The sequence below is a fragment of the Bythopirellula goksoeyrii genome (assembly GCF_008065115.1).
Lineage (GTDB): Bacteria > Planctomycetota > Planctomycetia > Pirellulales > Lacipirellulaceae > Bythopirellula > Bythopirellula goksoeyrii.
The window spans coordinates 1,400,635-1,515,977 of sequence record NZ_CP042913.1 but is presented as its reverse complement, the minus strand read 5'-3'; the positions used below and the strand labels follow the sequence as shown (position 1 = coordinate 1,515,977).

The window sequence follows — 115,343 nt, the reverse complement described above, 5'->3', positions numbered from 1 at the left end:
ATTGTTAGGAACTCGACGGCATTCCATAGAGGTCTTCTCTGGAGCTCTCGTACGAGAGGTCGGCAGGGTAATCCTCTAGCTTGTCGTACCAATTAAACTTTAAAATGAGTGTAGTTACGAGAATCACGATGACCGAGATGACTAATGAACGATAATCCTGAATCACTATGTAAACCCCAGCTACGGCCAATGCAGTTTGCCATATCATGCCGACTGCAGTATTCAACCAATCTCGAGTCATAGATTGGTTCGCCACCGTTTCAGGGTGCTCTTGCGCCACCAGATCATGAATGGGCTTCCAGAAGCCCCACGGGCGAACCTTTCGGTAAAAGTTCTTTAAGACTTCAAGATCATCGATTGGTGTCAGCAGGCTGCCTGCGATACACCCAATGATTGATACGAGCAATATCACAGGAAAACCGTAGAGGGGCGTCACATCGGGCATCAACTGAGGTACGATCGCCGCGGAAGCGATTCCCGCTGCCATGCCCCAAAAGTAACCATAGCTATTAAAGCGCCACCAAAACCATTTGAGCACATTCGCAGCCGTGTATCCTCCATACAATGCAGCAACAATCCACTGCACGATGTCGTTGAGCGACTTGGTGAAGAAGCCGAAGGCCGTGCCGATGATCACGACCGCGATTGAAATTGCGTAGCTCATCCAGACATACGTTTTGCTACTGGCATCGGGGTTGATGTAGCGTTTATAGATGTCATTGACGACGTATGCCGGGGCGGCATTTACGGTTGCCGCATAAGTAGACATGAAGGCCGCCAGCAGGGCAGAAATCAGCAACCCGAGCAAGCCGACGGGGATGAATTCGCGCATTGCCAAAGGCAAAATGAGTTCGAAATCAATGTTGCTCCCCATCGCAGTTAATTCATCTGAAAAGTGGCACAATGCGAGCACCGTAAGTCCTGTGATCAACATGTATCGGGGCACCAAAAGCACAAGGCTCACGAAACCGCTCATCATAGCAGCTTCTCGTGGTGTACGTGCCGACAGAACCCTCTGCATGTCATAGTTCGGCGCCGGCCCTGCGAGGCTCTGCAAAACCCCCTTGAAGAGCATCAACATGAAGAAGATGGAGAACCATTCCCACCCGTCTGAGGCGATCTTGTCATTTGCTGCATCAAGAATACCGGTCCAATCGAGATCGAGTTTCCAGCCAAAGGAGAGATTTCGCCATCCCTCCGGTATCATTTGATCGAGTAGTTCGGGAGAGGTTTCCTGCATCGCGATGGCGCCAACCCAAACGCAGGCGACCGTCATGATGAAGAACTGCAGCACTTCGGTAAATACAACGCTAAACATGCCACCTTTTACGACATAAACCGTGGTCAGTGTGGTGATTATCAACCCATAAAGATTGACGTTGGTATCGGGATCCGTCGAAAGTTGCCAAGGGAGAAAAGACGCAGCGAATTTACCTATGCCGATGAATCCATACGCCAAGAATCCAATGACATTGATCAATGCAAAAAGCACCACGATCAAATGAGCAAGTTGAGCGCCACGGCCTTCCCCAAACCGAAAGCGAATCCACTCCGCACCGGTCATTACTCTCGAACGGCGCAGCCAGATCGAGAGAAACACCATCATGAAAATCTGATTAAAAGAGGGCCACAGCCAGGGAATCCAGATGCTCTTGAGCCCGTAGACGAAGAGCAGATAAACCATCCACATCGTACCACTGATGTCGAACATGCCCGAGGCATTCGAGAGCCCAAGTGCATACCAGGGGATCGTGTTCCCGCCCAGGAAATAGCTGTCGATGTTCTTCGAAGCACGTTTGGATATCCAGAACCCGATGAATACCGTGATTACGAGATAGCCAATAATTATTGCGGTGTCGATTGGGTGAAGCTTAAACATCGATCACCAGAAAAGAACGGATTATAAGCCAGCCAGACAAAGAGGAAGAGGACTGAGTTTTTGTGTGAGTGGATCAGCTACCACTCACTATCTAGAATACCGCTGAATTCGCTTTCGTAAATTCGACTAGTTCACTCAAATGGGCATACGCTAAACAGGAAGACGTATCTGCTGCCCCGTAATAAATCGCCACGCGATCCTGCTCGGAATCATGGAGAGCGGCGCAAGGAAATACCACGTTGGGCACATGGCCGGTAACTTCGTAATCGGCTTCGGGTGTGAGTACATGTTGGTTCGTGCGGTAAAGCACCTTCCACGGTTGGTCGAGATCCAACAGCGCGGCCCCCATGCTGTAGACAAAGCCGTTGCAAGTGTCCATCACGGCGTGATAGATCATCAACCAGCCGTCTTCGGTCTCGATAGGAATCGGTCCAGCGCCCACTTTGGTTCGCTGCCACCACTGGCCAACCTCTCCTCCACCACGACGCATCACCAAGCGATGCTTGCCCCAATGAATCATGTCGGGACTTTGGCTGACGTAAATGTCGCCAAACGGCGTGTGACCATCATCACTGGGCCGGCTCAACATGAAGAACTTGCCGTTAATCTTGCGAGGGAAGAGCACGCCATTGCGGTTGAAGGGCAAGAACGCATTGTCTATTTGTGTGAATTGCTGGAAGTCCTTCGTGGTGGCCACACTGATTGTGGGCCCGTTTTTGCCTCCACACCAAGTGACATAATAGGTATCATCGATCTTGCAGACACGCGGGTCGTAGGCGTAGTCGTCGGTAGAGACCACCTCAGGGTCGCCAGCATATTGAATCGGATTTGGCTCGATGTGCCAAACCAACCCATCTTCGCTCCAGCCGGCGTGAAGGTGGGGATAGCGTGATCGGAGCTCGACACGAAATACTCCTGCAAAGCCGTCTCCGTAGGGAACGACGGCACTGTTGTAGATTCCTTGCGCACCTGGGATATAGTGCCGACCAATCACAGGGTTATCTGAATGGCGCCATACGACGTCCTTGCAACCAGCAGGTCGCTGCTGCCAAGGAATCGAGACTGCAGAGCTTGACTGCCCTAATGAAACCATGAATGGCTTTTTCTCCAGGGTACCCAAGGCATTCCCGTTGTCGGTTTCAAGATGGCCGGCCTGGTTTGTCATAAAGAATACCTATCTATCGATTGGATCAACAAACGTTTGAAATGGGTGACAAGAAAAGGGAACGTGTCGGTCTGTTTCCAGCTTACACAGCAATTCCCGTTTCTTCAAGTAGTTGAGCATGCCCTGGAGAGAAGTTTTCCTTGACCCAAGGTGGGCCTGAGTAGGCTGGCGAAAAATCATGGACTCCACCACTCACCCCGGTCGAAGTTTTCGGCGGAGTTGCTAAGTCGGCTCTTTCAGAGGATCATGGCGATTGAGTGTCTCCCTTGTTGGAAGAAGAAACGGTGATTTGAATAATATGGCTGGTTCTACTGCCCCACGACTAAAAGACGTCGCCCAAGCGGCCAATGTTTCCATGAGTGCTGCCTCGCGAATCCTGCGGGGAGAAAGCGACCGTTTTGGCGAGGAAACTTGCCAGCGCGTCTTGGAAGCGGCCCGCCAGCTCGGTTGGCGGCGAAATCTGTTGGTCAATGGAATGCAAACCGGCCGTACCAAGATGATCGGCGTCATGATTCCTCCTTTTGACTCGTTCTGGGTGGATGTCTTAGCGGGGATTCACTTAGTGCTGGCAGCAGCCGATTATCTCCCCATCACGGTTTGGGTGGGCGATTGCCAAGAGATCCCTCACTTCGAAAAAGGGGATGAACAGGGACTGGAGCAAATCAGCCGCTTGCTTGATCGCCGTGTGGATGGCCTCATCCTCTGGCCCTCCTTCGCTGTGGCCTACTATGGCCATTTCCGCGAACTTATCGAACGTCGAGTACCCGTCGTGGTCATCGATCATGAGTACTCTGAAGATCAAATCGCCGACTCAATTGAAACTGACGAGCAGCGATCTGCCAAAGCAGTAGCAGAGCACCTAATCTCACTTGGCCATGAGAACATCGCCTGTTTTTCTTCTCGTGAAACGGCTTGGCAGGCATGGGCCGTACGCCGTCGAGAGTTCTTTGAGAAGGCCGTTGCCGACCTCAAAGGGGTCAAAGTCAAGAGCTGGCGACTCAATCAATGGGGCTCCAATGGCGTAGAAGTCGCCGAAGAAATCCTCACCCAGGATCCCCGACCGACAGCGGTTTTCACGGTGACGGATCATGAAGCCCTCTATATTTACGAGGCTGCTGCCAGTCTCGGCATCCGTATTCCTGAAGATCTTTCGGTCGTAGGGTTTGCAGACCTCGATTTTGCGGCAGCCCTGCAACCACCACTGACTACCATGCGTCAGCGTCCCAAAGAGATCGGCCGCCGGGCTGCCCAGCTTGTGCTGGATCGACTAGACGGAGATTTCGCTGATAATCCACCTACCACCGTTCGGGTAGGTGCGGAGTTGATAGTGCGCGGTTCGACTCAGCATTCCTGACACAACGGGATGCTCCCTGAACCGAACTTCTTGGCCGCTCCATCCTGGAGACATTCGGCTTACCCTGCAAAGACTTGATCGGGGACGCATGCATCCGGAAGAGGTGAATCGATTATCTCAAATCACCTAGCGTCTGATTGTGAAATGTTACAGCTTTGCGGAAAAAAATATCTGATTCGAAAGTTCAATTAGTTGACATGGCCGTTGCACGGTGAGTAGAATAGAGACAGTTCAAGTAGTTGAATCACTGTTTTGGCGGCAATTCTATTGAAATGAAGCTTTTCCTGACGTGCAGGTCAACCTGCGTGTCGTTTCTGGTTTTTTCCTTATTGGAGGGTGTCTAATGAGTCGCATCAGGTTATCAGCAGTATTTCTCGTCGCTGCATTGGCAGCTTGTTCCAGTTCCTGGGCTCAGTCGCCTAGCGTTCTCTATACTTGGGATGGGGCAGCGAATATTGAAGATTGGAAGAAAAACTTTGGCACTAACGACGTCCTTCTAGACAACAACATTGCTGGCCAATTAAGAATCATCGAAATAGGTGCGCCAGGTGAAGATGTAGCCATAAGCGATGGGTCCAACAGGCGATTTGAGTCTTCAACAGCTGGCGGCGGTTTGGATTTAACTGGTTTGGATTTTCTTGAATTTGATCTGGGGCACAATGGCCTGGGAAATGTCGACGTGCAGTTCTATATCCAGGGATCACTAGGTTTCACTTATGTTTCACTCGGTCCCGATGTAGCTGTCACGCCCGGGGTTAGTACTTATCAGCTACCCTTAGCCGGCTTGACGTTCGAACAGCAAGTCTACATCCGGACTGTCGGATTCAACATCCGCGATCATGCGGGTGAAGGCAATCTAGTTTGGACCGTTGAAGAGGTTCGAAGCGCTGGAACACCTCTGACAGTTCGTGATTTAGCAACTCATGACCTTGGTTCATCCGACAACGGTTTGCAAGGCGTGTTCGCTAACTTTGATCAAGGTGCAATCATTGGAAATGATGGAGCCCAAAACCAAACTGGTTTTTCGCACAATGCCAGCCTTGGTTCTTTACAGTGGACGGACCAAGGTGATCACGGTGTAGGTGACACTAGCGGAGCAGCAATTGCCTATGGAAACGGCACTGTTTTCAATGGCAGTTCCTTTAATGAACGACTCACGGATCTCTCAAATTATGACTTTGTGACATATAGAGTTTCTGCTACGGACCCCACAGGTGGTGGTGGCTCCGTTGACGTGCAAGCCTATTATCAAACGGGGTCGGGTTTCTCCTACCAGGCAGCGGGGGATTTGACACTGCCAATCGATGGCACCTTTTACGATTTGAAGTATCCGTTGGCTGGCGTAACCGATCGTAGCAATGTGCAGTTTAGTGGTCTTAACCTAGCGTCCCACATGAACGACATTCAGATAAACATTGATTTGGTTCGTTATTCCACGATACCTGAACCGAGTTCGCTGGCGATCGTAGGAATTGCCGCAGTGTTGGCAGCATCAGACAGACGCAGGCGAACTATTTAGGGCTTTTGATTGATTACCATCAACCGGCAGGGAAATGCCTTTGCGAGCACTAAATCCGGTCCAAACAGATGGATTAGTTTCGGACCGGATGATGTATTGAGTTCGACTAGATTCCTTGAGCGATTCGTTTGACAAGTAGACTATTGTATCTGTTCCGAAGCCGATCCAGGCAAAAAACATTGAGGAGTGCATTGCCATGCAGGCATATTCAAAGAATTGGTTGTTTAGCAAATTAGTAGCGGTGATTGCTGTCGGGCTGTTATTTGCCTCGATTTCATCAACAACTCACGCTCAACTACTTTACTCTTTTGAGACTGGCTTGGACGATTGGGCGGCCACCGGATTTAGTAACTCTGATTTCATTAGCGTCGCCACTTCCACCATGGGAGCGACGGAAGGCTTACAGAGCCTGGCCGTCGAGACAGGACCTACATTTGGGTGGGATGTCAACGTAAGCGTTGGGCCTGGTGATACGAACGTGTACGGCGCCTTCAATGCTGTTGCGGCCGATCTCCAGCAGTACACACTCGATTTCGATGTCTCGATAACACCGGACAGTTTTGCCAACGTAACGAGCGCTGGCAATTTTTTCACGATTAATGTAGCGGCAAATAGCGATTCTCCCAATTTCCCCCAAGCTTTCAATGTATCTCCAAACTTGAACGGGCTCACCGGTACTTTTCCAATCAGTATTCCTATGAGCTCGCTACCCGTTGCCCAAAACTCTTCATTTTATCAATTGAACATTGGATCGAACAGCGATCACGTCAATGGTGGGGGAGGGGAAGGCGTGAAGTATTTTGTTGACAATATTCGGTTTACAGCGTTGCCTCAGTTAGAAGAAATAACTCTGTTTTCTTGGGAAACTCCAGACGATCCTGGAACCCCTGGAGTGAACGAGCAATTGGAAAATTGGACCAATGGATTCGGGCAACCTGGTCACATTCATTCAATTTCAACACTAGGTGCTACAGACGGAAGTTCATCTCTGCAAATTGATAGGCAATCTCATACAACGCCAAATTTTACTTGGGGAAGTCAGTTTGTACTTTCTTCTGATACTAATCCAGATCCAGAAATTGAGGACATCGATCCAACAATTCAAGGCCTAATCGACGAGATTGTCGGAAAAGTGAACGGAGGGCTTTCGGTCGCTTTCGACGTAAGGTTTGATGATCCTTTTCCCAATTCTCCAACCTTTACAAAATTTGGTGTCCATTTCTCCGATGACCAGGGCACTTTTTATGATGCTGAGGGATCAAGTTTCAATGGGAGTCCACCAATTGGAACGACGGGTACGGTGACAATCCCTCTTAGTTCAATGATCGACAACACCTCAGGATTAAGCCTGGAGGAGGCCGGCCTGAGCGTGGGCACGAACTTCCTTCGAATTGGTATTGCTTCCAATACTGATGGTGCCGGCATTTACCAGATTGACAACTTCCGGATTATTCGTGAGATCTCGAGTGAATCTGGTGATTTTGATAACGATGGAGACGTGGACGGAAATGATTTCCTCGTTTGGCAACGCGGCGGATCCCCTAATGGAATCAACTCGGGTGATTTGGCGATCTGGCAGGCTCAATATGGCGGGGCGCCACCAGTGGTAGCTAGTTCTCCCGTTCCCGAGCCAACATCATTCCTTCTGACGTTTGGTGCGTTTGCAGTGTTTATGTCCTGCAGGCGCAGAAAATGATCGTCACGGAGTTCGCGGAACGCATCGACACTGATTCATGCTTTGTCTAAGCCATGGAGCTGGAGAACGGATAGGATGATTTTTTCAAGACTGATAACTAGCGATCCTTGCAAGAGTCGCAATCGCCTTTTCTCCTACCGACCTGGATTTACCTTGGTCGAACTATTGGTAGTAATCGCTATCATCGGCGTCCTGGTAGCACTCTTGTTGCCCGCGGTTCAAGCCGCTCGCGAAGCGGCTCGTCGAACTCAGTGCCAAAACAATCTTAAGAATATCGCTTTGGCGATGATGACTTATGAATCGGCGAGAAAAACTTTCCCTTCTCCCGCCTACATGGTTCCCAATGCTTCCGCGCAGAACACCCTAACAGACAATATCCTCTACACAAATTGGTTGATCGAATTATTGCCACAGGTTGAAATGGCGAACTTGTATGATCGCATCGATGCGGAGTGGAACGTCGCATCGGCCGCAGATTCAAGACGTATCACGGATCCCGCCTCGAAGACGCCCAATGACGTGGAAGAAATAGCAACAGAGATCCCACTATTCTTGTGTCCAAGTGACAATGGCAGTGGGAATCCGTTTGTAGGCGGAATCAACAACCTAGAGTGGGCCCGCGGAAACTATGGCCTCAATGCTTATCAATACTGGGGAAATAACGAAAATAACAAGATTGCTTCCGGAGATCTTGGAGTAAGTGGAAGTAAACTTGCCGAGTTCCTCGACTATAATGTCGGCATGGGGCCAGTAGGTCCCGAAGGATATGCACTGAAACGGATTTCTGATGGGCTGAGCAATACAATCATGATTGGTGAGATGCGAGTTGGCCTCAGCCCCCGGGACCGTCGCGGAGTGTGGGCAATGGGAATGTGTGGCTCTAGTTTCCATTGCCGTCATGCGTCTGATGTGCTGGGAGCTGTGAACTCTTGCGGAGGTCATGATGACGACGTGCAGGGGGCAGCCGACATTATTGCCGACGTAGGCGAGTCAACATTGCGATCGCAATGCATGATGCCGGACAGTGGAGTCAATTCAAGTGGTGAATCGGTAGTCCGTAGCGTTCATGTCGGCGGTGCCTTTGTCGCCATGGCTGATGCCAGTGTCCGGTTCATCAGTGATTTTATTGACTCTGGAAATATCGTTGGCGGAGCTTGCATTGGCTGCAGCAGTCCCAATGACATACTCCAACAGAACTTCGGAATTTGGCAGAGATTGAATGTCTCGACGGATGGCCTGTCAACCGGCGTCATCGAATGATTACGTGAGACGACTAGTCGATCTTTCTGAATCTCTATCGAAGATGCCTGATCCTAGAAAGAAGATCATGGGTATGCCCTCTACAAGTAAGTTGCTCGTCGCTTCTTTTTTGTTACTCTTGCTCGGAGGTTGCGGGGATTCGGTTTCTCCCTATGACTATATACCTGTTACTGGGTCAGTCACCTATGAAGACGGAACGCCGATTCCTTCTGGTGGATTCGTGTTGAAGTTTTACGCACTGGATGCGCCCGAAGTGAAGAACATGTGGCCGCGACCTGCTCAGGCAGATATTGATAGCAATGGTAAATTTGATTGTGTCACAAGCTATAAATATGGAGACGGCCTGATTCCCGGCAAACATCGTGTTGCTTTTTTCTATGCTACAGACAAGGACGGCAAACTCTTGGTTCCTAAAGAATATACGCTAGCCGGCAATTCTCCTCTGACTGTCAGCACTTCCGATCTTCCGCTAGCCATTAAAGTCCCCAAACCATGATGCACAGGGATTAACCACACCACTTCAAGAGTTGCGCAATTTACCCAGAAATGTTTTTTTCACCTCAAACAGCCTACTCTTGCAAGCTTCGTGATTCGAATCAGTAAGCCAGAAACGTGTTAGCTATCTCGCTAAGTCAGGCTTGGAACACTACTTGAGCACGGCAATGAATCCTCTTCAATGCACGTGGGATGCCGCCCCAACTACTTGACTAACGATATGCTTGCGTCGATACTGCGGCGCGAAGACCCTCGCCAAGCGATTGGTTGGCGATGAATTCTCGTGGCCTCATTCTTCTATTTGCTGGCAAGGGAGTAACAGTTATGGCGAAATCCTTGAGTATTCAATGGGTTGTCCTGTTCATAGTCTCTCTATCAACAGGTCTAGAATCTAACGCGGCAGATTGGTTGCGGTTTCGGGGTCCGAATGGAGATGGCTTTGTTAGCGAGAGTCAGCCCGGTCCGATTTCATGGGACGAAGATTCTGTCAAATGGAAAGCAGAATTACCCGGTCCTGGCTCGTCGTCTCCAATCGTTGTAGGTCAGCGCGTCTTTGTCACCTGTTGGTCGGGCTATGGACTCGACAAATCAGAACCAGGCGATCAATCAAAGCTCAAACGGCATCTCGTTTGTTACGATCGCCAAACTGGCAATTTGCTGTGGGACAAGACTGTCGATCCCTATCTCCCAGAAGATGAATACGGAGGTATGTTTGCCGAACATGGATATGCATCACACACTCCCACATCTGACGGGAACTATGTGTATGCCTTCTTGGGCAAGACGGGAGTCGTCAAATTCGACATGGACGGCAATCAGTTGTGGCAACAGAGCGTTGGCACAGAATCTGGAGCAAGCAATTGGGGTTCGTCCTCCAGCCCGATTCTCTTCAATAATCTGTTGATTGTCCCGGCGACCGCTGAGAGCGAAGCGATGGTCGCTCTGGACACGGAAACCGGCGAGGAAGTCTGGCGACAGGAAGCGGCCGGTTTCGGCAGCGTGTGGGGGACGCCAATTTTGGTTCCTGCGAATAGCGATCGCACAGACCTGGTGATGGCAGTACCAAACGAAATATGGGGATTCAATCCTGCCACGGGACAACTGCTTTGGTATTGCAAGGCGCTTTCTACAAACTCCTTTTGCTCCAGCCCGATCGTGCACGATGACGTTGTCTACGCGATCGAATCGGGCCCCGGTGGTGGTGGAGGAATTGCAGTGCGCGCCGGTGGCAACGGCGATGTGACCGACACGCATGTGATCTGGTCAGGACGCCAAAGCAGTCGCATAGGTACTCCCGTCTATCGCGACGGACGGCTTTACACATTTAACGGTGGCGTGGCAACGTGCATCGATGCCGCAAGTGGCGAGCAAATCTATCGCGCCAGACTCCAAGGTGGTCGTGACGGTGGAGGGCGCGCGCAGGATTATGCGTCGCCGGTGATCGCTGGTGATTTGATCTACTTTACCTCGCGTTCTGGAGCAATTTATGTACTTCAGGCCGACGACGAATTTCTTCAGCTTGCTGTAAACCGCGTAACTGCTGATACAGAAGATTTCAGTGCCACGCCTGCCGTTTGCGATGGAGAGCTCTTTATCCGCTCAAGCAAATCACTCTATTGCGTTTCGGGCGAAGGGAATACGACTGGTGCTTTGCAAACTGCGATCGCACAAGCCAAGGAAGCAGCGAAGAATGCCCCAGCAGAGGAGCCCGCTGAAGAGAACGAGCGAGGGGGCCGCAGACGTTTTGATCCGGAAGAATTCTTCCGGCAACAGGACAAAGACGGCGACGGACAAATAGCAGGTGAGGAAATTGGTGATCGCCTTCGCGACGCGCTCGATCAAATCGACACCGATGGTGATGGGGCAGTAACTAAGGAAGAATACTTGGCAGGCATGAGGCAGCTTTTCCAGCGGCGCGGTGGCCGCGGGAACCGTGAAAGCGAACAGCCCAAAAAAACCAGACCACGACGCCCTCCGCTCGCTTCAACAGCTGGGTAGCGTCCTGATTCTTCATTGCTTTAGAGGCACTGCAGGGTGGCTTTGACGTTCAGTGGCGATCGCGCTAGTGACAAAGATAACGAACCGACTCCATAACACCTGAGCCAAGCCTGTTTTCTTGGGCACCGCACGCTGGCGAGGCAAAAGTATGAAAGCAATTCGAATCGTGGCGGCATTGGCCTTGTCGTCAGTTCTTGCGGTAACAAGCTACTCCGAGTGCGCTTATTCTGCTTCTTATCGTTTTCTTTGCGAAATAGGTGAGCAGTTAAAGAGTCTCGATGAGCTTGCAACTCAAAGGTTCTATCCCATGCTCCAAGTAGAAGAGAATGCCTACCGAAGGAGGGCGCCGATCATGTCGACAAAGGGCAATGCCTTGGGAGTCTTTGAGTCGCATGGTGACATAGGCTCGGTAAAGCACAATGGGGATGTCTCGTACGATGGTCAAACGCAATGTTTTCATCTATCCGGTTCCGGCACGAACATGTGGTCTGATCAGGACGAATTCCATTTCCTGTGGAAGAAACTGACCGGAGACTTCATCCTTACAACGAACGTAACTTTTCTGGGGGAAGGAGTAGATCCCCACCGTAAGCTGGGCTGGATGATCCGCTCCGATTTAGACAGCGATTCAGCCTATGTGGACGTGGCACTGCACGGCGATGGACTAACATCCATGCAATATCGACGCAGCCAAGGTGCTGAGACCGAACAGATCGAATCCGCCGTGAAGAATCCCGCTGTGCTGCAGTTGGAACGTCGCGATGGCAAGTATGTGATGTCGGTGGCGAGGCGAGGTGAGGCGTTTGTTTCTGAGGAACTTACCGATCTGAATTTGCCGGAAGAAGTGTACGTTGGCCTGTTCGTCTGTGCCCACAATCCCGAAGTCGTGGAGAGCGCGGACTTCCACAATGTCCGAATTACATTACCGGCACAGAAAGATTTTCGCCCCTATCAAGATTACATTGGAAGCCGTTTGGAAACGATGAATGTCGACACAGGCGAAAGGCATGTGCAGCATGTTGACTCGGGAGCGATTCAAGCTCCCAACTGGACGAAAACCGGGAACGCACTGATCTGCAACCGTGACGGGAGGCTGTTCCGATTCGATCTGGGATCAAAGAAGTTGACAGAAATCGACACCGCATTTGCCAATCGCAACAACAACGATCACGCCCTTTCCTTCGACGGAGCGACGCTCGGGATTAGCCATCATTCAGCAGACCACAACGGAGATTCGATGGTCTATACCGTACCGATTATGGGCGGCAGACCCCAACTTATCACAACACAAGGACCTTCTTATTTCCACGGTTGGTCGCCCGATGGCCAGTGGCTTACGTACACAGGCGGACGCAACGGCAATTTCGACATCTACAAAATCCGCTCTGATGGAAGCGGCGCAGAAATCAGGCTAACTACAAATGATTCGCTAGATGATGGCTCAGAATTTGCTCCCGATGGCCAATTCATCTACTTCAATTCATCTCGGTCAGGCCGAATGCAGATTTGGAGGATGAAACCCGATGGCACGGCACAAGAACAAGTTACCGATGATGAGTACAATAACTGGTTCCCGCATCTAGCACCAGACGGCAAACGTTTGGTGATGTTGTCGTACTCGTCGGATATCGCAGCCGACGATCACCCCTGGTATAAGCCGGTTACGCTTCGCATGATGCCCACCGCAGGAGGGAAACCGATCGTGATTGCCTATTTGTACGGAGGGCAGGGGACGATCAACGTCCCTTCGTGGTCCCCCGACAGCCGGAGCATCGCGTTTGTCTCCAATTCAAGATTGCCCGGCGAGGTACCCTGAGCAGTTTGCTACCGATCCGCATCCTTCGCGTAGCTCAAACCATAGCCGAAAGGAAAAAGGGGATCGTACTCTTGGTCACCTTGATTGATTGGATGCTGATCGACCTCGCGTGGCCAAGTAAAAGATAGCTTACCTGTTGGCTCAAAGTCTCCAAAGAGAACGTCCGCAATGCCGGCGCCTTCGGTTCCAGGGAGCCAAGCAGCCACAAAAGCATCGGCCAATTCGAGGGTGGTATCTAGAATCATGGGACGGCCAGAAAGCAGAACCACCACGATCGGCACTCCTGACTTTTTTGCTGAGAGTACCGCTTGACGGTCGGATTCGCTCAATTCTAGATCATGATCATCGCCGAGTCCTTCGGCATAGGGCATCTCGCCGACCATAACGACAACGGCATCTGCTCCAGCCGAGCCTGCGCCATCAAGATCATGAGTGATCTCTACTGAGTCGCCAAGTGCCTGTCGAATCCCTTCCAGAATCGTGGTTCCACCCGTGGTTACCTCGCCCGCTTGTCCCTGCCATTCAATGGTCCAACCTCCACATTGAATGCCAATGTCATCGGCACCACGGCCCACGAGATGCAGACGCTTCAACTTCTTGGAAAGTGGCAAGGTTTGATTATTGTTTTTAAGCAATACCAGCGATTCTCTGACGGCCTGCCGAGCCACCTCTCGGTGTCCCGCGGATCCATAGGATTCTTGCAACGACTTGTCGACTTCAATTTCAGGTTCGGCGTCGAGTAATCCCATTGCCGCTTTTACTTGCAAGATCCTGCGGACGGAGTCGTCGATGCGGCTCATTGGAACGCTGCCTTCTTCGACCAACTCCGTTAACAACTCGATAAACTGGCGATAATTGTTAGGGACCATCACCATGTCCATGCCAGCATTGATGCACTTCTTGATGGCGGTTTTGTAGTCGGGGTCTACCTGATCGATTGCGTCGTAATCTGAGATCAGAAATCCCTGAAAACCAAGTTCTTCTTTCAGCATCGTCGTCAGCAAGTATTTGCTGGCCGAACATTTGACTCCATTCCAGCTGCTGTAAGAGGGCATGATTGAACCGACTCCCGCTTGGATCGCTAGCAGATAAGGCGAGACGTGCACGGCACGCAACACTTCTTCGTCGACCACAGTATCGCCTTGGTCATACATCGGTTTTGCTTCGGATCCAAATCCCGGCCAGTCTTCATGCTTGGCCATTGTCAGACTGGTTCCCCCGTCACCAACGAAATGCTTGGCACATGCCAGCACGTGATCTGGATTTCGCAGGTCGGGCCCTTGAAGTCCCTCGATCGACGCCTTTCCCAACTTCGCGACGAGCGGCGAGGATTCACTATATCCCTCGTAGGTTCGTCCCCAACGATCGTCACGCGGAACCGTGATACACGGACTAAAGCTCCAATTAATTCCTGTAGCCCGAACTTCCAAAGCCGTGATTTGGCCTATCTGCTCTACCAGCTCGGCGTTGCGAGCACAACCCAAGCCAATGTTGTGAGGAAAAATCACGGCTCCAAGTACGTTGCCGTGACCATGTACCGAATCGATCCCGTAGAGAATGGGGATGCGCAATCGCGTATCCAAAGCTTTCTGCTTACATGCTTCCACAGCGTTTGTCCACGATTCAAGGCTATTGCCATCCTGAGGGTCTGATCCACCTCCCGAGAGTACAGATCCAAGATAGAGGTCTGCAACATCTGACAGATCACCCAACGCGCTTAACTCAGCCTGCGTCATCTGGCCAATCTTCTCAGCCAGGGTCATCTGGCTGATCAACTTATCGGCTTGGTCACGATACTTTGTAAATTCAGCAGCCTTCACTGAAAGACAAGTGAATAAACAATTAGCAAGCAACAGAGTTAAGTTTACTAGTGTTCTCATCCAACCTGCCTTTAGCTGCAGAGTTATCTATTGAGGAGTAAGCCAACGATTGGCAATTCCCCCACAGGGAATAATTTCTAGAAGTATCGAGCGATAGGGTAGGCACCGAGCGAACACAGTCGAACTTTTCCTTCCGGTGGCATCGACAGATCACAACTATTTCGATGCGGATTTGACGCTGAGGAGAATCCCTGTTAGATTAGTTCAAGTACTTGAAATAGTCAACTTTCATACGATGCACTTTTTCTCGTGCTGCGATCTAATCTCGCCTTCTCATCTATTTCGGAAAGGCACCTACGATGCGTATGAAACACATTTACATATCCTGCTGGATGCCGATTGTTGGATTCTGCCTATCCAGTTTAGGTATCGCTGGTGTTACGCTTGCTTTCGCGACTTTTCTGAATCCGGCGAACTGTTCGGGGCAGATTCGGTTCACAGGCGTCAATCTCTTCGGAGCGGAATTTGGTGAGTCGTCGCTACCAGGAAATTACGGCCAACACTACACGTATCCTATTGCAGCTGAAGTCGATTACTTCCTAGGCGAGGGCATGAACACATTTCGCTTGCCGTTTCGCTGGGAGCGACTGCAGCGATCAGCATTGGCCCCCCTGGATGCTACGGAGTTGAGTCGCATGGACACGTTCGTCAATTACGCCACCTCTCAGGGAGCAAACGTCATTCTCGATCCCCACAATTTCATGCGATACTTTCCCGACCCGAATAACTTCCAAACCTCAAGCCAAGGTCTCGTTGGCGTAGATCCAAATGTCCCCATTTCTGTGTTTTCCGACTTCTGGTCTCAGATTGCGGATCACTACAAGGACAACGATAGGGTCATTTTCAATTTAATGAATGAACCCAATTCGATGCAGACCTCTGAACTGGTAGTAGCAGAAAACGCCGCAATTGCCGCCATTCGTGAGACAGGCGCAGAGAATCTCATCCTCGTCCCTGGCAACCAATGGTCGGGAGCCTGGGCTTGGAACGAAACCTGGTACAACGGACCCAACGCCGTTCACATGCTTAATATTACTGATCCCCTGAACAACTACGCTTTTGATGTCCATCAGTACCTCGACAACAATTCTTCTGGTGGCTCCCAAGGCATCGTCAGCGCCACGATTGGACAAGAGCGGCTCGTGAACTTCACGAACTGGTTGCAAGCAAACAACTTACGAGGCTTTCTAGGCGAGTTCGCAGTTGGCGATTCCACGATTGGCAACGGTCCTAGTCAAATTGGCGACGAAGCAATCGACAACATGCTTAGCTACATGGAAGCGAATGATGATGTCTGGCTCGGTTGGGCGTGGTGGGCCGCTGGTCCTTGGTATACCAATTACTTTTTCTCTTTGGAGCCCAATAATCTTGGTCAGCCCAATCAATCGGATCGTATCCAAATGGATGTGTTGCGACCCCATTTTGCCGACGTCCTAGGAGATTTGGATGGCGACGGAGACGTTGACGAAGATGACCATGGCATATGGGCCAACGCCTATGCCCTAGATGACCAAGGTGACATCGACGGAGACGGCGACACAGATGGCTCCGACTTCCTCGTCTGGCAGCGCGAGCTATGGAAGACCACAACAGACCGGTCGCAAGCATTTGGTGCGACCACTGCTGTCCCCGAGCCGACTTCGATCAGCCTGCTACTTTTTTTAGCTTCGGCCTCAATTGCCCACCGTAAGGCTAAATTGACTTGACGATACCTGCGAAGAATCTTGTCTGAATTTCAAGGGCCCTTCGGGGCAAAGTCATCGCCGTCAACACGGTCAAAATCACTATCGAGCAGTGAGGCTCGGGAACCGTGTTCGCGGCTCCGCTGACAAGGGTGCTGTTCAGTCCAGCCACTCCAGAAAGGATGCCGCTGGCTAGGGTCCGTCCATACTGACGCTGCCATTTTAGCAGGTCAGCCCCGTCGATATCTCCGTCCCAGTCGGCATCGCCTGGACTGCCCTCATCGGTTGCCTCGCCTCCAAAATGGGTTGTCCAAAGTTGTAGATCAACGTCGTTAACAGAATCGTCACGATTAAAATCTGCCAGCAGTCCTTCACCAATCACCAGAACTTGATTGGGAGCAACATCCTCAAAATGTTGTACATAGCCGCTGGGCCACTGGACAGTCACTTGGTCGATGGTCTCCACGTCACCAAGTCCAAAATGGGCCATCATTTCGCTCTGCGCCAAGTAATTGCTATTGGCATTCATCTCGCGGACATAGAAAACATCCGGCTCCGAAAGATCGGGAGTCACCGTGAGATAAGCACCGACTCCGCCTCGATTTGATGTATCACCGACCGTACGTACATCAAGCCAATCCTGGACATTCCCCCCATCGTTGCGATAGAGCATGGGTGGGCCACTGTAGTTGACAACAAACATATCGAGATCGCCGTCACGATCGTAGTCGAAAGTAAGCAATCCGCGCCCCTGCTCCTGATCGGTGATTCCTACCTGAGTCGCGACATCAACTAGCTGCGGCTGCTCACGATCTCCGTCGTTGCGAAAGAAGACCGACTGGTTCTGAAATGGAAATGCAATCGTCATACCGTTGCTGTGAGCGATGTCCAGGTCGCCATCGTTGTCAAAATCAAAGGCGTCAGCGGCCCATCCCCAGCCCCCTTCGCGCACTCCGGCTGCATCCGTTGCATCGCTAAATGTGCGGTTGCCATTATTTAAAAACAGCCGATTCCCTGAGGGATGTGTCCCCGTATCGAAGCCAATCGAAGTGGCAAACCAGTCGAGCAGGCCATCGCCGTTGAAGTCACCAAGCGTGAAGCCCATATCGTTGGTACCCGTATTGATACCTGCGACGGCAGTTCCGTCTGCGAAGGTACCATCGCCCTGATTCCAAAAAACACGTGAAGCTTTGCCATCGGCAATGACCGCTATGTCGAGATGGCCATCTCGATCCAGATCTGAAAATCGCGGTGTGAAGGAGAGTTCCTTGCCGGCGTGAACACCTGACGTGATATCGACTGCGACCCCCGCAGAACTGGTTACATCGACAAAATGCCCTGGATTCGCGGCACCTTCGTTGCGGAACAGTCTGGCTTGAAGTGGAGTTGCGCTCGGTACAAAATCTTTCCACGCGGTGACGTACATGTCCAGATAGCCGTCGTTGTCGTAATCCCCCATAGAAAAACTCGTGCCTCGAGTATTGACCGCTCCCCCATCGATCAAAAGTCCTCGAGATGAACCCTGCTCGGCAAGATGCCCTAGGCCATCGTTGATGTACAGCCGGTGACGGCCTTCATTCATTGTTGCTACAGCCAAATCGAGATCGCCATCATTGTCGATATCACCCCACGTTGCACCATTTGTCTCTACGTCTTCGATTCCGCCGAGAAACACGGTGGAGGAGACGTCAACAAAGGTCCCATCTCTGTTATTGCGATACAGGACGTCCTTGTCGAAGTAGCGGGTCACATAGAGATCGACCCAACCGTCACCGTCGAAATCACCCGCGGCGGCCCCACCCGCCTGGACCTGAGCAAATGTAGGAGCCTGCGGTGAACCTGGAGCGGTCGCATCATGGTTGATTCCGGCAGCTTCCGTAACCAAAGTAAAAGTTTGGGCAGAACAGGGGTTCGAGGCCGGGAATGAAACGGCGCAGATCAGCCAGATCGCGTTAGAGGAGAACAAACAGATACTTGGTTTACGCAAGTGTGACATAGCCGGTGAGAAAAGAAGCAAAATCGTCGAGAAAACACTTGCGTAAAGGTACGCTAGACCCCCTGTCATTATAGTCGAACTACGACATTGTGTACCAATAATGCCAGTTGCTGAGCCCACTAGGAACCACCCAGCGAATCCATACAGGAGAACTGCAAAGTAAGTCGGCATTGGAAGGAAAATGACCAATGTACAATTTCCAAGGACCAATTTCGGCAGGAATCTTGACTGTTTTGGTCATTGGTCCTTGGAAATTGGGCATTTGCAATTCCTTGTATTTTGACTTTGCAGTTTTCGTGGCGAACCCATAATCGGCCTCTTTACATTTTGAGACTAACCTGCTAAAGTACTTTAATCAAGCGGCGACAGCTCCCGATTTTCGCCTGCGGTCGTTGGCTTGTCGACGTCGTTGAAACCTTTTTTTCACAGCGATGTTACTTTTTCGTCTTTCTTCTCCCTCGCTTAGATGCGGTAAGTCGTGATGTCCAATCGAAATGTCTCACGTTTCGTTTTCGCAATAGCTGGACTATGTCTGTTGGGGCATATTCTAGGCTGTAGCCATTCGACGAGCCCCTCAGACAATACGAGTGCTGCACGAGGCGTTTTGAAGGTGATGGGAGTCGAGTATGGCAACTTTGCTGCTGAACATGGAGAAAAACCTCCCTCTAACAAAGAGGAACTGGTCGATTTCTTGGAAACACGTAAGGACCGAATCCGAGGCTTAAATAGTGTCGATCAATTATTTACTTCACCTAGAGACAACCAACCGCTGGTCATTTTCTACGGATCCGAGATGCCACCTGCTGATGAAAGTGGGTATCCTGTAGTTGCCCATGAGGCCGTTGGTGAATCGGGAAGATTACTTGCCACCAATACTCGCGGAGGTGTGACAGAAATCTCACAGGGAGAAATTCCGTCTTATTTCGGCTCAACGCAGTAAAATTCAACTTATCAATTAGGCGAACTTGACCTCAAATCTTATTTTCAAAGGGTCTTCTTATGGCTAAATACAAGCGTTCGAAGTTTGGCTTTACCTTAGTAGAATTGCTCGTCGTGATTGCCATTATCGGCGTGCTGGTCGCATTGCTGTTGCCCGCGATTCAGGCGGCAAGGGAATCGGCGCGGCGCATGGATTGCATCAATAAGCTCAAGCAAATGGGAATCGCTGTCCACAATCTCGTCGATGCGCAAGGCGTGCTCCCTACGGGAGGAGACGGCATTTTCCCCGAGATAGAAGACTATGTAACACCTTATCGAAGTCCTGACGGCAAACCAAATGGACCCGAAAGACAGGGGCTCTCAGCCTTCTATCAGATCCTGCCCTACTTGGAACAGAATGCATTGCATGGTCTGAATAATACTTCGGCACTACAGGCAACCACCGTCACTCTCTACTACTGCCCCTCTCGCCGTGGCGCCACAATCACTGAGGCCCAGGAGGCAAGCATTCTAGGACAGCCCGTTGCACTGATTGACTATGCAACGGCAACCCCTTGCACGTGCAAAACGCCAACATGCGAACAGAGATTCAACCCGCGCGACTCGGTCCCGCTGACCCCGCAGATTCAAGCCGCGCATCACGGCAGCGCCACTCCTCCCGCAAATAACAACGGTTGGTCGTTTTTTCGAGGACGTGCGGGTGGTGGTAGCGGCGGTCCTGACAACTCGGTTTATGATGGTGCAATCGTGCGGACCCGCTGGAGGCATGATTGGGGAAATCACACAAACGCATTGGCTCGCTCACGCGCCTATGGATTGAACAACCAGGCCGAGATAGGATTTGAGGCCGTCACTGATGGGCTAAGCAACACTTTGGTCATCGGGGAAAAGCTTGTTCCCAGCAATCAATACGATGGGGGTGGGTACTCGGACGACAAAGGCTGGACTGATGGTTGGGACCCCGACACGGTACGCTCGACATGCTTTGCACCGTACGGAGACTCCGATGCTTTCGTATTGAGCCCTACCAATAGCAATATGTTTGGTCGAGCAGTAGATCTCTGGTATTTCGGTTCCGCGCATCCGGGGACTTTCAATGCAGTTTTTGCAGATGGGTCCTGCCACTCCTTGTCCTTCGATGTCGATGTCGAGTTGCTAAATCGGTTGGGTGCGCGAAACGACGGCCAAATCGTCGATCTAGAATTCTAGCAATGGACTGCTTGGGATTGCTGGAAACTTAGCTCAAACACTGGCAATTGTAAAAAAACTCAGATTTGAGTTCGCAAAACAGTAGACAACCATTCCGCTAGGAGATTAAACTGAAACAGGTAAAGTAGTTGACCAACTGGATTGACTACTGTTTTCCTCAATTGGTTCTTTTTGCTTATCGTCGGTATGTCGCTTTCAATAAGTCTTATTTTTCTTTGCTCTTGATTCAGCAGCGGTTACTTTTCACATACACAATTCCAAGACTAATTTACTTCTCTAGAGGATCGACGGTCCTTGAAAACCTGTACTATTCCCATGTCTGATGCACTTCGTTAAAGCCTCAAGTAATCGTCATCAAGGGACCATTGAGAACTGGAGCTACTTCAAATGAAATGGAGAAACCTATCTATGAAAACTTTTCTGATGACTTCAAGATTCATTCTTGCAGTCGCCGTAGCGTGCACATCCTACCTAAGCACAGAGAATACTTTTGGCCAGTTCTTGCCTGATCCTATCCTGCTCGACTCGTTCGAGGGAGTCGGGGGGATTAGTGATTGGTCAACGCAAAACGACTACGTGGCTGAAACTGAAAACTCCATCTACATCAGCCACAGTCAATCGACCACTGGTGTTACAAATGGGGCTAATAGTTTGGCGTTGGAAATGAACTCGGGATCGGGATGGGGGGTCTCGCTCAGCGCATCTTTCACCGATATCGATACCGGCCTGTATGATGCCTTCAACACAGTCGCAGCAAATCCTGCTGGTTGGTATTTAGAAGGCGATTTGACACTCGACGCAAGTTCTTGGGCCAACGTCTCCAACCCTATAGGACCCCCATTTGTTGGTTTATTCCAGATGAATGTCGCCCTCAACAGCGATGCGTCATTTACGCAAGCCTTTGCGACGGCAGATGTCTGGGAGCAGGAAACACAGATTCCGTTGCGCATTAACATGAATGACTTGAATCCCGTGCAAGACTCTGATGTATTCCAGTTCTTCTTGGGTGGCTCACACGTTTTCGCAGCAGGTGGAACCCCTGAAGCCCCCTTGGGGGCGATTGCCTATCTCGACAACTTGAGATTTGTACCTGCTCCACCCAGTGTGCCAGTCACCATAAGCTCCTGGGAAGTAGGGGCCACTGACTATTCCAACGATTGGTCCGACTGCGGTCTCGGCTGCATGGACGACCCACCGTCTGGCCATACTGGTTCGCATGTGCATACCATTGTCGCCAATTCTCCTGCAGCCACTGACGGAACCCGTGTCTTGCAAATCGATAACACCCGTCAGAACGACCCTGGATTGTTCCCAAACGGTTTTGCCTTCCACTGGGGAAGCACGATCGAGCTTAATTCCAACATCGGGACACCTGAAGCCCCGGTGATCGATTCCGGTATTCAAGGCAGAATTGATGAACTGCGTGAGTTGATTAATAGTGCTTCGGCCTTTGCTTTTGATATACACTTCGAAGATTTGTTTAATGGTAATGCCGTTGACCCATTCTCGCCTGCGCCTGCCTTCATGCGGGTTGCTCTAGCGGTGAATGATGGCACGGGGAGCTTTTTTCAGGCGGAAGGTACTGCACTAGCTGGTACTCCTGACGCGAATGCGACGGACACGTTCCAATACATCATCGGCACGAACATCATGACCGATGTTTCAACCGATTTGGGGATTCTAAGCGAAGTTGGATTGACTGATACCAATCAGTTGAATGTCTTCTTGGCCCTTAATTCGGATGGAGGTTTGTTGGCCCAAATCGACAACTTCCGTGTAATTATCGAAGTCGACTTGAGTGCTGACTTCAACAATGATGGAAAAGTTGATGAGAACGACTTGGTCGTATGGCAGAACGCCTATGGAGCTAATGCCAATGGCGATGCCGATGGAGATGGAGACAGCGACGGGAAAGATTTCCTGGCCTGGCAACGCACCTACGGAGTTGACGCCACGCAGAGCAGCGTTGCTCTCAGCAAGGCCGATATGGCATTGTTGGGCATTGGCGTAGGTGTTCCTGAGCCAACGACAGGCATTCTCCTCTTGTTCGGTTCCGTGCTTCTGGGGTCAAGTCGCCGTAGATCGGCTTAATATTGATCGAGTTGCAGTGGTTCGCGCGGTGCTATCCGCGCGAACCACCAGCAAACTCACTTTCCAGCGCTTTGCGGGGCAGTGAAGCGAAGGTAGGTAGGGGATGCAAGGGACGCATCTTACGAAAGCGCGGTCGTAGGCGAAGTTAGTTAGGGTAGAGTGCTTTGAAATATCACAAGAAGAGCGAGAACTTCATTGCTGGCTTTACATTGGTAGAGCTATTGGTGGTGATCGCCATTATCGGCGTACTCGTCGCTTTGCTCTTGCCCGCTGTCCAGGCAGCGCGAGAATCAGCCCGACGTGCTTCCTGCCAAAACAACATCCGCAACGTCGCCATCGGCATGCAGAACTATCACGATGTGCATAGCAGTTTTCCCGCACCAGCAGGATCGCCAGGCCCCGACTTTCGAGTCAATCCTGTCGGTACCGACAATGCTTTGCTCGAGACCTGGACGAAGGATATCCTCCCCTTTATCGAACAGCAAGCATTGCATGATCGCTTCGATATCCGCTTTTCTCCCAGCACCGGCGCATCAAGAATGCAAGATATCGTGAACGCCCCCTTGGTGGACCAGGAGATCCCTCTATTTCTCTGCCCGAGCGATGGGGCCCAAGGCTCTCGATTCATAGGAGGTCCTTCCGGTGCGACTGACCGTAGCTGGGCTCGACTAAACTATGGTTACAATGCTTTTCAGTACTTACCTTTAAAAGCTGAGTTTGATGCCGTCTTGGGAACTGCGACCCACGATATCTCTCCATTCATTGAATACAACGTAGGGATCGGTAGCTATAATCTCGGTTACAGCATTTCACGGATCAGTGACGGTACATCCAACACGATCATGCTGGCAGAAATGCGAGCAGGTCTAAGTGAGTCAGATCGTCGTGGTGTGTGGGCGATGAGTATGTGTGGTTCAAACTTCCATTGCCGCCACGCATGGAATGCCCATGAAGGTGTGAATGCCTGCCAACCAGGCTCCGACGACATCTACCGTGGGGACGAGATCATAGCAGAAGTAGGTGAAGGAATTTTGCGTGCTCAATGCATGTATCCGGATGACTGGGGCCAAAGTGCTCAATCCACCGTGCGGAGTTCGCACCCTGGCGGAGCCTTCGTGGCAATGGCTGATACAAGCGTTCGTTTTATCTCCGACTTTATTGACAACAATGCCACTGGCATAGGTTTTATTGGCTTTAGCGGCAACTTGAACCCGCAAGAAGATCTGCGTGCTTGGCAACGACTCAATCTTTCCCAAGACGGGCTAAGCGTTTCCATCGATAACTAATTCACTTTACTGGCGACGTCACTCGTCGCGAAAGAGTTCCTTAACCCTCGCCATGATTAGATCATATGCTGAAGTTCATGGGATAAGAGCTTTTTGTTTTTATGGGTGTTACATGTTGATTTCTTGGAAGAACTGTGGGGCCTTGCTTTCGCTACTCATCGTGCTGCAGGGTTGTGGGGGATCGAATTCACCGTTCGACTATGTTCCAGTTGAAGGCAAGATCACGTATGAAGATGGTACGCCGATTGAGGCCAGTAAGCTGAAATTGGTTTTTGATTCACAAGCTCCCCCCATTGGGGATGCCCACCCCCGCCCTGGGTCCGTTTCTGTTGGTGCAAATGGAGAGTTCAAAGACGTGACGAGTTATAAATACGCCGATGGGCTTGTCCCTGGAAAGCACAAGGTTTCGATTTTGTACGCCACCGATGAGGAGGGGAATTCGTTGATCCCCCTGGAATACACCAAAGGAAGTACGACCCCCTTGGTCGTTGATACCAATGATTCCCCTTTTGAGATCAAAGTGCCCAAATTGTAGCCCATTCACAATATTTTAGTGGGGAGTTTTGAAGAATAACGCCGGGGTGTTGCAGTAGTTGAACAAGAATGGCTCGATTGTAAACTCCAGCCTGTACCTTTTCGCTTGAATATTGAAAATCCGTCTTTTTTTACCCCAAAACTGAGAAAAACGTTTGCACGAAAGGAGGAGGGAATCTAACATGAAGACTATGGGTGGCTTATTTTAGCTGCCGTGCTCGTAAACTTTTTCTTCTTTTCTGTTTGTTGTATTCATGATGTGATGTCTAACATGTGAATGCGCGATTCAAGTACTTTACTTTTTGATGGGAGAGCTCTAATGATGTTGAAAAAAATGTGCTTACTGGTTGTGGCCATAGTGGTGTGTTCGACTACCACTAGCTTTGCTCAAGTAATTGGAGATTTTGAGGGGGCTGCCGGTGACCACGACGGCTGGGTTGTAAACAACGGAACTGGTACTTCAACCAGCTTTGATAGTGCAATTCATGCCACCCTAGGCTCACAGGCGCTAAGTCTTTTCTCTAATTCCGGAGTTTCTGGAGCAGGTAATAATTTCAATTGGGCATTGACATTAACTGACGATGTACTCAAAGCGCTCCCTGAAAAGAAATTGAAGGCCGACGTTTCTTGGACAACTAGTGAATGGAGCCCCAATACCGGTTGGGCGCAGATGAAGGAAATCGCTGTCAATTCTGACTTAGGCTGGGCTCAAACCACGCCAATCGATGACACATCCAATCCCGGCTCTCCCGGTGATTGGGATCCAAATAACTTTGGCGCCTCCGACACACGTACAGTTACTTGGGACTTTAGCGGTATTATTACAGATTCTGCTGGTTGGAAGGCTTCCAGCTATAATCAAATAAACATCGCAGTCAATTGGGACGGAGCTATCACGGCACCTGGTTCATTCTGGGTCGACAACATTCGGCTGGTTCCAGAACCGGCAAGCATTGCCTTGCTCGGAATGTGTGGAATGTTTGCTTTGGTTCGCCGACGTCGCTAGGTTGGTGAATTCCAGTAACTAGCATTAATCGCAAGGGCGGCTATCAAAGGGATAGCCGCCCTTACTTTGTATTGGATTCAGCTTGCCTGTGACAGCAACATAAGATAGCGGAGTGCTCGGCCGTGATTCGGATTAAGTTCAAGCACTCTGTTGTAGGCATCTTGCGCTGCTATTCTTTCACCCAGAAAGCGTCGACACTCTGCCAAATAAAACCAAGAATTCACGAGACTTGGATCTAGATCGGTCGCTTGCTCCAAGTACTTTCTGGCTGACGTCGGATTACCTGTGCGAAGAGTTGCGATGCCTTTTGCCTGAATACTCAGGGCCCTTTGCTTCTCCGCAGCATCGTGATTGCCGAGACGCTCGTACTGTTTGGCCAATCGATCATGCAGCGTAGGCTCCGAACTGATCTTCGCTAACGATTCCCATATGCTTAGAGCCGCTTCATCTTGACCAGCTGACTGGTAAGCTTCTCCTAGCAAGAACGTTGCCTGGGGATCGCTGCCGCTCTGTTTTATGAACTTCTCCAAGAGTTTTATCGAGCGTGGTGAATTACCTCGCTGGATCTCAGTACCTGCCAGCAGAAGGATCGCGCCTTTGCCACTATGGGAGTTAGTGATTCTCTCCAGGAGCGGCGCCGCCTCATCCCAATTCTCCGAATCAACATGCCTTTTTGCTTCCTTCCCTAGCTTGACCTCTCCGAGTTTTTCAGTCGTTTGTTTAACCATAATGGCAATCGGATCTGAGGGCATCTTCTTGGAATTATATTCCGCCCGATCGCGATACTGTTGGGCCTGTTCCTTGAGTCCAAGTGCAAGAGACACTTGATAGCTCAATAGGAGGACTTCAGTGGTCCCGCTATGTTGCTGAGCAAGAGTGTTCAAGGGTCCAACCGCCTCTCTTGCACGACCAGAGCGGAGCCTCAGTTTAGCTAAGTGGGCAAGTGCGGCAGAATTACTGCCCGCCTTGACGAATGCGGACTCGGCTTCCGTGGGCTGTTCAAGGCGAAGATAGCAGCGACCTATCTCGCACCAAAGTCTGCTGTGTTGAGGCTTTTCCGAAATGGAAATCGCTTCATGGAACTGCTCAATAGCGTCCGAAAGTTTCCCCAGCCTGGCAAGGCTGACGCCGTAGAGGTAGTTGGCAAGTATCGACTTCGGGTTTTTTACAACGGCTAGTTCAAAGCAACCATTTGCGGCGGAGAACAAACCAAAAGCATAATAGGCTTGCCCAAGTTTCAACCAATCCGCTTCTGTGTCGTTCTCCTGTTCCACCTTGGCCACTACTCGGTCATGCGCATTCTGAAGGTCTGCCCTCGTTAAATCATCAACAAACGACAGGTCAGGCAATGGAACAATCGAAGGATTGCCTGGTTTCTGCTTATCCTCCGGTGCCTGTTGGGAGCTGGGTGCTGGCGATCTCACGTCATCGTTATTGAGCCAACTACTGACACGGCCGAACCGATCAAAGGGACGAAACAAATGCAATCCGCCGGCAACAATGTCTGGTCGCAGGTCATTGTTCAAGTCGCCACAGGCGATCGTCGTCAACATGATCGGTTCTTTGGCGATCGTGTGTTGCTGAAAGTTCTCCTCACCGTCGTTTTCCATCCAAGTAGCGCTCGCCGAAGCTGGCGAATCCCAATCGTTTACCATGCTGCACAATACGACATCGTTGTCCCCATCGCTATCTAGGTCACTAGCGGCCGCTGCGTAGGTACCCGAAAAGCTGGCCAACCGATGCTCGCTAAACTTCCATCCCCCTTCATTCTCCAACCAGAGACATCCATGATAGGGCTGAGGAATACAGTAGCTGTCTTCTAAGTTGTCCCCGACTGGCAAGAGAAGATCGGAGTCACCATCACCATCCAGATCCGTTTCCACAAGTCCCGCGCTCCCGATATCATAGTTGACGGTCATCCAAACGCGATGAGGAGTGAAATTGCCGTCGCCAAGGTTCTCGAAACCCCATACTTCCTCTTCATCTTGCGATACAATCGCGGCGATATCGAGATCACCGTCGTTGTCGTAGTCGGCAACGGGAACATGAATCGTTCCCGGCGCATACAATAGTTCATGATCCAAAAAGTTTCCGTCGCCTTTATTTTCCAGCCACAGCACTTGCCCACGTTGATAACCGAATACAGCGACCGCCAAATCGATATCGCCATCTTTATCAAAGTCACCTGGCTGAGCATCAACCACTCTTCTGACATCGTCGAGTAAGACCCTCTTTTCGAATACTCCCTCTTTGTTTTCCAAGAGTACCAAGCTGCCGATGACTCCGTCGTCGGGGTAAAGATTGCCCATGACGGAAACAAGGACATCCGAATCTCCATCTTGGTCCAAATCGACAACCGTAGCATGCGCAGGTGCAATGAGGTCATCTCCTAGCAGCTGTTCTTCCCAAAGACCAGCATCTGACTTGCGATAGCAATAGACGGCCTGCGCTTGAGCATCGCATACGACGACATCTTGTGAACCATTTCGATCCAAGTCGACGATCTGAACATTCGTGATCTTCGGTCGGTGAAATGGAGGAGGACCGATCTGCTGCAATTCGAAAGCGAGCTGGGAAGAATCTGAGGTGGGTACCTCTAGAGTCACAGGGTCCGATTCTACTTCTTGAGCGTGGGAGATTCGCCAAGCCGAAGAGATTACCGTCAAACACCCCAGCAGAAATATTAGTGGAGGTACTCGGAATTGCATTTTACTCACGCCGCTGGACTCCGAATTCCTATTTCCCTCGAACACATTGCCTCCCAGCAAGCAGCCAGCAACTGGTAAAAATCAACAAGACTCCGCTTGCTGGTTCGGGCACTATTCCAAAATGCTCCCTCGCAAAGAGATAGGCCTCGATTCCTATTGCAGATCCCATGATACGTCCTCCGAAGTCATCCGGTGGAACATGAATTCCGCCCCACAACCGAGAAATGCCGGCTTCGTCGGCGGCGTCAAAATAGGTCGCCCACTGGAGGCGGATTTCTTCCGACGGACCAGATTCGAAATGAAGAAAGTCGGGAGCAAACACTGCTTCTCCCAAGCCACCCGGAAAGTACTCGCTACCAGTGATTTGTGCTAATACCTCTGCCGCAGCACGGCTGAACGTACTGTGGCCGGATACGTAGGCGGCAAATGCCGGCGTGACAAAGTTATCTCGTTGGTAGGGCACCCAGTTCTCCGCCAGAATCCAATCGGTTCCGCTTACGTCATTGACTGGGTCAGCGGGCTCATGGTTCCAGGCCTGGACAACAATTTTACCAACCATAGCTTGTTCGGACAGGTATTCAAAAAACTCCCCATTATGATCGACGTTGGCGTTCAGGAAGGCATTTCGATGTTTCCCCCCGTCCGCAATCGAGTCTGAAGTAACTATCTCAATTAAACCTGGCTCCAGCGGTAAACCTTCGGGATGGTACGAGGGCAAGTTGGAGTCCGACGACTGTCCAAGTCCTCCCTGATATCGGATCATGGTGATGGGTCTTGTATAGTCGTATTCCCGCTTTACACCCCACGCTGCAACTGCCGCATCATGGACAGCTCCATTCAAAGCAAAGTAGGTTTTTACATCCCATTCCAAATCGTCGACTACTGGACCGACGCCGCCAATTCGTTTTACCAACAAGGGATTATCTGCTACCACATTTGCCAACACATTCCAGTGACCAGGAGGTGTTTCCGACTGGGGACCATCGGCCCAGAATTCCGCTAGGACACGACCGTAGTCAGCAACTTTCACCATGTTGTCTGCATAGGGCTGACCCGTCACAGGGTTGAGGGCATACCCTTGATCAACGTGAGTTCCCAGAGTGCGATTTCCAGAAGTACTAGGCGAGATGTTGATCTGTTCCGCCCCAGGGCCTTTGCTTGGATCAAGGGAATTGCTGTAGCGAATCAGCGCCAACGTGTTGTCGCGGTAATCAGCGTCGCCGACACCTCCCAATTGAGGTGGAGCGCCGGGATCAATTTCCGACCAACTATACGGCCCGCTTCCTCCGCGACCCAGCGCAAACGTATCGACGCTACCCCAATGTGGTCCCACGTAACTTTGCAGGTTGATACCAAGTGGTATGCCATTTTGTAAGGTAAATGCAGTGACATAGAGAGGTTGCCAACGATTTGGATCAACAACTCCATCCGTGGTCACGGCAGGAAAATCGACAATCATCGGTGGATTGGCGGGCATGTATCCCGTATTGTCCTGGTAGCCGTTCGCTTCATTCGAGCCGTCGTTCAGTTGACTGTCGAGAATCTGGCGTGCGATGCGATTACCAATTGCTGCTGGTGAATTTCCCACGGTCGTCGTCACATTCTTATCATAACCGAGCGTATCCATCACGTTGTCAAACAATGCTTGGGAAGCAATCGGATCAATCGCATGCGTGTAACGCTGCGACAGAACTCCGTAGGCAGCATAACTGATCGCTTCGTTGCGGGCCGTCTCAACATCTCCTGCCGCGTGTTTGTCGGTGTAGAAATGGCCCGTCGCTACCTGATCAAAAGCGGCCCAGGCATCGTACATCGCCGCAGAGGAGTGATACAGATTTCTGGCATGTACGGTAGGTGCGGGGAAATCGATACGTATTGCGTCTAGGAGCGATTCATTCCATAGTCTCGCGACCGATGGTTGGGCGTGCGCCGGCTCCAAATTTCCAATCACCCCTACCAACGAGAATATCAAGTAAACCGTTCTTCGCAAAACTAGGGTGTACATCTATGGAAGGGTCCAATATTAAACATTCGCCATTTTTCTGGCGCCTTCCGCTAGGTCTATACCGAGGCACTTGAATTGATTGCCACAAACAGGAATTTGGGGGATTCTTTTCCGTGATCATCACAGATTGATCGCAGAACTAACCCGTAAAAAAGAAATGATGCCACAGGTATTAGAAGACCAAAGCGGTCGGCATCATTAGGCAAAAAAACTCGGTGTCCGCTGGATGAGAAACGTCGCTAGGTTGCGTCGTATGGGTAAGGTAACCTATTAACTATAATACTTGAACACAGGCCGACGGTCAAGCAGTTTTAGCATTTCTATGAGAATCGCCCTCGTTCAATACAAGCCAATTTCTGGGGATATTGCTGGTAATCTCAGCAGACATCTCTCGTTTGTCGAGAGGGCTGCTGGTTCCGGCGCCGAGCTTGTCATGTTCCCCGAGCTTTCGTTAACGGGCTACGAACCCTCCTTGGCAAAGAAATTGGCATTGGATGTAGACGACAGCCGTTTCGACGCCATTCAAACTGTTTGCGAAAACGGCAACCTGGCGATAGGAGTCGGTGTTCCAACAAAGCACGACGACGGTCTGCGTATCAGCGTTTTGCTCTTCCGTCCCGGTAGGTCAAGGCAGGTACATTCCAAGGCATTTCTACATTCAGACGAAGAACCCTATTTCATCAGCGGCCCTCTTCCAACTTGCTTGGCCATTGCAGACCAGGGAATTGCTCTGGCGATCTGCTACGAATTGTCTATAGCAGCGCACGTCAAGCACGCCGCCGAGCAAGGAGCAAAGATATATCTTGCCAGCGTCGCCAAAACCGGCAAGGGCGTTGAACAGGCAAGCAAGAGGCTCAGCGAAATTGCCAGCCGATACTCGATGACAACGCTCATGGTAAATGCAGTGGGGATGGCTGATGGAGTCCTATGCGCTGGGACCTCTTCTGCTTGGAACAATAAAGGAGAGTTGCTGGGCAATCTCGATAGTACGGAAGAAGGAATCATCATCGTCGATACCGATTCAAACGATGTTGCTCTCCTCAGCGGGCTATGACTTCGTTGGGCAGAGTGCTGATGTCTGTATAGCGTCTGATCTTGTTCCAGTAAGTCCACAATGTCGAAGACGCTTCTTCTCGGCACTTGCAGCCAAAAACCCACCTCTCTCCACCACTCGTCCCTTGATCAAATTGCACAATTGACGAAAGAAATGGGGGAAAGCACGACTTGCAAGATGCAGGGAAAGCCCCGGGATGTTAGGATAGGTAAAGGCATGAGCTTGGGCCAGTTCCATAAATCATCACTAGCGTGTAAACTACTTTAATTGGAAAGATTTGGACTACTCTACGAATCGTACGGCTAATTTTCGTGCCCTTTCCATGATTGGGACTTCCACTCATCATCGGCGCGTCGATTTCGTGCTTCCTATCCGATTGCATCAGGTCGCAAGGTAGTCGTGATTGTTATCTAGAATTGAGGAACAGGAAAGTGAAACTCCTGCTATTCACGGCATCAGTTGTAGGCATGATCTCCAGTGCAGTGTTTGCGCAGACCTATCGGTACGAAGCCGAAAACGGCATCCTGGGCGGCGGCGGAACGTCGGTTCAGTCCGATGGCGGCGCTTCTGGTTCACAATATGTCCGCTTCAATAGTGGCGATAGCAACAACAGCGTAGCCATCAATCCTTTCGATCTGCCCGATGGCCTCTACGAGATGTGGGTAGGCTACCGATCTCCTTACGGCGAGAAAGGCTACTATTTTGATGTTGGTGATATTTCAGGCAGTGGCATGTTCGATGAATCTTCCAGCTTTAGCGATGACTTGGCAGGATTGTTCTCAGTCAATGGTGGACTAAGCTCAGCTTCGATCTCACAATACTGGGGCTACCACGACGTTGACTATCTTGAATTTCGCACCTATGAGCCCACCGAAGTGTTGCCTGTCCCCTCGACTCTGGTAAATGCAAATTCTGATTCTCGCACCCGCTTTTTAATGCAGTACCTTACCGGCATCTATGGAGACAAAACCATGAGCGGTCTGCAGCACGACGTGAACTCGGGTACCAACACTTTCCCCCCCACCAGCTACGTGACCAAGTCGGGTGGCCTCCTGCCTGCTGTCCGAGGTTCGGACCTGATCAACTATTCGTCATCTCGAACGATCTATGGCCAGCCCAACCATAACGAAACCGAAGACACGATCGCATGGGCGCAGCAGACCGGCGGCGTAGTAAGCATGATGTGGCATTGGAACGCGCCTGATGACTTGATCGACCAACCAGGCATGGAATGGTGGCGCGGATTCTACACTCATTCGACGACTTTTGATCTCAACGGCGCACTGAACAACCCTGGCAGTGCTGACTACAATAAGATCATCAGCGACATCGACACAATCGCCGTTGAGCTACAGAAGTTTGAGACCGCCGGCGTTCCCGTAATTTGGCGCCCGTTGCACGAAGCGGAGGGGGGCTGGTTCTGGTGGGGAGCCCACGGCTCAGACAATTTCAAAGAGTTGTGGAGCCTCATGTACGACCGCCTCACCGACCATCACGGCCTGGATAACCTGATTTGGGAATTTACCGACCTGGGCAACCCCGACTGGTACCCTGGTGACGACACGGTCGACATGGTCGGCTTGGATATTTACACGGACCCCAGCGACAATATGAGTGGACCTTGGCTAGACGCCTTAGAAAAGTACAACGGCGAGAAGATTATTGCCCTCTCCGAATCGGGCACGCTTCCCGACGCGGATGAAATGGAACAATGGGGCATCGCCTGGAACTACTTCGCGACCTGGAACGGATTCGATGATGACTTCACTGCACAACAACTCCAAAACACACTGGGTGATGAGGATGTGCTGACCGTCGACGAACTGCCTTGGTTTCCTTGGGCCAACGCTGCACCAAGTGATGGCGACTACGACAACGACGGGGACGTTGACGGCAACGACTTCTTGTGGTGGCAAAGGTGGGACGGATCACCCGCAGGGCTCACGAACATCCATGCCAATTACGGCCTCGAAATGAATGGCAATGTAACTACCGTGCCTGAGCCAGCCACATGGATGCTGATACTGAGCGCTGCACTAGGAATTTCTTGCCGAGGGCGTCGTGATTCGTTGAATCTCTAGATTCCGGAGTGCATTAGGTCAATCTACTACAGCATTCCCGGTGTCGGATTGAAAGGGACATCCGCCTCCTGGTCGGCCTCTGATGCTTCGGAAGCATAGGAATACCCAACGCACCCGGTCAGCGGGGTCTTCTGCTCGAACTTGTAGGTACCGTCTTCTTCTACCTTGAGTGTGGCGTATTGAACATACGCTAGGAGTTGCTGTTCAGATCCGAATTTGGCAACGAGCTCGGTGCTACCATTGCGCCGCTTCCCGTACAGAAAGTACATTTTGAGTTCCCCCTAGTCACTGCAACTTGATCGCTCTTGCAACCCGCCCAGCAAATCACAGAGTCAATCCTTACCCAGTAGAATTGTTACCAGCAGCACGGAATTCTCCGCCGCCTCAACCGCATGCGTCGTTCCTCCTTTGAGATAGAGCCATGAGCCTGGGTCCAATTCTCGCGGCTCATCTTCGACATAAAAGGTACAACGGCCACTCAAGCATTGTACCGTGATCGGGCCTTCCACTTTGTGCGGCGGTAGCGATTTACCTTCTTTGACGACTAGGCGAATTGCTTCAAACGCCTCGGTCTTCACCAAAGCGGCTGACTCAGTCGTATGAAATTTGCTGAGAGCGACAACCTCTCCATGTTTGGCATGTTCGATAGCCATTGTGGTTCCTCTTCATTTGCTTAATGCATCGGAATCTTCCCCAAAGGCTCGGCATGAACTGGGCGATTCCGTAGATGCGCTCCCCATGCTAGCACTCTCAGTGCGCCCTGTCCACAAACCAACCTAGTGTCAAATTGTCCAGTGTGTGTATAGTCCCCCCCGCGCTGTATGACCGTTTGGCCACAAGTCCTCTCAACCGAATCAACTGAGTGCTTGGCTTATGAAACAATCACATGCCCCACTGCGCAAGATTGAACGGGTTTCTCTCTTCTTGACAGCTCTGGTTTGTTGGTCACCCGAACTGGCAGTTTGCCAGGAAGAGGATCGCCCGGTTACGTCGCCTGCTCCAGAGCTGCGAGGACAAATGGTATTGAGTGTCTCAGCTGAGTTGATCGATGAACTTTTCGCGCGCGACATCGATAAGCATACGTCGGTGAATCGATGCGTACTTGGTACTCGGGCCTCAGGTTCAGCTCACACTTTAGGGCGTGCCGATGTGGTGCTCGAGCCAGATGACAACGGAGCTGCCTTTCGGGTGGTCCTCAAGGGAAAAAGCGAATCGGATACCGTGGGTCGCAACGGCCCCGCGATCATCCGAAGTCGCTCTGTCACGAACTGGGAAGCGGTGAAACATGTGAAGTTCGATGGAAAACGTTTTGTTTCGCCTCCTTCGACGATCACCGGAAATACCGTTATTACCCCCATGGGATTCGATTCTACACTTCCAGGCATGCGGGGCAGGATCGTCCGTCGTGTTGCCAACCGCAGAGCAGGGGAGATGCGCTCTTCAGCAGAGCGGATCAGCCAGAGACATACGGATCAAGAACTAGCCTCCGAAGTGGATGTAGCCGTCGATGCATGTGTCGAAAAGCTCAATCAGCGACTTCACACACGGCCACTCCTCACGCATCTACTGACACTCCTGGATTCCAAACTAATTGAGATTTCAACTAACGAGAAGTCGATTCATTTCGCCTTCGAGGGAACAGACACCTCTTTGGCTACCGTCTGTCCAATCGATCAGCACTTAATGTCGGAAATCGAACTCTGGGTCCATATGCCCCTGTTAAGGTCGCCAGACACAAATATACCGAAGCTCATGAATAACGCCTTGAGCTGGCTTCAAGACATATTGCCAGCCCATCTAAATCCAGCCGAGAGCACGAATGAGCTAGCCGTCCTTGCTTCACTGAGCGTAGTGGTGGTCGAAGATTGGGTTGTATTGCGATCGACACCAGAACGTGTGGCTAGCAGGTAAAATACATCCGATTCACAATTTGACTTTAGTTTTCCATCTTCTTCTCCTGGTGAGTTTGAATCGAGAGTGTGAATAGCAGCGAAACAATGGCGACGACTGTGAGATACCAAGCCGGTGAAGTCAGGTCACCTGTCTTGGCGATCAGCCACGTTGCGAAAAGTGGCGCTGTGCCGCCGAACAGTGCCAGCGTCAGATTGTAGCCGATGGCTGTGCCACTAAAGCGGAGCCGGGGCGGGAAAAGTTCGGCCATCGCCACCGCAAGTGTCGCCTGGAGTCCTGCCATGAATACTGCAAATACTCCCATCGCGACGGAAACGGCTACGACCGATCCACTGTCCATCCAGCGAAACAGTGGATAAGCCGTCAGTCCGATTCCTAGTGAACTGGCGACCAGCACGGTCTTGTACCCAATCAAGTCCCCCAGTCGACCGGCCAGTGGCATCAGTACGAGCATGAATGCCATGGCAAGCGTATTGATGAGCAAGGCATTGGCAATTGGCGGTTTGACAAAGTTCGTTAAGTATGTCGGCATCCATACGAAAAGTGTGTAGATACCGACGCCAAGTAATAGTGCGATTCCCGCGACTTGAATTACTTGCAGTGGTGCTTCCTTGAGTGCTTTCACTACGGGCTGCTTCTCAATATTCCCGGTACGTTGCATTTCGACGAATTCTGCGGTCTCATGAAGCCCGTGCCGCATCTGCCAGCCGATGATGCCGATCAACAAACCTCCCAAAAAAGGAAGCCGCCAGCCCCAGGTGCTGATTTGTGCAGGTGTTAACAGGTGATGTGCCAGAGTGGCTACGGCCGATCCCAGGAGAAGCCCAAGTACGGCGCCGAACATTGTCCAGCTACCCGATGATGCGCGGCGACCCTCAGGAGCCACTTCTACCAGATAAGTCGAGGAACCAATAAATTCCCCTCCGACTGATAGCCCTTGAGCAAGTCTCAACACGACAAGCAGAATTGGAGCAAGAAGGCCAACTTGTTCGTGGGTTGGCAGTATTGTCATGAGTGAAGTAGGTATCGCCATCATTGCAACCGAAAGTTGCAAGGCCCGCTTGCGACCAAGGCGGTCACCGATCTGGCCGAACAACACACCACCAATTGGCCGTGCCAAATAGCCTGCCGCGAAAACACCGAATGTCTTGATCAGTGCCGAGGTCTTATCAGACGCCGGGAAGAATTGGCTACTCATCAGAGGCGCAACGAAGCCAAAGACGGCAAAGTCGTACCATTCCAGCACGTTGCCGACCGCGCCAGTCAGCTTTGGTCCCCAGCGTGTGCTACTCACGTCTAACTCATTTCTTGGTGTCAGCTACCCGATCGCCCAGTGATACTTGATCGTCTACCGCCCAATTCGCTCTCCAAGGGCCGCCAGGAGTCCTCGCAATTCGGCAATCTGCTCGGCCTGCGAACTGTCGATGGAACCCAAGAAATCGGTATCTAGAGATAGCTCGTAGCGGTCGAGTTGGCGCGACACTTCCTTGAGGGTGGCGCTCAAAGGGCGAGGAGCGAGCAATGTCTGACGCTCATCGTCGCTCAAGGACTCGTAGTAGAGTCGCACGAAATTGTAGTCGCGAGTCATAGTGTCAAGCTTTTGCGCTTGCTCAGCAACCAATTCCAGACTTGCCTCGTCGGTACGCAAAAGGGCTGTCTCCACTTCGTCGAGACTGTCGTGGTAACCAGCAATTCGCGCGGCGAGTTCTGTAAGATTGATGGCAACCTGTACGGGATGTGGTGAGACAACTGTCAAAGGCTGCTTTTCGGACTTATCGACTTGATCCCTAGTTTCAAAGCTTACCATAGAAGAACCAGGCAAAGGGGCCTGTGGCAAAGCAGCCGTCTCGATGCCAGGCTTATTCGCCAAGTGGCGTTTGCTTGGATCCACGGTCGGCGGTTGCTCCGGCACGAATGAATCATCAGGGGTCGGTGCGATCGGCTCTTCGACTTCCATTGCTCCATCGTTGGCAATCTTCACAGAAAATGGATCGTAAGGGGTCGGTGTGATTGGTACGTCAGGAAATCTCGTACCGGCAAGCAAACTCGGGGCCTGGATCGTAGCCGGGGGCCGAGGTAATTCTGCCGGCGGAGAGTAAACGACGGCGGCCGATTCATGCGAGCTAAAAGTCGGTTGTGGCGTCAGGTCATCTATGCTGCCAGGCATGGAACGTACGATGGTGTCCGAGAGCCACTCGATCAGTTTTTCACGATCGGCTTCGCTCTGGTTTGAGGTTCTCCACGCGGCCATGACAGCTTCCACCTGAGAGAGTCGGGCGTCACGTTCGCGCGCACGTTGTCGGAAGGAGGCCTTAATCTGGTAGCGCACATCCGATTCCCATTGCTCAGGTTCATTGCTGGCGGGCGAATCTCCTTGCCTGGCGGTGACGCCTGCTGCAATCATGGCAATGGCGACCAATGCGCAAACAATTGTCGTTAAGCGTTCGTTTTTCTCAGTGGGATTGCCCATTCGTCGATCTATTCCTATTCATCAGCGCTTCCCTGCGGGTTGCGGCTAAACAAAAAAATATCGCGCTCCCCTACGGGCCGCGGTTAAACTATTTTCTAAAAGTATAAAACCCTACAATGGCATCGACGTAAGACAAAATTGGATTCAATGTTGTCACAACACCATGAATAATCCGCTTATTAAGCCCCTGCTCCTAGTTGCGCTTGTACTAGTTTTGCCGTTGATGCTGCTTGCGCTGCGAGGGGAGAGCTTCTCATCGCTCGTAGATCGCTGGCAAGCAAACCCGCCCGAGCACTGGCAAATGTTTGTCGTAGTGTCGGCAGTCCTCGCCAGCGATGTTTTTCTCCCTGTACCTTCAGGTCCGATAAGCACGCTGGCCGGCAACCAACTAGGCTGGCTCACAGGCACTGCCGCTTCCACCCTCGGCATGACAGTGGGAGGAGTTCTTGCGTTTGGCATGGCTCGACGCTGGGGTTGGCCATTGGCCGAACGACTTACGGCCAAAGGTCAATTGGACAATATGACACACGCCACTTCCCAGCAGGGTGGGTGGATGGTGCTCTTGACGAGACCTTTGCCGGTACTTGCTGAGGCCTGCGTCTTGCTGGTAGGTGCACTGCAGATGCGCTGGCGAGTTTTCCTGCCGGCACTCTTTGCAAGTAATCTCGTGGTGGCAGGTATATACTCGGCTTTGGGCCAATCGGCGGGGCAACGCGGTTGGCTTCCGGCGGCCGTCTGTATTTCGATTGCTCTGCCTGGATTGGTGGCGTGGTGGTGGAAAAGGGCTCTGGGGCTGAGAAACGAGAGACTCTGACCGAATGGCTTGTGTATAGAATAATAGCCTAGAAAGCGAATACAGTTGACAGCCGGGAGCACTGTTTCCCACAATTATGGGTAGGAACAGATTTTCTGAGAAACCCGTACTACTCGATGGGGTTGCAAGTGCAGGTGGCTTTGCCGCCGGAAGTTCCCCCGATTTTCTAAAAGGAGACTAGTCATGTTGTGCCGTGTTGTCTTGATGGCAGTTTTGTGTAGTGGATTTTCTACGGTCGGCGTGGCGCAGAATCCTGACGATGATTTTGGCGGATCCTCCGAAGAGGACGGCTCGCCGCGCGAGCGAGGAGACCGCGGAGATCGAGGTCGTGGTGATCGGGGAGAACGAGGGGATCGTGGAGACCGTGGCAGAGGACGGGGTCCCGCCCCAAATCTAATGTTCGAAGCAATTGATATCGACGGCGACGGAACGATTACCGCCCGAGAACTTAAGCGTGCCATTGTTGGACTGAAGAAACTTGATACCGACAACGACGGCAATCTCACACTCGACGAAGTCACTCCTCAACGAGGCCCCGGTGGGGATCCCAATCAGTTTGTCGATCGCATGATGGAAAACGATCTCAACGGCGACGGGCTGCTCACTCCCGATGAGGTCCCCGAGCAGATGGCTCGAATGCTAACTGGCGCGGATTTGAATGCCGACGGTGCGATTGATCGCGAGGAGCTTGGCCAGGCAATGCAAGCCATGCGGGGACGAGGTGGTCCTGGTGGCCCAGGCGGCTTTGGTGGTCGAGGAATGGGAGGCGATCCGGAGCAAATGACTAAGCAGCTCATGGCTGGCGACCGCAACGGCGACGGAGTCCTCTCCCCAAATGAGGTTCCTCAGCAGATGCATGGAATGTTGGCCGATGCGGATACCAATGGTGATGGAAGCCTGAACGCCAAAGAACTTCGCCAAGCGATGGAGACCGCTCGACAGCGGATGCAACGCTTCCAAGGTGGACAAGGGGGCAACTTCAATCCGCGGGATCGTGCTCGGCAACGACCACAGCAGTAATGACAACCCAACGCTTTTTTTGGCCACGGATTAAACACAGTTGATCACGAATAGGATTTGAGCTTACGCCTTATCCGTGTTTCACCTGTGTCGATCCGTGGCTACTCTTGCTCTTCGCACGTCGAATCTGCCACGCTTGAACTACTCCGAGGCTAGTTCACCGTAGCCATCGTCTCCGCGCCATTCATCGTGCCGAGGGCCTGATAGACGTCGAAATCGATGTCTTCGCCAACTGTATGCACCGAGCCGTCGCAGAGCAGAAACTGCGAGACTCCTGCGTGGGAGGCGGATACATCGCGGTCGTCGCTTTCTGCATGGTTCGGTGTATGACCGGTTTGGAAGAGGACCATGTGACCGTGGTCGTCGCTGGGATCGGTGATCTCTCGAACCGCACCGGCCCAAGTGGTTTCGTACTCAATGTGTACGCCGTGAACGCCGGCTGTGCGGAAGGGTCCATTTTGACGCTCGCCGAGCATGAGAGTTTGCGAAGTGCCGTCGGTGATTTCTGCCAGCCTCGTTTCGCTATTGCGATAGAACGGAGCCCAAGGTCCGTCGAAGGGACCAAAGGGATTTGAATCACCTAGCTTTTGTTCTTGATCGTCGTCCAGATCAGGGGCACCAAAATTGGCAACGTAGCAGGCCATCGCATAACGTTCTCCCTCTTGCATTTCGACAAAGTTGGTGGGCGAAAGATCATCGGTAGGGCAGAGCAGTGTCTCGATATGCTGCTCACGGACCATCGCGTTGACATTATCGAAGATCGGTTTGTCGAAATCGAACTGATCATACATGTTCCGCAGTTCCATGAAGGGCAACAACCATGCACCCCAGGAGTAGCCGCGATCATTCCCTTCTGGTCCGGGCAAGTATTCGTAGCCGGGTGGCAGATGCCGCAGGGCCGACTCGTAGTTGTGCATTGCCAGGCCGACTTGCCTCAGATTGTTCTTGCAAGAGTTTTTGCGAGCCGCCTCACGGGCCGCCTGAATCGCGGGGAGCAGCAAAGCGACAAGCACCCCTATAATGGCGATCACGACCAAGAGTTCGACGAGGGTAAAAGCGGATTGATTGTCGCGATGATGTTTCGTCTTGAGTTGCATGAGAATTACCTTTCGTCGATTATTTGCTTAGCAACAGGCTTTTCAACTGGTGCCTGCTGGTCGTCTACCAATTTACGGTCGTGGAGATGCTCGTGGGTGTGCGCCGTTGATTCTGTGGGATCATGGGTATGGTCATGCTTGATTTCCGCTGCATGAACATGGTAGTGCGTATGGTCCCCGTCGACCATCATGGGGGAGTTGTCGTCATTGTCCGCGTTGTCTTGGGCGCATCCCAAGAAAAGCAGCAAAGCGGCAACGGCTAGTTTTCTGAGCGGCATCATTTTCGCCAAGTGAGTAGAGTTAATTCTTCACTGTAATTCCCCCATTGTCGGTAATCAGCATCACATTTGGCAAGAGTCTGGGTCGCCACTCGTATTGTAGATACGCACAAGAGAGATGGTTGGATTGCCAGATTCTGCAGAAACATGGTCAGCCAAGTGCCAGAATGTCCCTGACCCATCCAGCCGTGCCGCAACGCGGCACACGGCTCCTGAGGCTGCAGAAAGGGAGAATACGCGCTCTGCTACGCTGGCGCTCCGCAGCGCGGCTAATAAAATTGCTTGACACGACTGAACCATCGTGCTACTGTACTATCTCAGTGGTACAGTTTATCCTTTTCCGTGTTTCTGCCAATGTTTCTCCATATCGAAACCGATAACGGTCTGGCCGTTTACGATCAAATTGTCCGGCAGGTAAAGTTTGCCGTGGCCGACGGGACGCTCTCTGCCGGCGACATGGTTTCGAGTGTTCGCGAATTGGCCAAAGAACTGGCGATCAATCCCAACACAGTCGCCCGGGCCTATCGGCAGTTGCAGGACGATGGGGTACTTACTCAAGTGCGAGGAACCGGCCTCATAGTGGAGAACGGAGCCCGGCGATCCTGTGTGACCGAGCGGAAACGGCTCATCAAGGCGCGTCTCCGTGACGTGCTTGTCGAAGCCCATCAGAGCGGTCTCAACGAACCTCAGATTCAAGAACTTATCCAAGGTGAACTACAGGCCGCTCGTCGGCAGAGTGAAAAATGATAGAGATCAGTCAAACTAAATGGGCAAGTAGCTGTCATTCCGAAGGAGTAACACGACTGAGGAATCCGGTTGGCAATCAGGAAATGTGTGGATGGCGTGAAAAGATCGAACCCAGATTCCTCAGTCGCCTAGGCTCCCTCGGAATGACAAAAGCAGAGACTCCAGCAGAACAACTATTATGCTACTACGAGGTTCTACATGACCACAGCCATTGAAATTTCACGCGTCAGTAAACGATTTGGCAACCACACCGCACTCGACGATGTGTCGCTCACCGTACCGGCGGGTACCGTCTTTGCCCTCTTGGGCGAGAACGGTGCGGGCAAGACAACCACAATCAAACTCCTCTTAGGACTCGAAGAAGCGGATAGTGGATCTATGCACGTGCTCGGGATGGATTGTCGCCGCGAGGCCGAGAAGATCCGCCGCCGTGTGGGCTACGTCCCCGAGCAGCCCGCGCTCTACGACTGGATGACGGCGAGCGAGATCGGTTGGTTTACCGCCGGATTCTATCCGGAGCCGTATGAACAAGAGTATCGCAAATTGCTCGAACGGTTTCGCGTGCCAGTGGGCCGAAAGATCTCGCAGATGTCCAAAGGGATGCGGGCCAAGGTGTCGCTCTCGCTTGCAATTGCGCATCAACCGGAGTTGCTGATTCTCGACGAACCGACTTCGGGTCTCGATACGCTCGTGCGGCGTGAGTTTCTCGAAAGCATGGTCGACATCGCCGCCGAGGGGCGCACCGTGCTACTCTCCAGCCATCAGATCAGCGAAGTAGAACGCGTGGCGGACATCGTGGCGATCGTCCGCGAAGGGGAACTTCTGGTCGTAGAATCGCTCGACTCGCTTAAGTGCCAAATCCGCGAACTGACAATCACCATGAGCGGCAGCCGTCCGCCGGAGTTGCCCTGCGAAACACTATCCAGCCGGCAGCGGGGCCGGCAATGGCAATTCCTGGTCCGTACGCCCGAGAACACGGATTTTGACAATCTCACCCAACAGTCAGAGGTCGTCGCCGTCGAAACCCGTACCCCGTCGCTCGAAGAAATCTTTGTCGCCTACATGCAAAGTGACAAACGAGCGAGCTGCACAACGGAAAGCGAGTCGTTAACGGCTAATTCTCAAGAGGTGGAGCGATGAGTTCAACACTCCTACATCCCGTATTGAAGATTCTATCTCTCAGAGACGCGGAGACGCAAAGGAAGAACGGTCTCTTCTCTGTGTCTCCGCGTCTCTGCGAGAAAATATCTTTGGTAAATCGATACAAGCATGAATCTCGTCTTACCGGTCCCTTGTAGGCACAAGAATGAATACAGCTTCTCTAAGCGAACCGATTCGCCAACCAAATATATCGCTGTGGACCCGCTTCGCCTGGAAAGAGTACCGCATGTTGCGGGGTTTTTGGCTGGCGATCCTCGTGCTTGGTGTGCTGGAGCAGTGGATTTCGACCCTGATGATGATAGATGCCCATCAGATTCCAGGTTGGCTGTTTAGCTCGGCTTGGGGCGCAGCGGCCCTCTATGCAGTGGGGGCGGCGGTCACGCTCTTTGGTGCCGAAAACGAAGAACGCACTCGCGGCTTCTTGCAGCTATTGCCCGGTCGCTGGCAGCCGATGTTTTTTGCTAAGCTGGCCGTCGCGGTGGGTAGTTCTCTATTGCTTGCCGGGTTGCTGTGCGTGATAGGATGGATTATCGCGGGGGGCGAATGGCCCACGGCCAGCCAGCGAATACTCTCGCTATCTGTAGCCGGGGTGGCAGTTGTCGAAGCAACGGTCTGGGGCCTGTTGTTCTCGCTCTTGTGGAAACAACCTCTCATGGCGGCAGTCACTGCGATGGCAGTCGCTTCGTTTGGTTCTCAGGTCGCCATCGGCTTGACGCCCAACCTCATGGACTCGTTCAGTGCAGAGTCCTATCAGTCGGCCGTGCCGATCCGGCTGGCGATTTGTCTGGTGGTGTTTGCAGTAGATGTGATGCTTGGGAGCAGGTGGCTTGAACCGTTGGGGATGAAAGGGAAGCGACGGAAGGAGCGAGTTTCCGAGGACGCACGGTTGGTTGCTGCTAAGCCGCTAGTGGCTGGCGTTGAGATGGCAGAACCTTGGCGGCGGCGGATGCTCTCAAGACTGCTGTGGCAGTCGTGGCGGGAATCGTGGAAGACGATTTTGGCCGCGATTCCGCTTGGCCTGTTGCTTACCGTTTCTTGTTTTATTCCTATAGCACTTCTCGGTCGGAGTGATTCAACGGCACCCTTGCTGATCCTCCCGCTGTTGATCCTCCCGGCACTGTTTGGTGCGTTGGTATTCCGTAACGATCAGAAGCGAAATCATCGGCTCTTCTTGGCAACGCATTCAGCCAGACCTCGCTATGCGTGGTTGGCTCGGCAGATTGTATGGCTGGCATCTCTCATCCTTGTCCTGTATATGATTCGCTTCTGCTTCTGGCGAATTATCCCGGTGGAGACAGCCGGGCAGATTGCATCATCTCTGTTGGACTTTGGATTTAATCGTGAATTTCGTGGAGACTATTACAATGCCTCGGATTGGTTGCAAAGTTGGTGGCGAGGTCAAATGAAGATTGCCAATCACCGGATGACTTGGGGGACTTGGAGCGCCGTGTTGGCAGCATACGGCTTGGGTCAGTTTTTCTCGCTGGCCTTCAAACGCGAGGTGCTGGCCGGTTTTCTTGCGATCCTCTTTTCGGTGTTGCTGGCTGCGTGGTCGCTGGTAGTTTTTTACTGGCAATTGAATCCCCTCTGGTTTGTGCTGCCCCTGGCCGCCGGAGCGCTCACGGCAACATGGCTGCGAATGCCGGATTGGCTCGTGGGGAATAAATCGTTCCGCCATTGGCTCTTGCCAGCCGTGTCGCTGGGACTGCCAGTGTTGTTCATTTCACTGTATCTCCCGTTTACCAGACTAGCGCAACTCGATTTGCCTAGGCCGACGTTCCCTTTCTTGCAGGGATCTTTGGAAGCATCCTTGAAAAAGTTTGAACAAGATCAAATTGCACGCAACGAATCGGTCGCTCGTTTCGAGATTATTGCTAGCGAAACAGCAATGGAACTCGAAGAAGAATTAGTGCGCATGGAGCGCTTTGAAGGAGTCACCATTAATGGAAAGACTTATGACGAATTCGGCATTAGCCTTGCTGAAGTAGAAGAGTACCGCTTTGGGAAGAGGAAGTTGCTGAAACCTGAAGTGAAAGAAACTTTGAATCGCTTTGAGGCCGAAAAAGGTCGAATTTACCAAGAGTTCCAAGAATCACATCTGGAAAGACTTGCTAATAGACTCTCCAAAATGGAATTCCCAGTGCCTCTCTATCCTGCGAAGAAGAAATATCGACACATTCACATTCCCGCCGCGAACCTTGTTTTGGATTTTTTTGAAGAGTTTGTTCGTCGAATGGAGGCGAACGAACTCGACGAAGCGTGGGACTATTTGCACGTCGATCTCTCCCTTGACCCTGATGAATTCCTCCAGAGTCCTCGATTTGAAAAAAAAATCCGTGATTGGGCAACCTATCCTCATCAGTCGAGTGAACGAATCAGGTCAGCCATCGCGGACTTAGAAGAAGTCTTTTCAAGCTTAGCACTTCCTCGAAATCAAGTCTTGCAGGACTATCTCGCCACTCGTGATGTGATTCTAGAAAAGGAATTGCCGCAGTTTATGAATGACCGTAATCACCAGTATTTTGCATATCTGGGGAACAAGCTCTCCTGGGAACGTGATCGAGCGTTGCTCGCGCTTAATTACTTCGCATCGCAGGCGATCAACTATTGCGATGCCGTGGAGATGCTCACCAGGGATGAGTCGCCCAGTCCAGATATAAAATCGGGAGAGGTAAGGAAACTCTTGTCGCTGGTCCCGTACTCAAAGCTCTTTGCCGTGAATCGGATCGCTTTCGCAGACGACTGGCAGGATTTCATCCGGGCATGCAACTGGAGCTACGCTGGCAGCACAAGCTTTTTTGCCTCCAGAGAGTTTGCGAGTGGCCATAACTTACGCCACTTGCTCCGGGAATGGGCGCGAGCAGAGACCAATCGTCGGGCACTGCTGGTCCAACTTGCACTATTGGCATATCGAATCGATCATAAGGAGTATCCCGAGGAACTCGCTGAATTAATACCTGAATACTTAGAAAAGATGCCTTTGGATCCTTACTCCGGGAGTGAGTTTGTCTACCACTCTACGGGATTAAAGTACCCTCTCATATTGGGTTCTGTACCTCCCAGGAGCGACGTGGGAACTATCGATGAGATTCCTGCCCACACGCCGCTCTTCTGGAGTGTGCTTGATTTTGATAGTCGATTGGAAGAAACAACTCTCTATGAATCGGATGGGGAAGTCTTCACAGAAGGATATAGCGGCGAGGGTGGCCACGGTGGAGAGTTCGGCGGCTTTGGAGGGAGCTATGAGGCTATCCAATCTTTTCAGGGCAAGCGGTGGAAGGTGTATTTACTTGATGGGACTTACGGTTCGGGAGATAGCTGGAGAAATCTGGTCTACGTTCTGCCCACAGACTCTGAATAAACCGGTACGAGCGATAGCACTGGTTCGGGAACAACGTTGCGATTTCGATAACCGATGCCGGAACTGTGCACGGCTTGTTCCGGCCTACAGTCCACGGACCACTGACAACCAACCTATTTCCCCTTCTGCCCCCAATGTTCCGGAGAGCGCCAGAGTCCGGAAATCAATAGCTCGCGGATGAAGGTGAACTCTCGGGGGAGTCGGTCGTAGAGATTGAAAAATAGCTCGTCGTGCGATGCAATCTCTTTCATCCAGTCGTTGCGATCCACGCTCATCAACTGCCGGTATTGTTCCTCGGAGAAATCCAAGCCTTGCCAATGGATGTCCTCGTACTTGGGCATCCAGCCAAGCGGACATTCAATCCCAACCGCCTTGCCTTGCGAACGTTCGACGACCCATTGCAAAATACGCATGTTTTCACTGAAGCCGGGCCATAAGAAATTACCCTCGGCATCCTTTCGGAACCAGTTCACATTGAAGATCCGCGGCGGCACGGGAAGCTGACGGCCAAAGTTGAGCCAGTGATTAAAGTAGTCCCCCATGTGGTAGCCACAGAACGGGAGCATCGCAAAGGGATCGCGGCGAACCTTGCCCAGTTCGCCGAAGGCAGCAGCAGTCATTTCTGATCCCATCGTTGCGCCCATGTACACGCCAAACGCCCAGTTAAACGATTGGTAGACCAACGGCAAGACTGTGCTACGGCGACCCCCGAAGATGAACGCAGAAATCGGCACACCGTCGGGATTATCGTATTCGGGGTCGGCACAAGGGCACTGCGAAAGTGGGGCGGTGAAACGGCTATTGGGATGGGCAGCCTTTTTGTCGCTTGCCGGTGTCCAATCATTCCCTTGCCAATCGATGGCATGCTCAGGGGGAGGGCCATCCATCCCTTCCCACCACACGTCACCCTCGTCGGTTAGCGCCACATTGGTAAAGATCGTGTTCGCACGGATCGAGGCCATCGCGTTGGGGTTGGTCTCTTCGTTCGTGCCGGGGGCGACGCCGAAGAAACCCGCCTCGGGGTTGATCGCATAAATCTTGCCGTCTTCGCCCGGCTTGATCCAGGCAATGTCGTCCCCCACGGTAGTGACTTCCCAACCTTCCTCCTGAAATTCCTTCGGGGGAACCAGCATCGCAAAATTCGTCTTGCCACACGCACTGGGAAACGCCGCGGCGACATAAGTCTTCTTGCCCGAAGGATCCTTCACACCGGTGATCAACATATGCTCAGCAAGCCAACCCTGCTCCCGGGCCAAGACCGAAGCAATTCGCAAGGCGAAACACTTCTTGCCCAACAAGGCATTGCCGCCGTAGCCGGAACCATAGCTCCAGATCGTTCGTTCCTTGGGAAAGTGGACAATGTACTTGTTCTGGGGATCGGGACTACACGGCCAAGGGACATCTTTCACCCCTGCGGTAAGCGGCATTCCTACTGCGTGGAGGCACTTGATAAACTCCCCTTCGCCCAATGCTTCCAGCACTGCCGTTCCCATGCGGGTCATGATCCGCATATTGGTGACCACATACGGCGAGTCGGTGATCTGAATCCCGATGTGTGCAATGCGCGAACCAATGGGCCCCATGCTGAAGGGAATCACGTAGAGCGTACGACCCTGCATGCAACCCTCGAACTTGGGCGTGAGCAGGGCCTTCATTTCCTTGGGGGCCATCCAGTTGTTGGTGGGACCCGCTTCGCCTTTGCTCAGTGAGCAGATGAAAGTCCGGTCTTCGACTCGGGCGACGTCACTCGGATGACTGCGGGCAAGGAACGAGTTGGGCCGTAGGTCGGGATTCAGCCGGATGAAAGTGCCGCTCTCGACCATTTCGTTGCAAAGTGAGTCGTATTCTTCCTGCGAGCCGTCACACCAATGCACGGCTTCTGGCTGGCAGAGGGCGACCATCTTGTCGACCCATTTGACTAACTCGGGGTTGTTGACCGCACTAGGAACTTCTGCCATTACCGTGGACATCCTGATTCTCCTCGATTATTTCCAACCAGCGGCTAACTGGTGCTCGCACGAAGGCCTCCTACAGAGATTGTGACCGCTAGGGGACACAACTGCAACCAAAGTTTTTTACAGGAAGAAAACGGAGAATCGAAGAAATCGAAGATTGCCACAAGAAGCACAAAAAGTCACAGCAAGGAGTAATACTCACCAGCTTCGAACTTCACTTTTTTTGTGCCTACTCGTGCTTCTTGTGGCTAACTTCTCCAGCGCCCACTGGCAATCATGGGAACAAGCAAGCCTAAGAGCAACGTGTTTGACAAAGGCTCGGGCACCGCTAACGGCAGTCCTGAGAGTGGGGCAGAGTAGGCCGACTGCCAGAAGGCCAGATCATCCGCATCAACGTCGCCGTCCCGGTCGGCATCTCCTTCGGCATGAGTTGCACCAATCGATATGCCGACGCCTCGTTGCCAAGAGAGAAAATCGCTGCCATCAATGTCGCCATCGGAATCGAAATCTGCCGAAGGGTTCGCTGAAAGAGTAAAAGCGACGATGGTATTTTGGCTGACAGGATCGCCATCGTCGACCACACCCAAGAGAACCCAATCGCCATTTGCCAGTCGAGGGCCAAGTGTGAGGCCTTCGAGATTTTGACCGCTAGACCCGTCTATTGCTCCGGACCAAAGTATTTGCTTGGAAACCGGGACATAGTTTTCACCGAATAGTCCTGAATCGAAGGTCTCGTCACTCAAATCTGTGGCACCTGCGGGATCGACTTCGTAGATTCGGTTGAGATAAAGAGGTGAGGTGAAAGCCACAGAGCGCTCCAGGGCAAGAAGCGTACCGTCTGGAAGCAAAACAAGATCACTTAGCCCGCTTTGGGGGGATCCAATTGTACTCGTGCCATGAATTGGATCTACTTCGTAGGCATACTGTTCGGCCGGGCTAACGCTATCACCTGCTACATCCATCCGCAGCAATCGCACAGTGGTGCCAGCAGAAGATGTCGCCAATGGACCATCGACTGTGAGCGCCTGTTCATTTGCCGTCCACATGGTCGTGCCATCAGGACTCCGGGCGAGGGATTCGAAGCCTCGATTGGCTCGGCTATTGCCAAACACTGGTGGGATTGCCACGTTTTGCAATTGACTACCAGTAGCCAAACTGAATTCGCGGACCCCAGGAGTATTTTCTTCGGCAAGATACACGCTATTACGCGTTGAACTCGTGTATGCGATCCCCTCGAAATCAAAGCTAGGTGACAGGATTTGCGAACTGACTGCTTTAGCCAGAAACAAGGTTCCATCGGGGTCGAATACCACGTCGAAAGTGAGCAGTACACCTCCCTCATTCTGCACGGCCGCAAAGCGGTGCAACAGGGTTGTGGCGGGTAATGGGGATAGTCCGAGATAAGTAACACCGCTCATTTGGCTAACCGCACCCACCGCAGAGGTATCGAGCAACACAGTACTGGGAGGAGCGAGATTCCAGTTAGCGGCCTGGCAGAAAGCAGAATGCCCGCTGAAAACTACGGCGAACAGGAGCAAGCAATACTTAATCTTCATCACCATCATTCGCTTACTTTGGTACAGGCTTCTCAGGAGGTGCCTCAGTCTTGTCGGCTTGTTCCTTGTCAGATTTTGCAGGGGGAGGCAGGGGAGGTTCGCCCGTATCTACAAGCAAATAGCCGGACCAGAAAAAAGGATGCTCTGCGGTAGGCAGTTCATCAACATTTCCCAAGCTCACCCTGGGCTCCAACCCCGGTTCCAACTGAATTACTTTGGCGACTTCAATGCAGCGTTGCCAGGCATCGGCAGCGGAGGTGCGATGGAGTTCCTGCACAAATTCGCGGACGAGCTGCATGGTAGATTCACCGCCGACTATCCACCGGCTGAGCAGAATCGTCTGCGCACCGGTCGACATGAGGCCACAACTGGCCAGAAATAATTCGTTGCCCGGCGGGGCTTGGCTCCCTCGTCGGCGGGATGTCTTGCCGCCGTTTTCGGCGATCGTGTGTGCGCCGGGAAAAACCATCCGTTGGGGACCACGCAGCGGCAAGGCCAACCAGGCAGCAAGCTCCCCGTCGTGTCCCTCGCGGGCATTAGGGATCGGCGACCAAGCGAGCGGTTCATTGCGGTCGATGTCAAACTCATCGAGCACAACCAACGCATCTAATAGCGAAGCAATCACTGGAGTCGATACGGGAGTTGGGTCCGGCAATTCGATCAAATTCGGCATCGCCGTCTGCAGTGGCTCGAGCAATTCGGCTTTTGTATCGTCTTTATCTCCTGGCACGAGTTCATCGCCGATGATGCTTGAGTGCTGCACGCGTCTCCAAGGCTCGGCATGACCGAAGGCCAATCCCATTGTAGGGACGACTCGAATTCGCGAGAGTGAAGTAAGCGGGACGGTGCGGTCCTCAAGTTTAATCGGAATCGCATTGAGAGGCACATACCAGACCAATCCGTCCGGCACGACAACCAGTTCATCCATCGAGTCGGGATCGATCGAAGAGCCATCGAACAACGCGTGGAATAATTCCTGGCCAGACTCCATCCAGTCAGTCGACTCCAACTGTTTTTCATTGATGGGATTATTGCGATCGCCGCTTCCCAGATCGCGCAGAAATTGGCTTAACGAGCGGGCAATCGCACCACTGGGTCCGCAGTTCCAACTTGTCGAAGCGCGGTCGGTAACCAGGAATCCAAGTAGGTCACCGGCCGTCTCATGAAAAATGACTACTGCCTGACCAGGCTTGAGCACGCCTTGCAACTCAGCGATAGAGACAATTTGAGGAAACCCAAATTGGCTCGTAGTTCGACCCAAGCTCATCTTGCCTAACAGACGCTCACGCTCGGCAAGATTTTCCGACCACTTTTTCCAGAGCTTGGATAGTGCCTGCTGGTCCTCGTTGCTCATCTTGGGCTTCCATTGCTCACGGAGTTGGTTCTGAATCTGCCGCCCAGATTTGAGCAAGTCTTGATAGTTGGGAAAGCGCATCAAGAGATCGTGTTGCAAGGTGCGCTCTGCGGGGGAGAGAGTGTTCGAGGGGCTTTCGAGGGTTTGGCGGAGTGCTGCGATGCGTCCCCCCAACGGGAGTGAACGGAAAAAGCGGCGACGCTTGGCAAGGTCAGACACCTCCAAGGCTGCCAACTTGTCTCTGCGTTCCAGAAGCGCAATCAACCAGCGGTCGAAAGAGCCATCCAACGGTGCCTTCATGATGGCCATCGTTTCCAAAGGCCGAAAAGCCCAATCCACCGCATGCGGGTCGCTGAGCAATTTGCCATACACGTCGTTTGCAGAGCTAGCGCGCAACTGCTGTTGATCGAACCATCGATCTGCCAATTGCAACTGCAACATGCGATTGGACATTGCCATTTGATTGGCAAGTGCTTCATTAAGCACATTGATGGCAGTCGGTTTACCCAGTTCAGCAAGCACGCGGGCCTCAAGGAACTGAGACCAGTTGCCCAGCAGTCCCGTACGTGCATCGCCGAGGCGAGCTTGCCCCGTTTGCAACGTGGAGGCTGCCTCGCGCCAGTTTTCCGAGTTCATCCATTCTTCGGCCCTTGCAAAGCATAGTCGGGCAAAGATGTGATCAAACCGTTCGCGACGAGCCCAGGCGGCGGCATTGTCGAGCGCTGGGTTTGGTTCAGGATTGGGTGCAGCGAGACGATTCTGACTCGCTAGCCGAAAGGCTTCATCAATCACCCCGGCATCTTCGTAGTAGAAAGCTGAGTAACTAGCCTCGGCGAATAACCGGTCCGCTAGATCGAACTTGCCTGCTTCCATTGCGAGCCTACCTTGCTCCAGCAGGGCAACGCAGGTGAGAGGGTGATCGAATCGACCAGCTAGTCGCTCGGCACGTTTCAACATACTGTTGGCCTGATCCAGATTGCCCTGCCCGGCGTAGGCAAGTCCCAATTGCAAGTCGGCCCAGGCATTGGACCAATGGTTGGGGGGAGCGATACCACTTGAGAGCTTGTTGACCATCTCACGAGAAATAGGATCGTGAACTGCCAAGGGGCCAAGCAGTTCATTGCGACGCCGAATAGCAAGCGATGTAGCTCGGACAATCTCCATCACATTGATTTGCCACATTTGCATCTGACGCAGCACCCCACCTTGTTGCGCGACTTGATTCTGTGTCGCAAGATCATCGCCCATCTGGATAGGAAGCGTCTCCGGAATGTCGCCCAGGATGAATTGCCGAGTGCTGGTCCCCCAAGGGATGGCCGTACGGCCGAGACTTGCATCGGGGCGAGGATCGGAAGTGAAATTGACCTGCAGCATCCATTTCGGATCTTGCAGAAACATCGAGCAGGCCTGATCGAACTGTTCCAAGGCAAGCGCTGGTTGACCTGCATGGTAAAGAACCTCGCCCCATGCAGCGTGATAGCAAATTGCGTCGATCCACCGCTCAGTTACCCCGATTCGAATGGACCCGCGTGCTTCACGATTGAGAGCCCGCAAGGCATCGCGGTATTCGCCGCGATAGAGGTCGTTGAAGGCCTCGAAATAGGCTTGGCTGGGTATCGTTTCTGTGAGTAGCCCGGGTACAAATTGGCCCCGGGAAATGCTAGGCCAGCACAGCGACATCAAGCACACCACAAGGAGCGCAAAAGATCGTCGAAGAGATAGAATCATCGCTAGCACCTTGTAGTTGCAATTTGCCACCGTCTCACATCGCGACACATGTCCCAGACTCCTCCATTCTAACAATTGCCGCGGAAAAGGCGATTTCGCAAACCCGCTTCTTCACCCATTTTGAAGCGCGAATTTCACGCCTGGCGAGCTTGAATGCTAGCTTCGAACGGTTTTTCGTAGCAATTTCCAAGCTGATGTGAAAGTTTGTCGATCGGGGGGACGATAACGGTTATGCACGCCAATGATTTGTTACTGGCGCGGCGGAGTCCCTCCTGTAGGAGCATCGAACGTGAAAACCTTTTCTACCAAAATCCAAAACCGCGTGACAACGCTGGCCTGTGGGCTCTTTATGCTGTTGTCGCTTGCCTCGTTGGGTTGCCAAGCCGAATATGCTGGCCAAACATTGCCCAGTGCTTACTACTTGACTGACGACGTGCAGTATTACGCTCCAGGTCCTGAATTCAAACTGGCCCGCGAGGCGGCAGCTCTCAAGGAGCAGGCAGCAACGACGGTCAGTGAGCCACAACGCTAAGCATCGTTCACCGACTCACCGAGTCTGACAAAGACAGAGGTACCGAGAGTAGTACGATTTTTGCCGCTTGATCTCGACGATTGCTCCAAGGTCGAGAACGAGATTGGGGGGGACGGCACCTCAGTGGCAGACGTCTGAGGGGCGCGAACGCAACTGCGTCGCGTGCCTCAGGCGTCTTCGCCCGAGGAACGGCTAGTAAAGTCTACGCGATCGCTGGTTTCGCTTTTGTTTCGTTTTCTTGGCATTCTCTCGTCAGTCGCGATTTGAGCCAGTGTGTTAGTCGCACCCCTTGGGCTCGGAAAGCATTCCACGGGTAGTAGCTATATCGATAGCTCGTTTCAACATCGGTGCGAAATCGTCGCTTGAAGTCGTAGTCTCCCATGCCAAGGTCCAACGATTGGTCTCCCCGCTCAAAACTGTCTTCGAGAAATTTGGAAAGCAAAACCTTTCCAACTCCCAAATCTCGCTCGGAGGTTAGATATCCCATGCGCAAACCACTAATCTCACCTTGAGAGTAATAGTTGTACTGGTACGCAACCGGTTTGCCATTGAACTGCAAGATTGCTAAATCGAGCATGCCGAGCCGCGCTGCATGAGCATGACATTCGGTAAGGAAACCAAGCACACTTCCGTGGCAAAGTGTGTTCCCTTGGGTGACCGAAGCTTGCCAACTCTCCCGCGATACATCGACGCATTGATCGAACAGATCCCAACGAGGATCTCCATCTCCTTGGGATGCGGGCTGGGGACGATGACGAATAAACTCCACTTCACCTTCCTGTTGGAGCTTGCGCGTCTGTCGGCCGATTTCATGCCGCCATTTCTTGGAGAGCCCTTGCCTGTACTCGTCCCAATTAGAACCCGCAAATCGAATGACAGAGCTTTCTTGATACGGGTCAGCCTGTGGCTGCCAACCCACAGCAGACATCGCTCGACGCGTCACGTCGCCAGTGCCGGAGTGGTCCGGTGTCCAACAGAGTTCAATTGCGTCCCAATTGCGAGACGTGTTGCGCAGATGTTGCATCGCCATGAAAAGGGTAGCCGACCGATTGGGCCCCAGCGGCCCGTACCACATTCCCCAATCACTCAAGGGATAAGTGAGTACCCGCACTTTGGTGAGGCGATGTTGTTTCTTTACGATGCAGAGGGGAACGATGCCAATCGTCGAATCGCTGGCACGGACGATCAAAACTCGCATCTGCTGGTTCTTGCCATAGTGCTTCCAGAATGTGACAAACCAGTCGTAGGTCTGAAAGAAGGAGGCTTGGGGAGTCTGCAGATGGAGCGCATTCCAAGCCAATTGATAGGATTGAAGTTCTTCGAGCGAGTTGATTTCGATGACTTCAGCCATAGCGATACCTGCTGCCAATTCCGGTGAACCGTCGTAGCAGCTAGTATTTTGCAAGGTTTGTGCCAATCGTTGTCTTGAAGAGTGGAACTGATAAGATGCACTTGGTACAAGGCAAGTCTAGCGGAAGAAATCGCTGGTATTGCCTTCACGCCATGTGGCACTTTGGCATCATGTTGAGGTTACGCAACAGCCAATGCTGGATTTAACTAGCCACAGAGTTCACAGAGACTACGGAGGGAGTGTATGAGTTCGATTCGACTCTGAGCTCTTTGTGAACTTGGTTCCCTTTTTTTGTTCGACCATATTTCTTGGTACTATTGTGAAGAATTCTGTGTGGAAACAACTGGCGTCTTCGATTCATTCTAGCGGACGGCTAGCTGTGATTGCCATCACTGGTGGAGGAAGTCAGGCTGTCGGCAAATTGCTTTCAGTGCCGGGGGGATCGCAGACGCTGCTCGAAGCAGTGGTGCCCTATTCGCTTGCGGCGCTCACAGACTTTCTAGGAGGCGCACCCGATCAAGCATGCAGCGAACCGACAGCACGGGCGATGGCTATGACTGCTTGGATGCGAGCCAAGAAGCTTGGTGCCGACCCGCTCTCGGCAGTCGGCGTGGGCGTCACCGCAAGTCTGATAAGCGATGTACCCAAGCGGGGGGAACATCGCATCCATGTGGGAGTACAAACGGCAATCGCTACGACTTCCTATTCCCTCACGCTGACAAAAGGGAAACGAACTCGAGAGCAAGAGGAACGACTCTCAGCACGACTCTTGCTTCTGGCTCTGGGGGAAGCTTGCAAGGCGGACGACGATGCTTGTCACGCAAGGTTCGAAAGGATGTTGCTCGATGGAGAGCAGATTCAACGCGGTCAACAACAGGCCCTTGCTCAGTGGACTCAACTCTTGCTCGGCAAACAGCCATACGTTCTATTGCCACCAACGACAAACAAGGCGCTTCCCAAAGTGCTTTTTCCCGGGGCCTTCAATCCACTGCATGAAGGACACCGGCTCATGGCGGAAATTGCAGAGCAATTAACGCAGTCGAATGTTTCATATGAGATGTCAGTCACTAACGTCGACAAACCCCCGCTTGACTTTGTAGAGATTTCCAACCGACTTGCCAGCATCGCAAAGCACGATCCCACACGAAGTGTTCTGCTGACAGCTGCCCCCACATTCAGTGAGAAAGCAGCACTTGCGTCAAACTGTACGTTTGTCGTGGGGGCAGATACGCTGCAAAGAATCGCCGACCTGCACTACTACGGCGATGACACCAAGCTCCGCGATCTAGCAATACGTAATATTGGTGAAGCGAATTGTCGTTTTCTGGTTTTCGGCAGGAAATTGGAGGGAGAGTTCTGTTCGCTGAGCGACTTGGAAATCCCTCTTGAGTTAACTGAGCTTTGTGAGGAAGTTCCTGAATCGCAATTTCGCGAAGATGTAAGCTCCTCGGCGCTAAGGGAGCGGCAATAGACTTGCAAGCTATTTGGGGAAACTAAGGCTGTTGCTCGGGGACAAATCGCAGTCGTGTTACTCGAATGCCGTCAAGTTGCGGATTGAGAGCGGCAAGCCAATACTTACCGTCGCGAACTATGATTTCAGGAGCAGCAACAGCAAGTGTCGCGACTATTTTCGAGTCGTCCTCGATACCGAAATCTGTGGGGTCTGCTGATCGATAGACGGTCGTAATAGGTTTTCCTTTGTAGTTCGAAGTGCGAAACAAGTAAAAGTAGCCACCATGACTGACTACGTGAGGACATTCGGCTTGATACCACTGTGATCCAGGTGTTCCGCCAGAGAGTACCTTGACGGGCGACGAATGGGACCAGTCACGTAAGTTGCGCGAGCGACGAACAAACATGGCACCTTTGAGACCGGGCATGGCCGAGTAGTAGCAGTGCCAATTCCCGTCGATTTCCAACAGCATGGCGTCACGAGCATTATTCCCTTCGCCCTCAGTAAAAAGCTGGGGACCCTTGCTGCCTATCGAAGCCCGGCGAAATGCTTTTCCATCATCACTTTCCGCTAGGCAGATATTGACCCAATCGCCATAAAACATCAGATACTTGTCACCCTGTCTAATTACATAGGGTGCCTGCAAGCCACCCCGCCTTTCGCCAAAATCGGGGTCAGCTCGCATAGCAATGCCCAATGGTTTCCAATTGGAATCGGTGAGATTACTTCCCTCCCAGCGATGGAATAGACGCGTGACACCGTCTTCCTTTGTATTGCGAATGCACGACCATAACTGCCAGGTGCCGTCTGCCGCCTGCCAGATCCCAAAGTCTACTGGCTCTTGTTTATCACTTGTTAATTCGCCGAGGTCTGGATTGCCTGCAATTTGCCACCATCCTTGCTCGTCGATTTTCGGTATGGCTGGTGCTTCAAGCCCAGCCTGTCTGCCATTTTGCTGAATCCGTGCGGCTGCCGGGAGCGGTGCTGCGAAGAGATTGCGTATCACAGCCGGATATTTCTTCAATTCGCGGAGACCATTGCTCCATGCGCGTGGATCAGACTGATCGAGGGTATCGGCTTCGCCAAGACAGATTGCTAGATAGGCTGCTCGGGCAGCATCAGGTCCCGATTTCAATAGATCGCTCGGCAGCTGCTCTACAAACTGGTTGCGCAAAGCCGACTGCTCAGCAGAGGGCGAGGCCAGTCGTTCGACGCTGGCTGGCGGCTGGGTGCGTATCTGATAGGTGAGTTGGCCGCTCTGTTTGGATTCTGAACCATCATTGTTCAATATAACCAGCCTTGCGCAGTCAATAAGCTTGTTTTCGAATCCCGAGATAGTTTCATCGCTTGGCATCGCATCACGAGTCGTGTTCCGGTAGACGTCCCTGATATCCCAACCTTGTTCATCCATCCATTTCCGGCCTTTGATTACGCCGAGAATCGTCCCGGATGTGGCAGCGTTGTTGTCACAGTCCCAGCCGAAGTTGAAGGCGAGTTGCATTGTTTCAACCAGATCGCCTTCTCCGTAAAGAAGGGCGGCGACTGTTGCGGCGGTATTCAACTCGTAGCCGTTCTGATCGCGGAAGCTTCCATTATGAACCTGCAACCGCTCTTTGATTGACTTTCGAGCAATTCGCCAGTCTTCGGGATGTTGAGCATGAAGGTCCCTAACTTCGCCGACAATCGTGGCCACGTTTGATCGTGGGTCGACACTTGCGATGCCGGCATCCAGGATTTCCTCGATGTCGCTAGTAACAAAGGCAGTGGCGATCATCGCAGTAAAAAGCTGTGTTGCCTGAGCGGGTTCACCATCAATTACAATACGGGTGTAGTGAAGACCGATCCGAGAGGCTGTCTGCGGCATGGCCGGCGCCATGAGTCCGAATGATTCACAGCCAAATTGTCCCGCAATATTGAATTCCGACCAAGGATTGAGCACGCTGCTGCCGGTGAGGGGAGGTTCCAATCCGATTTCCATAAGATCGCGCGCATATCGGTTGGCGCACCAGATTGCTCTATTGATGTGCGTCTTCCATAGCTCGACAATTCTCGCTGGCGGCAGTTCTACCTGTCCGCTTCGCGCAATCTCCGAAACGATTACCCATTCCAAATCCGTGTCGTCGTCTGTGCGAGCACCTTCCGGTAGCGAAGGGACATAGTTCGCCACATTTCCGGGCTCATCTAGATATTTGAATTCATGTGGAAGCCCGTTCAAGTTGCCGAGAATCTGAGCGAGCAAGCCTCCTCGTATCTTATCTTGGAGTACTTCATCCGAGATCTGGACAACAGGGCTTTCGCTGCCGACATCGGCCGCGTTGGAAACCTGTCCCACAGTGAGGAACAGGATACCAAGTACAAGAGCAAGCTGCCTAAAATTCATGACAATATAGATCCCCACAAACAAACGCTAATCATCACGATCAAATAGTAAGCAATCGACAATTTGATCTACATAATCGCCTGGCGGATCAAGCGCCGACCTGTTCAGCAGAATGACTACGGCCGCTTGGCGATTGGGAAAGCGTTGAAGCATCAACGAAAATCCACGCGTTTCACCGGCGTGCATGGTGCGTCGCTCACCTCGGTAGGTATCCAGAAACCAGCCGTAGCCATAGTCCTGCTGGCCACGATCGGATCTGACCTGCGGAGTGAACATCTTTGTATAGGACGAGTCGCTTAGCAAGTGTTCTTGATCCAAGTCGGTAATCCAGAGTTCCAGGTCGTCGAGTGAGGAATAGACTCCGCCATCACCCCGCACGGCGCTTGTTAAGCTTTGGTCGCCAACGATCCAATTCTTTTCGGAATCCAATTCGTGTCCAAATGCCCTCTCAGGGACACGATTCATGCCTGCCACATACAACAACGACCTGTTCATACCTAGGGGCTTGAACACCTCGGTTCGCAGGAAATCCTGGAACCGACAATCGGCTGCAGCTTCGACGATCAAACCGAGCAATGCGTAACCAGAATTGGAGTAAGCGAATTTCGCACCCGGTTCAAAAAGGGGCTTCTCGGTTGCCCGCAGCAATTCCAGCACGTTGAGATCCATTAGCTGCAAAGTCGTGCCTTCGGGAATCAAATTCTCATAGTCCGGCAATCCAGAAGTATGTGACAGCAAGTGGTGGACAGTGATGTTGTGCCAATAGTCGGGACACTCCGGAAAAAAGCGGTCAATGGTATCGTCGAGCTCTACAACTTTTTGATCTACCAGGAGCAGAATTGCCGTCGCTGTGAATTGCTTGCTGACAGACGCCAGGCGAAAATTGGTCGACGTTGTACAGGGCTCCGTTTCATCAAAGCGGCGATTTCCCCAGGCATGTTTGAAGATCACTTTGCCTTCGTCAACGGCCATCACTGCCGCGCCCACGTGCCTCGGCAGCAATTCTTCCACCTGTTCTACTAGAAGTGAGTCCTCTGCCCAGACGCGCCCCATGCCGAGCACTATCAAGAGAGCCAGACAACCAGACCTGATCAGACGGCGAGTTAACATAGAATTCTTCTTAAACCCAATTGGAAAAAAGAAAAGAATGAATGCGAGTGCGAATTGCACGCTGCTCAGCTAACGAGACGACACTTGAAGCAGAGCCATGGTACTCACTAAAAGAGCTGAATGCAAAGCCAAGAGGTTTTAGCGTCGCGAAAATCGTTAGGTAGCACTTCAATAGAACTGATTTCAGCCTCATAAATGGTCGGTTGGGTGCGATAACCAGGGACGCGAAAGCTAGTTGCAACGCTCTGGGCATTGAGATTGAAGTTTCGGAGATTCAGCGACGAGTGCTTTCTAAAACAAGCGTCGTCATGCTTGCCAGAGGTAATGGCAACGATCCTGAAAACGACCTCGAAGCCACCAACGACTTGAGCTTGGACTCTCAAGTATGAAGTCAGGGCGACCGCGAATACTCGCTTCTGCGCAGGAAAGGGGGAGTTTTGTAACGCGAGTTCAGTCGCGAACAAAAAACAAAATTAAAAACTCGGCATCGAATGCTCGTTTTCCTGCGGTTTGGCAACAATTCTCTCTTAGTTTTTTTAGAAAAAACTCCGCCACTCCGTGACAAAACCCTTGCGCTGCGGGTCACCACAGGCGAGCGGGGAGCGTCAGCGCCCTGCTAATGGCTGGCGTGTCCATACCAGCGCGCAAGTGCAGAGGCCTAACGACCCTGACGCGTCAGAAAATTGATCAATGTTCGGTTGTAAAAGAGCGCGCAGACGCTGTTGCAGCCTCCCATTATCACGATTTGAGTGGCCCATTTCTACAAGAATTCTTGTGCCAGTCGAGAGCCAGAACTTGTAGGCCGGAACGAGCAAGGCGAGTTCCGGCACGATGGGGGGATGGGTGTAGCGTTCGACTTTATTGGCCTCAGGCAAGCGAACTGGGTCTCGCATCAATCATTCGTCCAGTTGCAACAAAGAATAAGTACTCCCCATTGGCTGTCCAAACATTGGGGTCCACCTCAGTCTGCTATTGGTTGGATTCTTCAGGATATAAACTGTATCCGGGAATAGTTAGCTTTGGCCAAGGATCATTACCATGTGAGATTTTGAGCTCGGGCTCCTTATTGGGGTCTCTAAAGGCTTGTGGAAAGTATTTCATCAGATCATTTCGTATCTTTTCATCCATACGTTCTTCTGGCTCCAGACGGAACCATTTTCTTGGGATGCGTGCGTCTGTAACAATTGCATACCCATTGTCATAAACAAGTGGTGTTTCAACCCAACCGTTGTCCACGCTCCGGTACGATCCGTTTGACCTTCCATTGTGCAGGACAACTATTTCAAGTTCCTCTATTTCCAGAGCCTTGGTGATTAGTGAGAAGTTCTCCGAATGGATATTAACAATACTCCATTCGGCACGTTCTTCTCTAGAGTCGGCCATTTTGGCTTTCGTGAAACTTACTCTCAAATAGTTTCCCACTTCCCAAGGAGGTAGAGATGTTCGACCAAAATCCATAGCCGTTCCAAAGAAAGTGAGCTGTCGAATAGGGAGAACCATTCTTTCCACTACTCTCGGTGATAAGATAGAAAGTTTCTCTGTTTCAATCGGAATGACCTCAGGGTAGAGAGCTTCCTCCGCATTCGACGAGAAGCAGAGAAGAATCTCCATGGCAAGTATTACCAATGACGAACAAGCATTTGTGCGAAAGTGGTACATCGATAATCACTCATCTGGAAAATGATTTAGACAGAGAAATGAGACGCACTAAGGCGATTTTAGTCCACTGATTATGAAAAGTCAGCCTGAGTAAACAAATGCATAGCTAGCACAGTTCAGTGATATTTGCTGGCAATCTATGCCCATTGGTTAGCCATTCAGTAGTGTATGCGGTCATACTCGACTTTGCTGATCTTGCTACCATGAGGGCCAAGATAGAAGTCTTTTCCGCAGAGAGTAACGATTGCCTGTGCAGAAGCCTTGTGGCGACGATACTTAGGCAGAGAATCTACAAGGTTGGGCACGATGCATCTCCGATTCTGAGGACTGAAAACGGTATGTACCGTCTTGGTCCAAGGATTTAGAGCTGCACTGCCAACGTAGGCAGGTAATGTAAATGCTTGTTTCAGCTTGACTCAAAGTCAGTGCTCCCCGTTGGAATGGAACCAACAACATAATGATTAAGATTCAGTGCATTAGTACTGAAAACTCAGAGAAAAACAGTATTTCTCGACAGCGCGCAGCTTCTGGCGCAGCAGTTGATGCAGAAAACACCCCTCTCGACCCTGACCTGGCGACAGTCATCGAACAGTGGGCCAGCCTCCCGAAGGCGATCAAGTCAGGCATTTTGGCGATGGTGGGATCTGCGGTGGAGAAGTGAGGGGGTTGCGTACTGCTGTAGTTCATGAGTTTGCCCAAAGCAGACTGCCCTCGCGCAGGAGAAGTTGGACAGAGAAGTAGGACACACAATGTGCTGGCAGTCGACACAACCGCCTAGATCAGCAGTATCGCTCAGTTGTGTCACCAAGCTGGTAGGTTCCAAAAGTACAAAGGGGGGACTTAGAGCTTAAGTATGCCCTTCCAGAAACGATAACACATTCTCTCCGACAACAATCCCCGGGAGACACGAACTTAGAGTGGTCTATCGTGTAAAATACCTTGTGTCGGTCTTGTCGTGCAGAACTCCTAAATCGTAATAGTACGCGATTCGCGACTTTAAACCTCGCCATTCTAATCGCACCCATTGCCGAGCAGTTCAAGGGAGAGCAATCTGGGGCAAGCGTAAACAGTTGATCGAACAATCTCGAAATCGTCTGATGGGACCCATCGGAAGAGGATCTTCTACCATCCTCCCCCCGGGTTCGCCTTGGGGGTACCTAGTTAGCCACATCAAAACTGACGCACACAAACCCTTGTTAATATAGGCAAAACAACGCCCTCCTAGGATAGAATCGAAAGTGAGTTAGTCCAGATATTAATCCCGCCCCCACCCCTTCAGGTACCATCGGGATGACTTACTAGTTCGCCTGCTCCCGATCCGAGATTTTTGCGCTCCATCCGGTAGCACCAAATCGTAAGAAGCTCCAAATACCAGTGAGCCACAAGCTTCGAGGATTCCAAGGCTTATTATCCCTTGGCAAAACTCAACGACACTTTCGCGAATTGGAGTAGGGGGAAATAGTAGGGAGTACGAATTGGACTTCAATCAGTTCTCTGGACGCCGTGGACAACGCGCTCAAGAAATCGACCCGCTCTCAATGCATCCATTCGTGAGCGTCGACTGAGAGTTGTTTTCTTGGGCGGCAAGTCAGACCTCTCGGGTGACCAGCTGACGCCTAACGAGCGAGGTCAAAATGCCTATTAAGATAAGGGTACTTGATGATACTTCGGGAATTTGCGTTGAGACTGCCGAATATGGTGTGGCTGTACCATAGGTCTCCTGCCAGTCGTCAAAATCCTGTCTACTTAGTGCAACAGGAGAATCACCGCGCTGCCAGGACAAGAAGTCTTCGCCGTCAACGTCCCCATCAAGATCGAAGTCTCCTGGAATTGGTTCGACTACTAGAAAAGATTTGTTCGATATGAGTTCGCCGTTTACACGAAAATTAACATTCCAAACTCCAAGATCGGGGGAACTTGGTAGATCTACTCCAATATTCCAAAACCCTACGGTCAAGCCATTTTCATCTGTCCATTGGTAGTTTGCATATTGAGAACCATTGGGACGTAGGAATTGAAAACTGATTTCGGAGCCAGCAGAAATGCCGTATAGGTAATTCCACATGACTGCCAGTTGTCCTGATCCATCCTCGACTGAGTAAATACCTTGATGATGAACGCCAGCTTCAACCTCAGTCTGTGTCGGCCAATGGTTCGCAATTCCAGAGTCAAGTACGCCAGGTACATCACCCGTGTACGGCAATGGGTCGTACCACCATTGGTCGGGGTTCTTGTAGGTCTCGACCGGATTTCCGTTCTGATAGACTGCGAAATGTAGATGTGGTCCAGTGGACCCCCCCGAACTTCCAACCAAGCCCACTTGCTGCCCAGCAATCACGGAGTCTCCTACTTGGACTGAAACGGAATCTTTTTTGAGATGGGCATAGGTGGTGCGAATCCCTCCCCCATGATCTATGACCACTAAATTGCCTATTTCACCTGGTGGATTTGGGTTTGACGGAGCCCAACGATCGAAGGCGCCGTCCATTGCAGTGACAACAGTACCCGGGGCAGCCGCTAAGACTGTGACACCTTCGTCCATTTTTCGGAAATGAGCCAGTCCTATATCTAGTGCGTCGTGTCCATCATAAGTGTAGTTACCCCCTCGATAGTCAGAATCTGCTATAGGGCGCGTATCGACATCGTTGTAATTTCCTATAACCCAGTCCTCAAAAGCAGTGCCGCCTAGCGGAAAGACCAACTTAATTTGCGCGCGTAATGTCTGACTTGACGTCAACAGGAAAACGAAACATATCCCCATGGATATGCATTTCGACGCGCGGGACGAACCCGACTCAATTGTGTGAATCATCTATGTTCCTATGCTCCTTTGCTTAGTTTGCAAGAAATCCGCCATCTACCGGGAGCGTCACACCATGAATCATCTCAGCCTGATCGCTGAGTAAGAATACAACCGCATTGGCTATGTCGATTGGCTTTGCGAATCTTCCCAAGGGGATTTGGGACAGCATCCCGTTTCGCTTCTCGGGATCACTCCATGCAACTTCTCCCATAGGGGTCAATGTGACCGTTGGGTTGAGGGCGTTGACGCGGATCTGATGCATGCCCAATTCCAATGCCATCACTCGAGTTAATTGGTCCAGTGCTCCTTTTGAAGCACAGTAAGCCGCATGATCGGTTAAGGCAACCTTAGAGGCTTGGCTGGAGAGATTGACGATTGCTCCTCCTTGGCCTCTCTGGACCATTCCTCGTGCAATTGTCTGGCTGATGATGAGGACAGCTCGCAAATTGACCGACATAGTCTGTTCGAAGGCCTCAAGAGATGTATTCAGGAAGGGTTGTGGGATTGAAACTCCCGCATTATTGATCAACAAATCGATAGCGCCAGCCTGCTTTGCAGCTTTTTCTGCCTCGATTGGATCGCCGATGTCGGCTTGGAGGGTCTGGCATCCGATCTCAGAAGCCAGCGAATCCAGATCTGCCCTAGTGCGACTTAGTGCAATGACTTCGGCGCCGCATGAAGTCAGCATCGTAGCGATGACTCGACCGATGCCTTTGCCTGCACCTGTTACCAGAGCTCGTTTTCCGTGAAATTGTATTTGCATGTAGTTGTTCCGATTCTTTCCCTCTACCGTTTTCACTGAAGATTGATTTTTTCCGTGGCTAGGAATCCTCTTCTGATACAGTACTTGTTTACTATTTGACTAATACAATCTGCGCCTTAACACTACTGGGCGACATGTTTGCTGCATATTCAAACGCCTTGATACCATCTTCAAAATCAAATGTGTCTGTGATCAGTGGCTTGACGTCGATTTTGCCACTTGCCATTAATTTAAGCGCGGAAGGATAAACATGGGCGTAGCGAAAAACGTGCTCCACGCGAGCCTCTTTGATTGATGCACCAACTACATCATAGGAGATCGATTCGTTGGGCATGCCAATAAACACCACCGTTCCGCCAGGACACAGAGTGTCGAAGACGGACGAAGCGGAGCGGGCATTTCCACTCGCTTCAAATACAACTTCAGCTCCCCAGCCGTCGGAAAAATTATCTACGACCGAGGCCAAATTCTCTTTCGTAATATTTACTGCGCGGATCGGACCGAGTTTTTCAGCAAGATCCAGTTTTTCCTGCTGGACATCGGTGATTATGACACGGCTTGCCCCGGCGGCGAGAGCAGCAATTGCAGTTACCATTCCAATGGGGCCTGCTCCCATGACAACTGCGAGATCACCAGCTCTGATACGTGATTTGTTCACTGCGTGCATTCCTACCGCAAGCGGTTCAACCATAGCCGCTTCGGCAAAACTTACGTTCTCTGGAATCTTGAAAGTAAAGGTTGCCGGATGCACAACTTCAGGTCGCAAGCAACCGTGAACCGGCGGAGTCGCCCAAAACCTCACAGCCGGATCCAGGTTGTAGATTCCTAGTCTTGTCGCTTTGCTATTAGGATCGGGAATTCCAGGTTCCATGCATACACGGTCCCCAATCTTCAGGTGACTCACCATTGAGCCTGCATCCACGACCGTTCCCGATGCCTCATGCCCAAGTACCATCGGTGCCTTCACAACAAAAGGACCGATACGTCCATGTTGATAGTAGTGGACGTCAGAACCGCATATTCCTACGGTGTGAATTCGAATTCGAACATCTAAGTCACCGAGCTGTTCGTCCATATCAATAGATCGCAGCTCAAGCTGTCTTGCCTTCTCTAGCACGATCGCCGGCATGCTTCGCAGACTACTCATACGACCCTCCTTGCTGTTGTGAAGAATCTGGCACGCGCCCCATCCAAAGCGGGGTGACAACAAACCATACTATTGTCGCTATCAACATGAATAGTTTGGTCTTATCCAGATCCATCTGTCCTGCAAGAAACAAGATTGAGGGCAGAATGACGCTCAACAATGCTATCACTGACAAAACTTGCAGGAGAATTCGCATGGCTTAAAGGACCTCGCTCACAGAGTGTACGTAATTTGGTTTTCCCTGAAATAGTCGACTCATCACAATGTAAAGGGCCGCTGCGATAAACCAGCCAGGAAGGCTAACGAAGAAAATCTGTATCCCAAAGAATTGGACCAAGACAATGCAAATTGCTATTGAAACGAACCATGCAAGTGCAGCTGCAGTATTGAAAGAACTCCCCGTTCGTTCAGCAAAGTTGTCCTGAAAACCAAATTTGCGGCTTAACCAAAAATCAACAAAAATTACTGCTCCCATTGGCATGAGTACTAATCCATACAGCGCTATGAACTCTAGAAACTTCATTGCTATCGCGGGAAACATGCCAGCCACTGTAGCCAGAGTGCCTGCAACGAGGGTTGCCGAAAAACGTGATGCTTTTGGCATTATCGATTGAAAAGCAAGCCCAGAGCGGTATATGGTAGGGTTTGCTGTCGTCCAACCGGCGATGACTACGCATAGTAAACCCGCTACACCGCACACTTTGTAAGCCATTGGGCCGGGGAGTACATCTGTATTACTTGGATCTTCAAACAACTGGAGAGCGTACAGCAGCGATGCCGCTATCCATGCCAAGAAGTGACCCAGAAACATGCCAGATGCAGGAGAAACTCCGTACCACGACTTTCGAGCGAATCGAAATATAGTCAGGTCAGACATGCCCATGTGCATTGCGATATTGCAGAACCATGCAAAAAAAGTCACATGCCAAAATGTAAATTTAGTTTGACCCGGCAATGGCTCTCCCCCTTTCCAGATTTTGGATTCAGCAAAGTACCACAAGTCAGAAAGAGAGCTAATCTCTGTCCCGCTAACTTCGATAAAAAGTCGAAAGGCAATGATGCCAATTGCCAAGAATACGAGGACAAGCCAAGGAGCGGCGATATTTGCAAATTTGGATACGGTTTCGTAACCGTAAGCTGCCACTACCGACATCAAGGTACCAACACACAATACGGCAACAACCCAGCCAATGCTATTAGGGTACAAGTCATCCAGTTGGGGCATGGGAAAGCTAAAACAAACACCAAGAGCAGTGGCAGCTACAGTTATCATAGAAGCTGCTAGAAGACAAAACATGAGACCGTTTACAAGGTTGTAGATTACAACTAAGCGGCGACCGCAAATCTTCTCGAGTTGGTAATAGAGCGTCAAACGAGATCGGGTTGCAATTGGTGCAGTAAGTAATAACCAGCTTAGAACGGCTAATAAATTACCTACAATCAATCCTGCTATCAGGTCGAATGCACCGACTCCTGCTGCCACAAATAGAGGGCCAATCATCAATTCTGTACCGGCGGTATGTTCACCCGCATACATCCCAACAAAACTCTTAAATCCAAGCCTCGCATGCTCGTGGACTGGCTCGCGCTGGTAATCGCTGTCGGCAGAAGATTGTTTCGATTGCTGGTCCATGCGGGTCTTTTAGATTATGTGAATTGGTTTTTGGTGTTATGATGAAATACTAGGTGTGCTGAATAAGGCCGATATTGTTTTCTGTTAACTGTGCAAGCCAGATTAAGGATATTCCTTCAGTCTTCAAACAAATTGCCTGGCTAGGGGGTCGCAAATCTCGATGTGCGTGACGGATTGCTTCTAGAAAAAGGTATTGCCTCAGCTCCTTCTGTTGGGATCCAAGAGTAGTACATCACAGACCCTTGACCCACACTTCCATAATCACGTAGCTGGACGTCACGCCCCTTTGTGTCCTTGGTACTTATTGATAGGAACCCTGATTCGACCGGATTTGGGGGTTGCTTGCGGGCAAGTTGTTTCACGCTAAGCTTTGGTAAGTTCGCTGCTGCTTTGAACTCTCGCACGTTGGACCACGTGTTGGAAGACTTGGCGTTTTTTTCTGCGAGCACTTCCAAACGCAATTCATGTCTGCCAGAACCCAACCCTTCACGTTTCCAAACAAATGGAACTTCAGAGATCGGACCGTATTGGTCAACGATTTCAACTTCCTCATCGTCAATCAGTACTCGGGCTTTACCTGCATCAGCAAAAAAGAATCCGTGCCATTCAACATTGTCGCCTTCGAAGATATATGTGACCCAGGCACCAGCTTTATTTGTTGATCGAAAATGCCCGTGAGCATTCCAGTCTTCACTGAACTCAAGCGACGAAGGGAAAGGCTCTTCGTATGCCAGAAGTAGTGGTCCCCTATAGATCGACATCTTACCCGCATACTCCTTCTCTCCTGCCCAGTAGCGAAGCGACATATCTAATTGGATATTTATTTTGTCGCCCGCTTTCCATTCTCGTTGAATGGAGGCATAAGTACCTGGCTTGACCGCTATTTCCTTGCCATTCACCGTTACCTTGGAATTGGTAGACCAATGAGGAATGCGAAGCTTAAGTTCAAACTCGATTGGCTGGGCCGGTGTTAATTCGATATCAATCTCACCCTCTGTCGGATAGTTCGTAAATTGCTCTAACGAGATCGGGATGTTCCTCAGTTTGTCTTCAAAGCGCGAAGGTCCATACCAATTAAGTACCAAGCCATTCTCTTGATGCAATAAGGCCCAGTTAGCTATCATTCCCAAGCTGCGAGCAGCGTTGACGCTGCAGCAGTTGAGTTCTTTGCTGCCCGGACGAATCTGAAATGCGATATCTACCGTGCTAGGAATGCGTTGACCATCCATCGGGGTATTGTATGTGGACCAATTTCCAGATGGAGAGTGCAGGGCAATCGCCTGGTTCAAGGTTGATAACTCCAACTCGTCGGCCACAAGTGGATCGCCAGTCATTTTTAACATTTCGGTACTCATTGCCATCCAAGCAATGGTGCAGCAGGTCTCAATCGGACCTGGATGATATGGATTTCCATGAGCTTTTTCCCCTGAGGAAAAACCGCCGTTGTTGTGGCGGTCGAGTTTCACAATGCTCCACCAGAAATGCTCGAAAGCTTCGCGATAATCGGGATTGCCTGTGATCCAATAAAGTTCAGCAAGTCCTATCAATGAATGGAGACTTTCCCAACGAGGTTTAGGGATCTGATAGAATTCCAGCCCTTCTAGTCCAGCTTGCAAATAGTTGCCGGCATTCGGAGCCGAAAAATCGAGAACAATTTCTTCTGCCAAATCGAGATACTTGGTTTCGCCAGTGCGTTGGTAGAGTATCGCGAGCGAATGAACCACAGCCTGGTTCATTTCAGCGCTACCTATAGAAGAAATCTTCTTGCCAGTTTTCAAAAACTTGTCACAAAACAAATCTCCAATACGGCTGGCGCAATTTAGTGCGCTCTCGTCGCCTGAATAGTCGTACCACTCCAATAATCCCAACATTACGTGATAGTGCCCCCACGCATCCCAAGTCTTGCCGCCGCTTGCGTTGGTTCCTGTCAGGCGACTCAACTTTGGGAATGGCCCTAAATACCCGTCTTTGGCTTGCTTCGCAACTAGCTGGCTTACAAAGTCAGCACCGAGACTCTCTAGTTGGTCGGATTCAGAGATCGGCAAGACTTCGACGAGGCTCGTAAGGTACTTCCCTGCAAATTCACCCGACCACGGCAAGAGGTCTCGATAGGGTTTTACATCTCTATCGTCAAACATCTCTAAGATTGCGGGATTATCTCTAGGTACTCTCATCAACCAATTGTCGATAACTGCTTGAGCATAATCGTTCACTGGGCCAGATAGCGAGATTCGAGTGTCAGGGCCTCTTTCACAAACGGGTTCAATCTTGGATTCAGCAGAGTGTGCCGTTCCAGAAAGTAGTGCGAGCAATAACAATCTCGCAACTTGTGTAATACGAATCATAGAGAACCTTCGAGAGAGTGAGTTCAGCGACGTCAAATACCAAGCAGTTTCCCTTGCGAAGTAATTATTTCGCAGTCGGAGACTGCCGTCAGGGAGATGGCTTTGATTCAAGTTCAAAATCGATATTATTTGCAGCGCGATCGGATGATATCGTTACCTGCAATGTAGTGCTTGTGTTGTAGCGTTCAGGAATCACATTCTCTAATAGTTCACGCTGTCCGGTTGGATCATTTGGGTCAGGAGACATGCGCCCGCTACCTACCATCGAGGTAATTTCGACTTGATATTCGTTGCCAACTCGTAGGCCTTGTGTAACTGCTGGAATCTGATAGCTACCATTCTCAATTTCTGAACCCGCGGTAGGACCGGTACTTCCTGAAAGTGGTTTGAAGAGAATCTCACCAGTTTCCAATGGTTTGCCGTCAAGTGTGACCGTTCCAGAAATCTCTCTAATTGGCGAATCGTCACATCCGATCGTGCAGATCAGTAGCAATGTCAAGGGCATTAACGGCCAAAAGCGGTGGTCCGTTTTCACTGTGTTCCTCAGAATTCTCATAAAGCCAGATCAACTTCGCTCCCATTAATGCTTGCCAAACCAATCCATACATCACCGTCGATGTCGTCAGATACAAATTGAACCGAGCCATCAATGCGTGCACCGTTGACACCCCCAGTATGGTAGCTGCGAGCTGCCCAATAGGCGGTTCCAAAACTTGGAGCCCTTTTGCAGGGAGCCTCTGGACGGGCTACGATTGGACAAGCATAGGCCTCTTTGTCGGGCAAAGTCGAATTAGGTCCAAGTCGATGCGTATATGCGACGCCGTGATCCACTGACCATGTGCCACGAAAATCCAATTCGTTATCTGCACCAGTGATGACCTCAGAAAAAGCATATGTGTTGGATGTGCCGTCCTCGACGTGTTTAGGCGCCCGAGTGCGGTTAAAGTTAAAGATAGCCAATTTCTTCGAATCAGCTGAAGGATTGTAAAATGGGTGATTGATATTGTTGTCAGCCGTCCATCCATCAGGTTCCACCCAAGAGCCATCGGCACTGAAGCATCCCACATAGTTTGAATGTGACCATCCCCAGTCTTTTACAAATCCGTGAGTGTCACTTGGGCATTGATATGCTTGAATTGGTGTTTGAAATAATGGGCCATTCACGGTAGCAAAATTTGGGCCTCGATCACCAACTTTCCAGTCATATCGATTTGCAATTGCAGTTTCCTCAATGTAAGGCATGAGATAGACAGTCCATTGGTGAACAATTCTTCGTCCAGGCTCATCATCAGCCTGCGAACCGGGAGGGAAGCTACCCTGCGCAGACTGGTAGTTTTGCATACCCAACCCAACCTGCTTGAGATTATTGGTACACTGAGTTCGTCTAGCAGCTTCTCTCGCTGATTGTACTGCGGGCAATAGGAGGGCTACCAAGACGCCGATAATGGCAATGACAACTAACAACTCAACAAGTGTGAATGCAGTTCTCGCACTTGATCGGGAGAGAACTTTGCCGTCGCAATGGCGAAGAATTCCAAGCAATTCCTCGCAGCTAGTGAACTTGAGTTTTTCCATCATATCTTCCCTATCTAAATCAAATGGCCGATGAAAAGGAACTTTAGAAAACTGATTGCCTTAATCGCTTAGACGCCCAAGCTCCAAATGCTTTCCATTTGATCGGATCTACTAAATGAATTCGGATATTTGGTATCCAGCCATAAGGGACCTGGCGAGGCTGCCCCAGCCGCGCTCACCAAGCCCAATATGGCACATCCTAGTGACGAACAACCTTCTCATCTCTTTGCTAGGAGCTTGGGAGTCAGCCCCCAGATTCATGCTTATTGCATACGCAGCTTACCTTAGAGTTGATATCCGTTGTCTAGCAACGCAAGCCTTCGGTTTGCTTTAGAATCCGTCGCCGCAAACCACATACGCTAATCAACGATGTTAACGCAATGAACACAGTCGCAGGTTCAGGAACTGCTGTCGAATTGGCGGCTAGCGGGAATGTTCCATACTGCCGTTGCCAAACGAGAAAATCAGCGCCATCAGAGTCGTTGTCATCATCGGCATCTCCATCAGCGTTGAGGCCATAAGCGCCTTGCCAGAACGGCAAGTCCTCTCCATCAACCATTCCGCTTTCGTTAAAGTCGGCTGCCAAGAACGAGCCTCCAGCAGATTCAAACTCTAATCGAACATTGTCGAGGAGGTAGATCGCTCGAGGATCTGCGGCCCCTGGGTTGGAACCGGCATCCTCACCCGTTGTGAGTAAGACTAGCCTTAAAGTTTCCCCAATATTAGGCATTCCAGATGGGATCTCCAGCGTAGCCGTAAGATCTGTCAAGTCACTGCTATTCGCAGACCCAACAGGAAAGATATTCTCGCCCAATAATGTCACATTCCCATCGCTGGCCACGGACTCAAAGTTGATCAGAAATGGCGACGTTGTTGGCTGGTAGTTGGGGTCATGCGCAACTCCTACTGTCAAAGAATATGTTCCTTCTTGAATTGTGGTTGTATCTTGGTAAAAGGCAGCTCCCCATCCACCCAGTGTTCGGACAGTAAGAGCACCGAGCTGATCCCCTATCTGACTAGCAAAAAGGGGAGTAGTAGGGCGATACGATGTAGCGTCATCACCAGTCCCGGACGGCAGTTTCCACGCCACGGGATCGAAAGACGGCTGGCCTACTCGAATCGAACGGCTGGCGCCCACAGCAGGTTCAAAATCTATACGGACGTTATCCATCATGTAACTAGCACGTGGATCAGAGGGATTGGAACCAGCATCTGCACCGGTCGTAAGTAACACAGGCCGAAAAGTTCTGCCGATTTCTGGATGGCCTGATGGGAAAGTGACTTCGACCTCCAAGTCGGTCAAACCGCTGCTGTTCAGAGTACCTACTGGAAAGCTAAAGGAATCAACAAGCACAGTGGGACCACCGTATCCGACGGCTTCAAAGTTTAGGAGAAACGGTGCAGACGTCGGCTCAGCATCAGGCTCATGAGCAACGCCGATCGTAAAGGTATACGTACCTTCTTCGATCTGAACAACATCCTGATAGAGTGCGGCGAAACCACTATCGGCCGTTTCAAAGATATTCCCCAGATAGTTTCCATCCTGATTAGGATAGAGTGGCTGAGTGACCGGCAAAAAGGATGGGTCAGCAAACCCCCCATTCCAGGCTTGAGCCCAGGTACCCGGGCCATCAACTACCTCTGCAGTAGGAGGGGCAATTTCTTCTTCAAAAGAGAAATCTCCCACCGAGACACTAACTGCGGCATAAGAATGAACACTCAACAACAAGACTGGTAGACCGAAAACGAAAGCCACAGAACATTGACGCAACATCATAGATATCCTCCACATGCATAAGAGTTAAAACTCAGAAAAGAACCTATAAGCCAGTTTAAGTGCCAAGGCCGACTGTTTTGAAAACTACAAAGCCAGCTACCCTTACAAATCCATCTTGCTCCCAATTGCAGTCGCGACAAGGAGATTATGCGTCTTTTCACTAGAGGACGCTTCCTTCGAGCAACATCAACAAGGTGGATTCTAAGGACGGAAAGATTATTTCAAAAGGAGGATGCTTAGCTCTCGTAAGGAGTTTTTTTGTCATTGATTGTTGACTTTTTTTCTACTGTTGCGAAATGAGTTGTATATTGATCTTAATCCTATTTATTCTTGCTATTTGCATTAACTCTTTAGTAGGATACGTAGATGTTCATTCAATGGTGATGAGCTTGTTGATCCATCCATTAGTAGATTTTTTGCATTGCTAGACAAGTCCTTTTGAGTATCAGTTAATAGGCTTGTAGATAGCATCAGCCCAATCTCTTGAAAACAAAAAAGATCGCAATGTCAACTGGTTTTAGAGTTGCTTTGGACGTAGAGACATCCCGTACTTACGGTCGAGGTATTCTACGCGGAATCTCTAAGTATCTTCTGTCAAGTCGTCCCTGGTCTATCTATATAGAACAGCATGAGTTAACCGGTGATGTAAATCGACTTCTCTCAAGGTGGGACGGAGATGGGATTATCACCAGGCAACTATCCCCAGAGGCAAAAAGCATCATCGAGAGTCGTGATATCTCGGCGATTGATCTCAGTAACTTCTTGCCTCCCATGGGCATTCACCGCATTTGTTCGGCAGATCGAGCAATCGGGCGATTGGGAGCCCAGCACTTTATTGAGCGAGGTTTCCGAAACTTCGCATGCTGCGAATATCAAGGTCAGTATTGGTCCCAGCAAAGGACAAAGGGTTTTGTAGAGGGAATTGAGTTTTCCAATTACGAGTGCAAGGTCTACGAGCAGCCTTTTCGAGTGCAGGCACAAAAATGGAATCAGGATCAAGACAGCCTCGCCAAGTGGCTTGCTGCGCTACCTAAACCCGTAGCAGTACTTGCAACGAATGACCTTCTTGGACATCACGTTTTGGACGCCTGCAGTAGAGCAGAACTATTGGTTCCTGAGCAGATCGCGGTACTAGGAGTCGATGATGATGATTTGATCTGTAACCTAACAAATCCTCCAATGTCCAGTATTATTCTCGACACAGAGCGAATTGGGTTCGAGGCTGCAAAAAGTCTTGACAAACTTATGCAACGAGAAGGTCCCGTTCCCAACGAGAAAGAGATGTTGGAGATTCCTTCTTTAGGCATCGCGGTTCGACAATCAACCGACAGTTATGCAGTTCCAGATCCAGAAGTTGCACGAGCTTTGAGGTATATTCGTGAACATGCCTGCGAAGGTGCGACAGTTCAAGATGTGTTAGATCACTTGCAAGTATCTAGAAGCTGGCTAGAACGAAGTTTCAGAGAATACTTCGGACGTTCACCAAAAACAGAGATCCGTAATGTTCAGATAGAGAGATGCAAAGAATTATTACGGATGACCGATCTTTCGCTAGACTGCATAGCACGGCTAGCAGGTTACAAGCATACGGAGTATATGGGAGTTGTATTCAAACGAGAAACAGGTATGACGCCGGGAAGCTATCGTGACCAGAAGGACCAACTGGATGTCTAAAGTCAAAAGTACTGAAGACCAACAACGCCTGATGGGAATTCTTATTTGGGCACGTTGCGATTCTGATCAAGAACGTTGATACTCTGCCAAGCCTAAGAAATAGCTCCTGCTCCTGAGGGCATTGAGAAGCATCTCTATTTATTCGCAGAAGAGGTCGTATGTTGGCCAGGTGCCAATCTCGTCGATAGCCTCATTTAGTGCAGGAAATACTTCGTAGTTTATCTGCGACGTGAAGGGTGATTCTCGAGCATTAAAAAGCAGGGCAAAGCAACGACCATCTGATCGGCGAACTACTATCGTGCTCGTACCGGGAAGTGAGCCAGCATGCATTTGTAACGAAATGTTCTCGGCAGTATTTGTCCTTACTTGCCAACCTAAACCATAGTAAATCTGATTCTTATTCCCGTCTCCCGTCCAACCGGCAAGCCCAGGAGGACGTTCAAACATTTGCTCCACCGAAGCAGATGAGAGTAGCTTACGGTCAAATGCAGTTGCAAATCGCAGCAAGTCCTCAGCTGTCGCAATCCATCCTCCATGCGAGTCCATTACCTCGAGATGCCATGCGCCATAGGGTTGAGGTACCTTTTCGTTCAGGTGATCGTCAAATACAGAGTAGCCGTAGTGAGGATCGTAATATCGAGATTCTCCAGAACGATGAAGCTTGAATGCTGTTCTTCCGATCTCCATGTCAGTGATACCCAGAGGCTCAAGTACATGTTTTTTGACATAGTTTTCATAGGTGCATCCTGAAAGCTTCTCAATCACTCTACCCAAAAGGCAGTAACCAAAGTTTGAATAGGCATAACGTTCGCCTGGATTGAAGTCGAGCGGTTTTCCCAGCATGTACCTGATGATCTCGTCATGCGTGGCTGGAGAAGAAGTGCCGAGCGAAGCAGCAATATGATAAGATCGAAACATTGGATCAAAAGAAACCTCTCTGTCCCATCCGCCTCGGTGCTGCAGCAGATAACGAACGGTAATGTCACGAAGTCGAACGTCGTAAGCGGCATTTTGCTCGATAAAAGGTTCGTAGTTGTTCAGGACCGAAAAAACAGGTGTGTCAAGGTCTAGCAGCTCCGACTCTACTAGCTTCATTATCGCCACAGCAGTAATTGGCTTGGCAAGGCTGGCAATACGAAAGAGGGTGGTGGGTGTCACTGGTTGTTGTGACTCAAGATCGGCATAGCCAAACCCTCGAGAGTAAACCAGTCGCCCCTGATCCGTAATTGCCAGTGATGCTCCGGGGATATGGTGCTTTGCCAAGCTCTCTTTCATTATTGAATCAATCTTAGCGAAGCTACTGCAAGTAGCACCTGTCGCGATATTTTGCGGAGCCAGCTCCTCTTGATAGCCCGGTCCTCGTAGAACCATTCCCGAACGATTTCCTGTTAGCTTCCCATTTCGGAGCGCCATAACACCATTCACGAGCACATATTTCATGCCTTTTGATGGATCTTGAGGTTGGCTCAGACTAGAGGCTTCTTGAAATGCCTCATCGTCAAAGACGATCAGGTCTGCAGGTGAGCCAATGGCAATGTGCCCCCTATCTTTTGCCATTATCTCACTAGAAGCTATAGCTGTTGACTGTGAAACGGCTTGCTCAAGAGTAACGACTTCAAGATCCCGTACATAGTGTGAGAAAAGACATCGGAATGCTCCCAATGAACGCGGATGAGTCAGGATGTCTTTAGACGCTAGTAAGCCCACGCCGGTGGAGAAGGAAACGTATTCTTGTTGAATTGCAAAGACGTTGTTTTGAGAGTTCTTAGGGTTATCACAAGAGGGACATATGTCTGCAGAAACCTTTTCTCCTCGATCTCGTGCAGATTCAATTTTTTTGAGAGCAAGGGGTAGTTTGTGCCAGTTTGATTTGCCCGTTGCTTGGAGTTGCGATATGTGAACCGGCACATCCGCGATTTTGCCAATCGTGATTGCCTCTTCGAGTGCTTCTAGGAAGTGATCTCCTTCACTTCGCAGCTCAGTAAAGTAACCACCGCCATATTTTCCGGCAACACGTGCTAGTGCAGCAATTTCTTCTGTTTGCGCATACATAGCTGGCGGAGAATTCAATGCCGTGGAGATACCAATTGCGCCCGAATCCATTGCCTCTTTGACTAAATCCTGCATCTTCCGAAGATCCTTGTTTGTTGGCGAACGATCCACCTCGCCCATCACAATGCGACGTATTTGATTGTGACCAATCGTCTGGGCAACATTGATGGGCAACCCTTTTTGGTCCAATGCTTGCAAATAACCTGACATCTTCCTCCAGCCAGTCTGGCCCACAATTTCCGGGTCGGTAGGCGCTGCTGAGTTTCCCCCACAAGCGTTGATAGTTGTAATACCTTGAGTTAAAAGACCAAGCGATGCTTCAGCGTTCTCTAGAATCGGAGTCGCCGTCTGTACCATCATGTCGATGAATCCTGGTGCGATAATCAGACCTGAGGCGTCAATCACCTCTCTAGCCGATTTCGCATCAATTATTCCAATAGCTGTAATGCGACCGTCCAATACAGCGACATCTCCTGTAAAAGGTGAGGCTCCAGATCCGTCGACAATAAGACCGGATTTGATCACTAGGTCGTACTGTACACGGAGGCCTTCTCCCTGGACTGGCTCCGAATGAAAGCAAGCCAAGCATATAATTACTAGTCTAGAAACGTTCTTCATTTCGCATCTCTGGTTGGGGCTTCATTCCACTTTTCACTTGTCGACTTGAAAACTCACTTCGATGCCTCAGATACTTTTGAGCATGTCACACAGATCACTTCTTGGCAATCAATAGTCACAGTGGGCCGCAATGTCCGCTTATTGGCTTTCAAATGCATTTAATCAATCCGGTTGAAGAGCTAATGAAAAATATAGAGACTCAGACACGAAATCTCCTTGTCTGAGACAAAATTGCATGGCAAAGTGTGTCTGCTGACGGCAGCTTCTCGCCATACTCGATTTTACTAGATTATGAGAACGTGATTAGCTACCTCTATGCCTGGCCTGTGCGCTGAGGGAAATCTGGGTATGTTGCTTTGGTTGTTGCGTTCGCCGGAAAAAATCGTCTCGAGGCAATGTCTAAATGCATTTGATGCAAAGCCCGCCTGGCCCAGAAACCAAAGTTGATGACTGTCAGTACCTCTATTTCTGCGGTACTGGATATTTGGGTTTGCATGGTCACGCAGATTTGATTCAGGCTTCAATCGAAGCTACGCGAGCCTATGGCCTTGGCACGGCCACTTCGCGTTCCGGTTACGGAAATGCTCCTCCTATTATAGAGGTTGAGGAACTTGCCGCTCGTTTCTGGGATAGTGAAGCGGCTTACTATTTTGCGTCAGGTTATTTAGGCAATCATGTTGTTCTCTCAGTGCTTGCCAAACCAGGAAGCGTTTTTCTACTGGACGAGAACTCACATTACAGTGTCGTGGATGCTTGCCGCTGCTTCGACCTTCCCACATATCAATTCGCTCACCTTGAGGCCGAGGCTTTACGAGAACTGCTGAAAGATCGCCTGCGACCCGGCCAAGTGCCGATCGTGTTGAGTGATGGAGTGTTCGCGTCGAGCGGAGCCATTGCCCCCGTGAAAGAATATCTAGATGTCCTGGAGGATATCGAAGGTGCAATGCTCTGTTTGGATGACTGTCACGCATTTGGAGTGTTGGGAGAGCGAGGATGTGGTACCTTCGAACATCACGGCATCCCACAGCGAGGCATAAATGAATTGCCACCTAATCAAGACATAGCCGGTTCTCCACGGTTATTTGCAGTCGGCACGCTCAGTAAAGCCTTCGGGGGTTATGGTGGTATCATTGCCGGCACGAATACTTTTATCGAGAGTGCAAGGAGTTCGTCACATTACTACAGCGGAGCAAGTGCTCCCCCAATCCCTGTCGCGGCAGCCAGTGCCATGGCTTTGAAACTTGTGGCTAATACGCCTAACCTTGTTGCTGGGGTTAAGCAAAATGCACTGCGGCTGAAGCAGGGGCTTAACGATCTGGGCTTGGAAATCGAACTCACACCTGTGCCGATTGTAAGTCTTGAACTCGGAGATTCACAAAACATGCGACGCATTCAACATGGATTGGCTGAGGAAGGAATTCTTATTGACTACAAGTCTGAATACGCTGGGCTCGGTGCGCGTGGAGCCCTCCGCATCGCAGTATTTGCAACGCATACAGAAGAAATGATAAAGAAGTTGACCGAAGCATTTGGAAGACATTTATGATTAATACTCACAATCTGCTGACGTGTTTACGTAGTCTGACTATCACTGCAATGTCTACTGCTTTATTCACCAACCCTACTATCGCTGAAATCCAGCATCCTGCCGAATTAACTGGCTTCGATTACGGGGCAGCTATATCTCAACTGGAGAAGGAGATTGCTGACGAATTGCAGAGAGGGATACTAACGGGAGTTTCGGTTGCGGTGATTGACGGTCAGCGAATCGTGTTATCGGCAGGCTACGGCTATGCGGATAAGCAGCAGCAGGTGCCGGCTACCGATGATACGGTTTATCGGGTTGGATCGATTTCAAAAGTATTTACCGCCCTTGCCGCCATGCAACTAGTAGAGCAAGACAAGCTTGATCTTGATGTACCTCTACAGCAAGCTCTGCCTGGGTTTCGCATTGTAGTACCGTTTGAAAACGCCTCTCCTGTCACTTTGCGCCAATTTATGTGCCATCGCTCAGGTCTGGTGCGAGAGTCGCCTGTAGGTAGCTACTTTGACGACTCAGAGCCTAGTATCGAGGAGAGTATAGCTAGTCTCGAATCGTGCGTTTTGGTAAATCCTCCGAACACGAAAACACGCTACTCGAATATTGGTGCCACGGTAGTCGGTCAGGCTGTAGCCAAAACTAGTGAATGCTCCTATGAACAGTGTCTAAGAGAGAAACTTCTCGATCCAATTGGCATGAACCATTCAAGCTTTCGTGTCGATGATCGGATTCGCGATAAGCTGGCAACAGGTTATATGCGTGTAGCCGATGGAAAAGGTGGTTTCTTTGAATGCGTGGCGCCGAAGTTTGAACTGGGTACTATTCCAGCCGGCAATCTTTATTCTACTGTGAACGATATGGCCCATTTCGCCAAAATGTTGCTGGCGGGAGGCACTGTGCCAAAAGCAAGAATCGTCCAGTCTGAAACTCTCGCACAGATGTCGATTCCCCAGCTGACAGAAAATGACACCGGTTTTGGTCTAGGATTCTTCGCAGGGAAGCACGGCAGGTATCGCACGATTCAACACACGGGTGCCGTCTACGGGTTCAGTGCGTCCCTCGTTGTGCTGCCAAAGCCACGGATTGCCGTTGTAGTTTTTACCAATTCAGATCTCGTAGCTGGCCGCGTAAAGCGAATTTCCGAAACCGCTTTGGATCTAATGCTTGCGGCAAAGATCGGAGAACCGGTACGAGATATTCCCGCTACTATCGATATGGAAATTGAGCAGCTTGCGGCGTTCATTGGCCAATTTGAGTCTCCGGTGCACTGGGCCGAACTCAAGATGAAAGGTGATCAACTCGTGGCGAATATTGGTGGTCAGCCGATGTCGGTCCGCCCCATCGGTCCTCTCAAGTTCGAAATTGATGGACGAATTATGAACCGGGGTACTCTTGAGTTTAAGCGAGACGAATCGAACAAGGTCATTGGATTTCGTGCTCTCGATCAGGATTTTACTAAGGTCCCATCGATACCGACTTCAATCCCGAAGAAGTGGAATAACTACTTGGGAAGTTATGGGCCTGAATTCATTCCCTTAGTAATCTCTGCACACCATGGTCACCTTTATGCGATGACGGAAAACGAAGTTGATTACCGCCTGACACCTGTAACTGCAACTGTTTTCAAAATGCCCGAAGGCCTATATGCCGATGAATACCTTGTATTCGAACAAGACACGGAAAGCTTGGTTCACGCAGCAACTTTAGCAAACATGAAATTAGAGCGACGATCTCAGCAGTAACTGGAAAGCTATCGATAGGTACATTCTTACCACGCATGTCTCTGGATTAGTCAGAACACTATACCTATGAATTCTCTCATTAGTCCGGACAACACATGGGCTCTCTGGGCAGTAATCATTGTTGGCACAACGACTGCAATTTGGCTGGAGCAGTCCTACAAGTGGGCTGCCAAGCTGAGTGGTCCTGTCCTTGCGCTGGTGCTCGCTATGGTGCTCTCAAATATAGGTGTCATGCCGACTGAAGCCCCCAGCTATGCATTTGTAGGTGACTTTCTTGTTCCGTTGGCCATCCCTCTGCTCTTGTTACGTGCCAACCTGTTCCAAATTGCCGAACAAACCGGATGGATGTTCGTCGCTTTCCACATCAGCATCCTAGGTACGGTGCTCGGCGCTGCACTAGCGACCGTGCTTTTGCAAGGAAATATCGACCATATTGCTGAGATAGCTGGGATAATGACAGCCAGTTATAGCGGAGGAGGAGTAAATTTTTTCGCGGTACGAGAGTCGTTTGGCGTAAGTGAGAATCTCACAAACCCTCTGTTGGTTGCCGACAACTTTATAATGGCAGGAATGATTTTGGTTCTTTTGGCTATTGCGGGAAGTTCATGGTTTCGACGTTACTATCCCGCTCCACATTCGTCAGAATCAAATGATCAAAGCATCGGAACAACAGCCTCGGAACATTGGCAACCAAAACCAATTGGTCTACTAGATATTGCCAAATGCTTTGCAATAGCCTTGTCTGTCGTTGCTTGCGCCCACCAACTACACCGTATCGTGGTGAGCAATTTCAATCCTTCTATAGCCACTTCTATATTTGGCAACATGTTTGTGCTAGTTACCTTCTTTTCGATGCTAGTGGCTACATGTTTTCATCGTCTGCTAGAAAAGATAAATGGTGCCGATGAGCTTGGTAGTTTCATGTTGTACGTATTCCTTTTCGCGATCGGTTTGCCAGCAGACATTTTAACGGTACTTAGGAATGTTCCTCTGCTTTTCTTGTTTTGCCTCATCATGGCGTTAACCAACCTCACGGTCACCCTGATACTGGGAAAGCTTCTCAAGATCGACTTGGAAGAGTTACTGATCTGTGTCAGTGCAACACTGGGAGGGCCGCCAACGGCTGTGGCTTTGGCTATCGCCAAGGGCTGGACGAACCTAATTGTCCCCGCCTTACTCGTCGGAATTTGGGGGTATGTTGTTGGTACGTTTTTAGGCGTGCTTGTTGGCGAGCTAATGCTGAAGATTGTGTAGATTGACACTGCGCAGCCAGGCTCGACGGAACACCATTACTTGAGATCTATAGACCGAAATTATATGAGTCATGTGTACGTATTTCGCAATATCCACAATATTGCTGTTGGGTTTCTTTAACTCTTGTCTTGCGGAGCAGTTCATCTTAAACGGAAACAAGAGGCCAGATTGGCTTTCAAGTGAAGGCTTGGTGATGGCTGGCAGTTGGGAACCGTTGCCCTTCCGAGTTCGACGTGATGCCAGTTCGGGGTATTTCCCTACGGACGAGCAAAAGTCTTTCTGGGAGCTAGGACAAAGTCTAGAAATGATCCAATGGCTCAAGGCCTTAGGAGTCAATTCTATCATAATGCACTGCTGCAATGGAGGAGAATTGGAGTTGGAAGCGGATCTGATGACTGATACGACACTGTTCGCAGAGCAATGTCACCAAGAAGGTATACATGCCGACGCCTATTCCTTCGGTGGCGTCATGCTCCCCAAGTCGTTACTAAAAGAAAATCCTGGAGCAAAGGAAGTGATAATGCTGACACAAGCAAGAACTCCCTAAGAACATGGACACACAAACTACTGCCACTACTGGAACCAATGAGGTGGCCTACTTTTGACGGGCGCGCCCGCCCAAGCGCACCATTGCAGCTACGCTGCTAGGGAGTTGGGGGTGGCCCTACCAACAGAGTTAACCCTAGAAACGAAGGTGCGCGTCTTGACAGACACTACCTATTCGGACGAGTTTTCAGGAATACGGAAACCACTTCTTGATACTTTTTCTTTTGCAATTTAATCCGATGCTAACGCTTGCAGTTCGTTGACAATTGTTGCTAGTAATTGAAACTGATTTAGGGGACATGTAGATTACCTAAGCGTTTGTTATCGAAGTGGATGATCATCTGCTGAGATATTGTGTCAGGTTGTATCACACTTCGATTTACCTCATTATTAATATGAAAGCTCTCGTCAAACGGAAAACAGAGGCTGGACTATGGCTTGTTGACGTCCCTGAACCGAAAATTGGCATAAACGATGTGCTAATCCGTGTTCAGAAAACGGGCATCTGCGGTACTGACCTGCACATATATAACTGGGATAAATGGGCTCAACAAACAGTACCGGTTGGTTTAGTTGTCGGGCATGAGTTTGTTGGAGAGATCGTTGAGGTCGGTGCAAACGTCAAAGATTTTCATTCTGGGGATGTCGTCAGCGGCGAAGGGCACGTTGTTTGTGGACGCTGTCGTAATTGCATGGCAGGGCGAAGGCATCTTTGCAGGGATACACAGGGCGTTGGGGTCACACGCGCCGGAGCATTTTGTGAGTACATCAGCTTGCCAATGACCAATGTTTGGCATCACGCAGAAGGAGTCAATCTCGAAATTGCATCGATCTTCGATCCGTTTGGGAACGCAGTCCATACTGCCCTATCGTTCCCAGTGCTGGGCGAAGACGTGATCATCACCGGAGCCGGGCCAATTGGGATCATGGCAGCAGCCATTGTAAGGCATGCTGGTGCGCGACATGTAGTGATTACGGATGTAAATTCATATCGATTGGAGTTGGCGACAAAGATGGGTGTCAGTCGGGCCGTCGACGTTCGATCAACAATGCTAACCGAAGTACAACGAGAGCTCGATATGCACGAGGGATTTGACGTAGGACTAGAGATGTCAGGCAATTCTTCCGCATTTTGCGATATTCTCTCGAACATGTGTCATGGGGGAAAGATCGCGTTACTAGGAATTCCCGAAGAAGATACGGCTATTGACTGGAATCAGGTTGTATTCAACATGCTCACCATAAAAGGCATATATGGCCGTGAAATGTATGAAACCTGGTACAAAATGACAGTAATGATTCAAAGTGGACTCGATATTCAACCCGTCATTACTCATCGCTTGCACTACACTGAGTACGAAACGGGCTTCGAGGCGATGCGAGCTGGAGAGTCGGGAAAAGTCGTTCTCGACTGGACTTCATAGGGATATTACATGAGTACTTTTATAGAACGAATCGAATTGCAACTGGCTGAAACTCGCAAAGCAGGCCTCTATAAGGAAGAACGTCACCTGAGGTCGGCGCAGAACGCGCGAGTTCAAGTTACTGCTGGTGAAAAGTTGAATCTCTGTGCAAACAATTATTTAGGATTGGCAAATCATCCTGAAGTCGTAAAGGCGGCACATGAGGCACTTGATAGATGGGGATACGGCCTAGCTTCGGTACGCTTTATTTGTGGCACACAATCATGCCATGAAGAATTGGAGAAATCACTTAGCCAGTTCCTTGGCACACAAGATACCATTCTGTATTCCTCATGTTTCGATGCTAATGCTGGGTTATTTGAGACGTTACTCACCGACGAAGATGCGATCATTAGTGACGAACTCAATCATGCTTCGATAATTGATGGTGTGCGGCTATGTAAAGCGAGGCGTTTTCGATATCTGACAGGTAACATGCAGGACCTGCGCGAGCAACTTCAAGCAGCCGATGCAATTGGCGCGCGTACCAAGCTCATCACCACTGATGGGGTATTCTCCATGGATGGCAGTATCGCCAAGCTAGATCATATCTGTGAACTAGCCGACGAGTTTAACGCTCTGGTTCATTTTGATGACTGCCACGCGGTGGGTTTTTGGGGTCCGAACGGGCGCGGAACGCACGAACACTGCGGAGTTGTGGATCGCATCGACATCACAACTGGTACTCTGGGTAAGGCCCTCGGGGGAGCTAGCGGTGGCTACACTAGTGGAAAACGAGAAATCATTGAGTTCTTGCGTCAACGATCCCGGCCCTATCTTTTCTCAAACAGCGTTGCTCCACCTGTCGTAGGTGGTGCTATCAAAGCGTTGGAAATCGCAGGTTGCTCAAATCAACTCCGTGAAAAACTAAGAAATAACACCAATCTGTTTCGCTCGGAGATGGCCAAGCGAGGCTTTGATATACTATCCGGTCAGCATCCGATCATTCCGATAATGCTTGGTGACGCCAAGCTGGCGACTCAAATGGCAACTGAGCTTCTAAACCTGGGGGTCTACGTAATAGGGTTCTCATACCCAGTCGTACCGAAAGGAAAGGCCCGAATTCGAATACAAGTCTCTGCTGCACATAGCGAAAACGATTTGCAGTTTGCAGTAGAACAATTCGTACGAGCAAGAGCCAAAGTGCAAAGCTAGTGGACTAACGAAGCGAAATCACATTTGTGACTTCTTCTTCTGCATATTACGCGGACTGCGAAAGAAGATTGACATCTTGCGAACTGTCATTTCAGATAACCAATCATCCGCTGGCTCTGATATCAGAATGTGGTTGCTGCACACCGTTCCGTATACCTGTAGTATTTCAGCATTCTGTAACTGCAACTGCTAATCCACCTCGGGAAGTCTCCTTGTATTTCGAGAGCATATCGCGACCAGTTTCACGCATCGTTTTAATCACTCGATCCAAAGAGACATGGTGTGAACCGTCGCTGTTGAGGGCCATGGTTGATGCATTTATTGCCTTGACAGCCGCCATGGCACATCTTTCTATGCAAGGTACTTGCACTAGTCCGCCAATCGGATCACAAGTCAATCCGAGGTTGTGTTCCATGCCGATTTCCGCTGCCATTTCCACTTGAGGAACCGTGCCGCCCAATACCTCAGTGAGAGCACCTGCTGCCATTGAGCATGCTACCCCAATCTCCCCCTGACAGCCAACCTCCGCACCTGAGATAGAAGCGTTGACCTTATACAGTATTCCGATGGCTCCAGCAGTAAGCAGGAATCGAATCACCCCATCATCGTTCGCCTCGGGTATGAAGCGAGTGTAGTAATGCAAAACTGAAGGAATGACACCTGCCGCTCCATTCGTTGGTGCAGTTACCACACGGCTGCCTGCAGCATTCTCTTCACTAACGGCCAGAGCAAATAGATTGACCCAGTCAAGCACCGCAAGCGGGTTGCGGAAGTTCTGCTCGTCTCGGTTGGAAAGAGTTCGGAACACTTCTGCAGCTCGACGTTGAACCTTCAGACCGCCGGGTAGCGTCCCTTCTTGTCGACATCCACGCTCAACGCACTGCTTCATGACAGTCCAAATATCTAGCAGGTTTGAGCAAGTCTCGGCTTCACTACGCCAGATACTCTCATTAGCAAGCATCATATCGCTAATGGATTTTCCGTTTTCGGCAGCCAATCGCAACAAGTCATTGCCCGTGCGGAATAAGAAAGGCTGCACTGCTTTATCCGAAGACAACTGGTCTTGGGCAGCGTCAGATTCATCAACTACGAATCCACCACCAATCGAATAGCATGTGTAGTCTATCAGAATCTCACCAATTGAATCGTAGGCTGTGAACTGCATGCCGTTCGGATGAAATGGCAATGTCTCCTTTCTTAGAAACAGCAGATCAACTCCTTCATCAAAAGAAATCGTGGGGCCTCCAGGCAAGCAACATTTCTTTTTAGTGCGGATCGATTGAATCTGAGATTCAATATCATCAGGATTCACCTTTTCTGGTATCGCACCCTCTAGTCCGAGAAGTATCGCCGTGTCAGTGCCGTGCCCCTTGCCAGTCAGCGCGAGTGAGCCGAAGAGGCGCACTACTACTCTTCCACATTGTTCCAGTTTGCCGGCATCACGAATCCGCTCGAGGAAATTCCCAGCGGCTCGCATGGGGCCGATTGAGTGTGAGCTAGAGGGGCCGATACCGATTGTAAATAAATCTAGAACACTAATTGCCATAGGAGTGTGCCTCTGTATTGTCGTTCGGAAATTGTTTGGATGACACGTGTTTACTGCTTCAAACGACCGCCACATCCAGGACGATTCGCCAAAGACACGACGCCTCTATCAATTGTTACACCTTCTGCGGGGTCATTGCCTAAAAGAATCGCTCCATCAAGATCGGCGTAATCTAACAAAGGCAGTAATTGGGCAGCCGCCGAAATGCCAATTGAAGTCTCGAGCATGCAGCCTATCATTGTGTGTAAGCCTAGTGAGCGCGCTTGCTTGAGCATCGCAAGGGCGGGAGTTGGCCCGCCACATTTACACAATTTCACATTGATCCCGTGAAAGGCTCCGGCACAACGTTCGACATCTCTAGGGAGGCAACAACTCTCATCGGCGATGATCGGCAATGCAGATTCTCGGTAGACCAGTTCTTGCTCTTCCTTTGTTGATTCCCGAGGTAGTGGTTGCTCGATAAACTCGACACCGAGATCTTTAAGAACGATGGATTTTGTGATAGCTTCTTGTACAGTCCATGCACAATTAGCGTCGACACGCAGCACCGCATCCGTATGGAGTCGCAAAGCACGAACGATCTCAATATCGTCAGGCACCCCTAGTTTGATTTTGTAGATCCTCCAACCAGGTTGTTCCTTGAGTTGGAGTACCATTTCCTCCGGAGTGCCGATACTGATTGTAAAACTGGATTCAGGTAAGCTCGTCCATTGCAAACCCCATTCTTGATAACAGGGGCGACCGTGGAGTTTAGCAAAAAGATCTTGTGCAGCCATATCCAAGGCAGAGAGTGCAAATCGGTCAGAGGAAAGCTGCTCATTGACAGCTTCCCAAACGGCATCGCCCGAGGACAGGCAAGTTGATTCTACGCGAGATGTGACACGAAGAATGGATTCTGTCATGGTTTCCAGTGAATGGCCGTAATAGCCGTTTTCACCGACTTCGCCGAACCCACTCTGGCCGTCTTTCTGGAGTTCGACAATCAAGATTGTTTGTTCATTCACAGTGCCCCGAGAGATCTTAAACGGCTTGAGAAGAGGGACTGATATTTCGTGAAGTAGTAGTTTCATGCTAATATCTCCGCTCGACAACCAATTAGTGGCCGAATGTGAACTTATGCCTTTTCTCCGAATAACTCGCAGTTGGTCCAAGCGGTCTCGCCCGACTTGAACGGAAAGGCTTGATCTCTCAAGTTGCAGGTATTGTAACTACTTGCAACTCCCATGAGCGAAAATGACTTGCGATCTCATACACTCAAATAAAAACTTAAGATTCATGCGTCCAGATACTTAGTCCCATAAGGATAACTAAGCAGGCAGTATCTAGCATGTGATTAGCTAAAAACTCTCCCTGTAAGAGATGCAAATACTCCTTGTTAGTGAAAACCTTGCGTGAAAGACTGTGGGGAAATGTCGGTTGAGTCGGGCCGAGCATGAACGCTGGGACAGGCTCTGTTGAGGCCCCTTCAACTTATAATCCTTCCTCCTTGAGTGGACTGCACTTAACCCAGCAGCCTTGTGCCCTTTGCACGATCACAGTCAGTAAGAGTTCAATGTTAGCTTTCTCGAAACGTACACGCCTCTACTTCGTACGCGAGCTATCAGTACTAGTTGCCTCGATAGCTTTCATAGGCATTCCGGTCACTGTTCAGGCTAACGACTTGCAAGATGATAACTTTGCTGAGCTATTGCCACTCGAGTGGAAAACAGAAAGTCTTCAGCTTGGTGTAATGGCATTCCTTGATACAGATTTTGTCTTTACCGATCTCCCGAAAGAACTCATAGGTAAAGATTTTATCCGCACCAATTTCATCGGAACACGCAAGGTTTGCACAAAACCGGGACTGGTTTATGCCATTACCCCGATAAGGCGTTTGCAATCGTTCAGCCAAGTACCTGAACTGGAGAGGCGTGGATTTCGTTTAGTCAAAGGAATCGCTGAATTCGCCCCCTTTGGCGAGCAATGGGATGGTCTACTCTGCAATGTATATGCAAAACATGTAGAAAAGGACGAGCGAATTGATTTACCTTCGCCTAAGGTAGTCCTCAAGTCGCATCCCAGCAGTGAAACGCAACCAGTACCCATCAGCAAGGGAAAGTGGTGCATTATCATTGCGGAAACTCCTATGATCTCTGGAAGTGTTGGAGCAGTTTCCAGACGTCAAGGTTCACCATTTGATCCTCCGCTGGCACAGCACTATACCATCGCCGCCGAAGTACCCAGCCTCAGATACTTTATCCACGACCCAGGGTTTATTCAGCTTCCTAATGGTGAATTCATCGCGTTCAGTCCTTGTTGGAAACGTCCCTCACGGGTAGGAAAAAAAGAAGGTGGATATATTATAGTCACCAAGAGCAAAAATGGAGGTAAGACTTGGGAGCGAATGCCCGATCTGCCGTACGCCGAAGCAACTCCATTCTTGGCACAAGACAAGCTCTATTTATTTACCCAACCGAAGCAACATCAAGATGTTTATTATATGTGTAGCAGTGACAACGGTGAGAGCTGGACCGAAGCTGTTAAAGTCATGGAAGGTCCTTTTTGGAACTGTCAAACAAACTTCGTCGAAAAAGATGAAAATCTCTACTGGGTTCTCGACAAGAATCATCAGGGCACCGTGGCAATCGCTGGAGATCTATCTATGGATCTCCTTGATCCTAAAGCTTGGAGGGTCTCAAATTTTCTCGAACCTGTGATGACGCCGCCAGAGTTTCGTCCCACTGGTACAAAACGCTATGCTTCGCAGAAAGAGAAAAGTCGCTTTCGCGACTGGAATCTTGAAGGAAACCTAATGCTCGTCGACGATCAAATTCGCATCGCGGCTCGAGTGAACCCAAATCCAGGAGGAACACCTGCAATCGCAACCTTATTTGATCTAGAGGACAAAAATGGTCAACTCACTCTATCGTATGATCAACATTATCCTTGGCCGGGTGCGCAAAGCAAGTTCGCCATTCTTCACGATTCAAAGACGAATCTTTTCTGGATGGCATGTAACCTAGCCATGGGACCTTTGGGAGAAGAAGCTCCGGACAGAAGGTATCTCATGCTTTACTTTGGCCATGATGGGCTAAATTGGTTGCCTGCCGGCTGCGTGGCTTTTGCACCTACCCCTGGCCAATCGTTTATGTATCCCTCCATGCTAATTGATGGAGATGACATCGTCATCCTTTCGCGAACGGCACGAGAATCAGGTCACTTCCACGATGCTGATTTATCAACATTTCATCGGATTAAGGACTTTCGATTGTTGGCTTGGTATTGACGGGACTGGTTCAATTGAGGCGAATCGCAGCTATCTTCATGTGCTGACGCCAAGCTCTTGTGGTGATATTCTCCGATTTTATTGACCTATCTGATTCTGATTCGCCCTCAACGAGACTGCCCCAGCTCTCAAAACGCCTGTATTTTCTTCATTTGCCGCAAAAATACATTACCCTGCCAGACAAACAATCTCCTTGTTGGAGCTTGCATCGCATGGAAATATGGGAAAGAGATGCACGTGGGAAGTCGTGAGCAAAACGACATCTTGTGAGTATTGCGTGGAGTACGTTCTGTGAGTCGAATCCTTAAGTTTTAAGGAAATCACTTTATCTTGACTTTTTTGTTGTGATCACTTTTGATCTCGGAGTTTACTTTCCCTTTTCTTGAAGCGAGGTGTGTTCTAATGAAAATGAGACAACTAGCATTTGCAGTAGCCATGATTTGTGGCGCTGCAATGGTAACAGGCGATGCATTTGCGATCGACATTCCGGTGAACAATGCATTGTTTGATTCGCCTACCTTGCCTGCAACCAGTGCTCCCACTGATGGTCGTGGTAGTTGGGGTTTAGCAGCTTGGTCTGGTGGGGATGTCGGCACTTATTCACCCGCCCCTCCTTTTCCTAGCCAGGATGGGAACAACGTTGGATTTTTATCGGTCAGTGGGACACAGGCTGGCGGTGCGGCTTTCTTTCAAGATGTGACGCGAATACAAGAGGGAACATACTCAGTGACAGTCGACGTTGCCCGCGAACCGGGTGCTGAGCCGACTACCGTACCTTTTAAAATCAACTTTGAAGCGGTTGACTTCGGTCCTTTTGCGTTTCTGGGAACCAACGATTTCTTGGTAGGATCATTCAACAGTACCGATTTAACAAGCGCGACGGCAACGGTAACAATCCCGAACGGATCAGCTAACATTGGTCAATACTTGCGGCCTGTCTTATTGGTAGAAGGGCAAGATGCCGGAAGTGTTCCTGCCAATTCACGAGCGACCTATAACCTTGACAATGTCCGAATGGACTATACTCCTCCAGCGGGAACTCCGGAACCTGTTGTCGTAGGGCAGCATTTATTTGATCCTCTAGCTTGGCAAAGACCTGCCAGCTTAGGGAACAGCGCTGGTGAATATAAGCCCCTTGCACCAGCACTACCAAATCAGGTGGGCGATCAATTAGGGTTTATTGCCTTGCGAAACTCCGGCGGGGGCTTTGGAGCACTCTTCCAAGACGTGACCACAATTGCCGAGGGAACTTACACTTGGACGATCGGGGTTGCCTATGATTCCGGCTCCGAACCGACCTCAACCCCGTTTAAGTTGAACTTTGAAGCAGTTGGCGGTGGCACCTCATTGTTGAGTGAGAATATCTTTCCAGTTGGATCGGCCAACAGCACTTCGTTTACAGACGTTTCTGTTAGCCTTACTATTCCAGCTGGATCGGCGGATATCGGGCGAGATCTGCGATTGGTGATGGTTGCAGATGGCCAGGAAGCCGGAGCCACCTACCTCTTCGACAACGTGCGGCTGGATTTTGCACCTGTGCCTGAGCCGACATCTGCAGTTCTTTCTATCATAGCATTTGGAGCTGTTGGGTACGGTCGTTCGCGAAGGTTCACTCTCCAATGCTAGATTAAATGTAAGAGGTATAGACACCCCGGTGGTGCTCGCATCATCGGGGTGTCTTAACTATTGCCATAGCCTTTCAACTATTTCGACGCTGATTTCGGCAATCCGGACCTCTGCACGTCTTAAACATCTTGCCACGAGTTCGACGTAGAATGCAGAGACAATCCCACCTTCACAAGAACGCTCGCCACGAATTATAATGCGTAAGCAACTTGCCGGCACCCGAGGCCAGCTTGAGGGCCAACCGCCTGCACTTCAGAATTGGGCGTAGTCATAACGATGGTGCAACTCTCGATAACGCATTCGTCGATATGCCAGTGCTCCCTGCTGAATGGCCCTATCTGGAGGATGGTACTCTACAGGGACCAGTAAGATATGCGATGGCTCCATCCGAAAGGGCACTGCTGTATAGCACAGCCATCGAAACGGGGCTGCGATCCAACGAACTCCGCAGCCTCACTCGCGGCAGTCTGTTCCTCAACTCGAATCCACCCTTCATAACCTGCGAGGCCGGCTCCACCAAGAGTCGCAAGAAGGCTACCCAGTACATTCAGGCTGACCTGGCGTCCTCGCTGAAGACCTTTATCACCACGAAGATGACTCTGACCTCAGTCTTCGAGCTTCCGGCCAAGACTGATCTCGCCAGGATGCTGCGAGAAGACCTAGATGCTGCTCGTAGGGCCTGGATCAAGGCGGCCATCAAGGATGCCGACGAGTACGTGAGACGCGAGCAGAGCGACTTTCTAAGAGACACCAACAACAATGGGGAATCGTTTGACTTCCACAGCTTGAGGCACACTTGTGGGGCCTGGCTGGCCATGACAGGGGCTCATCCGAAGGCCGTTCAATCGATCATGCGTCATTCGACCATCACGTTGACCATGGACACCTACGGTCATCTCTTTCCCGGCCAAGATGCTGACGCGGTGGCAAGGCTTGGCTCTTTGCAGATCCAGCCTGAACAGGAGCTAAGGGCAACAGGCACGGACGATGAGCCAACAACAGGCTCGGACAAAGCGCAGCTTGTGGCGCAGCAGTTGGGGCGCGAAAGTGTGCAACGAAGTACGAAGCCTTGCAACAACGTGACATCAGAAAGGGAGAAAGAGAAAACGCACAAGCCCTTGCAGATTGCAGACTTAGGCGACAGAGTGCAAGTCGATGCGACGACTAGCGAAAGTGCTCCCCGTTGGAATCGAACCAACAACCTACTGATTAAGAGTCAGTTGCTCTGCCAATTGAGCTAGGGGAGCCTAAGGCGAGCAGGGCATTGTACTAGATGGCATGGACCCGTATCTACCCCTCGATATCTCGGGGTTTTCTTGGATTCTTAAGGCCCCGGTGAGCTCGACTTGCCGCGCGGACTGCCTGACATTTTCACGGAATCCTTGACCATTCGACTTTGAGAAGCACCGAACTTGGGTTACGCTGTGCAAGTAGTTGCAATTCGTTCATTCCTGAGTTTCATTGAAAGGGATCGTTGCATGAAACGTTCCAGAGTTGCCTGTTGTCTTGTACTGCTGTTTCTTGCCGATCTCGCTGTCGCCCAAACTGAGATAGACGAGCGGCCATTGGTCATTGGCATTGAGAAAGTAGTTGACTCTGGAGTCTGGCCAGATTGGTTGACGGGAGTCGATAGTGGCCTCCATCAAGAGGTTCGACCAGTCCTTACTACGGGGGCAGGCGACGGATCAAAGAGGCTGTTTGTGGCGACGCAACGAGGAACCATTCACATCGTGCCAACTGAAGGAATGGTCAATCAAACGCCGCTGTTCCTGGACCTAAGAGATCGAGTCGATTTCCGGACGGAGGATAATGAAGAAGGGTTTCTTGGCTTGGCTTTTCATCCACGCTTCAATGAAAACGGTCTATTCGTTGTTTGCTACACAGCACTCCCAACTAGCGAGAATCCCCATCTTACCATTGTTTCAGTCTTCTCGACTTCCTCAAGCGATAAAAATGTCGGCGACCCTGAGAGTGAGCGAGTATTGATGCAGATTCCGCAACCCTATAACAACCACAACGGTGGTACGGTTGTATTTGGTCCGGATGGATATCTATACATCGTAGTGGGAGATGGCGGCGCCGCTGGCGATCCCCATGACTATGCGCAGAGCCTTCAGGAACTGTATGCCAAGGTATTGCGAATTGATGTTGACCGACAGGAGTCGGGACTACCTTATGCAGTTCCGCCAGACAATCCGTTTGTCGCTCATCCAAATGCGCGAAAAGAAATCTGGGCGTTAGGGCTCCGCAATGTGTGGCGATTGTCATTCGATCGCGACAGCGGAGTATGCTGGGGTGCTGATGTGGGGCAAGATGAGTGGGAGGAAATTAATATCATTCGTAAGGGTGGCAATTACGGCTGGAGTTTGCGCGAAGGGAAACACGACTTTCATTGGTATCGGAGCGGGAGCGGTCCAAGATCAGACCTCATCGAGCCTATTTGGGTATACAACCATAGTGTTGGCAAATCTATAACCGGCGGGAGCGTATACCGTGGAAAGGCCGTGCCTGCTTTGTCAGGAGCGTATGTATATGGCGACTACGTTAGCGGTCAAATCTGGGCCCTCTGGTATGACGCACCATCGGATCGAGTCACTGCAAACCGTACGATTTTAAAAGGAGGTAAGCCGATAACTTCTTTTGGAGAGGACGATGATGGAGAAATGTATTTCACAACACAAAATGGAGACGTTGTGAAGTTTATCTCGATCGATTAACCGGCAATCGAGGATTTTCAAATTGACGTCGGACATCCGCGTGCATTGAATTCACCTTTCAATAATCAACGCCATATCCTGCCCAGGATCTATCGACGGAAGAGAAAGTGATGAGGTGCCGTTCGATTCTTCGAGTTGAACCTGTTCCAACTCACGAAACTCCCCGGAAAGCGTATCGAAAAGTCGCATCGTATAATCTCCAGAGGGTACTTCATGGAAGTAGATCGAGGATTCAGCGGCTTTCAAACTCCCTTTATTGTGTACCCAAACAAATAGACTGCCATTAATGCGGATACATTGGCTCTCAATGGATTCCTGGCTGGCTGTTATAGCAATGTCGCTCCAATCCTTGCTGTTTGATTCAGTCATGCAAGCCAAAAACTTTGCAACAGGCTTGTACAGCTTCCAATCGCCTTGAGAATCGTGAAACTCCCACCACCAAGTAAGAGGCAGAATGGGTGTCGGGGACATCATTCCCCGCCACAGTCCAAGATGTAGTTCTCGCTTGAACTTTTGCGCCTGACTCCGATCTCCCGACTTCCAGGAATAAGAGAATTCACCAGCGACTGCCGGTTTGCCAAACTTCGAGTTGGTCTGCCGTAGAAGTTTTACCAGTCCATCAGTTTTTCCATAGGGATGGAGCATAACCAGGTCAATATCGTCAATCTCCCAGAGTCCGTCCGGTGCTTTGACGGAGATGCTGGTAGTAATCGGGTGGCCGTATGGATCAATTTCATGTAGGTATTCGGCCATCTCCTTGTGCCAAGCAACTAGAGCGGCTCCGGAAACCGGTCCTCGATTCTGAATGTGGTCAACTTCATTCCAAAACTCCCAAGCAAGCAAATGAGGGTGTGACGCAATTCTAGCTACGAGATGTCGCAGCTTTCGCTTGTACAAGGTGATCGCTTCTTTGTTCGTGAAAAACTCCTCCGGCGTATTACAAGGCCCACCATTTTTGGAATTGTAGGGATTCTCTTTCCAACGATCGTTGCCAGGAAAACTACCCGAAACTGTCTGCAACTCTCCGTGGTAGCCTAGTACGAGATTTATGTAGATGCCATTCAGTTCTGCCAACTCCAACAATTCATCCAACCGTCTAAGTGAATCCTGGTTGTGATCTCCCAATTCTCTGTCCCATTCTAAGGGCATATTCCAGGGACACATCCAAGTTCGGACCGTGTTCATGCCTTGATCGGAAAGCTTGGGGAACAAGACATCGTAAGTATGTTCAGCATGCCTACGTCGACGGGGCTCCCATCCAATATTCAAGCCAATTCCGCGAAACAATTCTTGATTGTCAAATCGCATAAAGTATGGCATTTTTTGATTAGCCCGCAGAAACCCTCTCTTTCGAGAACCTTCAACAACATTGAACGCAACTGGTACACTCTCTGCTTTACTTTCCCCGTTCAGCAGAGCGTACGCGGTGTAACTGCCAACCTCTCGGGGAGTAAATCTGCAATGCCAAAGACCGCGCGCTTCGTCTTTCTGATTTGTAAATGCAGGAAGGACAATCTTCTCACCATTTGAGGCAATAGCGATCACTTCAACATTTGCCGAGTCCAGTAAATCGCGTTTGGTTTGTTCGGTAGCTAGGTCAAACTCGATCTCGAAGGTCAATTGTGACCATCGCTCGAATTGACCTTGCGGCAAGCGCAAAGTGACACTTTTGTTGGCGTCCTGTGCAAAGATCGTGAGGTTTGAATACTGAAACAGAAGAACAACACATAAAAGAAATAACGGAAACCTCGGGTACTCCAATTGATTTCTCAAGTTGTGAGCACAAAAAGTAATGGCACGTTTATCTTTTGTTACGATAGAGCGGTTTCGGATACGCCACATTGTTTCCCAACTCCATAGTCAGTCTGGGCAAGCGAGTAAATGGTCGATAATCTCATCCAAAGGACAAGTTGCCAACGCTACATACTTGTCTGCTCCGCCGTAATAGACGAAGAGTATGCCATTGAGAACTACCTTTCCACATGGGAATACGCAACCTTCATAAGGGCCGTGAATTTCATAGTCAAGTTCAGGCTGTAGAATCCAATTTGGTGTGCGATGCAAGACGCGTGTGGGGTCATCTCTATCTAATAAGAGAGCACCTAATCGATAGTGTTCGTCAGGCCCAACTGCGTGATAAATAGTCAGCCACCCTTCATCGGTGAGTATTGGAGGCGTGTTTCCTCCAATCTTCGTCTCCCAATCGTATTTGGCGCTAACCAATAGTTGACTATTACCGAGCTTGAGCAGATCTTCCCCGTGCGCAATCCAGATGCTAGGGAAGACAGTGCCGTATTCATCTCCCACCCACTCCATGGGTCGGTGCATCATGTAGTATTCTCCTCCAATCTTTTCAGGAAATAATACTACGTCTCGGTCATCGAGCGTCGGATCAGTAATTCTTCCCGCTCGGATGAACGTCCGAAAATCATGAGTAATGAGCAATCCAGTACTCGTTGAATTCGTCCGAAAAGCATGAGGGTAACAGGGATTTACTAGTGGAGGACGCCAACGTTTGCGCGGTGACAGCCAATACTCGCCTGGCGGATAGGGGCGCGTGGCATAGGTGATTAAGTAGCAGCCATCATGATTGACAATGCGAGGATCCTCCACACACCCTGCGTCGAAACCATCCTTGCTAGGAGAGAAAAAGGGGGTATCGTGCCTTTGAAAGTGATACCCGTCCTCGCTCGTTGCTAAGGCCAGGCGGACAACATGCTCCGCATCATTCCCTGCAGCTCGATAGAGCAGCATGACCTTACCAGTTTCTTCATCATACCACGCGCCAGGGTTGGTTGTGACCAAGCTCTCCCAATCATGCATGGGATTTGGAGAGAGAATAGGGTTCTGTTCGAAACGTTTAAGCTTTAACTGCTTGAGACATTTTACGCTCATTCAAAAAATTCCTATTTCGATTGCCTAGGAAGATTGCGGCAAATTCTTGTACCAATAGTGATATAGTCCAGCCACGCTAACAGTGAACACGAATGCAGTGATTGCTGCAGGTAGCCATTGTTGAATCAACAACTGCATCGGAAGCAAATACATCGAGACCATCCAAGTAAGTCCAAAGGGAAGGGACATGAGATCATTGAAATGCTCCCGTTTCATTTCAGTCAGCTCATCATCTGCAAGAGCGGATTCTAATGGCTTCCAGAAGCCAAATGGTCGCGTAATTCGGTAGAAACGCTCGAGGGTATTCTTATCCGTCGGAGCTGATAAGTACGTACCACCGACTGCAGCCGCCAAGCTGATTGGAGTAAGTACCAGAAACTGCTGTACTTCCGTAAGCGAGAACCCCCAAAAAGTATCTGCAATGAGCACCGCAAGTGCAGCAATCAAACCACCGATCATACTTGTAACAAAACCTGTCGCATTGAATCGCCACCAATAAAGACGTAACAGAATCGGCATACCAATTCCTGACCATAATCCCATGGCAATCCAGCCCCAAATCATGTTTATGTTTGGCACCTTATATGCGAGCACGAATGACACTACGACTAACAAAATGCAAAAGGTGTACGTCGCGAAGAGAAGTTCGCGCATAGATGCCTCGGGTCTGATAAACCTGCGATAGATGTCGTTGGTAAACATTGCTGCCGATTTATTCATCGTCATGTCGAAAGTCGACATAAGAGCAGCCATGAGCGCGATCAGGACGACACCACGAAACCCGCTGGGTATTGAGGTAAGCAATACATTTGGCATGATGCGTTCGGCGTCGACGGTGCCTTGATAAGTAAGCAGTGAAAGTTTATCTGACCAGTCGGAGCCAAGAAGAGTACTCAAACCGCTTGTAAGTTCAGCAGGAACCTCTCGAGAGTTATGCTGCAAATCTGATATAGTTTCGCGCCAATGAGCCGGTGTCGTGTCGACATGTTCTCGGATCAGTGCTGCTGCTTCTGGCAAAACACTTTGATCTGGGATTGTCTTATGGATCATTATGACGCCCAACACTGCACAAGACATCATCATGGGCCAACGCATCGTCATTAAGACCGACCACAGACAGGCCAGTTTGCCGCAATCTCGCTCGTTGCGGGCTGCAAAAAATTGCGGTTCATGACCGGTCCCGAAACCGTTAATAATCAACTTGTTCAATATGAGAAAAAACAGAGTGTATGAAAGCAAATACTTGTACTGTTCGTAGCCAGCAGGCATGTTCGGTTCGTGGTAGTTAGGAAATGATAAGGTCCACGTCTCCATTTTCGTGACATCCACTACCAACTGCTGAAACTCCGTCACACTACCAATTTCACTCACGGCGACCACTATCAGAATGACACAACTAGCAATTACTAAACCACATTGGAAGAGGTCGCCTATCACGACTCCGTAAAGGCCTGATGCAGCCGTATAGAGGGTGGTAATCCCGAAGATAATGGCAGAACATTGCAAAGGGGAGAGTGGGAGGAACAGAGAGAAGAATAATCCTGTTCCCACAGCAAGATAGATAATCATGCTTGCTGTGAAGACGATGAATGAGATCGCGGTTGCCAATCTTGCAATATCCGAGGTTCGTGTCTCGCCGAAACGAAAAGTCATCCATTCTGCAAGAGTCATGCATCCTGAACGCCAATGCCATTTTCCAGTCCAAATCATTTGGCAAATTAGTGCCAGTGAAACACCGCCTCGGAATTCGATGTAAAGTCCACGTGGCCCGAGAATGTACAAGAGCGATACGATCAGCATGGTTCCAGCGACATCAAACGAATAGCCCATGCCCGATGCACCCAGCATCCACCAGGGCAATCGCTTCTCGGCCAGAAAATAGGACTGCATACTCTTCGATGCCTTCCGCTGCAATCCAATTCCGATCAAGATCATCGCAGCAAAATAGACACCGATTACGATATAGTCCGGTCTATCTAGGTAATTCATCGATAGTCACCATATCAGCGATTCTGCGCGATTCAACGAAAGGTATGTATTGCTATGGAGATCGATACAAAGGGGGCATTGTCTCAGCCGTTTCGAGTGAAGTCAGGATCACAACCCCTCGGCCATCGAGGGCTATCTTTAATCCACTCTGGAAATCGACTTCTGACAGAAACAGTGACGGTGAGGGAAACACGTCACATCCTTGGTTATCGATACTGGTCGGCCAAGAATCTGGTCGATCATCGGAATCCAAATCGAAGTAATCAAAGCGTGCCAACGTAGTTAGAACCTGCATTTCCGGTATATGGACTCTAACAGTTCGAGGAGCATCTTCGCGATTTACAATCGCCAATGATATGTGGTTCGTACCTTCTTGGCTTATTCGCGCTGCTGCGATAATGACAGGGGCGTCTTGATCCAACTCTACATTGACAATCTCACAACCTGCAGGGAAATAACGTGAAAGTAGCGACCAAGTAAAAAACCATGGTCGGAGTTGGGCATCGCTGGGATCGCCCATTTGATTTCCTAGACTGTTCCACATCCCCCAAACTTTCCGCCGCTCGTAAGCATCCTTAGGAAGTGGCTCATCGTCGCTTCGCACGATCTCACCGTCACCGAAGAAGTGCATTGCATCATCGAGATACCAAGCAATAAAGCCATGGGATCCACCCCTCATGAGCTGAACTGCGGCGTCGGCCATCTCCACGCCATAGGAGAAACCGAATACGTTTGGCTGTCGATCATCTTCCGTTTTACCATCCACAATCCCCAATTCGCCTAAAATATAGGGCTTGCCTGGGTCACACTGCGAAATGCAGCGGCATTGCTCACGGCATCTCTGTTCAACTGCACCCGCGTTGATCTCATCGCGAGTGACATACCAGTGTTCATCATAAATGGCAGTAACTTCGCGTAGTTCAGAGTCGGTTAGAGTTTTTCTTAGCCATTCGCTATTTGCGTCAGGCGCCGCGATAGCAACCCTGTCATGAAGTCCGGAGCGTTGGAGATCCTGATGGAGATTTAAAATTGCACTGCGCCATTCGTCAAAACACCCTGCAGTTGAAGACCAAGAACCATGTGGCTCATTGATCAGATTAAAATAACGCACACACTGATAAGAGCGTCGCCTGAAGAGTTCCATGAGGAATTCCACGACAATCCTAGTCCAGAGCGGGTCATCATTTGCCAACGAAATTCCTGTGACGCTCGTGGGAGCTCCCCATTCCCCCAAAATAACCTGAGTACCGTTCGCCTCACACCAATCAAGCAGTTTTACAAGTTTGTTGACGTAACTAGAGTCGAACCTGTAAGTCGGCTTTCCGCTTCCATCAATATCATGCCAATAATAAAAGGCGGATTGCATTGTTCGGAAAAGTGGCGATCTCATATACGACAATCTCTTAAAAATACGATCCCACTCAAGTTCGTTAATATCCCACCATGGATAGGCGTCGCACTGCACACCAACTCCCAGAAAGTCCCGAGAGACCGCGCGACTAAGATCGACACGGACCTCGATAATTGGCAATTGTCGAGGAGTCCCCAGTTCAGAAGAGAGATAATTAGATCGCATCGGCGCAACAAAGACGGTTAACTACCAGTTCATCAACAGGAAGCAACGTATTCCTTGTTTGACGCGACTGTAAAACTGCCAATACAAGTAGTTGTACACCCTGCCAGGGTTTATTTCAAGTTACCACCCTTTTGTTGCAAACTGGCAGACGAAAGCGTCGTCCAATGCCTATCCGAGGAGAATGCACTCTAAAATGGCTAGTTACAAATGCCATGGCCTAGTGAGATCAGACTCTAAATAGGAATTCGCCTCCTCCGCCTTCGAGCCGATGAATCTCTCTGAAGCTGGATCCCAATTCAATCGAGCATTCATTCGACACGCTATGTTGCCAATATGGCAAATAGTCCCGCTGCGATGGCCGACTTCAACTGGAGCAATAGGTTCATTTCGGCTTTTGACACAGTCTAAGAAATTTCGATAGTGATTGTCTCCGGAACCAAGCCGAATATCATTGGCTCCAGGCTCCCAAGTTGCAAGCGATTCTGGAATTGTAAAGAAATTTGCTCCCAATTGATCAACTCGGACTAGTCCTTCGCTGCCTTCGAAAATACATCTAACGCTTGGCTCCGCAGTTTGGCAAATCAGTTCGATTCCATTGGCGTAAACGCACCGAAAACAGGTGTAAGTTGCCGCGTTGAATAAGCTACCTTCCGGAAGAAAATCCGCGAAGAGACATTCCACTTCGACTGGACCAGAGTCGTCCATTCCGAGCCCCCATTGAGCCATGTCGTTAGAATGTGCACCAAAGTTTGCCACCTGTCCGCCTGCATAATCATAGTTGAAACGAAATCGGTACAAACATCGATCCTTGTGATATGGAGCTTCGGGTGCTGGACCTAACCACATTGGATAGTCAAACCCGTCTGGTACAGGGGTCGGGGTCCATCCTGGTCCGGGACCTACTTTATTGTGGCGTCCCACGTGTGTAACGACACGCTTGACTTCTCCAATCTTTCCATTGCGAACTAATTCGCAGGCTCGTCGGACCAGAGGATTTGAGCGTTCGTGACTACCAGTTTGCAGAATACGTTTGTGTTGTCGTACCGCTCGTACTATTGCCTGCTGTTCAGAAACAGTTCTCGCAAGAGGTTTCTCACAATAAACGTCTTTATGATTTTCGATCGCCATCAATGTCATGATCGCGTGCCAATGGTCAGGTGCTGCCACAATCACGGCATCGATGTCATCTCGTTCGATAACTTTGCGAAAGTCGTTATAAGCGTCACACCCTTTGTATACATTACTCGGTCGTCGCTCAGCATAGAAGTTTTCAACTATCTGCTTGGCCGGTTCTCGACCTAGAAGTTGGTGGTCATCCTTGTAACCATTGCTTCCACGATTAACATCGCAAACGGCAAGCACCTGAGCATCAGCTTGCTCAAGAAACCGTTTCATTAGAGGCGTGCCCTGATTACCTAGTCCGATACAGCCCAGCGTGATCCTATTGCTCGGAGCGTTCGCACCAAATGCTCTCGCAGGAACAAAATATGGGGCGGTGATTGCACCTGTAGCCGCCGCTCTTAGAAAAGAACGACGAGAGTGATGGTCTAATCGATCTGAGACCTTACCTGATGTTTTTGTTTTAGAACTCATTGAAATTGCTTTAGGGCAAATATGTTTTTGTGCGTATAGGATGAAATAATTTCAATTCAAACTCCGTCGCAGTAACATTGTCGGCCCGATGTGCACAGCGTCGGCGTCGCTACTTTTCCATCGGGTCCAAGTTGTTCTTGCGTCTCCCCGCACCAATATGGCTGTGTATCGCTTAGATGTATTTTTCCCGGTCGTTCGTCTGGGAGATAATACATGCTCTTTGAACGCAAGCTTTGGCAACATTTCTGAGGGGGTTGAGAAGAATCGTTTATGGGATTGGATGAAGAGTTTATGTCGTTCATAATGGCACCTCTATTCCTGAAGCGGCAAGTAGTGATCGCTTAGTAGCGACTTTGATCATTGCCAATTTGTAATCATTATCTGACATTGGATCGGCGCCTTCCACGGCTGCGTCTCCAGCGAGGGCGGCGAGCTCAGGGGTGACATCCTTGTCTCCTAGTACCTTCATTGCTGAGTGACTCAGCCAAGGAATGGGGGCAACTCCCCCTAAGCAAACTCGCCATTTCTTATCAATTCTCGCGACGCAACAGCTTACCAATGGCCAGTCAAAACTTTGCTTCTCACGAAATTCGATAGATGCACTATGAGACGGCCGTTTTGGCAAGATAACTTCTGAGATAATCTGACCTGGCCGAAGAAGGTTTTCTGAATACAGCATCTCGTGTGGCATCTTGAAGAAATCTACAACGGGATACCGTTGCTCGTGATTCTCCATTGAGTTCACTACAAGGAATGCATCCAAGGCAACAAGTGCCGGTGCTATGTTAGAAGGGTGTACGATGTGACACGGTCCTTCACCAAAAACTGCGTGATAGCGGTTTTCGCCTTCGACGGCAAAGCACGTGTAACCACCTTTTTTTAGGCAATCAAATTCTGAGTTGCGGAAGTACCAGCACCGAGGCCGCTGACAGAGATTTCCCCCAACAGTCGCACGCTCTCGTATCTGCGGAGTCGCCGCTTTAGCGGCCGAATGGTGAAATCCCCGGTACTCGCGAGCAAGCAAATCATGACGGGAAATATCTGCCAGTGTACAGCCACTTCCGATATGCACTCCATCATCTTCAACACGAATGTAGTTTAGCTCCGTAAGTCTCCCAATGGACAACACAGATTCTGGCGTGAGAATCTGCTCCTTCATCTGATCTAATAAATCGATTCCACCAGCAATCAGAGTCGACTTGCTTTCGGAATATTCGGCCAGAGCCGCGTCGAAGTTGTCAGCAATGGAGAGGCGAAATGGCAACACTATGACTTCTCCTTCTCAGCGAGCGCGCTAAGCACTTTATCAGGTGTAATGGGCAGTGAACGAACTTGCACACCTATTGCATTCGCTACGGCTGTTGCAATGGCACCGGCAGTTGGAATCACCGGAGGTTCCCCTACGGAATTAACTCCCACTTCTCTATCTGGTTTCCAGATGATGGGTACGATTTCCGGCACATCGAGCGGACCAGCAATCTTGTACATGTCCATGTTGGCGTTCACCATGGTGCCGGTATTACGATCGAGGATACGATTCTCAAACAAGCAGTAACTCAATCCTTGAATCACAGCTCCACTTACTTGATTTTCAATCGCAAGGCGATTGACCGGCAATCCCACACTTTGGATAGCCACAATCTTTTTTACTCGTACAATACCTGTTTCGACGTCTACATTCACCTCTGCAAACTGCACTGCTTCACTTTGCGTGGGATCTTTCCAGTAGGGACCACTTTCACTTGTCGAAACAGAGATTCGATCTTGATTCATCAATCGACATGCTTTGAGCCATGAGATCGAATTGTCCTGATGTTTAATGAAGCCGTCAGAGCATTCCAAATCAGAGAAACTCTGTATTCCCCATTCCTTGGCAACCAATTTAAAGATAGCGTTTCTGGCCATGTCAGAAGCTTGAAAAGCCCTTGGAGCCGTGAAGCGACTCGTAACCGATCCTCCACTGGCAGGACCCGGTGGATATTCTCCACGACCAACTTTGACGACTATCAATTCGTGTGGAACACCGATCTGTGATGCGAGAATGTCTCGCAATAAAGTCCGATACCCCATGCCTATGTCTTGAGCACCACTTAGTACTTCGATTGTCCCATCACGGTAGACATTGATTGCTATGGTGGCTTCGCCAGGACTGTTCCACCAATCTGCTACCCCAATTCCATATCCGCGTTTCATGGGACCATCCGTCGATCCAGCTGGCTGTCGATCTGACCAACCGATCAGTTCAGCTCCTGCGCGAAGCATTTTTTGACGCGTAGCATTCTTCTCGTTTTTGATTCGAAACTCGAGCGGATCGATTCCGACTTTTTCGGCCATAAGATCCATCATGAGTTCTATGGCGAACATTGCTTGAGGATGGCCCGGCGCCCGCATGGCAGTGGGATATCCACCGTTGAGAGTCACATCTTCGTGGGTCTTTGCAATCGTTCCAAACTGGTAGCGCGAGGGGTTTCTCACTCCACCGCCACCCCCTCCACCGTCTGAAGATTGGCCGCCCCCGGTAGGGCCAACGGATCCCCAAGTAGCTATTCGGCCGCCTCGAATACTGCCATCCAGCGAGAGACCAAGCTTCATGGACTGCAAACTTCCTGGGCGATTGCCGGTATCGATCTGCTCTTCTTTTCGGTTGCAAATCACTCGACACGGTCGGCCATATTTTAGGCTCATCTGTGACGCCAGCCGTCCTTCAACCCCTAAGCCAAACTTGCTTCCAAATCCGCCGCCTACGTATTCGCAATTTGACTGAACTTGATTCGCCTTGAGCCCAAGTTGTTGGGCAAGATCATCTCGAAATCCTATGTTACTCTGAGTTGATCCATAGCCCACTGCAGAGCTCCCTTTATGGTCGACAACAGCTCCGTGGGCTTCCAAGCAGCAGTGTGTCTGAACTTGAGTAGAGTAAACTGCCTCAACCACAAGCTCGCTGTGCTTGATGATCTCTGCCACTTCCCCATCATTTTCAGGAGGGTTTAAGGACTCCAGGGGAGTCATTTCCTTTTCTAAGCTGGTTCGCGGAGTTTGTTGATCAAATTTGAGATTGAGAGCCGCCATTGCCTCTTCGAGAGCCTGACGAGAATCAGCGCAAATATGCCCCAGGCGGTCACCATGATAACCGCCGCCGCTCTTCTTAATCTCAATCTCCAATACTCCAGGAACTGCCTTAGCTGCAGTAAGATCTGGAGTCCTCAACTGGACGCGTCCACCCGGAGACCGGATGTAGGCAGCCCACATCATTTGAGGCAGATAATAGTCGGTAGTGTACTTGGCTTTCCCCGTTACTTTTTCAAGGATGTCGGCTCGAGGGGCGTCATTTTCCAGTGCAACGCGATTGTCCAATTGAATAGCCATTAATTGCCTCCTTGAGCTGCTTGTTCAACTGCTGAGAGAATAGCTGAATAGGCTGCACAGCGGCAGATATTTCCACTCAGTCCACTCTTGATGTCTTCTTTGCTCAATTGAGGTTTTTCATTCAACAAGGCACGAGTGCGCATAACAAAACCAGGAATGCAATATCCACATTGACAAGCATCGTTTTCTACGAATGCTTTTTGCACTGGGTCAAGTTGATTATCTTTACTCAACCCTTCCACTGTAGTGATTGACTTTCCCTCGGCATCAAAAGCCAAAAGCATGCAACTGTTGACGCTTCGCCCATCGAGGAGTACCGTGCATGCACCGCAAGAACCTCGATCGCATACTTCTTTTGAACCCGTAAGATCGAGTGATTCTCGAAGCACATGAAGAAGAGTTGTATTGGGTGTGACATGTAGACTTTTCTTTACACCGTTTACTTCGAGCGTTAGAATTTGGCCTGATCCTGGGATTCGACGAATTCCCGAACCTTGGTCTTCGCTCTCAGATGCCCCCACGGCAGGATTGTCCTTGCCGAGGAGCAATGTCGATCCCGAGGCAGCCACGCCGGCCCCTTTAATGAACTCTCTGCGAGAGTAACCACTCTTGGAATCTTGCTTTCTATCCACCATGGATCAATTACTCCCTTCGATTTCCGGAGTTGCAATACTTATTTCAACACGATTTCATAGCTTTGGCGTAGGAACACTACTTATGTCAGAATTCTACGGGCGAGGGATTCTCAATTTGAAGGGCGCATCATCAGAGTTGACTACCAGTGGAGTAGAAGCGGCACTTGTATATTCTTTCGGAACGAAACGCTTAGAATCAAGGTCCTGGTAAAGAATTACTACTTTTTGTTCACCACGTACAAGACCTCCACCTGGACGGCTACTTGAAACGCGTGAGAACTTTCCCGTGGCGTCGGGAAAAGCTGCCCCTGAAGGAGGATACATTTCTCCGTTGATAGGTGGTTGGGTTGGTGCAAAAATCACTCTCAATCCACCTTCGGTTGGCAATGGAGTGCCATCCTCATAGGCCAAGTCACCTGAAGCTTGTACAAAATCGAAGGGTTCACTATTGCAACCTAAGCAAAAAACGAAGGCTCCCGTAAATAAGAAATGCTTGATGGAAAACTTGTGAGGCACCAGCAATTGGATACCAATGGCTTGTTTTTCGATCGCATTCATTATTAATTGACTTTATGCATAGTGGACTTAATGGCAAGATTGATTTTACGAAGTATCTGCTCCTCAAAATGCACTCTAGACCACCTATTCAATTGTTCCGAGCGAATTCTCGTCACCCGATATGTTCAAGTACTGCCAGACCCCACCCTCTTCTCTCAAACTTCGGTTGTAATCCGGGTTTTGAGTCCCAACTATTAATGGTGCTTCGATATAGTCGCTTATGAATCGAGTACTACCATCAGCCATCGTGGCATTAATTCCTCCGACGTGTCGACTTCTCGTGGCCGTTTGAGCGCTAGAAGAAGCTGATGCAAAGACGGTCATGCATTCTGCTTCCAATCGGGCTATACCGACGTCGGCCTGGATCTTGCCGGCTCCAAAAATATCATCAACACCTGTTTGGCATGTGTTCGGACCTCCCGTGAGATTGGTAGCATGGCGACATAAGACACTGGAACCACACCACCCCAAAGCCCAAGTTCCACGAGGATCGCTTTCGGATAACCCAACACGGATTTCTCCCAGCAACAGTGTATTTGATGTTCCATCAACAATTTGAGCAATTCTTAGACCCGTGTTGACCCCTGATATTCCTCTCCAAGATGGTTCTTCCCAATCCGTCTTGTACCGGGGTGCAAACCCCTGCATGGAATTGATTGCGTAGTTTCCTCTGGCCCAATCAAACCCGACAGGTGTCAAACCGTAATGGGTTTGGTGTCCATCGTCGCTAGGGCACATCATGATCTCAAGCTCTGTGCTACGCGGGACACGATTTAAGTCATCCTTGATATAGAGACTATTCCCCGACGGGTCTTTGAGGACAAAACTGTCATATAGAGATTGTTGCTCTAAGAAAGGCAAAAGTAGAATAGCCCAGTTTGGACGAAGTGCCGTGCCATTTCCTGTAGCATTGTTTTGAGTCCCGACTGGCAATTCATCACGTGGAAGAAGTGTAATTGCAGGTGGGAATGACTTGTGAGAGGAGTGATAGTTCAATAGCGCTAGTCCGATGTTCCGCAGATTATTCGCGCAATGCATCCGTCTGGCAGATTCACGTGCCGCTTGAACAGCTGGAAGCAATAGTGCGACCAGCACTCCAATAATAGCGATCACTACTAGGAGTTCCACGAGAGTAAAGCCAATAACTTGCCGTGAACAGCCACGACTAGCCATCCTTTGGAACAGATGTTGCCGGCCTATCTGACCGATTGGAGAACGACAGAACACTGGCACGACTGCGTGTTCGTATGAACGATCCGCCGATTGAATCCATTCGCACGAGACCTGCCCTGAAGAAGAACCACGCCTGGCTGCCTTGGATCGGCTACTCATGCCAACAGATTCATTTTTGAAACACAAACTGAGCAAATACTTCGCTTTTTCGAACATGGAATTGCTCCATTAGAAGAATAACTATCAGATAAAGATCAGGACTCCCTGCTAGGTGTCACAGCAGACATTTTTCCAGGCAAATTTTTGAACGATTTTGCCCGGCAATTAAGCCAATTCCGACTGAAAAGTTGACGATTTTTCGAATTTAGACTGAAAAAGATTAGTTACATGCAAAAGCTAAGTGCAACTACTTGCACTAGCGTATTCTAATGGCTATATTAGCTCATGTCCAGTCATTACTAAAAAGTTTTCTCCGTCAATAAACTAGCCGGAAATGCGGCACGATACGGGTTTAACTTTCCTCTTTTCACCACGCTTAAAATTGATGAAACTAGGCTCGAAGCATCGATCGCTCATTGAGCCGAGAGAATGTTTGTTCCTTGATAGGTACGATACGTAACTAGCCCAATCTGAACTACGAATGGTGCAAGAATGCCTCGATGTTCGGTGCCCCGTCTGAAAGACGTTGCCCAAGAAGCCAATGTATCTCTGAGCGCTGCTTCGCGTATTCTACGAGGCAAGGGAGATCGTTATGCTCTTGAAACACGCAACAGAGTCCTCCGTGCTTCGAAAGACATGGGGTGGCGTCAAAATCTTCTCGTAAGTGGCATCCAGAGTGGACAAACCAAAACAATAGGAGTGATGATACCCCCTTTTGATTCGTATTGGGTAGGCGTATTAGACGGTATCCATACGACGTTGGCTGATTCTGACTATCTTCCGATCACAGTTTGGCCCAGCGGCTGGCGGGAGTTGGGGGTGTTTGAATCTCAAAAAGAAGAAGGCTTTGAGTTAATAAGTCGCTTGTTGGATCGTCGAGTCGATGGACTAATACTCTGGCCAACGTATGCCGTGGCATACCGGGAACATTTTCGCGATCTCATCGAACGCGCGGTACCAGTTGGAGTGATAGATCATAGCACTTCTAATGGTGGGTTAACTGACGTTGTGGAAACAGACGATCAAAAGGGCGCAGCGGCAGTAGCTCAATATCTTATGAAACGAGGGCACCGCCGAATCGCATGCTTTTCAACCCGAGAAATCGAGGCCCAAACTTGGGCGATCAGGCGTAGAGAAGCGTTTGAGGCTAAGTGCGGAAAAAGAAAAACTGTACAGTGCCGTAGTTGGAAGATAGATCCTTCTGGTGACAATGCGTTGCAAGTTGCAATTGAACTTCTTTCAAGCGATTTTCGTCCCACTGCTGTATTTTGCGTGTCAGATCACGAAGCAAGGCTAATCTACACTGCTGCCTGCCAATTGGGACTCTCGATCCCGAAAGATATATCGGTAGTCGGCTTCAATAACCTAGATTTTGCTGAAAACCTTCATCCTCCGCTCACTACGATGCGACTAAATAGCGAAGAAATGGGCAAGGCAGTCGCTGAGATGATCCTCAAGAGGTTAAACGAGGACATGCAAAAGACTAGCGTCGTAACAATCGAAGCACAACTGGTAGAGCGTGATTCGGTTGCTGCTCCAAGCGAAGCGTCTTAACATTAAATCCAAATTGATTGCTAAGTCGAGCAATAAGTCTCTCGGTTGATTCTACCGCTATGAGCCAATGCAATCGTCATGCCGAGTAGTATCATTATCTCGCTGAGAGGTTCAGGTATCTCGATGGAGGAAGCAGTCAACAGCGTAGTTCCTCCAGCGTAAGCCGATTGCCAAGCCTCCAAATGGGTGTTGTCATACAATGTCCCATATCCACGTTGCCATTCCAAGAAGTCGCTTCCATCTACCAATCCGTCCGCGTTGAAATCAGGATTCGTTGCTGGTGGATCGGCAAGGTAGGAAAAATCATAACTTCCATTGGGCCCACCACTCAGAACTCTCCAAATTCCGTCTTGGTTGCTGAAGTAGTTATACGTGTCGCGAATAGCTTTGTTATTTGATGAGACGTTCCACTGATTTGGAGTGGACTCGTCCAGATTGAGTTCAAGTAAGCTCCCCCAGATCGTCCAAATCGCATAAGGACGCGCATCGATTTCAGAAACGCTTTGAGGGAACACACTGTCTCCCCACCGTGCAGGCATTTTGTTGGTTTCAGAAACAATTCGCGGCTTATCCAAGTATTCCATGTCGTTGTAGAACTCAGATGGAAAGTAAGGATTGCCTTCGTAGATATCCACTCCGACAATATCGACTTTGTCGTCGCCGGGATAATACTCCCATGGAGAACCTCCGTAAGTTCCATCCCACCCATACGTACTCCAACTAAAGAGCAGGTTGTCAAGTCCTCGTTCCTCGACAAGATATTCGTGCGTGAGATTCCATAGCGCCTTGAAGTCATCCGGATCTCGATTGCCCCACCAGAAAGGATGGACCAACTTATTCATCTCATGGTAGGGTCGGAACACAATTGGGATGTCATTGTTCTTAAACGTTTCCAATCGATCTGCTGCGAAGGACAGGTCTTGCATCAGCAATTGGTACTCAGGTGTGTTTCCCGTCTTATCAATCGTTCTCGCAAACCAGGCATCGTCGTGTTCGGGCTTGGGAAAAACATACTCGAAAGCCTTTCTAGGAGAACCAGGAACAGACATATGGAAACTGTATCCGATTATAGAATCACCACTTTCCCAAGCATTCGTAGCCAAAGTCATTCCTTGGTAAAGATAGGGCGCACTATACGATGAACTATAGTTGCCGGAACCAATGTCTAACTCCAAAAACCCGGGAAGCTTACCATTGGTAATTTGACCGACTCGGTCATAGTACTGGCCAACATAGGTTTCCTTGTGCGCTTGCACGTGCTGCCCCATGATGGTCTGTTTGATACCGTTGCGTGAATTATTCTCTAGCTGTGTGAGCAAGTCATATACATTCTGAGCCTGGGGAGAAGGGGTGATCCCAGCAGAATGCGAAGAGCTCAGTACATTGCTTACCTGAGCATGGGTGGTAGTTGTTTTGACGGCAATAAAAGCTAATGCAAACGCCAAACTCGTGGTTTGCAAAATCCGTGGCACCATGAATTGTCTATTGATCGAAAAGCGAGGCATTTTGCAATAATCCTTTGAATACTCGAAACAAGATCTTTTCGTGAACTAGTGTAGCAATTAGCTACAATAGTAAGGCTTTTCAAATCAACAAGACCGCCGCGACGTGTTGTGACACATCGCGACGGGCTGTTTTTCAGTCTAGAAGAACCTCAAGCACATCTCCGGCGGCTTACAAGAAGGACCCCAGATAACCCCAAAAATACCAGTGCCATGCTGGTAGGCTCTGGTACACCTTGAATATCGTCGATCCAAATCACGCCACTTCCAAAATCTGACCCAGTCAGAGCAATTCGAATCTGTGCAACGTCGTTCTCTTGCCCCACTGCACCTCCCGGTGTGAAATTGCTAAGGTCCAATACGCCCCGTGTCCAAGTAGTTACTTTCGTTTGACTTATTGGAAACTGGACCCGTCCGATTTCGCTTCCGAAACTGGTATAGAATCGAAAACCTAGTATCTCCTCGGAATTAGTGTCTTGGCCTAGGTACCAAAACTCAACTTCACTTAAGTTCGACCAGTCTTGAGAGGGAGAAATATTATGTCTCACCTGGCCGAAGAAGGGGTCGTTTCCCAAGTTGTAATCAATTCGCATCGATTGTGAGCCAGAATGGAATACCGCAGTATCCAGCGACGGAGGTACCGTAGCTGCTTGACTTGCTCCCGAAGGGAACCAAGCCGCGTCAAACGAGGCCTCATCAGCATAGCTTTCGAAGTCGTCTACAAGAATCGTCGCCCCCGCAGATGCTGCAAAGCTGCAAGAGGCAAGCATAGCAACTGCGAACCATTGGACTCGTAAAGATAAGCCTTCATTCATTAGTCAATCCTCCAAAGTTAGAAACGAAAAGACAGAAAGTTAGCAGGTTTACCACAGCGGTTACCTGAAGATCCTCTACTAAAAGTACTTGTACACTTAAGTCGGTGAAAACATGGGGTCCCCATAATTGGTTAATTGAATTGTGAAACCTCGCTACGAGACCACGAAACAATCTCGGGCCATGAGCTACAAGCTTTGCTCCTGCCTATCCCTGTTCACATTTCGATGTCGGCGCACCCCTGTTGCCCCTAATGCCAGAACTCCCAAGCTAAGAATTGCTGCGGTTGACGGCTCAGGTACGGCACCCACTGCGGCCGTCAAGGGGTTTGTTCCATACTGTTGCTGCCACAACTCCAGATCGCCGGGTGTTAAGCCATTTGTCGAGTTGCCGCGTTGCCACTCGAAGAAGTCATTGCCATCTACGTCACCATCACCATCATAGTCGGCCGAACCCGCAGAAACTCCGGTGTCGCCAGCTAAGATCGGAGTGTTGGGTATCGTTTCGTATGCCCAGTCGATTGCTGTTACCTGGTATGGGTTCCCGTTACGGGCATTCGCAGTGCCAGGAGGATGGTTTTCATTGGCAATTGCAATTCGAATCCAACCAAAATGGGGCTGACCGTCGATCGTTAGTTTGATGCCAGCAAATTCACCAGCAGACAAAGTTCCTGGGCTTCCTTCCCAGAGATGAAAATCAGTCTGCTCAGTTCCATAGGACCACTTGCGAAGCGAACGGTCGTCGTTGCCCGGTGTAGGAAGTTGATCAAAGAAAGTCAGTGATACTGGTGACGTCCCTCCTCCCGTCGTGCCTTCATTGAACTGAGCCCCAGACGGACCAATCGATACTCCATCCGGTACAGGGCTAGGTCGCATTCTTCCATTGGATAGTCGAGGTCGCCCGAGAGCCTGAAAATTGGGATCTGTAGGACCACAAGCCGAGTTACAATGATAGTAAATAGCTGGCGTCGACCCAAATGCAGCTATGCCGAGATAGCCATAAACGTTGAAAATACGTGCTGCTAATGCGAATCGTCCTACCTCGGAGCCCGCTGTATTTGTGATTGCAAAATTTCCAAATGCTCCATACGTGATTTGTGGTGGTCCAGGATAAAGAAAGGTTGCTGGATTCGGTCGTTCAACGGTGTTGTTTACGACCCCGCTATACCGGATTCCGGCCTCGGCTGCTGGGCTCATCGAAAGTGCTGCTCCTGCCGCAGCGGACATCGTGCAGGCAACTCCCAACTTCTCTCGCCATGCAGTGTCGGATAATGCCAGTTTCGCCTGATTCGCGTAGCTGTGTAAACGAACGTCAAATGCGCGACGCTCTCTTTTTGCTTGTTTTTGTTTCTTTTTCATTATTGAAGCACCTCACTATAAAAAGAGTTGATAAAAGAGGATCTCGTGGTAACTCGTGTAGTTTGTCTACATTTCAACTTTTCATTTCGCACAACGAATCTACTCGATGTCGATAGAGACGGGGATCCACAGCATGGACCATTGCCGTGGTGTCAAGCCTTCCTCCCAAGAAACGGTTTACTTCGTCAGCAACAATGTGTGGTTGTTCAACACATTGTCGATGATTTACAAGGAGTACTGGTATACGACTTCGCTTTAGCAGCTTTCCTAGTATTGATACCTGTTTGGCGTATGTGTTTTTCAACTGTTCATCAGAAAGGACGGCGCCATCCTTGCCAACTCGCTGCAACATTCTTCGCTGGGAGCTGATCACTTCGTCCAAATCGCGATCCATGAAAATCAAGCGATACCGCCCTTCCGGTAGGCTGGGAAGTAATTGAGCAATTACCTTGACGCACTTGCCGCGAGCTTTGCCAATCCAGGAAGTTTCACTTTGCAGACGCCTCACCGCCTCGTACTCAAAATATCCACGCGGATTGTCCTTGTCAGGCTTACGCTCTTCATCACTCAAAAGTTGCAAGCCCCCAGCACCCAACATTTGCATCATCATCGAGGTTCCTGAACGAGGTAGGCCTGAAACAACGGTAACGATATTGTTTAGATTGATGTCAGGTCTTAATGCCAAGCGATTCTCAATTACATGAGAAAACCCGTTAGTACTGCCGCCTGCCTTCTGCCCCGGGCATGCAATGCCAAAGACAGGTTTTGGCAGTACGTTGGGTCGATTTCGCAGTGAAGAAAAGTAACCACGTCTTGCTAGCTTTCGATGTTCCTTTGCTTTCGGAGTATTGCCGAGAGATTTTTCTTCAATTAGAGCCAGACGCCGATGGGCTTCCGCAAAATTCGGATTGATAGTGACGGCCATTTCAAAGGCTTGAACCGCTCGCTTAACTTTTCCCAAACGATGTAAGGCGATACCCAAAAGATAATGAGCAAATGCGTAGTGATGGAGAATACCAACTGCATTAATCGCAGCATTCGCAGCTTCTTGGTTCATGCGTCGACCCAAGTAGCTCCTGGCTAAGCCAGCGAACGCATATGCGTTCTCATCGTCCATTTGCAATGCTCTGAGAAAACTTTGCTCGGCGTCTGCCCATTTCTTCAATTGCAGATAAGCCTCTCCAATTTGAATTGGAAGCCATGGACGAAGTGGTTCGGCCTGTTCTGCCCGACGGAAAAACTCAAGAGCGGTCTCAATATGACCTTTAGCCAGCTCTACATATCCCTCAAGGTAGTCAAAGGAATAGGGATTGCTCCTGACAGCTGCAACCAACTTGTGGA

82 protein-coding genes, 1 tRNA gene and 1 pseudogene (1 of these 84 running past the window's edge) are annotated in these 115,343 nt (G+C 50.3%); 37 read left to right on the top strand and 47 right to left on the bottom strand.

Features of this window, described 5'->3' with window-relative positions:
- Positions 1-4: 4 nt before the first annotated feature.
- Positions 5-1,879 (bottom strand): sodium:solute symporter family protein, encoded by a 1,875-nt coding sequence (locus Pr1d_RS06030; RefSeq protein WP_148072689.1) that lies wholly within the window; start codon positions 1,877-1,879, stop codon positions 5-7.
- A gap of 91 nt (positions 1,880-1,970) precedes the next feature.
- Positions 1,971-3,044, bottom strand: a complete 1,074-nt coding sequence (locus tag Pr1d_RS06025) for a glycoside hydrolase family 130 protein (protein WP_238476646.1) — start codon at positions 3,042-3,044, stop codon at positions 1,971-1,973.
- Positions 3,045-3,342: 298 nt separating this feature from the next.
- On the opposite strand from Pr1d_RS06025, the gene Pr1d_RS06020 reads away from it, so the two are divergent.
- From Pr1d_RS06020 to Pr1d_RS05990, 7 genes are all read left to right on the top strand, one after another.
- Entirely contained in the window at positions 3,343-4,398 is a 1,056-nt protein-coding gene (locus Pr1d_RS06020; RefSeq protein ID WP_148072688.1) for a LacI family DNA-binding transcriptional regulator, read from the top strand.
- Positions 4,399-4,741: 343 nt separating this feature from the next.
- Positions 4,742-5,917, top strand: a complete 1,176-nt coding sequence (locus tag Pr1d_RS06015) for a hypothetical protein (protein ID WP_148072687.1) — start codon at positions 4,742-4,744, stop codon at positions 5,915-5,917.
- 196 nt (positions 5,918-6,113) lie between these two features.
- Positions 6,114-7,613, top strand: coding sequence for a PEP-CTERM sorting domain-containing protein (locus tag Pr1d_RS06010; protein ID WP_148072686.1), 1,500 nt, complete (start codon positions 6,114-6,116; stop codon positions 7,611-7,613).
- 75 nt (positions 7,614-7,688) lie between these two features.
- The gene (locus tag Pr1d_RS06005; protein ID WP_148072685.1) at positions 7,689-8,873 is read left to right on the top strand and encodes a DUF1559 domain-containing protein; all 1,185 of its coding nucleotides are present in this window, start codon (positions 7,689-7,691) and stop codon (positions 8,871-8,873) included.
- Positions 8,874-8,946: 73 nt separating this feature from the next.
- The gene (locus Pr1d_RS06000; RefSeq protein WP_148072684.1) at positions 8,947-9,369 is read left to right on the top strand and encodes a hypothetical protein; all 423 of its coding nucleotides are present in this window, start codon (positions 8,947-8,949) and stop codon (positions 9,367-9,369) included.
- Positions 9,370-9,692: 323 nt separating this feature from the next.
- Positions 9,693-11,366, top strand: coding sequence for an outer membrane protein assembly factor BamB family protein (locus tag Pr1d_RS05995; RefSeq protein ID WP_148072683.1), 1,674 nt, complete (start codon positions 9,693-9,695; stop codon positions 11,364-11,366).
- Between the two features lie 148 nt (positions 11,367-11,514).
- On the top strand, positions 11,515-13,182 hold the full coding sequence (locus Pr1d_RS05990) for a TolB family protein (protein WP_210417900.1): 1,668 nt from the start codon (positions 11,515-11,517) through the stop codon (positions 13,180-13,182).
- 8 nt (positions 13,183-13,190) lie between these two features.
- On the opposite strand, the gene Pr1d_RS05985 is transcribed toward Pr1d_RS05990, so the two are convergent.
- Complete coding sequence (locus Pr1d_RS05985; RefSeq protein ID WP_148072682.1) at positions 13,191-15,062, bottom strand: glycoside hydrolase family 3 protein; 1,872 nt, start codon at positions 15,060-15,062, stop codon at positions 13,191-13,193.
- A 299-nt stretch (positions 15,063-15,361) separates the two neighbouring features.
- Here Pr1d_RS05985 and Pr1d_RS05980 point away from each other — a divergent pair, with 299 nt between their 5' ends.
- Positions 15,362-16,768 (top strand): glycoside hydrolase family 5 protein, encoded by a 1,407-nt coding sequence (locus Pr1d_RS05980; protein WP_148072681.1) that lies wholly within the window; start codon positions 15,362-15,364, stop codon positions 16,766-16,768.
- Here the strand turns inward: Pr1d_RS05980 and Pr1d_RS05975 are convergent.
- Both Pr1d_RS05975 and Pr1d_RS25975 read right to left on the bottom strand, forming a co-directional pair.
- Entirely contained in the window at positions 16,755-18,629 is a 1,875-nt protein-coding gene (locus tag Pr1d_RS05975; RefSeq protein ID WP_168205080.1) for a CRTAC1 family protein, read from the bottom strand. The genes Pr1d_RS05980 and Pr1d_RS05975 overlap by 14 nt on opposite strands.
- Before the next feature lie 190 nt (positions 18,630-18,819).
- Positions 18,820-19,002 (bottom strand): hypothetical protein, encoded by a 183-nt coding sequence (locus Pr1d_RS25975; protein WP_210417899.1) that lies wholly within the window; start codon positions 19,000-19,002, stop codon positions 18,820-18,822.
- 219 nt (positions 19,003-19,221) lie between these two features.
- Here Pr1d_RS25975 and Pr1d_RS05970 point away from each other — a divergent pair, with 219 nt between their 5' ends.
- The 6 genes from Pr1d_RS05970 (at position 19,222) to Pr1d_RS05945 (ending at position 25,805) form a co-directional block, all read left to right on the top strand.
- Positions 19,222-19,680, top strand: a complete 459-nt coding sequence (locus tag Pr1d_RS05970; RefSeq protein ID WP_148072679.1) for a hypothetical protein — start codon at positions 19,222-19,224, stop codon at positions 19,678-19,680.
- A 59-nt stretch (positions 19,681-19,739) separates the two neighbouring features.
- Positions 19,740-20,888 carry a DUF1559 family PulG-like putative transporter gene (locus tag Pr1d_RS05965; protein ID WP_148072678.1) on the top strand — a complete coding sequence of 383 codons (1,149 nt, stop codon included), beginning with the start codon at positions 19,740-19,742 and terminating at the stop codon, positions 20,886-20,888.
- Positions 20,889-21,296: 408 nt separating this feature from the next.
- Positions 21,297-22,979 (top strand): PEP-CTERM sorting domain-containing protein, encoded by a 1,683-nt coding sequence (locus Pr1d_RS05960; protein WP_168205079.1) that lies wholly within the window; start codon positions 21,297-21,299, stop codon positions 22,977-22,979.
- Between the two features lie 164 nt (positions 22,980-23,143).
- Positions 23,144-24,265 carry a DUF1559 domain-containing protein gene (locus Pr1d_RS05955; RefSeq protein WP_148072676.1) on the top strand — a complete coding sequence of 374 codons (1,122 nt, stop codon included), beginning with the start codon at positions 23,144-23,146 and terminating at the stop codon, positions 24,263-24,265.
- A gap of 112 nt (positions 24,266-24,377) precedes the next feature.
- On the top strand, positions 24,378-24,800 hold the full coding sequence (locus tag Pr1d_RS05950; protein WP_148072675.1) for a hypothetical protein: 423 nt from the start codon (positions 24,378-24,380) through the stop codon (positions 24,798-24,800).
- Between the two features lie 318 nt (positions 24,801-25,118).
- Entirely contained in the window at positions 25,119-25,805 is a 687-nt protein-coding gene (locus Pr1d_RS05945; protein ID WP_168205078.1) for a PEP-CTERM sorting domain-containing protein, read from the top strand.
- A gap of 77 nt (positions 25,806-25,882) precedes the next feature.
- Here the strand turns inward: Pr1d_RS05945 and Pr1d_RS05940 are convergent, their stop codons facing one another.
- Entirely contained in the window at positions 25,883-28,513 is a 2,631-nt protein-coding gene (locus Pr1d_RS05940; protein ID WP_238476710.1) for an FG-GAP-like repeat-containing protein, read from the bottom strand.
- 28 nt (positions 28,514-28,541) lie between these two features.
- A complete protein-coding gene (locus Pr1d_RS05935; protein ID WP_148072672.1) occupies positions 28,542-30,518 on the bottom strand; it encodes a vanadium-dependent haloperoxidase in 1,977 nt (658 codons plus the stop codon).
- A 322-nt stretch (positions 30,519-30,840) separates the two neighbouring features.
- Between Pr1d_RS05935 and Pr1d_RS05930 the strand changes: the two genes are divergently transcribed.
- Both Pr1d_RS05930 and Pr1d_RS05925 read left to right on the top strand, forming a co-directional pair.
- A complete protein-coding gene (locus Pr1d_RS05930) occupies positions 30,841-31,572 on the top strand; it encodes a carbon-nitrogen hydrolase family protein (RefSeq protein ID WP_148072671.1) in 732 nt (243 codons plus the stop codon).
- Between the two features lie 431 nt (positions 31,573-32,003).
- Positions 32,004-33,653 carry a glycosyl hydrolase gene (locus tag Pr1d_RS05925; RefSeq protein WP_148072670.1) on the top strand — a complete coding sequence of 550 codons (1,650 nt, stop codon included), beginning with the start codon at positions 32,004-32,006 and terminating at the stop codon, positions 33,651-33,653.
- Between the two features lie 26 nt (positions 33,654-33,679).
- On the opposite strand, the gene Pr1d_RS05920 is transcribed toward Pr1d_RS05925, so the two are convergent.
- Together Pr1d_RS05920 and Pr1d_RS05915 are read right to left on the bottom strand one after the other, a co-directional pair.
- On the bottom strand, positions 33,680-33,922 hold the full coding sequence (locus Pr1d_RS05920) for a hypothetical protein (protein ID WP_148072669.1): 243 nt from the start codon (positions 33,920-33,922) through the stop codon (positions 33,680-33,682).
- 63 nt (positions 33,923-33,985) lie between these two features.
- Positions 33,986-34,306 (bottom strand): cupin domain-containing protein, encoded by a 321-nt coding sequence (locus tag Pr1d_RS05915; protein WP_148072668.1) that lies wholly within the window; start codon positions 34,304-34,306, stop codon positions 33,986-33,988.
- A 220-nt stretch (positions 34,307-34,526) separates the two neighbouring features.
- Between Pr1d_RS05915 and Pr1d_RS05910 the strand changes: the two genes are divergently transcribed.
- The gene (locus Pr1d_RS05910; protein WP_148072667.1) at positions 34,527-35,564 is read left to right on the top strand and encodes a hypothetical protein; all 1,038 of its coding nucleotides are present in this window, start codon (positions 34,527-34,529) and stop codon (positions 35,562-35,564) included.
- Between the two features lie 25 nt (positions 35,565-35,589).
- On the opposite strand, the gene Pr1d_RS05905 is transcribed toward Pr1d_RS05910, so the two are convergent.
- The gene (locus tag Pr1d_RS05905; protein WP_148072666.1) at positions 35,590-36,858 is read right to left on the bottom strand and encodes an MFS transporter; all 1,269 of its coding nucleotides are present in this window, start codon (positions 36,856-36,858) and stop codon (positions 35,590-35,592) included.
- 54 nt (positions 36,859-36,912) lie between these two features.
- On the bottom strand, positions 36,913-38,034 hold the full coding sequence (locus Pr1d_RS05900; protein ID WP_148072665.1) for a hypothetical protein: 1,122 nt from the start codon (positions 38,032-38,034) through the stop codon (positions 36,913-36,915).
- A 163-nt stretch (positions 38,035-38,197) separates the two neighbouring features.
- Between Pr1d_RS05900 and Pr1d_RS05895 the strand changes: the two genes are divergently transcribed.
- Both Pr1d_RS05895 and Pr1d_RS05890 read left to right on the top strand, forming a co-directional pair.
- Entirely contained in the window at positions 38,198-38,848 is a 651-nt protein-coding gene (locus Pr1d_RS05895; protein WP_148072664.1) for a TVP38/TMEM64 family protein, read from the top strand.
- 183 nt (positions 38,849-39,031) lie between these two features.
- Positions 39,032-39,868, top strand: coding sequence for an EF-hand domain-containing protein (locus tag Pr1d_RS05890; RefSeq protein WP_148072663.1), 837 nt, complete (start codon positions 39,032-39,034; stop codon positions 39,866-39,868).
- A 152-nt stretch (positions 39,869-40,020) separates the two neighbouring features.
- Here the strand turns inward: Pr1d_RS05890 and Pr1d_RS05885 are convergent, their stop codons facing one another.
- Together Pr1d_RS05885 and Pr1d_RS05880 are read right to left on the bottom strand one after the other, a co-directional pair.
- Positions 40,021-40,965: a DUF1559 domain-containing protein gene (locus Pr1d_RS05885; RefSeq protein WP_148072662.1), complete on the bottom strand. Its 945-nt coding sequence runs from the start codon at positions 40,963-40,965 to the stop codon at positions 40,021-40,023.
- 5 nt (positions 40,966-40,970) lie between these two features.
- On the bottom strand, positions 40,971-41,255 hold the full coding sequence (locus Pr1d_RS05880) for a hypothetical protein (protein ID WP_210417898.1): 285 nt from the start codon (positions 41,253-41,255) through the stop codon (positions 40,971-40,973).
- A gap of 342 nt (positions 41,256-41,597) precedes the next feature.
- Here Pr1d_RS05880 and Pr1d_RS05875 point away from each other — a divergent pair, with 342 nt between their 5' ends.
- The 3 genes from Pr1d_RS05875 (at position 41,598) to Pr1d_RS05865 (ending at position 46,512) form a co-directional block, all read left to right on the top strand.
- Positions 41,598-41,990, top strand: coding sequence for a GntR family transcriptional regulator (locus tag Pr1d_RS05875; RefSeq protein ID WP_148072660.1), 393 nt, complete (start codon positions 41,598-41,600; stop codon positions 41,988-41,990).
- Between the two features lie 198 nt (positions 41,991-42,188).
- Positions 42,189-43,130, top strand: coding sequence for an ABC transporter ATP-binding protein (locus Pr1d_RS05870; RefSeq protein WP_148072659.1), 942 nt, complete (start codon positions 42,189-42,191; stop codon positions 43,128-43,130).
- Positions 43,131-43,296: 166 nt separating this feature from the next.
- The gene (locus Pr1d_RS05865) at positions 43,297-46,512 is read left to right on the top strand and encodes a hypothetical protein (RefSeq protein ID WP_148072658.1); all 3,216 of its coding nucleotides are present in this window, start codon (positions 43,297-43,299) and stop codon (positions 46,510-46,512) included.
- A 113-nt stretch (positions 46,513-46,625) separates the two neighbouring features.
- On the opposite strand, the gene Pr1d_RS05860 is transcribed toward Pr1d_RS05865, so the two are convergent.
- The 3 genes from Pr1d_RS05860 to Pr1d_RS05850 all read right to left on the bottom strand — a co-directional run bounded on the left by Pr1d_RS05860 (position 46,626) and on the right by Pr1d_RS05850 (position 53,105).
- Complete coding sequence (locus Pr1d_RS05860; RefSeq protein WP_148072657.1) at positions 46,626-48,482, bottom strand: phosphoenolpyruvate carboxykinase (GTP); 1,857 nt, start codon at positions 48,480-48,482, stop codon at positions 46,626-46,628.
- Positions 48,483-48,715: 233 nt separating this feature from the next.
- Positions 48,716-50,023, bottom strand: a complete 1,308-nt coding sequence (locus Pr1d_RS05855) for an esterase-like activity of phytase family protein (protein ID WP_168205077.1) — start codon at positions 50,021-50,023, stop codon at positions 48,716-48,718.
- A 13-nt stretch (positions 50,024-50,036) separates the two neighbouring features.
- Positions 50,037-53,105, bottom strand: coding sequence for a tetratricopeptide repeat protein (locus tag Pr1d_RS05850; protein WP_148072655.1), 3,069 nt, complete (start codon positions 53,103-53,105; stop codon positions 50,037-50,039).
- 289 nt (positions 53,106-53,394) lie between these two features.
- On the opposite strand from Pr1d_RS05850, the gene Pr1d_RS05845 reads away from it, so the two are divergent.
- Positions 53,395-53,637 carry a hypothetical protein gene (locus Pr1d_RS05845; protein WP_238476645.1) on the top strand — a complete coding sequence of 81 codons (243 nt, stop codon included), beginning with the start codon at positions 53,395-53,397 and terminating at the stop codon, positions 53,635-53,637.
- Positions 53,638-53,839: 202 nt separating this feature from the next.
- Here Pr1d_RS05845 and Pr1d_RS05840 read toward each other — a convergent pair whose 3' ends face one another.
- Positions 53,840-54,988 carry a GNAT family N-acetyltransferase gene (locus Pr1d_RS05840; RefSeq protein ID WP_148072654.1) on the bottom strand — a complete coding sequence of 383 codons (1,149 nt, stop codon included), beginning with the start codon at positions 54,986-54,988 and terminating at the stop codon, positions 53,840-53,842.
- 331 nt (positions 54,989-55,319) lie between these two features.
- Here Pr1d_RS05840 and Pr1d_RS05835 point away from each other — a divergent pair, with 331 nt between their 5' ends.
- Positions 55,320-56,459: a hypothetical protein gene (locus Pr1d_RS05835; RefSeq protein ID WP_148072653.1), complete on the top strand. Its 1,140-nt coding sequence runs from the start codon at positions 55,320-55,322 to the stop codon at positions 56,457-56,459.
- A gap of 22 nt (positions 56,460-56,481) precedes the next feature.
- Here the strand turns inward: Pr1d_RS05835 and Pr1d_RS05830 are convergent, their stop codons facing one another.
- From Pr1d_RS05830 to Pr1d_RS05815, 4 genes are all read right to left on the bottom strand, one after another.
- Positions 56,482-58,821 (bottom strand): ADP-ribosylglycohydrolase family protein, encoded by a 2,340-nt coding sequence (locus Pr1d_RS05830; protein ID WP_148072652.1) that lies wholly within the window; start codon positions 58,819-58,821, stop codon positions 56,482-56,484.
- Between the two features lie 27 nt (positions 58,822-58,848).
- Positions 58,849-59,931 (bottom strand): serine hydrolase domain-containing protein, encoded by a 1,083-nt coding sequence (locus Pr1d_RS05825; RefSeq protein ID WP_148072651.1) that lies wholly within the window; start codon positions 59,929-59,931, stop codon positions 58,849-58,851.
- A 605-nt stretch (positions 59,932-60,536) separates the two neighbouring features.
- Positions 60,537-60,824 carry a hypothetical protein gene (locus Pr1d_RS05820; protein ID WP_148072650.1) on the bottom strand — a complete coding sequence of 96 codons (288 nt, stop codon included), beginning with the start codon at positions 60,822-60,824 and terminating at the stop codon, positions 60,537-60,539.
- Between the two features lie 76 nt (positions 60,825-60,900).
- Positions 60,901-61,542, bottom strand: coding sequence for a hypothetical protein (locus Pr1d_RS05815; RefSeq protein ID WP_148072649.1), 642 nt, complete (start codon positions 61,540-61,542; stop codon positions 60,901-60,903).
- A 505-nt stretch (positions 61,543-62,047) separates the two neighbouring features.
- Here Pr1d_RS05815 and Pr1d_RS05810 point away from each other — a divergent pair.
- Positions 62,048-62,251: a hypothetical protein gene (locus tag Pr1d_RS05810; protein WP_148072648.1), complete on the top strand. Its 204-nt coding sequence runs from the start codon at positions 62,048-62,050 to the stop codon at positions 62,249-62,251.
- A 927-nt stretch (positions 62,252-63,178) separates the two neighbouring features.
- On the opposite strand, the gene Pr1d_RS05805 is transcribed toward Pr1d_RS05810, so the two are convergent.
- The 8 genes from Pr1d_RS05805 to Pr1d_RS05770 all read right to left on the bottom strand — a co-directional run bounded on the left by Pr1d_RS05805 (position 63,179) and on the right by Pr1d_RS05770 (position 73,633).
- Complete coding sequence (locus tag Pr1d_RS05805) at positions 63,179-64,291, bottom strand: peptidoglycan DD-metalloendopeptidase family protein (protein WP_168205076.1); 1,113 nt, start codon at positions 64,289-64,291, stop codon at positions 63,179-63,181.
- A gap of 133 nt (positions 64,292-64,424) precedes the next feature.
- Complete coding sequence (locus Pr1d_RS05800) at positions 64,425-65,156, bottom strand: glucose 1-dehydrogenase (RefSeq protein ID WP_210417897.1); 732 nt, start codon at positions 65,154-65,156, stop codon at positions 64,425-64,427.
- A 91-nt stretch (positions 65,157-65,247) separates the two neighbouring features.
- Positions 65,248-66,303, bottom strand: coding sequence for an NAD(P)-dependent alcohol dehydrogenase (locus Pr1d_RS05795; protein WP_210417896.1), 1,056 nt, complete (start codon positions 66,301-66,303; stop codon positions 65,248-65,250).
- 199 nt (positions 66,304-66,502) lie between these two features.
- A complete protein-coding gene (locus tag Pr1d_RS05790) occupies positions 66,503-67,936 on the bottom strand; it encodes a purine-cytosine permease family protein (protein WP_148072646.1) in 1,434 nt (477 codons plus the stop codon).
- Positions 67,937-68,076: 140 nt separating this feature from the next.
- Positions 68,077-70,281, bottom strand: a complete 2,205-nt coding sequence (locus Pr1d_RS05785) for a beta-L-arabinofuranosidase domain-containing protein (protein ID WP_148072645.1) — start codon at positions 70,279-70,281, stop codon at positions 68,077-68,079.
- A gap of 88 nt (positions 70,282-70,369) precedes the next feature.
- Entirely contained in the window at positions 70,370-70,816 is a 447-nt protein-coding gene (locus tag Pr1d_RS05780; RefSeq protein ID WP_148072644.1) for a hypothetical protein, read from the bottom strand.
- A 17-nt stretch (positions 70,817-70,833) separates the two neighbouring features.
- Positions 70,834-71,859 carry a DUF1559 family PulG-like putative transporter gene (locus tag Pr1d_RS05775; protein ID WP_148072643.1) on the bottom strand — a complete coding sequence of 342 codons (1,026 nt, stop codon included), beginning with the start codon at positions 71,857-71,859 and terminating at the stop codon, positions 70,834-70,836.
- A 301-nt stretch (positions 71,860-72,160) separates the two neighbouring features.
- Positions 72,161-73,633 carry a hypothetical protein gene (locus Pr1d_RS05770; RefSeq protein ID WP_148072642.1) on the bottom strand — a complete coding sequence of 491 codons (1,473 nt, stop codon included), beginning with the start codon at positions 73,631-73,633 and terminating at the stop codon, positions 72,161-72,163.
- Positions 73,634-74,137: 504 nt separating this feature from the next.
- On the opposite strand from Pr1d_RS05770, the gene Pr1d_RS05765 reads away from it, so the two are divergent.
- Positions 74,138-75,307, top strand: a complete 1,170-nt coding sequence (locus Pr1d_RS05765; RefSeq protein WP_148072641.1) for a XylR family transcriptional regulator — start codon at positions 74,138-74,140, stop codon at positions 75,305-75,307.
- 138 nt (positions 75,308-75,445) lie between these two features.
- Here the strand turns inward: Pr1d_RS05765 and Pr1d_RS05760 are convergent, their stop codons facing one another.
- Positions 75,446-77,884, bottom strand: coding sequence for a serine hydrolase (locus Pr1d_RS05760; protein WP_168205074.1), 2,439 nt, complete (start codon positions 77,882-77,884; stop codon positions 75,446-75,448).
- A gap of 505 nt (positions 77,885-78,389) precedes the next feature.
- Here Pr1d_RS05760 and Pr1d_RS05755 point away from each other — a divergent pair.
- The 6 genes from Pr1d_RS05755 (at position 78,390) to Pr1d_RS05730 (ending at position 85,677) form a co-directional block, all read left to right on the top strand.
- Positions 78,390-79,523 carry an aminotransferase class I/II-fold pyridoxal phosphate-dependent enzyme gene (locus Pr1d_RS05755; protein WP_168205073.1) on the top strand — a complete coding sequence of 378 codons (1,134 nt, stop codon included), beginning with the start codon at positions 78,390-78,392 and terminating at the stop codon, positions 79,521-79,523.
- A complete protein-coding gene (locus Pr1d_RS05750; protein ID WP_148072638.1) occupies positions 79,520-81,259 on the top strand; it encodes a serine hydrolase domain-containing protein in 1,740 nt (579 codons plus the stop codon). Before Pr1d_RS05755 ends, Pr1d_RS05750 begins: the two co-directional genes overlap by 4 nt.
- A gap of 66 nt (positions 81,260-81,325) precedes the next feature.
- A complete protein-coding gene (locus Pr1d_RS05745; protein ID WP_148072637.1) occupies positions 81,326-82,513 on the top strand; it encodes a DUF819 family protein in 1,188 nt (395 codons plus the stop codon).
- Between the two features lie 70 nt (positions 82,514-82,583).
- Positions 82,584-83,060, top strand: coding sequence for a hypothetical protein (locus Pr1d_RS05740; protein ID WP_148072636.1), 477 nt, complete (start codon positions 82,584-82,586; stop codon positions 83,058-83,060).
- Between the two features lie 394 nt (positions 83,061-83,454).
- Positions 83,455-84,483, top strand: a complete 1,029-nt coding sequence (gene tdh, locus Pr1d_RS05735) for an L-threonine 3-dehydrogenase (protein ID WP_148072635.1) — start codon at positions 83,455-83,457, stop codon at positions 84,481-84,483.
- 9 nt (positions 84,484-84,492) lie between these two features.
- A complete protein-coding gene (locus Pr1d_RS05730) occupies positions 84,493-85,677 on the top strand; it encodes a glycine C-acetyltransferase (protein ID WP_148072634.1) in 1,185 nt (394 codons plus the stop codon).
- A gap of 166 nt (positions 85,678-85,843) precedes the next feature.
- On the opposite strand, the gene Pr1d_RS05725 is transcribed toward Pr1d_RS05730, so the two are convergent.
- Positions 85,844-87,223 carry an L-serine ammonia-lyase gene (locus Pr1d_RS05725; protein WP_148072633.1) on the bottom strand — a complete coding sequence of 460 codons (1,380 nt, stop codon included), beginning with the start codon at positions 87,221-87,223 and terminating at the stop codon, positions 85,844-85,846.
- A 50-nt stretch (positions 87,224-87,273) separates the two neighbouring features.
- Positions 87,274-88,293 (bottom strand): dipeptide epimerase, encoded by a 1,020-nt coding sequence (locus tag Pr1d_RS05720; RefSeq protein WP_148072632.1) that lies wholly within the window; start codon positions 88,291-88,293, stop codon positions 87,274-87,276.
- A gap of 482 nt (positions 88,294-88,775) precedes the next feature.
- Between Pr1d_RS05720 and Pr1d_RS05715 the strand changes: the two genes are divergently transcribed.
- From Pr1d_RS05715 to Pr1d_RS26625, 3 genes and pseudogenes are all read left to right on the top strand, one after another.
- On the top strand, positions 88,776-90,488 hold the full coding sequence (locus Pr1d_RS05715; protein WP_148072631.1) for a sialidase family protein: 1,713 nt from the start codon (positions 88,776-88,778) through the stop codon (positions 90,486-90,488).
- 402 nt (positions 90,489-90,890) lie between these two features.
- A complete protein-coding gene (locus Pr1d_RS05710; protein WP_148072630.1) occupies positions 90,891-92,114 on the top strand; it encodes a PEP-CTERM sorting domain-containing protein in 1,224 nt (407 codons plus the stop codon).
- A 308-nt stretch (positions 92,115-92,422) separates the two neighbouring features.
- Positions 92,423-93,001: pseudogene (locus tag Pr1d_RS26625) on the top strand (site-specific integrase); the annotation flags it as partial.
- 287 nt (positions 93,002-93,288) lie between these two features.
- Here Pr1d_RS26625 and Pr1d_RS05700 read toward each other — a convergent pair.
- Positions 93,289-93,361, bottom strand: a tRNA-Lys gene (locus Pr1d_RS05700).
- 231 nt (positions 93,362-93,592) lie between these two features.
- Between Pr1d_RS05700 and Pr1d_RS05695 the strand changes: the two genes are divergently transcribed.
- Positions 93,593-94,831: a PQQ-dependent sugar dehydrogenase gene (locus Pr1d_RS05695; protein ID WP_148072629.1), complete on the top strand. Its 1,239-nt coding sequence runs from the start codon at positions 93,593-93,595 to the stop codon at positions 94,829-94,831.
- Positions 94,832-94,882: 51 nt separating this feature from the next.
- On the opposite strand, the gene Pr1d_RS05690 is transcribed toward Pr1d_RS05695, so the two are convergent.
- The 10 genes from Pr1d_RS05690 to Pr1d_RS05645 form a co-directional block, all read right to left on the bottom strand.
- On the bottom strand, positions 94,883-96,490 hold the full coding sequence (locus Pr1d_RS05690) for a cellulase family glycosylhydrolase (protein WP_168205072.1): 1,608 nt from the start codon (positions 96,488-96,490) through the stop codon (positions 94,883-94,885).
- Between the two features lie 201 nt (positions 96,491-96,691).
- On the bottom strand, positions 96,692-97,726 hold the full coding sequence (locus tag Pr1d_RS05685; RefSeq protein ID WP_148072627.1) for a glycoside hydrolase family 130 protein: 1,035 nt from the start codon (positions 97,724-97,726) through the stop codon (positions 96,692-96,694).
- Between the two features lie 24 nt (positions 97,727-97,750).
- Positions 97,751-99,715 (bottom strand): sodium:solute symporter family transporter, encoded by a 1,965-nt coding sequence (locus Pr1d_RS05680; protein WP_148072626.1) that lies wholly within the window; start codon positions 99,713-99,715, stop codon positions 97,751-97,753.
- Between the two features lie 52 nt (positions 99,716-99,767).
- A complete protein-coding gene (locus Pr1d_RS05675; RefSeq protein ID WP_148072625.1) occupies positions 99,768-101,105 on the bottom strand; it encodes a glycoside hydrolase family 5 protein in 1,338 nt (445 codons plus the stop codon).
- A gap of 387 nt (positions 101,106-101,492) precedes the next feature.
- Positions 101,493-102,884 (bottom strand): Gfo/Idh/MocA family protein, encoded by a 1,392-nt coding sequence (locus Pr1d_RS05670; protein ID WP_148072624.1) that lies wholly within the window; start codon positions 102,882-102,884, stop codon positions 101,493-101,495.
- Positions 102,885-103,182: 298 nt separating this feature from the next.
- Complete coding sequence (locus Pr1d_RS05665; RefSeq protein WP_148072623.1) at positions 103,183-104,151, bottom strand: FAD binding domain-containing protein; 969 nt, start codon at positions 104,149-104,151, stop codon at positions 103,183-103,185.
- Positions 104,151-106,250, bottom strand: coding sequence for a xanthine dehydrogenase family protein molybdopterin-binding subunit (locus tag Pr1d_RS05660; RefSeq protein WP_148072622.1), 2,100 nt, complete (start codon positions 106,248-106,250; stop codon positions 104,151-104,153). The genes Pr1d_RS05665 and Pr1d_RS05660 overlap by 1 nt, the downstream gene beginning before the upstream one ends.
- Entirely contained in the window at positions 106,250-106,885 is a 636-nt protein-coding gene (locus tag Pr1d_RS05655; RefSeq protein WP_148072621.1) for a (2Fe-2S)-binding protein, read from the bottom strand. Before Pr1d_RS05655 ends, Pr1d_RS05660 begins: the two co-directional genes overlap by 1 nt.
- Positions 106,886-106,978: 93 nt before the next feature.
- Positions 106,979-107,443, bottom strand: coding sequence for a hypothetical protein (locus tag Pr1d_RS05650; protein WP_148072620.1), 465 nt, complete (start codon positions 107,441-107,443; stop codon positions 106,979-106,981).
- 84 nt (positions 107,444-107,527) lie between these two features.
- Positions 107,528-108,775: a DUF1559 domain-containing protein gene (locus tag Pr1d_RS05645; RefSeq protein WP_168205070.1), complete on the bottom strand. Its 1,248-nt coding sequence runs from the start codon at positions 108,773-108,775 to the stop codon at positions 107,528-107,530.
- Positions 108,776-109,267: 492 nt separating this feature from the next.
- Here Pr1d_RS05645 and Pr1d_RS05640 point away from each other — a divergent pair, with 492 nt between their 5' ends.
- A complete protein-coding gene (locus Pr1d_RS05640; protein WP_148072618.1) occupies positions 109,268-110,329 on the top strand; it encodes a LacI family DNA-binding transcriptional regulator in 1,062 nt (353 codons plus the stop codon).
- A 20-nt stretch (positions 110,330-110,349) separates the two neighbouring features.
- On the opposite strand, the gene Pr1d_RS05635 is transcribed toward Pr1d_RS05640, so the two are convergent.
- From Pr1d_RS05635 to Pr1d_RS05620, 4 genes are all read right to left on the bottom strand, one after another.
- The gene (locus Pr1d_RS05635; RefSeq protein ID WP_210417895.1) at positions 110,350-111,834 is read right to left on the bottom strand and encodes a glycoside hydrolase family 26 protein; all 1,485 of its coding nucleotides are present in this window, start codon (positions 111,832-111,834) and stop codon (positions 110,350-110,352) included.
- Between the two features lie 149 nt (positions 111,835-111,983).
- Positions 111,984-112,646 (bottom strand): carbohydrate binding domain-containing protein, encoded by a 663-nt coding sequence (locus Pr1d_RS05630; protein WP_148072617.1) that lies wholly within the window; start codon positions 112,644-112,646, stop codon positions 111,984-111,986.
- A 186-nt stretch (positions 112,647-112,832) separates the two neighbouring features.
- The gene (locus Pr1d_RS05625; protein ID WP_148072616.1) at positions 112,833-114,002 is read right to left on the bottom strand and encodes a PEP-CTERM sorting domain-containing protein; all 1,170 of its coding nucleotides are present in this window, start codon (positions 114,000-114,002) and stop codon (positions 112,833-112,835) included.
- A 73-nt stretch (positions 114,003-114,075) separates the two neighbouring features.
- Positions 114,076-115,343, bottom strand: partial view of an alkaline phosphatase family protein gene (locus Pr1d_RS05620; protein ID WP_148072615.1) — the final stretch only. It continues 1,813 nt past the right edge of the window; 1,268 of the gene's 3,081 nt are visible here — the last part of the coding sequence; the start codon falls outside the window, past its right edge — the gene reads right to left on this strand; it ends in the stop codon at positions 114,076-114,078.

Bases quoted from the DNA above. Each gene is read 5' to 3' on its own strand.
- Pr1d_RS05645 (WP_168205070.1), bottom strand. From the start codon at position 108,775: ATGAGTAGCCGATCCAAGGCAGCCAGGCGTGGTTCTTCTTCAGGGCAG.
- Pr1d_RS05935 (WP_148072672.1), bottom strand. From the start codon at position 30,518: ATGTACACCCTAGTTTTGCGAAGAACGGTTTACTTGATATTCTCGTTG.
- Pr1d_RS05940 (WP_238476710.1), bottom strand. From the start codon at position 28,513: ATGCAATTCCGAGTACCTCCACTAATATTTCTGCTGGGGTGTTTGACG.
- Pr1d_RS05830 (WP_148072652.1), bottom strand. From the start codon at position 58,821: ATGAATTTTAGGCAGCTTGCTCTTGTACTTGGTATCCTGTTCCTCACT.
- Pr1d_RS05630 (WP_148072617.1), bottom strand. From the start codon at position 112,646: ATGAATGAAGGCTTATCTTTACGAGTCCAATGGTTCGCAGTTGCTATG.
- Pr1d_RS05900 (WP_148072665.1), bottom strand. From the start codon at position 38,034: ATGGGCAATCCCACTGAGAAAAACGAACGCTTAACGACAATTGTTTGC.
- Pr1d_RS05650 (WP_148072620.1), bottom strand. From the start codon at position 107,443: ATGAATGCGATCGAAAAACAAGCCATTGGTATCCAATTGCTGGTGCCT.
- Pr1d_RS06030 (WP_148072689.1), bottom strand. From the start codon at position 1,879: ATGTTTAAGCTTCACCCAATCGACACCGCAATAATTATTGGCTATCTC.
- Pr1d_RS05945 (WP_168205078.1), top strand. From the start codon at position 25,119: ATGATGTTGAAAAAAATGTGCTTACTGGTTGTGGCCATAGTGGTGTGT.
- Pr1d_RS05865 (WP_148072658.1), top strand. From the start codon at position 43,297: ATGAATACAGCTTCTCTAAGCGAACCGATTCGCCAACCAAATATATCG.
- Pr1d_RS05670 (WP_148072624.1), bottom strand. From the start codon at position 102,884: ATGAGTTCTAAAACAAAAACATCAGGTAAGGTCTCAGATCGATTAGAC.
- Pr1d_RS05970 (WP_148072679.1), top strand. From the start codon at position 19,222: ATGTCCAATCGAAATGTCTCACGTTTCGTTTTCGCAATAGCTGGACTA.
- Pr1d_RS05625 (WP_148072616.1), bottom strand. From the start codon at position 114,002: ATGAAAAAGAAACAAAAACAAGCAAAAAGAGAGCGTCGCGCATTTGAC.
- Pr1d_RS25975 (WP_210417899.1), bottom strand. From the start codon at position 19,002: ATGCCCAATTTCCAAGGACCAATGACCAAAACAGTCAAGATTCCTGCC.
- Pr1d_RS05990 (WP_210417900.1), top strand. From the start codon at position 11,515: ATGAAAGCAATTCGAATCGTGGCGGCATTGGCCTTGTCGTCAGTTCTT.
- Pr1d_RS05895 (WP_148072664.1), top strand. From the start codon at position 38,198: ATGAATAATCCGCTTATTAAGCCCCTGCTCCTAGTTGCGCTTGTACTA.
- Pr1d_RS05860 (WP_148072657.1), bottom strand. From the start codon at position 48,482: ATGTCCACGGTAATGGCAGAAGTTCCTAGTGCGGTCAACAACCCCGAG.
- Pr1d_RS05725 (WP_148072633.1), bottom strand. From the start codon at position 87,223: ATGGCAATTAGTGTTCTAGATTTATTTACAATCGGTATCGGCCCCTCT.
- Pr1d_RS05915 (WP_148072668.1), bottom strand. From the start codon at position 34,306: ATGGCTATCGAACATGCCAAACATGGAGAGGTTGTCGCTCTCAGCAAA.
- Pr1d_RS06015 (WP_148072687.1), top strand. From the start codon at position 4,742: ATGAGTCGCATCAGGTTATCAGCAGTATTTCTCGTCGCTGCATTGGCA.
- Pr1d_RS05685 (WP_148072627.1), bottom strand. From the start codon at position 97,726: ATGAGCGTAAAATGTCTCAAGCAGTTAAAGCTTAAACGTTTCGAACAG.
- Pr1d_RS05985 (WP_148072682.1), bottom strand. From the start codon at position 15,062: ATGAGAACACTAGTAAACTTAACTCTGTTGCTTGCTAATTGTTTATTC.
- Pr1d_RS05770 (WP_148072642.1), bottom strand. From the start codon at position 73,633: ATGATGTTGCGTCAATGTTCTGTGGCTTTCGTTTTCGGTCTACCAGTC.
- Pr1d_RS06020 (WP_148072688.1), top strand. From the start codon at position 3,343: ATGGCTGGTTCTACTGCCCCACGACTAAAAGACGTCGCCCAAGCGGCC.
- Pr1d_RS05950 (WP_148072675.1), top strand. From the start codon at position 24,378: ATGTTGATTTCTTGGAAGAACTGTGGGGCCTTGCTTTCGCTACTCATC.
- Pr1d_RS05720 (WP_148072632.1), bottom strand. From the start codon at position 88,293: ATGAAACTACTACTTCACGAAATATCAGTCCCTCTTCTCAAGCCGTTT.
- Pr1d_RS05810 (WP_148072648.1), top strand. From the start codon at position 62,048: ATGATTAAGATTCAGTGCATTAGTACTGAAAACTCAGAGAAAAACAGT.
- Pr1d_RS05675 (WP_148072625.1), bottom strand. From the start codon at position 101,105: ATGAGATCGCCACTTTTCCGAACAATGCAATCCGCCTTTTATTATTGG.
- Pr1d_RS05890 (WP_148072663.1), top strand. From the start codon at position 39,032: ATGTTGTGCCGTGTTGTCTTGATGGCAGTTTTGTGTAGTGGATTTTCT.
- Pr1d_RS05750 (WP_148072638.1), top strand. From the start codon at position 79,520: ATGATTAATACTCACAATCTGCTGACGTGTTTACGTAGTCTGACTATC.
- Pr1d_RS05965 (WP_148072678.1), top strand. From the start codon at position 19,740: ATGGCTAAATACAAGCGTTCGAAGTTTGGCTTTACCTTAGTAGAATTG.
- Pr1d_RS05855 (WP_168205077.1), bottom strand. From the start codon at position 50,023: ATGAAGATTAAGTATTGCTTGCTCCTGTTCGCCGTAGTTTTCAGCGGG.
- Pr1d_RS05640 (WP_148072618.1), top strand. From the start codon at position 109,268: ATGCCTCGATGTTCGGTGCCCCGTCTGAAAGACGTTGCCCAAGAAGCC.
- Pr1d_RS06005 (WP_148072685.1), top strand. From the start codon at position 7,689: ATGATTTTTTCAAGACTGATAACTAGCGATCCTTGCAAGAGTCGCAAT.
- Pr1d_RS05775 (WP_148072643.1), bottom strand. From the start codon at position 71,859: ATGATGGAAAAACTCAAGTTCACTAGCTGCGAGGAATTGCTTGGAATT.
- Pr1d_RS06000 (WP_148072684.1), top strand. From the start codon at position 8,947: ATGCCCTCTACAAGTAAGTTGCTCGTCGCTTCTTTTTTGTTACTCTTG.
- Pr1d_RS05710 (WP_148072630.1), top strand. From the start codon at position 90,891: ATGAAAATGAGACAACTAGCATTTGCAGTAGCCATGATTTGTGGCGCT.
- Pr1d_RS05745 (WP_148072637.1), top strand. From the start codon at position 81,326: ATGAATTCTCTCATTAGTCCGGACAACACATGGGCTCTCTGGGCAGTA.
- Pr1d_RS05795 (WP_210417896.1), bottom strand. From the start codon at position 66,303: ATGAGTAGTCTGCGAAGCATGCCGGCGATCGTGCTAGAGAAGGCAAGA.
- Pr1d_RS05920 (WP_148072669.1), bottom strand. From the start codon at position 33,922: ATGTACTTTCTGTACGGGAAGCGGCGCAATGGTAGCACCGAGCTCGTT.
- Pr1d_RS05875 (WP_148072660.1), top strand. From the start codon at position 41,598: ATGTTTCTCCATATCGAAACCGATAACGGTCTGGCCGTTTACGATCAA.
- Pr1d_RS05755 (WP_168205073.1), top strand. From the start codon at position 78,390: ATGCAAAGCCCGCCTGGCCCAGAAACCAAAGTTGATGACTGTCAGTAC.
- Pr1d_RS05815 (WP_148072649.1), bottom strand. From the start codon at position 61,542: ATGGAGATTCTTCTCTGCTTCTCGTCGAATGCGGAGGAAGCTCTCTAC.
- Pr1d_RS05910 (WP_148072667.1), top strand. From the start codon at position 34,527: ATGAAACAATCACATGCCCCACTGCGCAAGATTGAACGGGTTTCTCTC.
- Pr1d_RS05680 (WP_148072626.1), bottom strand. From the start codon at position 99,715: ATGAATTACCTAGATAGACCGGACTATATCGTAATCGGTGTCTATTTT.
- Pr1d_RS05870 (WP_148072659.1), top strand. From the start codon at position 42,189: ATGACCACAGCCATTGAAATTTCACGCGTCAGTAAACGATTTGGCAAC.
- Pr1d_RS05695 (WP_148072629.1), top strand. From the start codon at position 93,593: ATGAAACGTTCCAGAGTTGCCTGTTGTCTTGTACTGCTGTTTCTTGCC.
- tdh (WP_148072635.1), top strand. From the start codon at position 83,455: ATGAAAGCTCTCGTCAAACGGAAAACAGAGGCTGGACTATGGCTTGTT.
- Pr1d_RS05820 (WP_148072650.1), bottom strand. From the start codon at position 60,824: ATGCGAGACCCAGTTCGCTTGCCTGAGGCCAATAAAGTCGAACGCTAC.
- Pr1d_RS05930 (WP_148072671.1), top strand. From the start codon at position 30,841: ATGAGAATCGCCCTCGTTCAATACAAGCCAATTTCTGGGGATATTGCT.
- Pr1d_RS06025 (WP_238476646.1), bottom strand. From the start codon at position 3,044: ATGACAAACCAGGCCGGCCATCTTGAAACCGACAACGGGAATGCCTTG.
- Pr1d_RS05790 (WP_148072646.1), bottom strand. From the start codon at position 67,936: ATGGACCAGCAATCGAAACAATCTTCTGCCGACAGCGATTACCAGCGC.
- Pr1d_RS05995 (WP_148072683.1), top strand. From the start codon at position 9,693: ATGGCGAAATCCTTGAGTATTCAATGGGTTGTCCTGTTCATAGTCTCT.
- Pr1d_RS05980 (WP_148072681.1), top strand. From the start codon at position 15,362: ATGCGTATGAAACACATTTACATATCCTGCTGGATGCCGATTGTTGGA.
- Pr1d_RS05840 (WP_148072654.1), bottom strand. From the start codon at position 54,988: ATGGCTGAAGTCATCGAAATCAACTCGCTCGAAGAACTTCAATCCTAT.
- Pr1d_RS05655 (WP_148072621.1), bottom strand. From the start codon at position 106,885: ATGGTGGATAGAAAGCAAGATTCCAAGAGTGGTTACTCTCGCAGAGAG.
- Pr1d_RS05785 (WP_148072645.1), bottom strand. From the start codon at position 70,281: ATGATTCGTATTACACAAGTTGCGAGATTGTTATTGCTCGCACTACTT.
- Pr1d_RS05850 (WP_148072655.1), bottom strand. From the start codon at position 53,105: ATGATTCTATCTCTTCGACGATCTTTTGCGCTCCTTGTGGTGTGCTTG.
- Pr1d_RS05715 (WP_148072631.1), top strand. From the start codon at position 88,776: ATGTTAGCTTTCTCGAAACGTACACGCCTCTACTTCGTACGCGAGCTA.
- Pr1d_RS05825 (WP_148072651.1), bottom strand. From the start codon at position 59,931: ATGTTAACTCGCCGTCTGATCAGGTCTGGTTGTCTGGCTCTCTTGATA.
- Pr1d_RS05635 (WP_210417895.1), bottom strand. From the start codon at position 111,834: ATGCCTCGCTTTTCGATCAATAGACAATTCATGGTGCCACGGATTTTG.
- Pr1d_RS05765 (WP_148072641.1), top strand. From the start codon at position 74,138: ATGTCAACTGGTTTTAGAGTTGCTTTGGACGTAGAGACATCCCGTACT.
- Pr1d_RS05730 (WP_148072634.1), top strand. From the start codon at position 84,493: ATGAGTACTTTTATAGAACGAATCGAATTGCAACTGGCTGAAACTCGC.
- Pr1d_RS06010 (WP_148072686.1), top strand. From the start codon at position 6,114: ATGCAGGCATATTCAAAGAATTGGTTGTTTAGCAAATTAGTAGCGGTG.
- Pr1d_RS05800 (WP_210417897.1), bottom strand. From the start codon at position 65,156: ATGCAAATACAATTTCACGGAAAACGAGCTCTGGTAACAGGTGCAGGC.
- Pr1d_RS05740 (WP_148072636.1), top strand. From the start codon at position 82,584: ATGTGTACGTATTTCGCAATATCCACAATATTGCTGTTGGGTTTCTTT.
- Pr1d_RS05960 (WP_168205079.1), top strand. From the start codon at position 21,297: ATGAAAACTTTTCTGATGACTTCAAGATTCATTCTTGCAGTCGCCGTA.
- Pr1d_RS05885 (WP_148072662.1), bottom strand. From the start codon at position 40,965: ATGCAACTCAAGACGAAACATCATCGCGACAATCAATCCGCTTTTACC.
- Pr1d_RS05660 (WP_148072622.1), bottom strand. From the start codon at position 106,250: ATGGCTATTCAATTGGACAATCGCGTTGCACTGGAAAATGACGCCCCT.